The sequence below is a fragment of the Thermoanaerobacterium sp. CMT5567-10 genome (genome assembly GCF_030534315.2).
Classification (GTDB): Bacteria; Bacillota; Thermoanaerobacteria; order Thermoanaerobacterales; family Thermoanaerobacteraceae; genus Thermoanaerobacterium.
The window spans coordinates 2,352,229-2,467,571 of sequence record NZ_CP130558.2 but is presented as its reverse complement, the minus strand read 5'-3'; the positions used below and the strand labels follow the sequence as shown (position 1 = coordinate 2,467,571).

Below are 115,343 nucleotides of genomic sequence, written 5' to 3'. Positions count from 1 at the left end.
AGCTGGAGGATGGAAATTATAATAGAATATAACGAAAAAGAGAAGGCTTTATAATAAATTTATCGCCTTCTCTTCTTCTTTTAAAAAAGATTTTCCCATGAAAGTCCACCATTTTTACTGTAATATAAATTTGTACCCAATTGTGATTTAACTAAAGCCCACCCATTTTTAGAATCTACAAATTGTATTTGTACTGTATTCTTAGGGATGTTAACTTTATTCCACGTTTTACCGTTGTCATTTGTGATAAACAATACATTGTTTATTAAAACATTCCAATTATTTTTATCTACTAAATTTATCTCAATCGGTTTTTCTTTCGTTGAAAATGACGATACTTCTTTCCATGTTGAACCATTATCACTACTGTCCATAAAAATTATTCGGTAGTCGTTATGATTAATATCGTAAATACAAACTGGTAAAATTACGATAGTTTCTTTTTCATAATCAAAAAATTTAGGAGAATAAAATAAAATGCTATCATCTTTGAATTTTGAAAGTAATGGTATGTTTTTTTTATTCCATGTATAGCCACTATCACTGCTTAAGTACAATCCATATTTTCCCGGTATACGATATTCTACTGTGATAATGCCAGTCTTAGCATCAGGTAAAAAAATGAAAGATGCCTTTTCTCCTTCAAATGAAATTGAATTATCATCTTTTAACGAATTATTTGAAATTTCCCTTTTGCTTATTAGAACCCATTTGCTATTTATTAATTTATACACATCAACAGGATTGTCTCCAGATGCCGGTCCATATTCTTTTAACATCCAACCTCTTAATCCATCTTTATTTTGAAGAAAAAATAATTTACCCATTGTAAAAGGAACTTTCGAACCAACCCAACTTTTACCTTTATTTCTAGTCTCATATAAAGTTCCATCTGAATATAGCACCCAAGAATAATTTTCGTTTAAAAAGTACCATGAAAAAATGTTATTTTTATTGGCAGGTGATACATCAATCCATGTCTTACCTTTATCGCTAGTAATATAAATTTTATTTCCCCCTAAAGCCCAACCGTTGTATTGTGTCGTCATTTTAATATACTGAAAATCATATGTTTGCTTAGCATTATTATTCTTTATAACATTACTTGTTTTACTTCCACACCCACTTAAGAATATTGTTAAAACCAACAAAGCGATAAAAAATCTTTTCATGTAATCTTCCTCCCACTTAAAACTTTTAACAATATTATACAACTAATCGTTTCATTATTTATTACGCAAATATTACAAATTATTAAAAATTATTAAAATAAATTACATTAATTTAAAATTATGCTATAATATGCACAAAATAATAGATTTCGATGGGGAACAGGGCAAATAAATTGTTATGCCCTGTTTTTACTTTCTTATTTATATGATTGTTTTTCCTAAAAACTACAATTAATGGGTTGTATTTTTTATAGATAGGTACTCTTTAATAGATAAAAGGAAAATAGATAATTTTAAAACTTTTCCTTTGATGGAGGTGTTGAAGTTGCAAGAGTTTTTCAATTATACATCTCTTAGCACGTTGGCAGGTAATGTTGCAGCAACAATCCTCATAGCCCAACTCATAAAAAAGTTAAAATTAATAAAGAAAATTCCAACACAGCTGCTTGTCCTTATTATCTCATTCTCCATCATTACATTTACATCGGCTGTAACTGGTAAATTTTCTTTTAAGGATATTCCCCTGTATTTATTAAATTCTATATTGGCTGCATCATCGGCTATAGGTACTTATCATACTATTAATAGTGAAAATGAGAAAAAGTCTAAAAGAGTTTATTAACGATATAAATACAGGGGATAAAGATGCACTGTGGGAGCTAATTCAGAGATTTAAGCCATTGATAAATAAATATAAAAGAAAATTGGGCTATGACGGTGCAGAAGAAGACATAATTTTATGGCTTGTAAAAACTGTTAAAAAGTATAAAAAAGGTGAGAAGAATGATAAATTTTGATGATAATAAAATTATAGCTTATATAGCTGAAGGCATGAAAAATGAATATATAAGACTCTCAAAAAAGAATGTAAAAATAAAAGAAAATGAATTTCTTATTCTTGATGATAAAGAAATTATAGTTGATAATTTTGAATATGAAAATATAGAGAATAAAATCTTTGTACAAGAGGTTTTGAATAAGCTTACACCACTACAAAAAATGATAATACTGGAGACAATCATATATGGAAAAAAAGAAATAGATATAGCAGCCAAATTGAATATATCACAGCAAGCGGTAAGCAAGACGAAAAAGAAAGCTTTAGAAAAAATGAGAAAATTTCTAGAAAAAAATATTGAAAATTGGTTGTTAAATTCAATATAAAGCACTCTTTCATAATATAGAAGGGTAAATCGGCCGATGAATTCCTTCTGAAAAAATAAAAAAGGAAGGAGATATTTATGTCAATTCCAAGAGATTATACAATATATGCTAATTTTTATACAAACAGAGACTATAAAGGCAATTTGACTTTGAGAGATTCTAATGGGTTTATAGTTTTTGGTCCTGTAGAATGTTTAGGTAGAGGCACAAGTGATGCAAACAATAATTATGATCATGCAAATTGGATGCTAATTGATGCAGATACACCTACAGGAACATACTATACATCAATTGGATCAATACTTTCCCCATTAAGCTCTTATGGACCTAATCCTATAATAGAGTTAGATCCAGTTGGTGGTAATGCTCTGTTAGCTGCTAATAATGGTAGAAGTGGTTTTCTTATTCATGGTGGAGATCCAGATACAAATGCAAATGATATATGGTATCCTTTGAGGCCAACATATGGATGTATAAGACTATCAAATAATAATCAACAAGCATTAATTGCAAAAATAAAAAGTATATCTATAGAAGGATTAGGTATTTTATACGTAAATAATAGTCTATAATTGCAAAAGGCAGGGCAACCTGCCTTTACTTCCATATAATAGATCTCTCGCTAAATGATTTTATATCTTCGGAATTTAATTTATTGACAACTGAATATTTACCATTTTTTAAATCAATAATACATAGTTCAAAATTGCTATTCTTTTCGCCTATAAAAGCAATGCGATCACCATCGCTATTCCAAAAAATTTTCGCAATATTAAAATAAGGAACATGAAAATTTTTATAAACATTATTTTCAGCATCGTACAAATATACTCCACCTTTACCTATAGTACCGGATGTAAAAGCTAATTCATCATGGTTAGGAGACCAACTTCCATTAGTCGCGCCTCCATATCTATCACCAAATTTAATAAACTTTCCATCATTAACCTGAATTATTATGCTATCAGTATCTTCAGGTAAATTAAAATTAACGTATATGAATTTGTTGTCATAAGACAGAGATACAGATTTTACATCAGCAACACTTGTAATTTTGTAATCTTTCATTATTACATAATTTGTTAAATCAAATTTTTTAATCTCACTTTTTGTGTTTAATTTTACAAATATATGTTTATTTTCATCATACGCGTATACATTTGTTGACCAAGAATTTCCTCCGTCATTTGTCACATAAGTCACAGTATGATTTTCAGATTTGCCATCATTTGTTCTATAAAAATCGATATTTAATGTTCCATTTTTATCATCTTTAAATATAGGCACTGAAGCCGAAATAATACAATACTTTTCAAAGCTTTGTGGTGTAGGAACTGAAACTTTACTCCACGTATTGCCTCCATCCCCTGTTTTATACAGGATCACATCTGCTGATATCGGATTTGAAACGCCTATCCATCCATTATCTGCACCATAAAATATCATGTCAGTTGATGTTCCTACAAGTGGTAAACCTGAATAAGAATCTGATGAAGTAACATTAATTTTTTCCCATGTCTTTCCGCCGTCATTTGTTCTAAATAAATATTTTATTTGCTGTTCCGCTGCGCCATCAGACACTGCTAAAAGCCAACCTGTATTTGGTGTTACAAATTGGATTTTCGAAATGCTTTGTGATAACTGCGGGAGTTTATAACTTAGTTTGTTCCACGTTTTGCCTCCATCTGTTGTTTTAAGAATATACAATGACTCATCATTATTATTTATCCATGAAATCCAAACATTGTCAGAGTCTAAAAAATATGGGACAACATTTTCTACATAAACGTTACTATATACATCTTTTGATAAAATGTCTATAGGTAAATTTATTTGAGTCCATGAATTACCTCCATCCAATGATTTGAAAATCTGCAAATTCTCTAATGTATTTTGGTCATTTTTAAAAGACCATTTCCACCTGATATCAGATACATTTGTTTTTAAAGAACTATTAGATATTGTATTTTGACTAATTGTATTGCTTTGTTTGACCCCAATTCCACATCCAGTTAAAAATAAAGCTAAAATTAATAAGCCAACTAAAAATTTTTTCATGTGATCATCCTCCCTTGTAATTCCTAACAACATTATACATCTAATCAATTTGTCAAATATTACATAAACATTAAAAATGATTAAGTAAAATTAAATTTTAAAAATACTTTAGCAAAGGTTGTATTTCAAAAATAAAACACTCTTTTATATATAGAAGGTAAATCGGTCGATGAATTCCTTTTAAAAATAATGAAAGTGAGGTGAAAAGAATGACATATCCTTTTACACGTACATTAACTGAAGGCAATACGGGACAAGATGTGTATAGAATGCAGTATGCATTAAACGCCGTCGGCAGATACTATTTAATTTCAAGCTGTCACTGCGAAGCAGATGGCATATTTCTCTATTTGTTCAAATCATCCTTCAATTGTTTTAATACGTCGTCATTTAAATTTGACATAATATTTACAGTTGTCTTATCTTTATGGTATTCTTGTATAAATATAAATTTTGTAAAATCCTCGTTGTAGTAGTCAAGCTCAATAGCATTTTCATTTTTATATTTCCGTACCTCAAATAGCTTAAAACCTTTAGGAATCTTATCTGGTACAATTATATCAAAATTAACAGCCTTTTGTGCATCATTAATCGAATGAAAAATATCAAACTCGGTTAATCTATCAATTACAGGAACGTTTGAAGGAAAATTAGGTTTTAAACTTTCTTTGTCAATGTCTAAAGCAAAATCTGTCTTATACGTTATTACAGTTTTAATATCGTTATGGAGAGTTTCTTGTTTTAAAATGAAATTTGTCTTTTTATCTATCCAATAAGTCTCTACCCAGCTATCATTCTTAGAATTACCTGATGTTACTTCAATTACATTGGTATCAATTCCATCTATTTTTTCGCTACCTACCAATTTATAACTGTCATTTTTTGCTATATCATCTATTTTTGATTTAAGGGCTAAGAAAGGTGAGCCAGATGGATCTGAAGGAATTATTTCAATGCGATTTAAGTCTTTGTAATAATTCCATGACTTATCGCCATTTACGACTCTTATAAAATCAGGCGTTTCATATCGATAGTTTAATGGGCCAGCATATATTTCTTTCCAGGAATTATTAGATAAAACCACATTTGTCTTCATGTTTTTTGATATTTCTTTGCCCTCAATTACAATAGTTTTAATATTGTCATAAGTTTTTTGCATAGCATAGACAATATTATACGATGGACTTAAAGTAACCTTAGGAACTATTCCATTTTCCTTATTTGATCCCCAAAAATGTATATTAACAAATATTATTGATAAAGACATTAAAATAGCCGCTGCTATGAATGATGTCAATAAATAATTCCATACTAATCTTTTTTGATGCTCTACGCTTGTATTTTCTGTATTTTCGTTTAAAGGTGCTTTCAATACCTTTTCTAATACATCAGGCGTATGCTCATTAGCATACTTGCGACACTCCTTATAAAAGTGATGCAATTTCATTATATCATCTCCTAATATTTTTTTAGTAATCTACGAAGCTTCTTCTTTATTATTGAATATTTCCACCGTACAGTACCTTGTGGAATATTCAAAATCTCACTGATTTCTCTATGTGTATAACATCCAAAGACATGTAGCGAAAATATTTCTCTCTCATCATTACTGAGATAATTCAGCACATCATTTATCATTATAGAATCCGTCACAAACTCATCAACATTTACAGCTTCTTCAACATTAGCATTTATTTCTTCATAATTTAATAATTCAAACTTTCTATTCCGCAAACAATTTAAAGCAAGATTCCGAGCAATTTTCATTATCCATGTTCGTAAATTATTAATAGAGCCATATTTATAGATGTTTGTTCTCACTCTTATGAATGTTTCTTGCATGATGTCTTCTGAAAGTCCAGCATCTTTCAGGATAGATAAAAGATAAAAATACACAGGTGTTTTGTACTTCATATATATTTTTATAAATTCATCGTCATTTTTTTGTTTTTCGTCATGCAATTTTTTACCTCCTCAATCTGAACTAATACAATCTATAGACACTTCGTCGATTCATTTTGTTGGCAAAAAGTTATAATTTAACTATAAGTTTTAAAGAAATTTTCACACTTTGTTTGTATAATAAATATGATAAAATACTTATGAGGTGTTTTAAATGGTATCACAAGTATGCAATATATGTCCAAGAAATTGTAATGTTGATCGCAGTACAAAAGTAGGCTTTTGCGGCATGTTAAGTGAAATAAAGGTAGCAAAAGCATATCTTCATGAGTGGGAAGAGCCTTGCATAAGTGGCAGCAGAGGGTCTGGAACAGTATTTTTCACAGGCTGCAATTTAAGATGTGTATTTTGCCAAAACTACAAAATCAGCCAAGGGAATTTTGGAGTAAGTGTTTCACCAGAAAAGCTTGCAGATATTTTTATGAATTTAGAAAAAGCAGGTGCTCACAATATCAACCTTGTATCACCTACAATTTTTATTCCAAAAATAAAAGAAGCTATAATCATAGCTAGAAATAATGGGCTTAGCATACCTATTGTTTACAACTCAAATGCATACGAAAATGTAGAATCTTTAAAGACTTTAGATGGACTCATAGATATATACCTGCCTGACCTAAAATATTACAGTGATGAAACAGCCATAAAATACTCTAAAGCGCCACACTATTTTGAATTTGCCACAAAAGCGATTTTAGAAATGTATCGTCAAGTAGGTTATCCTGTCTTTGATAATGACGGCATAATGAAAAAGGGAATAATTATACGTCATCTAATATTGCCAGGGAAATTAGATGAGACAAAAGAAATTTTAAAATGGATAAGTGACAATCTCCCTAAAGAAATATATGTAAGCCTTATGGGACAATATATCCCATATTTTGAAGCATATAAATATTCTGAAATAAACAAAAAAATAAGCAAAAAAGAATATGAAGAAGCAATAGAATATTTCTTTGAAATTGGTTTAGAAAATGGGTTTGTACAAGACGATGAAAGTGCATCAGCAAACTTTATACCTGATTTTGATTTAAAAGGCGTCCTTTAAGACGCTTTTCATATCTTCAGGCATAGGTGCATATATAGAAATACACTTATCAATAAATGGCTGTCTAAATGTGATTCTATAAGCATGAAGTGCCTGCCTTTTTATATAAGAAGTATCTGAACCATATAACGTATCACCAATGATAGGATGCCCTATATGGCTTAAGTGAACCCTTATCTGATGCGTTCTGCCTGTCTTCAGCTCCAATTTAACAAAGCTTAATTTCTCACTTCTTTTTAATACAAAAAAATCTGTCACTGCCCTATCTCCATCATCGCTAACCATTCTTTCAATGGTGCTGCCTGGTTTCCTTTTTATAGGCAAATCTATCGTTCCTCTGTCTTCCAAATCCCCTTGAACTATAGCAATGTAAAATTTTTTCATAGGGCAAACAATCTGAAGATAATTTTGCATAAAGGGATTTTTGGCAAAAATGATTAAACCGGATGTATCTCTGTCAAGCCTATTGACAGGCCTTATTGAAGCTTTTATCTTCTTTTTGGCGTAATACCATGCAATACCATTAGCCAAAGTATTTTCAGGATACCCAGCCGTTGGATGAACTACAACGCCAGCTTCTTTATTAACAACAAGAATATCATCATCTTCATAGCAAATATTTAATTCCATTCTTTCCGGCTTAACTGACACATTATCATCATTTAAATAAAGCTCGATGATATCTCCTTTTTTAATTATTCTATTTACTATTGATATTTCATTGTTTACTAAAATTCTACCACTATGTTTATATTTTCTTATGAGAGTCGACGAAAAGCCTCTATTTATTAATATCTCTTTAAGAGGCAAATTTTCGTCTTCTTTACTTGCAATAATCTTCATCTGCACACACCAATAACAATTTTTACCATGCTCTACTTAATTTATATGTTCCCTTATTTTTTTCATCTTTTAATATCTTATCCAATACTTCTGTGTCATAATATTTGGCACCACATTTCTGGCAAACATATGTTGGAACATCTTTGTAAACTATAACCTTTTTCCCCTTTATTAACTCATAATCTGCAAGTTCTATCTCTACATCTCCCCCACAGAAGCATCGTTTTAGCATTTTTGACCTCCTTAATTATAGTTAATAAAGCACCTATCCTTTATATCGTAAATTCGACAAAAAAACTTAATATATAACAGAGATATTATACCACTAATTGCAGAAACATGGAATATTTTCTCCCTTTCATCAATATTGCCCGTAACAAAAATACTTTTTTATCATACTATATTACTGTAGCTGTTCCCATCAATTATAAAAAAAGGAGGGGGAGTATAATGGCTGGAACTGACTGCAAGAAAAGGCCAAGAGATGACGATTTTTGGGTTTGGATAATATTAATAATTATCATAATATTACTTTTAGTACCCGGTATATTTGTCCTTGATAAGCAAGAGCCTACAATATAAAATCAAAAAAGCGTTGGTTCATTTGCCAACGCCTTTTTTTAAATTTATAAAACACTTTTAATAAATTGACCATCTTTATAGAAAAGCTCACCATCTGCGTATATTTCTCCACCTTGCCTCATATCGCAAAGCATATCCCAATGAATAGCAGAGCGATTTTTCCCTCCTGCTTCCGGCATCGAATCTCCCAATGCCATATGGACTGTACCACCTATTTTCTCATCGAAAAGCATGTTTCTAGTAAACTTTTGTATTCCATAATTTGTGCCTATGGCTACTTCTCCAAAATACTTAGCACCATCATCTGTATCCATCAATGCGTGTAATAAATCCTCACCTTTTTCTGCAGTAGCTTTCACAACAAGGCCATTTTCTACTTCAAGGTAAATTCCCTCTATGCTCTTTCCCATGTATATTCCTGGAAAACTAAACGTGATGTGTCCATTTATTTTATTTTCCACAGGCGATGTAAAAATCTCACCATCAGGAAAATTTTCAGTACCGCTGCAGTTTATCCACTTTCTACCTGAAATATTAACGTAGATGTCGGTTCCCTCCGATACGATGTGCAATTCTGTTTTTTTATTTAAGTAACTTATCCATACATCCTGCTCATCGTGTATTTTCTGCCACATATAAATTGGGTCATCGCTATCAAGTAGACCCGCCCCATAAACAAAATCTTCGTATTCGCTCAAACTCATTTCAGCTTCCTGAGCATCTGCCTGAGTGGGATACTGTGTTCCACACCACCTTAAAGAACCATTGCCCATCCTTTCTGAGTAAACCTTTCTCCATGACGATGCACCTTTGGCTGCTAGCTGCAGCTTTAATGGATCTACATTTGAATTTGCTTTTGTGTTTTTGTTAGCCCAAGCAGTAAGCCATACATCTGCTTTCTCAAGAGCTATCCTTTGTATATACCTTTCCATGAGAAGCTGTTCATCTGTGGCATTTTTTAAAATAATCTCTGAAACATCAGGAATGTCAACTAGCGTCTCAACGTGTGCGCCTGCCTTCACTGCCTCCCTCACTACCTCATTTATCCACGGTATTGCTATGTCACCAGCCTGAACTAAAACAAAATCTCCCTTCTTAACTTTTGTCGAATAATTGACCAATAGATTTGCAAGTTTTTTTAACCTCGGATCTGTCATGTACCCACCCCCTAAAATTAATACTTAACCATATTATTACATAATGCAAATAAAAAGCCAATACTATTTGCAAATTTTATTGTACTTACATAAACTACAGTACATATTTTTCGTTCCGCTGTAATCCGTAAAATTCTTGATTCCCAGTAAATATGGTGCATCATTAATAATTTTTTTCATAGTATCAGATACATAAAAGCCAGAAATATCTACTTCAATATATTTGCCCACATCCAAAAGGTACAAAAAAGCTCCTTTTAAGCTTGGAGTGTAACCGCTTATTGATTTTAACTTGTTTAATGCATATGAATAAGCATGTATCTGCGGCTTATAATGGTTTACTATTTCTTCTATTTCATCATCATTTTTTATCTTATTCGTTTTATAGTCAAATATATATGCTTCGATTTCTCCATCATTCTCATATATTTCAATTCTATCGATTACGCCATTTAAATTCAAATTTTCATCTAACGGAACTCTAAATCGATACTCATTTAAACTTTTCAATAATTTACCCTTTAACACTTTTCTATGTTCCTTTATGATTTTAAAATAATTGTCAATATACTTCTTGATGCCATTATCCACATCGATACCATCAATACCATTCTTTAGGTTAGATGCATTACTATCAAGTATACTGATATTTTCAAGTATTCTATGAACAATCGTCCCTCGTTCTAAAGCATCTATATCTAAAGCATCTATATCTAAAGCATCATACTCGTAAAAATCATCATTTTCCAATTGTTTTTCAATATATTCATCATTTAATGTTGCTATATATTTATAATAGTACAACTTAGGACAGTTTAAATAATCAATATACGTCGTTATACTTATGTTTCCCTGTGGTTTTAACGGTATTCCATCAATTAGATTATCATTTTTAAGTTTGCCTATTTCCGACTTGTCATTTGATTTACATATTTTAATATTCCTGTCATACATTAATAAATCATTTCCATTAATCACTGCAATGTCAATATCATCAATGTCCATCGCATACAGCAGCTGTTTCATAAATGAGTTCAACCCTGTTTCATTCTGTAACTCACTTGTTTTATTTTTTTCTTGACCAATAAAAGCGAGAAACCTTTTTGCTCTTGTAGACGCAACATAGAAAAGCCTTCTGCTCTCTTGATTTTCTCTTTCTAAATATTCATCATATGCATATTTATACCTACTATTTGCCTCTTTATCAAGTTCACCTTCTTCGTTAACACCTATGCCATATATGTACCCGTCTTCACTTAGCATAAATAAATGATTGCGCCTTATAGAAACACCATCCGTAGCTTTTTCCATATCTGGGATAATTACAGCTTCAAATTCAAGCCCTTTTGATGCATGTATTGTTAAGATTTTGACTGCATCACTTTCTTCTGTGTCCAAAAATGCTTCAGAATCCAATCCTGAAAACTCTTTAAATGAGCTTAAATATTCTACCAAATCTCTTGCATTGAATATATCTTTATCAGTAAAATCTTTTATTATTTTCTCCAGCTTTTCTATGTTCCTATATTTTTGATACCCATTTGGCAATGATATTAAAAGTTTTTTATAGTCAACTAAGTCTAAAATCTTTTCAAATATCTCGTATGCTCCATAAATTCCATTTAAATTAGATATCTCCTTTAATATGTTGTAAGCCCTTACTATGATCCATTCATTGCTTCTATTGACACAAGTAAGCTTTTCTAATGCCTCTAATATGTTGCTTAAGCCCTCATCATTATATATACTCATAAGATTGTATACATCATCATCGCTAAAACCGAAAATAGGCGACCTTAAAACTGTAAGCAGTGCAATTTTATCTGACATGTCAAATACAAGCTTGTAAAGGTAAATTATATCGATAATCTCGCTTTTATCCCAAAAACCAATTCCACCTATTACACAGTATGGTATGCCATACTTTAGCAATGCATTTTCTACACTGTCAAGTCCAGTTCTACTCCTTAAGAGAATTGCTATGTCTTTGTACTTATAGCCTTCATCCAAAAGCTTCAAAATTCTTGACGCAATTATACTTCCTTGAAAGTCTCTCTTTGATTCTGATTTTTTAATATCTTTCATTAGAGATTCGTGTAACTCTTCACTTTTACCATCATCTTTCAAAAGCTTCTTGATACTTTGAAATCTTTCATTTCTTGGATCTGCTATATTTTGCTTGTTGTACGTTATAAGTTCAACTTTCGGCCCTTCTTCCGTATCATCTAGATATCTCAATTCTTCGTATGGTTCAAGCAGATTCTTAAATACAGAGTTTACCGTACAGATGATGTTTTTTGTGCTTCTATAACAATTGCTTAAGTTTAACACATCACCTTCTTTTTTTATCTTCTCGCAAAACTCTTCAAATATCCTGTAGTCTGTACCTCTAAATCCGTATATTGACTGCTTGTAGTCTCCAACAATAAACAGCCTTCCATCTGGAATTACTCCATTTTTTTCTGCAAGCTTCAAAATAATCCTCTTTTGAATTTGATTTATATCCTGAAATTCATCAACAAGTATATATTTATACCTTTCAAAATAGCTATCTCTTATGCTATCATCAGAAAGCAGCTTCAAAGCGGCAACTTCCAAGTCATTAAAATCAAGCAAATTTCTCTCCTTCTTAAATCTATCATACTCCTCGTCAATCTTTCTTATAATTCTTACTGTCAGCAATTCCATAGCTTTTGTTGATTCATCATATTCTTCTCCTTCGTATAATTTTACATCGTCAATTCTCAGTCCAGTTTCTTTTATGTGGTTCATCAAACTAATAAGTTCAGCTTCAAATTTTCCATTCACAACAATTTTCGAAGGATATTTTTTAAACATAATTTTTAATAAGTCCTTGTTTACAGGATCATTTAACGCCTCATCGACTATCCATCTTACTATATTATGAACTGCGGTATTAGACTCCGCTTCATCTATAATCGTAAACAGCGGGTCAACTCCTGCATCTGCAAAATTATCCCTTATGATCTTTTCGCAGAACCCGTGGATTGTATCTATATTTGCAAATGATAGTGAATTTCTAAACTCCGTCCACTTCTCTTTTTCCGAATCAACTTTACACATAACTTCAATTTCTTTTCTAATCCTGTCTTTCATTTCTGACGCTGCTTTGCGAGTAAAAGTTATCGCTACAATATTATCAATTTTAATTCCGGGAATATCATTGAGAAGTTTTATATATCTTTTCGTTAAAACTCTCGTCTTACCTGAGCCCGCACCAGCTTTTAATGCTATATTTTTACTTATATCAAGTGCTTTTAATTGTTCTTCGCTTAAATCGTCTGTCGGTAATTTATACAACGCTATTCTCGCCTCTTTCCATTGCATACTTGTCATACCTGCATATTGACTTATATGCACAATTAAACGATGAATTTTCAAAAGGACATTCATCTGGCAAGTTAAAAATACCAGTCTTAATTTTATCTATATTTTCTATTCCCTTTTTCTCAATCCAGTCTATGATTACATTGAAATTATTTTCCCCAACTACATCTCTCGGTCCAGAATTTCCTTTAAAAAGATCTTTCTTGTACAAAGCTAATACTATTCCATTTCTTTTAACCTTTTCTATGCTATAGTACAAAAGCCCCAAACATTTTGGATATTCTATGTTAAATTCCTCTTTGAGAATATTTTCAACTGCCATATAGTATGTAGGCAATTGAAAATCCAATCCTTCAATGCACTGCCTTATTCCATCTATGCCACCTGATTTATAGTCATAAATCACATACTTACCTGTAAATTTTCCATCTATATTTCGCTCTAAATCAATTCTATCTATCTTGCCATGAAAAATATTTCCACCGTAGTGATCCTTCATTTCAAATTTCTTTTCAAATATTGATGGTATAAGCTCCGCACCCGTCTTATTGTAATAATATAATCTGTTTGATATATCATCTTTGACTAGCTGAAAAACAACGTTATAGAACTCCTGCTTTATCTTATCAAAGATAATATCATTTTCGATGCCAGTTATTTTCTCAAAAGATTCATCAATTATTTCTCCAAGCCTATCTTCATTGACATCATAAAGATCCAAATTATCCTTGTAGTATTTCATCAATACCTCATGGTAAAGTGAACCAATGCTTTTCTTTGACTCGATGAATTCATCTGACACGTGCAAATTCAACAATGTTTCAATAAAAAACTTAAATGGGCACACAACATAGCTGTTTAAACTAGAAGCACTTAAATGAATATCGCTAAGTTCTTTTAAATTAGTATCTTTCGATATAATGCCCATGTGATTGTCAACTTCGCAATTTATCCTTCTTTTCTTTTCGATTGACGCAGAAAAATTTATGTAGGAATAAGATTTCGTTAAATATAAGTCATTCTCCAAGATATTGGAATATATTGTGTTAGCATCGTCTTGCCTTTTATTCCATTTAGAATCAATCATATACAATAATGCTTCATCTTTACTTGCTGCATCGCATTCAAAAGCAAATCTGTCCTTCATGTATACGATAGGAGCAATTAACCTCTCCTTTGATTTTTCATCAAAAAGATTTTGTAAATCATCTATAAACGGCGACTTTATCATATTGCATCCATCTTCATCAGTAGTGCGATATGAAACATACACTTCTTTCATTGCCGAAGCTATGCATGCATTGAAACGTACCTTTTCTCGTTCGAACTCCCATTTGCGGCTTAACATGTATATTCCATGCTTTTCTAAATGCTCTTCATCTGAAAAGTCGAATATGGGATTAATTGATTTCGTGCTTGGAAGTACACCTTCATTTACACCTAGGATAAATACGACATCGTACATCTGGCCTCTGGCTAAATCAGGGCTTATTATCCTGACTCCCTCAAAATCTAAATTTCTGATGCTTACATCAAAATTTGACAACATATCCAATATATCATTTTGAAAATTCTCTATGTCATCGATTGACGGTTCTCCATACTGCTTTTTTATTTCCAATTCCTTATTTAAAATCTGCTTAATTGTTTCCAATGCCTTTACATTGCTTATAAAATCGCTGCTTCTAATTATTCCTAAATCAAACAATGCTTTTATATTAAAATCAATTTCTAATAAATCGATGACTTTCAACACGCTTTCAACAAATTCTTTTGTGTCCTTATATGGCACTTCTCTAAAATTTATAAATACATCTACATACCTCTTCAAGAATTCAAATGTGGCATTTAAACTTTTATCATCTTTCATAGCGGTCACAAATTCATCTTCAAAATTATCTTTATCTCTATCAATTCCACTTAATAGATTAATAATTTCACGGCTTCTCTTGCTTATTTCATAAGGAACTAAAAACTTTGACGTCATTATATTAACAAAACTTTCATAATCGTGGTTTAATTTATATGAAATTAAATTATAAATATCATTTGTTATAGGCATAGTAGACAGTTTTATTCCTCTATTTATTTTAACAGGTATATTCATTTCATCAAATATATCTATAATTTGCGTCCTGTAATTATCTATATTTTTTATAAATACGGCAATTCTATCGGGATTTATTTTATCAAAGACTATCTTTCTCTTTATGAGCCTTGCGGTTTCTCTTACTTCATGCTCAATTGAGGGACTGTTCATTATCTTTATTGATAAGTCTTCTCCATTTAAAACCGTTTCACCGGAATAAATGTATGTTGCGACTTTTTTTACATCGTGATTAACCTCTATCATCTCATAAATATCATTATTTACATTAAACCCTAATTCGCAGAGATCTTTTATAATGCCATTCCTTATAAAGCTTTCGTTGAATTCATTTTTAAACGGAATGTTTATATAAATATCATATCTATTGCTCTTAGCCATTTCACCTATCAATTTCATATTTACATAGTCTATATTTATAAATCCATCTACAACAATAAGCCCAACGTTATTAAAGTAATTGGTGTTTTGAAACAATTCAACAGCTTTAATTGATATATCATCTACATCTATCAATTTCCTCTTAATCTTATATTCTTCATAGAATTCATAAAAATAAGCTAAGTTCTTTAACTTATCCTTAAGCGTAGGTCTATCAATAGAATCTGCAATACTTTTAAGCTCATTAGGATTTATCATTTTCCTTTTAATCACTTTTATGAAGCTTAAAACAGACTTTACAAATCCAGCCTTACCTTTAACTTTCTCATAATATGCATTGTCACAAGTCTTATGCAAAATGTTTCTTAAAATCTCCCGTATTTCATAAGATGAGATTAAAGCATAATCTTTTATAAAGTCGCCGCATATCTGCTTTTCCAAGTCTTCAAATCCAAATATATCCGTATCAGTTATGCCACCATTGTATGTAATAAATTTATCTCTTACATCAAACATAGCCTCACGGGAAGGTAGCACATACACAACCCTTTTTCCTCTTTTGATTACATCTATTGACTTCAAAATAAGTATATCCCGGGTCTTACTGTAAAACGGTGCATAAAATATCTCCTTCAACATATCAGCCCCTAACAAATCAGATTACATGTCTATTTTAATACAACGTTTATCAACTTCTCAAGTAAAAACTCCACCTAAAAAACTTAGGTAGAGTCTTATGTTATATTTTATTTAGTTTGTACTCTATTGAATCCACAAGCGCTATCCAACTGGCATCGATTATATCTGTAGATACGCCAATTGTGCTCCACACTTCATTTCCATCTGATGATTCTATTATTACTCTTACTTTTGCTGCTGTAGCTGAGTTGGAGTCTAATACCCTTACTTTATAGTCAGTAAGCTTCATCTCTTTTACTTCAGGATAAAATCTCTCCAACGCTTTTCTAACTGCGTTGTCAAGGGCATTTACAGGTCCATCACCTTCTGCGGCAGTAATTTCCTCCTGTCCATCCACTTCTATTTTTATAAGAGCTGATGAATTTACATCATCAACAGACGGTTCATTTACAATGACTTTAAATTCTATAAGTTTAAATGATGGTTTGTACATACCAAGCACTTTCTGTATCAGAAGCTTCAAAGACCCCTCAGCACCTTCGTATTTATATCCTTTAAATTCCATTTCTTTAAGCTTCTCTAGTATTTGTTTTGTTTTTTCAGATTCGCGGTTTATAGTAGGATCAACTTCATTTATTATCCCTATTATAGCACTTCTGCCAGCAACTTCTGATAGTAAAAGTACTCTTTCATTGCCTACCATTTCAGGATCGATTATCTCATACGATCTAGTATTTTTACATACAGCATCGGAATGCATACCTGCTTTGTGGGCAAATGCGCTTCTACCAACGTATGGAGCCCTTTCATCCGGTGCGGCATTTGCTATTTCGCTGACTCTTCTGGAAAGTATCGTTATTTCTTTCATTTTTTCATCCTCAACACACTTTATCCCTTTTTTAAAATGCAAGTTTGGTATTATTGTACAGAGATTTGCATTTCCGCATCTTTCACCATATCCGTTTATTGTACCTTGAATTTGTGTTGCACCTGCTTCAACTGCCATTATAGCATTTGCAACAGCCATGCCATTGTCATTATGTGTGTGTATACCAATTTCACAATTAAATTTCTCAACTACCTTTTTCGTTATATTAAAAATGTCCAGCGGAAACATCCCGCCTTTTGTATCACACAAGCAAATGCTATCCGCACCTGCATCGTATGCAACTTCAAGGGTTTTCAATGCATATTCTGGATTCTCTAAAAAGCCATCAAAAAAATGTTCGGCATCGAACACAACTTCTTTTCCATGATTTTTTAAATATTTTATCGTATCAAATATCATATTGAGATTTTCATCAAGCGTCGTCCTTAATATTTCACTTACATGAAAATCCCACGACTTGCCGAATACTGCAACATGATCTGTTCCGGCATGTAAAAGCGAATTTACATTGTTGTCAATTTCAACAGGTATGTTAGCCCTTCTAGTACTGCCAAATGCGATTACTTTTGCATTTTTTAACTTTTTACTCTTTATAATTTCAAAAAACTCCATGTCCTTTGGATTTGAACCGGGATTTCCAGCTTCGATATAGTCTATTCCAAACTCGTCTAAAAGCTCCACTATCTTTATCTTGTCTGCCACTGTAAATGAAATCCCTTGTGATTGCGCACCATCTCTTAATGTTGAATCATAAATAACAACATTTTTCACTTCAATGTCCCCCTTTGAACATATTCAACATATTTATATATATAAAGATATTTTATCAAATTGAATCATCAAAGTGAATAACAATCGGAAAATTTATTTTATAAGAATTGAAACTTTTTACACAAAAAAGCGGCTATTATGCCGCCAATTTCCACTATATTCAACTAGCTTTGTAAACCTCAGGTACATTTCTCAAATCTTTGCATCCTGTGAGAATCATCGCTTGGTACAATTCATCGGAAACTTTGTTAAGGTAAAACTCAATTGCTTCTCTTCCGCCACCATGTGCAGCAATCATGATTGGTCTGCCTATTAAGACGGCTTTTGCCCCTAATGATAACATCTTTAGGACATCAATTCCAGTCCTTACACCGCCATCTACCAGTATTTCGATTTTGCCACCAACAGCTTTTGCTATATCTGGAAGTACATCAGCAGTACCTTCCGTAAAATCCAGCACACGTCCTCCGTGGTTTGATACAACTATCGCTTTAGCACCTGCTTCTACTGCAATCTCTGCTTCTTCAGGCGTCATGATTCCTTTTAATATCAAAGGAAGTTCGATATTCTTAACTATTTCCTCTATATCCTTTCTTGATTTTGGTCCTACAAATTGCCCGCTTCTTACCATCATGATAAGCCCTGCACCATCTACATCAACACCAAATGCTATTGAACCTGCCTCTTTTGCAATCTTTGCCTTTTCAATTATTTCATCAACTGTCCTTGGTTTAGAAAATGGTATTCCTAGGGCACCTGTTGTTTTTATGGCATCAATGCCTGCAGGATACATGTCTTTATCATTTGCATCTCCTGACATAAATATCGTTCCTACATTCTTGCAGGCCTCAGCCACCATCATATCGTAATCCCTCTCTGACAAGTATCCACCTGCATTACCTTTAAGACCTGTCATAGGAGCTGCGAAAATAGGCATTTTAACTTTATATCCTAAAAAAGACGTGCTTATGTCAGGTTTTAAAACGTCATGAAGTGTTTTTAATTTTACTTTCCATCTGTCGAGAGCTTTAATATTCTCGATAAAGCTACTTCCTGTGCCTGTACCACCCATACCGGGAACTTCGCCAGCACATGCGACACCATCGCACCTTTTGCATCCTCTGCAGTAACCCTTCATGTTTTGCCTTGCTTTTTCCCTTATCTCATTCCAATCCATTTAAAAGACCTCCAAAATAAATGTTTGTCCACCTCTATTATACAACTTTTTTGAAATTAATCTAAATTCACCTAGTATGTCTATCGAATTTCTTTGTTTTAAAATGTACTTATGTTATAATTTAAATGTAAACTCTGTAATCACAAAATTAGGAGGAAAATATATGAAAGATTTGAAAGAAATATTTGAAGAAAGGCGTTCTGTCAACTTTTTTGACAAAAATAAGGATCTTGATGAGGAAACATTGAAAAAAATAATCGACTTAGCAGTGCTAACACCATCAGCATTTAACCTTCAACCGTGGGAAATAATCGCTGTGAAGTCAAAAGAAGCAAAGGAGAAGCTTTATGATGTCGCTTTAAAGCAGCCGAAAATTCTCGATGCACCTGTCACTCTAATTATGGTAGGAGATAAAAACGGTTATAAAGAAGATAATCCTGCGTGGTGGTATATGAAAGATGTAGGAATGCCTGATGACAAAATACAAGGAAGCATCGATTTTGCAAAAAATGTTCTGTACAATACAGATTTAAAAGCAAATAATTTTGCAGTAAGAAATACATCATTTCTATGCATGTCGATAATGTACGCTGCAAAATACTACGGCGTTGATTCACATGCAATGATCGGTTTTGAAGAAGATAAATTAAAGGAAGCTTTTGGTATACCAGAAGATAAAGTTGTGGTGCTACTGATTTCTCTCGGATACTTTGATGAAAGCAAGACATTGTATCCAAGATTAAAGCGCAACGGGTACGAAAAAATCGTAAAAGTCGTATAGTAATTGATAAAACCACCCAAAATGGTGGTTTTATTTTTTAATCTCAAATAATTTGTCACCTGTTTCTAAATCTATGATGTAGACATCATTATCTTCAATTATACCTATCGTGTTTAATTTATCGTCTCTTTTGCTTAAAGATGTTGAACCTGGATTTATAATTATACAATTATCTAATTTCCTCAATACAGGTACATGAGTATGTCCAGTTATAAAATAATCTAATTTATATCTGGAAATTAAATCTTGTATTCCGCTTTCAGTAATCTGATCTCCATGCTGAACTAAAAACCTTTTGTTTTCTACTACTGCAAATACATATGACGATTGAATAGGAATATTTAATACCATTTGATCTACAGATGCATCACAGTTGCCTCTGGATATTAAAATAGGTATGCTACAATCATTTAAAGCTCCAATAAGTTTTTTAGGATTATATCCTGACGGAATTTCATTCCTAGGTCCATGATATAGTACATCACCTGCATGCATTATTAAATCAGCATCTCTTAAATAATTAAACGCTCTTTCCCATGATGCATAATCACCGTGGGTATCGCTAATAACTCCGATTTTCATCTGCAGCTCATCCCTTTCGAATGTCTACTAATACTTTAATTATATCATAAAAAAATTACCTATTATCCACCTTTTCCGGATACATGTCATGATAAAAAAGCCTCTTCTCCGCTACGTCAGCCCACTTTGTACCTAGTCTTCCGTAATTGCAGTACGGATCAATAGATATTCCACCTCTAGGCGTAAACTTTCCCCAAACTTCAATATATTTTGGATCTAAAAGCTTAATCAAATCCTTCATTATTATGTTGACACAATCCTCGTGAAAATCGCCATGATTTCTAAAGCTAAATAAATATAGCTTTAAAGATTTGCTTTCAACCATTAATTTATCAGGTACATATGAAATATATATAGTTGCAAAATCCGGCTGCCCCGTTTTAGGGCAAAGGCTTGTAAATTCCGGACAATTAAACTTAACGAAATAATCATTTTCTTGATGCTTATTTGGAAATGTCTCAAGCAGAGACGGATCGTAATCGAAAATATACTTAGTATCTTTTTTACCTAGCAGCGACAATTCATCCAACTCTTTTTTATCTCTCTCAAACATAGTAATCCACACTCCATCTTCAAATTCTATTTCTTAGCTGTTTTACTAAGATGACGCCAACTATTCCTGGAATAATCTGCCCTACTGTCAAACTTATAGCTAACAAATAATATGGTACTCTAAGCAAAAACGAAAGCCAAATCGGTACGATTAAACCAGGAAATAATATTATGGGAATTGAAATAAGCCAGTCATTTAAATTATTTTTCTTGATCATATAAACCGCATACGATGTCAAAATACCTACAAAAAAACCTCCAATCATATCAGGAAGGCCTAAACTGCCCATCAAAATATTGCTTAGCATGTTGCTTAAACCCATTGGAAGTATTAAAAATGGGAAAATAGCTGTCAGTGCATAAATTGACGTTGCTATTCTTATCTGATATTGTCCAAATGCAAAATTCTGTGTTAAGTACATTACAACTAGGTACATCGCCATTACTACACCAGAAATGGATAACTTTTGTGTTACTGTATACTGTTTTTTCAAAAATCCGCTTTTCATTGTTTACCTCCTTAAATTTTTTGCGTTCTCACATCCTTCCATAAACAAAATAAACTATAAAAGCAGAAATTACAAAAAAAAGAGCACAACCTGTGCTCATATATGCAAATACTACTTTCCGAATTCCATAGTTTTGTTTATAGACAGGATGGTTTCGAACTGTCTTATTTAATTACTATCTATTTTAACATCATTATTTTATTTATACAAGATGTCTTGCCAAATCGGCGTCACAGCATAAATTCTTCATCTTAACTGATAATCAACATTATCAGTTTTTAGATCTTTAGCACTTTTCGCGTTAGGACTTGTATTTTTCCAATACTCCATAAAAAAGACGATAAATACACTTAACATTAGACCCAGTATAAAAGCAATAGCTATATTTAATAGTTTTTTTGGTGATACAGGCTTATCTGGAACGATAGCTTTTGATGTTATTAGTATGCCTTGTTCTCCTAAATTTGATGCTTTTACAAGTTGAAGCATATTGTATTTCTCCATCATTATATCTCTTGTATTCTTCAATAAATTTAGTTTCGTTTGATTTTGTTCATATTTTATTTTGTCTGCTGGGTCTGTCCCATTCAATTCATTTGTCGCTGACTCTATCTTTGTGTTCTGCAAATTTATGAGATTTTCTATTGTACTTATAAGCTTATCTGTCTGTCTATTATTTCTTGAAATTATATAAGATTTAAAATTTGATGCTATGGTTTCAGCAATCTTAGCAGCTAGTTTAGGATCATTCTCTTTTACCGTTATTGTTATTAAATTTGTATTGTCTATGGCCTGTACATCAATTTCATTTTTGAAGTTATCAAGTGTATATTTTTTTGGATCTAACTTTAATTGTTTTATTGTATCCAATAATACTTGAGGATTTGTCACTTCTTCTTTATATGTATTTACAGTCATGTCTTGATACTTCAATATAGATGACAATAAGTACGACAGATCTTTATCGGCTGTGTCGCTCTGTATCATAGACCCATCACTGGTATTTTGATTAGGTAAAATTACAGTTGTATTAGAACCAAAAAATCCTGTCTGTGGCGTAACATCTGAAACGCTTAATGTCGTTGATGCTTCATACGTTGGTTTAATTACAAAAAAACTCAATATACCTGCTATTAATACAGATATAATGGTAATTGACGCAATCAGCTTTCGACCTTTCCATATGATTTCCAATAACTCTCTTAATGATATTTCTTCTTCCATCATGTTCCTCCTATTTTCGTTTGTTATTTTCACTGCATGCTGCGACTTCTACATCATTTTTATCGGCAGCTTTTACTATTTCATTTAGATATTTAAGCAATTCATTTTTTAGATCTTCTCTTTTTAACGCATATTCAATAGTTGCTTTTAAAAACCCCATTCTATCGCCCACATCATACCTCTTGCCTTCAAAATTATATGCATATATTGCTTCATAGTTTAATAGCACTTTAAGTGCATCAGTAAGCTGTATTTCTCCACCTGCTCCAGGCCTTAAGTCTTTCAGTATATCAAATATCTTTGGTGATATTATATACCTTCCAAGTATGGCCATGTTTGACGGTGCTTCTTCTTTTTTTGGCTTCTCTACTAGGTTGTTTACTCTATACAGCCTATCATCAATCATGTTGGCATCTACTATGCCATATTTGTCTACTTCACTCTTTGGTACTTCTTGTACGCCTATTATAGAGCAGTTGTATCTTTCGTACTGTTCTATCATCTGCTTCAATACAGGTACTTCTGCATCAACTATATCATCTCCTAAAAGAACTGCAAATGGCTCATCTCCTACAAATGTATGTGCACAATAAATGGCATGACCAAGTCCTTTTGGCTCTTTTTGCCTCATATAATGTATATCCACCATATTTGTTATATCTTCAACAAGATTTAAAAGATTTTCTTTGCCTTTTTTCTTAAGCTCCAATTCTAATTCTACAGATTTGTCGAAATGGTCCTCTATCGCTCTTTTGTTTCTTCCTGTTATTATGAGTATATCTTCTATGCCAGAGTTTACAGCTTCTTCTACTATATATTGTATAGTGGGCTTATCAACTATTGGTAGCATTTCTTTTGGCTGTGCTTTTGTTGCAGGCAAAAACCTAGTTCCAAGTCCTGCCGCTGGAATTATTGCTTTTCTTATTTTCATATGTATTCCTCCATTATTTTAAAGTAAAATATGGCTTTTTGCAATACCACCTAAGGATTTCTTCCTTAATAAAAATAAGAAGCATGACGAGCCACTATTAAAGTAATCTCGTAATGCTCCCTTTTAAAATTATAATTAGTAATTGTTTCAAAACTATTAAATATTTGTGTGAATTTTGTGTGAAATCTATAAAAATTTTAATTTAGATGTGATTATTAGATGTTATAGGCTTAATTTCTCATCGATCTTGTTTGTATCGCCTACTTTTTCTGATAATAAAATTGATAAAAGCATAAATAGAATTCCAAAACCTGCTAAAATAAGTAAGTCATTTATTATTAAAGTGTAGTTTGAGCCTGATATGGCTTCTCTTAGCGCCTGTGTCCCATACGTCATTGGAAAATATGGATTAAGCACATTAAAAAATTTAGGCTCCAACTCCATAGGAAAAACACCACCTGATGATGTCAATTGCAACATCAAAAGCACAACAGCTAAAAATTTTCCTGCCATACCAAGTAACATGACAAAGAAACCGATTATAAAGACAAATACGACTGACATTAACGCATTTATCGCATAATAATAAAATAGATTATTTACAGGCAACTTAAGTGCTTCAATCAACACAAAGCCAGAAACTATAGATTGAAAAATTCCTAGAATACTTAAACTTGCCAGTTTGCCTATAACAATTGAAGCGTTACTAATATCTTTATAGCCATTTCTATCGTATATATCTACTATAAAGAATAAAATTAAAGCGCCTACCCAAAGCGATAGAGGTATGAAATATGGTGTAAATCCAATACCGTAATTTGCAACTGGATTTAATCTCTTTGTATCAAGGACTATTGGATCGTTTATCATATCTCTTTTTTTGCCGCTAATACTTAACACTTCTATTTTTTTTGATGCATCATCAAGCTTTTTGTAAAGCAACTGCTGATTGTCATATAACTTTTGCATATTCTTTTGAAGCTCGTCTCCGCCATTTGCTATCACTGACAATCCACTGTTGAGATCTGTAGAACCATTATACAGCTTATTAGCCCCTTGATTTAAGCTATTTAGCCCGTTATTAAATTCATCGAGCCCATCTGCTATCTCCTTCATTTTCTGATTTATTAATGATATGCCATTAGTGTATTCTGAAATTCCACTTCTTAAATTATTTCCACCATTGACAAGTTGAGATGCAACAGACTGCAATTGTGATACACCACTGGATAATTTGTCATAACCACTTTCTAAATTATTTGTTGCACTGTTTAATTCTTCAAGTGAATTATTTAGTTTCTCTATATCAGCTTTATTACTGTTATAGCTATCAATTATCTGTTTTAGCCCTGCATTTGACTGAGAAACCTCTAACATCGCTTTTTTGAAATTTTCATCTGCCATAGCTTCAGGATGTTCTTTTGCATAATCATTCATGGCATCCTGTGCACTTCCTAAATTAGACTCAATGCTATTTATTCCACTGCCCATAGAATTAATAGCAGTTAAAAACGATGATAAATTCTCACCAATCTGATTATAGCCGTTAGAAATCGCCATTGAACCATTCTTTAAATCATCTACGCTTTGTTTTACAGTATTAAGACCTTCTTTTATACCATTTAAACCGCTATTTAAACTATTTATTCCATTTAAAATCACGTCGCTGTTTTTATTAACTTCATTTAATTTTTGGGACAATAAAGAGGCACCATTGGACAAGTTAGAAGCACCATTAGATGCGCTTTTTGCGGCACTGTTCATCTGATACAGGCCATCTTTTAGCTGATTTGAACCTACCAAAGCACTTTTTATGCCATCATTTAATTTTGCCATTCCATCATTTAATTTTTTAGTACCATCTGATAATTGTTTTTCCGCATCTGAAGCCTGTTTTAAACCACTGCCCATATTCTTGACATTTGCAAAAACAGTATCGATATAGCTCTTTCTTATTGTATCAGATATTTTTTGTGTCAAATTTTCAACCGCTTTATTTCCAAGCTGTGTTGCTAGAAAATTCTTCTTATCATTTGTTATATACTGAATATGAGCTTTTTCAATGTCATTACCATCAACGCTTAAAATATTTTTTGAGAAATCTTCTGGTATCACTATCATAAAATAATATTTATTGCCTTTTAAGCCATTTAATCCATCATCGTAGTTTACAAAATTCCATTTAAAATCATGATTGTCCTTTAATTCTTTTACAATATCATCACCAAAACTTTTATTCTTACCATCATAAACAACACTTTTATCTTGATTTACAACAGCCACAGGAAGTTTATCAAGCTTACCATATGGGTCCCAAAATGCATATAAATATAAAAAACTGTACAATAGTGGCATAAAAATAATTACAATGACGGCCAACCTAATAAATCGGTTTTGTGCTAACCTTTTAAGCTCATTTGCAACCACCTTAAACATAGGCACCCTCCTGAATATATTTTTGTACTGACCGGTCAGTTCTAATTAATTATAGTACCTCTCATTTTAAAAGTCAAGAAAAAATCCATCATAGATATCAACCTCTATAATGGATTCCATTAAATGTATATTTAATTACGCTATCAGCAATATGTTCGGGATCTATAATATCATTGTTTCTAAATTGAAAAATAATTAGTGAACTTATCATGCCAAAAAAAGCTGATGACAATAACTTCTTATCACATTTTTCTATCAATTTCTCTTTTATTCCTTCGTCAATAATATCTTCAATAATTTTTAAATAATCGTAGATTTTCTCTCTAAAGTTATTTTGAATTTCTTCTTTTCCCCACAGCTGACTCAACAATATCAGCACAAAATCTTTATACTTAAATAAAAAATTTGACTGCACAACAATTATCTCTCTTAACTTATCAATAGAATTTTTCATATTACTTATATTATTTAATATCTGATTTTTTAAAAGAGACAAACCTTCATCTATCAAGAAAATCAAAATCTCGTCTTTACTTTTAAAGTGATAGTAAAGTGTCCCTTTGGCAACCCCCGCTTTTTCTGCGATTTCATCCATTGTAGATTTGTAAAAACCTTTTTGAGAAATTATGTTAATTGCCGCATTAAATATTTTTTCCTTAGTTTTATTCATTAAAATTAGGCACAGGAGACTCCATCCATAGCATCGCTTGGATGGAGAAGAATGTGCCTTTTCCTCCTTCCGTATTTGTATCCGTCATATCTTTGTATGATATGACAATACTGATATGAAATACCTTGTGCAATATTTTTGCCATTGGCATCTCTTATATCAAAATACCCTGATTTTCTCACTGCAACGTATCCTATGTATTGACCTTTGTATTTGCCTTTTGGGACTTCTGCTTTAACATAATCACCATTTTGAAAGCCAAAATATTCTTTTTGCCTTGATAAATATGCTCTTGGAAACCCATATTTGTTAAGTAATGTTCTTTGTCTTGTTCCTCTGCCTTTTGCATGGAATTCTAATATATAATCTGCCTTAAATACAAATTCTTTTGGAGTGCTCTGACCTACGCAACAAGCATCACAATAATGTTCTTTAGGCAAATTTCTGTCTATACGGTTTTTCTTTGTCAATGCACCTGTTCCACATTCTACAGGATACATTTCTTTTAGGAGATTATATGTTTTCCACCTTGTTGCATTTATCATAGCAGCATCTTTTAGAGGTTGTTTTGCCTGTTTTTGTATATCAGGGTATCCAAATTCCTCTGCTGTCATGTTACCTTTTTTCTGATTGCACTCATGGCAAGCTATTGTCAAATTTGATACTCTGTCAGTGCCTCCTCTTGACTTTGGAACGATATGCTCTACTTCAAGCGGTACATTTTCTTTACCACAATAAGCACATTTTCTGCCCCATTTCTCAAGAAGATATTCTCTTACTTCGTATCCTTGCAATTCGCCTTGTTGATACTCAACACCGCTTATTTCTGGATTTTGCATTAACTGTGTATCAAATTTGACATGTTCTATGCTGATGTTGTCTATTGGAATATATTTTGCCAGTTTCTTTACTGTATTAATTACTTGCTGTACTCTTGCCTCTAATGACAGAGGTAGCCAACCTTTTTCTCTTTTTCTGTTATCAAATCGAGGTTCTCTATATCTTAACTTATTTCTTCTGAATCTTCTATGATTCCGTCTATCGTCTAATGATTTCTTAATGCCCTGCTTATGATAAAGTTCCACTAATAATAATACTTTCTCTCCTTGCAAAATTGCTATTCCTGTTACTTTTGAATCTGGGTCTATCTTAATTCTGCAAGGTTGTATAATGCAGTTATCTACTGTTACATCTTTCAGTCTTATTACAAACGGATTAATTTTGTGTATAACAGCTCTGCCACTTTCTAATAAAAGTCTTGCTCTCTTTTCTGTACATGGCATTAATGGCTTTTTATGCTTATCTAGTACAAATACCATATAAAACTCTCCTTTCGGAGTCCTGTAAAGGACTAGTAACGCTATCAAAAGATAGTCTCTCCTCGCCAATGTTATTTCTGCTTTTTGCGTCTGCCACACTGTTCCTACCCTCAGAAGTGTTTAATGACAGACAACAGTTGCACGGAACTGGAGAAGCATTCCGTGGTGTTATGACAGAAATAACGTAGTTAGTTTAACTAATTTAGGCTGGTCAATCAGGCTTGCAGTTCCCCACAAGCCTCACCTTTAGCGGACTTGTTCCGCTTAGGTGGAGTTATTGACTTAAAACGCTTCCCTCTTTATTAGGTATTTATTTCTTACTTAATTATTATAATGCATTTTTTTAATTTTTGCTGTTTTTTTTATCAAACTTGTGCCTCAAACCAAACCGTTATATTCGCCGCTTTCCCTATTTCTTTATTTTTAAAAGACAATTTAGTATATTGAGAAAAAAAATAGGGAACTAATGTTGCAGTTTTCCCAGGAGCTAAAACAATTTCTCCACTGTCTTCAATCCAAACATCATCACCAGGACTTATCAAGAGCTTTATTATAACGGGATTTTCACTTGTATTATAGACAAAATACGTAAATTTACTGTACGATGAACAATCATTTATATCTGTATAACTTTCTTCATCTTGTGATACATAAAACGATTTTGTTTTTACAAATCTTCTATCATTTAATGTAAACGGCGTTCCCGTTATATAAGTCAGTTGTAGTATTGGTCTTAAAGAAACATTAATGCTTTCATCTTTAGAATAAAAGCTTTTTGTCTCTAAATTCTGTATTTCCGGTGTTTTAAGCATTACTCCATTGTTCGCATAAAGTCCATTAATCCATCTTTTCGCTATATTCGTAATATTCCATCCATACCACCCCTCACTGGTTATAGCTTTGGTCGATCCAAATACTGTTTCATCAATATTTGGCGCATTATTCCATGTGGCGGTATTTTCATCCCATTCATCAATAATTAAAAATGGTGTTACATACGCTGGTATGCTATCATTTGTCGTATAATTAATATAAAGCTTCAAAATTGCTTCAACAATAAGTGAATCAGGCGGTAATATACCAAGGTCAAATTGTATCAGAGCTCTGTACACTGATTTACCAGAAGAACCAATATAATATCTTCCAATCCAAAGTTTTGGATCCCTCCCTCTGTTGCTTGTTGGATATCCTGATTCTAAAGCCGTATCCTTTGACGATGGCTGTATAATAATAGTCGGCATTGCATCACCCCTTAGACAAATCGAAAATTTTGATTTTAGTTCGCTGGAATTTATATATCACGCATCAATTTTCTCAGTCTTTTGGCACAAAATTTTTAATATCATTAATCCTTCATCGTCGATTACATCAAAAAGTTTCATTGAACGCGTTAACTCCTCTTCCGCAAGTTTATATGCACCATGCCGAAAATAAAGTTTGCCAAGTTTTAATAATACATCTTTTTCATTAACCATATTAAGCATGTTCAATGATTTCTCGAACAAGTCAAATTCGTGAATATCAAATAGCTTTTCAAATATTAAAAAGATTATATCTGTATAAATACGAGTATCTTTTTCATCTAATGGAGATAGTACACCTTCTTTAACCCATAAAGCAAATTTAAAACACACTCTATATGCTTCTATAAAATCCCTTTTCAATATTGTCATTGGCTTTTTGACGTTTTTACCAGTTAATAATCGACAAATGATATTGTCAATAGCACTATCACATGAATATTCTCCACCGTCAATCATGTCAAAATACTCAACTGCTTCATTATATCTGTGTAAATACATCAATGTTCTTCCTTTTATATAACATGTTATATTATTTTTCAATGAATTTAGTGCCATGTCAATACATTTTAGAGATTGCTGATATCTGCCGTTTAAAAATAATATATCACTTAGAATTACATATGATTCAGGTGAACCGTCAAAGTGCGACATGATCTTTTTTATAGCGGTATCTTCATCATATTTCTTAAAATAAGCATTTGATAGTCTGTACAGTATGACTTTATTTAATGGATTCAGTTTCAACGAATTTATATAGCTTATAATGGCATTGTCATATTCTTTCATATCCATATAAACTTCTCCTATAGCATAGTAAGCTTTAAAGCCACCTACACCTGTTATAAACCTATCTATAAGCGGTGGATCCCCTATGTCTATACATTTTCTAAAACATCCTATAGCTTCTTGAAGCTGATTAAGCCTATGATGCAACATACCTTTTAAAAATACAATATCAGTTACGTTAGGATACTCCTCTATTGACTTATTGCATAAATTAAAAGCTTCGTCAATTTTGTTTAATTGATTTAAGCACATTATCATCCTGACAATAAGTTTAGTCGTGTATCCCGTCTTGACATTTTTTAGAGTATCTAAAGACTTTTTAAAATAATTATAAGCACATTCATAATTACCTAGTGCCATGTATTCTGTTCCCATATTGAAGTTGTGAAAAGGATTATCCGGATCTTTTCTAAGCTCTTTCTTTAGTATTGTCATATTTCTATTTCTCTTATCTTTGTCCTTAATATTTTTGTTTAGATAGCCATAATGATAAACTTTTATGGGCACTTCTGCTACATTGCCACCGTGTTTTAATATAGGCATAAGGATTTGTTCGTGAATTGCTCCAACAAATCTGTACTCAGGCCTATTTTTTATAATTCTTACATTTAGATTTGAAAGGGCATCTGTTCCCGGCTTATCACCTACATAGCTTATTGTTTCAAATAAATATGCATCTATTTTATCGTCTTCTAAAAGCTTCTTTATTTTCTTTCTATCTTCTCGATCTATCTCATCATCAGCATCCATCAATAAAATCCAATCACCGTTAGCTTTGTCTAATGAAAAATTTCTAGCCGCACTAAAATCATTATTCCATTTATAATAAAAAACATCAGCCTCAAAGCTTTTGGCAATATCCACTGTCCTATCACTGCTTCCTGTATCAACAATGATAATCTCATCGACTATATCTTTAACACTTTCTAAACAGCGTCCAAGGTTATTTTCTTCATTTTTTACGATCATGCACAGACTCAACATATAAATCCCTCCATTCGACAATATATGGGGCATAAAGCCCCATTTTTAAACCTGTGCATTGTAGTAAAATTCTGCCGTAGCTACCGCACCACCTGTATCATAATATAACCTTGTATATTGCAGAAATTTAACTGCTGTTAAAACTGTAATAGATCCACCTGCCAAATTAATGCTTGTTGTATCATCAACAAAATAAGTGTCAGTCGTTGTGGGACTTATCTGAAGTTTAATTGTAATAGTATTAGTCCCTGTATTCGTAATATAATATGAATACATCGATTTATCTCCCGTATTCTCCATTAAAACAACACCTGTACCAGTCACTCCTGCAATGTTAGTAGAATCTTCTAAGAATGTTCTACTTCCAAGTGTAAACGAATCAGTTGAAGCAGTAAGAGGTCTTATATCTAATGCTGATGCCGTCACAGTAACTGTACCTGCAACTGTCACAGACCCACTGCTTATGGTTACAGAATCTGTTGCACCCGTAAGAGGCCTTATATCAAAATTTGATGCATTCACCGTCAGCGTTCCTTGGGCTGTTACAGTGCCCGCTACTGTCACAGAACCATCAACAGTAGACAAAAGCTTTCCTGTTGTCGGATCTAATAACAAAGGTGTTGGTGTTGTACCCTGCATACCGTGTATAAGTGTCTTAAGCTGTTCGGCAACTGGATTAAATACTATATTGTTAGGCATATAAATCCCCTCCCCTTTTATATATTATTAATACATACAAATTTTGTTGCTTGTACATATATCTTTTTAGCAATATTATTTTGGAGTTTATATGTAAAATACTCTGAATTTTATTTTATATTATTGACATGCTGCTGCTTTTTAAAGTATTATTAAATTTAGTAATGTAAATCGTTAAAACATATGCAAAGTGGGGAGTGTAATAAAATGTCCGTAGAAGCAGTAAAAAATTTTTTTGAAAAAAATAATATAAATATCGAAATAAAGATACTTAAAGACACAAGCACTGTCGAAAAAGCTGCAAATGCGCTTGGTGTAGAACCTGGAGAAATTGCAAAATCTATGCTTTTCAAACTGAAAGACAAGTACATAATGGTTATACTGTCAGGTGAGAAGAAAATAGACAATAAAAAATTCAAAGATACTTTTCATTGCAAAGCAAGAATGGTACCACCTGAGGAAGTCCTTGAAATAACAGGGCACCCTGTAGGAGGTGTATGTCCATATGGATTAAAAACAGATATCGATATTTATTATGACATATCATTAAAAAATTATAAAATTGTATATCCAGCAGCCGGTGATGTAAACGCCGCAGTAGCTGTAAAAGTAGATGACTTGGATAAAATAGTCAAAGGAGAATGGATCGATGTATCCAAATAACGCTCCCTAAACAAACTCTTGACATTTCAATAAATATTAATTATACTACTATTGTTGAGGTTAATAGCTAAATTTTATATGCGGATGTGGCGGAACTGGCAGACGCGCTAGACTTAGGATCTAGTGTCTTTGACGTGGGGGTTCAAATCCCTTCATCCGCACCAATTAAAAATGTTGTGGAGAGATTATTCTCCATTTTTTATTAACTATTTAACTTAAGTGGAATATCTGCATGTCAACAAAGGCGTTGATCGGTTTATCTGATCAGCGCTTTATTTTTATACAAATGAAAAAGAGGTGTAATATATGATATACAAAAACAGAAAATTATTGAAGTTGTTAAACATTATAAATACGAATAATCTGCTTAATGAGGATGAAAACTACTTTAATTTCAAAGGAATAATGAAAGATATACTCATATCAATATCAAATATTAAAAAGAAGCTTGTAAAATATATCTTTGAGACGCAAGTTGCTTCAAGCCGCATATTTTCGGTTTCAGAAGAATTGTCTATTACCATGGAAGAAAATAATGCTTTCGCACAACAGTTATATGCTGAATCGCAAGAGATATTTTCAAATAATTCAATTTGTTATGAAAATATAAAAAATACAATTGCAGAAATAAAGAAATTGGTTGAAATGCTTGAAAATATTAAAAGTACTACTGGAGAAATGTACAATACTGGCATTCAGTCTAGAAAGCTTGTGGATGAAAGTTTCAATGAGATTAGATTAGTTTTAGATAAAATAAATAATATTTCTATAACTACAGAAGAAACATTAAATCGAGTTAATGAACTTACAAAAATATCAGTACAAATTTCCCAAATATTAAAATCAATTGAAAAGATAGCAAAGGAAACTCATTTGCTTTCATTAAACGCATCTATAGAGTCTGCAAAAGCCGACAAATACGGCAATGGCTTTGGAGTTATAGCAGATGGTATTAGAAAATTAACTTTAGATACTAATAAAGCTGTATCAGATATTGCTACACTAATTGAAAAAATAAATAATGAGATAGAAAGTGTTAAAACATCAGCAAATGATAATTATAGTAATGTTCAGGATAGCGTAAATAGTACAATGAATATAGAAAGAAGCTTGAACATGATAGAAGAATATAACAATACGATTATGAATATGATTAGTAAAATTGTAAATGTTTCTGAAGATGAATATAAATATGTTCACAATATCGATAAAAGAATTCAAGATGTGGAAGATTTATTAAAGGAAGTATCAGCTAATTTTGACGGCATGAATAATTCCATATATCACCAAAAAGAAAATGCAGAAAAAATATTAAATCTAAGTGATAAATTAAAAGAAGCATCAAATGATTTGAAATTATTGTCTGAAAGCGATGAGATAAAAAACATAATTCAGACAAATTCAGAAAATATAAAAAATGCAGCAGCTTCTGTGATAAAATCTATAAAGGAAGAAATAATTTCAGATAAATTCCTTTCAATGAATAAGGATTTTCATAAAAAAGTACTCGACAATTTTTTAAATAATCACAAAGAAATTGAAGCTCTATGGACAAATGATATTAAAGGGAGGTTTATTTACTCAAATCCACCTGCTGGTATTGCAAATGCAAATGTAAGGGATTGGTTTAAGGAGTGTATCACAGGCAAAGAATATATATCTGAAATTTATATATCTGCAATAACAAAGGTTCCATGTTTAACTGTATCTATTCCATTAATCGATAAAAATGGATCATGTATTGGTGTAATTGGCGCTGATTTGAGTATAAATATGTAAAAATTTTTTCTCTTCAATATAGAATTTCATATCCTTGCAACCAAATTAATACAACTGCGATTAATCGCTATGGTTGCCAAATTGCCGGGAACTCCTATATGTGGTTCCTACGAGACTTCATATAGGAGGGATAATATGATTAAAAGAGTTGTTGTTATGGTTTTGATTCTTACTTTTATATCTCCCATAATTGGTTTCCATTCATATGAGGCTAAAAACAATATAAATATACAGAATGTAAAAGTAAATTTTGCAAATAATACAAAGATTACAAATCTAGCTCTTGATTCTTTTAGAAATAGCAGAAATAACGATAATTTTGTGTATAAAAAATATATCTAAAGTATTTTGTCTTTCTGGATTTCCAGGAGATATTAAATCAAAAGATTTTAATACTGGAAGTAGTAACCTTAGTAAGCGGCAATGCCTGCGACTTTGACATTTCAAAGGATGGTCAAAAAACGGTATATGCTTCAAGTAAAACCAAAGTATGGCATATTTATATAGCAGATGTAAATAAAGATAAATTATCAAATAATAGTCGTTTGGGACAACAGTAGGAAGCAGATAGTAGCAACTGGATGGTACCCCGCTTTTGGAGATGACGGAAGTTTATACTTCATAGGAAGATCCAATGATGATGAAGATGATATCTACCGCATTCTTCCAAGTTCAACTTCTAAAGAGTTATTACCTATTAATGCTTCAGGGGGTAAGCGAAGCAGACCCACATTGGGTGTTTGGAACAATAAATGGCTGGCTTTCAACTCAGAACGCGGCAATGATGAACACATGTATGAAGGATACATTTTTAAAAGTGCGTAACACTAAATTGCAATAATAAATTCAAAACTTAAATTGCAACCTCTTTTGCAAAATTAATTAGCTCCTGCTCATTCTTGCCATTATCAGGGTATGTAGCTATACCGAAATGCCACTTACCCGGCAATTCATCTTTAACTTTCTTCATTACAACAATTGCACCATTAGCTCCTGTAATAGGAAGAATTAAAGCTAAAGTGCTGTCATCAATTTCTAATACTGTATCTATATCGCGAACTTTATGCTTTATTTGATCTATGATTTTTGAAATTCCAACTTTTATCTTTCCTTCACATTGTGCCAGAACTAAAGAGAGATTTACATTGCTTCTTTTTGCTCGATTTATTTCGTTTTTTAACAATTCTTTAAGTTCTGGGTAACGATCTTTTTTTGTAGTGTATCCTATTAGCTTTACTACACGTTTTACAAGTTCTACTGCTTTAAATGGCTTAATAAGATATTCTACTGCGCCAATTTCTATTGCTTGCGTAATTGAAGATGCCGTAGCATCTCCACTAAGTATCATAACGGGGATGTTTTTGTATTCTGAATGTGATTTTAATTTCTGTATAAATTCAAAGCCATTTTGATTTGGCAGATTAATATCTACAATTACCAAATCGAATAATTCCTTTTTACTACTTTTTATTTTTAACATTGCCTCTTCAGCAGTAGTTGCTATTTCAACATCATAACCTTCTGCCCCTAATATATCTTTAACCATAAGCCGTATTAATGCAGTATCATCTACTATTAAAATGCTTTTACTGTCTCTTCTTTCTTCCATAGTCCTTTTATTGAGACTAAAATGTAGCCTCTCCACTATCCTCCTTATATGTTAATTTTATCAAGCAATTTTTACTCGCTTTTTACACAGTTTCTTCCTGCACCTTTTGCTTCATACAGCGTATTGTCTGCTCGCAAAAGAATGGTATCTATGGTGTCTGATGACCTGTAACTAGTTACACCAAAGCTTGCAGTCACATACCCCACTTCTGGTAGGCTCATCGTACTAACATGCTTTCTAAGCTCTTCAGCTAGGTCAGCTGCATCGCTTGTAGCAGTTTCCAGCAATAGAATTATAAACTCTTCTCCTCCCCAACGTGCAAAACAATCTGTCTTTCGTATCCTTCCTTTTACCGTATCGGCAACATTCTTAAGAACCATATCCCCCGCAGCATGACCGAAACGGTCATTTACGCTCTTGAAGTGATCTATGTCAAACATAATAAGGGAAAAAGGCTTTCTATTTCGTTTTGTTCGTTCTATTTCCTGCTCCAGCATCTGCATGAAAAACGCCGGTTGTAAATATTTGTAAGAGGATCAGCAATAGATTGACGGTAAAGCAATTCCTCAAATCTTTTTCGTTCGCTTATGTCGCGAACAATTCCCACCGCATGCCAAGCATCTTTAATCCTAACAGCAGAAAGCGAAAGTTCTACATCAATTTCATGGCTATCTTTATGCCTCGCTTTTAATTCAACCGTTCTACCTATAACATTCCCCTTGCCGCTCAGACGAAATTTTTTAAATGCCTCTTTATGCGCTTCGTACAATCGTTCGTCTTGTATCATAAATGTGTGTAATTCTTTACCTATTATTTCTTCTCTTGAATAACCAAATATGTGTTCCACTGCAGGATTCCAAAAAGTTACGTTTCCTTTATCGTCAATCATGATGATAGCATCTCCTGCAGACTCCATTATAGTGCTTAAAATCTCATTTTTTTCCTGCAGTTCTTTTTCCATTTTTCTTCGCTCTGTCATATCAATTACAAGTTCTGCATATACCTTTTCCTTGCCAAATTCTACAAATTCCAAGTGAATTTCTGCTGGATAGAGAGAACCATCTTTTCTGCGGTGTACAGTATTAAAGATAATTTGCTGTTGTTCTTCTTTAGTCAGAGGAGCAAGAAATTCTTTAAAGCTTAGCAGAGTAAACTCCGGTTTTAAGTCAAGAGGCATCATTTCTTTGAGCTCTTCCTCACCGTAGCCTAAATTTTCCTTTGCTTCGCGGTTTACTGCAATGAATTTTAATGTTTCTGGGTGAAATATGTATATTTCGTTCAATGAGTTTTCAAAAAGATGTTTGTAAAATTTGAGTTCTTTTTCAGCTTTCCATCGCTCGGTAATGTCAAAGATAATTAAATACAACAGTGTCTTTCTTTGACAATCTATAGTAAATGAATAGACCTCTGCTACCCTCTCTTCTCCGTTAGCCAATCGTTGGATGCAAATGCATGGACTGCAGCCCTTTCTTAAAGCTTCCAAACACTTTTGGTCACCACTTATGGAAAAAACATAAGCAAATGCTTCTATATCCTTCTGCAGCATGGTCTCTCTGGAATAACCGTAAAAGTGACAGGCAGCTTTGTTAGCATCGATAATGCGTCCAGATTGCGGGTCAATAAGCAGCATTGTTACATCATGATTTTCAAACATACTGCGGAACAAAGCCTCACTCTGTTTTAACCGTATCTTCGCTTCGTGGAACTTAAAAATCATTTCTATTTGAGATATAAGTACATATTCGTCAACACCCTTGAGCACATAGCCGTAATTTGTAACCGATCGGATTTTTTCCATTATTTCTTTACTGGTATTTGCAGTTAAAAATAAAACTGGAATATCTTTATGTTGCTGAATTATTCGCGCTGCATCTATACCGTCGATTGTCCCTCCAAGTTCTACGTCCATAAGAATTAAATCTGTACTTTGATCACTCCATACCTTTTCTACAGCTTTTTCTCCTGTTAAGACTATTTCTGTTTTGTATCCATATTTGCTTAAAATATCTGCTGTTATTTGTGCGTTAAGTTTGCTATCTTCTACAATCAGGATTTTTTTGGAAAAACAGCATTCATCAGTTAATGCCTCCAATAAACTCAATTTTAGCAATGGCAGGAATGTAATTCTATCGTTTTAGAAATGCTCGTGCGCTCTCGAAATATTATTATACTATTTTTACATAAAAACACAATAAAAATTTTCCTGTCATAATATTGTCCCTATGATATTTTTCTGTCAAAAAGCTCACAACCCTGCTATTGCTCTGTTATAGTCGGTTCGTCGTATAATCACATGGTTATGACAATAAATAATATAGGAAATAAAAGGCTAAAGGTAATAACAAGTACATGAGCTATCTTTTGCATACTCAAAAACACTGCTGAGTAGAAAAGAAAATATTGGCTTCTCAGAGATTGAAAAAAACGATTAGGTAAAAGAGCGGAATAATATAATAACATATATATCTTTGAGTAAAACATTAACAACACAAAGCTTGAAAAAATGTTGTTTTAATTTCGCATACAAAAAAGGTATCGATAAAATCTCGATACCCTTTAATTGGCTTAAAGCTAGTGCGCCATTAGGGACTCGAACCCCAGACCCGCTGATTAAGAGTCAGCTGCTCTACCAACTGAGCTAATGGCGCATGTTGTATGGAGCGGACAACGAGACTCGAACTCGCGACCCTCACCTTGGCAAGGTGATGCTCTACCAACTGAGCTATGTCCGCATGTTATAATGGTGCGGGAGAAGGGACTTGAACCCATATGCCATGACTGGCACTAGAACCTGAATCTAGCGCGTCTGCCAATTCCGCCACTCCCGCATTAACGCCAGATTGTTCTCTTTTCAAAAATTACTATTATTTTGCTTAATGACCCATCCGCGATTCGAACGCGGGACACCCTGCTTAAAAGGCAGGTGCTCTGCCGACTGAGCTAATGGGTCATGGTGGCTGGGATGGCAGGATTCGAACCTACGAAGTGCCAGAGTCAAAGTCTGGTGCCTTACCACTTGGCTACATCCCATCAATGGGGTGGGTAGTGGGATTCGAACCCACGACCTCCAGAGCCACAATCTGGCGCTCTAGCCAACTGAACTATACCCACCATATCATCAATTTCAGCATGTTTCGCAAAAAATGGTGCGCCTGAAGAGATTCGAACTCCCGACACACGGATTAGAAGTCCGTTGCTCTATCCAACTGAGCTACAGGCGCATATTGGAGCGGGTGATGGGAATCGAACCCACGTAACCAGCTTGGAAGGCTGGGGCTCTACCATTGAGCTACACCCGCATATACAGTTGTCATTGCTTTGTGCCTCATCGCTCTGACAGTTTTAAATTATATCAGGAATATTTATCTTTGTCAACACCTAAAAATTAATTTTTTGTACCACTTCTCTTGTTCCCAATACACTGCTCCATATCGTCTATATTTAGAAGCTGTGGCACAATGATGCCATTTTCAATGTTTACTATAGACACAGTCCTAGATGAACCTTCTCGAGGCATTGATGGGCTACCAGGGTTTAATACAATCATATCGCCATCATTGTATACTAATGGCACGTGGGTATGGCCATAGAAGACTGCATCAACACCATATTCCCTTGCTTTTTCTATTATAATGCTCTTTTCAAACTTTACATAATACTTGTGGCCGTGTGTCAATAATATTCTTTTACCGTCAATATCGATTATCTTCTCGTATTTTTCTTTATCACCAAAATCACAATTGCCATAGACGTATAGGGTAGGAATTCCAAACTCTCTATTTAACTCTATAGCATCTCTGTAATAGTCACCTAAATGTATTATATAATCAATGTTTTTAAGATTTTTAAGAATATTTCTAACAGATTGTATCATACCGTGCGTATCACTTGTAACAAATAACCTCATTTAAAATCCTCCAAATTATTTTTTAAATAATCTTTTAATTTTTTTAAAGCATCTGCCCTGTGACTTACCTTGTTTTTTTCTTCAAGTGTAAGTTCAGCTAAAGTTTTGCCTACTTTATCTACAAAGAAAACTGGATCATATCCAAAGCCAAATTGACCTCTTGGACTATCAAGAATTGTACCTTCTACTTTTCCTTCTATTATAGCTTCTCTACCTTTGTAAATCAATGCTACAACTGTCCTAAAAGTAGCTTTTCTTTTTTCAATTGGTACCCCTTCTAAAAGTCTTAAAAGTTTCCTATTGTTATCTTCATATGTTGCATTTAAACCTGCAAATCTCGCGGAATATACACCTGGTTTTCCATCTAAGTAATCTACAAACAAGCCTGTATCATCGGCAATTACTATATTATCAGTCAAATTTGCCAAAGATCTAGCCTTTAAAAGTGCATTTTCCTCAATTGTATCTCCTGTTTCTTCTATTTCATCATATGACCCAATATCATCCGCTGACAATACTTCAAAGTCGTCTTTGAAAAATTCTCTTATTTCATCTACCTTATGCTTGTTGTGAGTTGCTACAACTATTTTCATCTTCTTCAACTCCAATTTTTAATGATATATCTCCCAGTGCTTCTTTCTGTATTTCAATAATTTTATTAAGGCCATCTTCAGCAAGTCTTAAAAGCTCTGTAAAATCATCTTTTGAAAAAGGCCCACCTTCTCCCGTCCCTTGTATCTCTATAAACTCACCTTTGTCAGTCATTACTATATTCATATCCACATGTGCATTACAGTCTTCTAAATAGCATAAATCAAGTAACTTGTTATCCCCAACTATGCCTACACTAACTGCAGCCACAAAACTTTTAATTGGCATCTTACTTATAACACCTTTTTGCAATAGTTTATTCATTGCATCAACGAGAGCAACAAATGAACCTGTAATTGAAGCTGTCCTTGTTCCTCCATCTGCCTGTATTACATCACAATCAATCCAAATGGTCTTTTCACCCAACGCATCTAAGTCCACAACAGCTCTTAAAGCTCTCCCTATAAGCCTTTGAATTTCCATCGTCCGGCCGGATTGTTTGCCTCTTGTAGACTCTCTTTGTGTTCTAGTCTCTGTAGCTCTCGGAATCATAGAATATTCGCTGGTAATCCACCCCTTTCCAGTACCTTTCTGGAAAGGCGGTACCTTATCTTCAATCGATGCTGTACATATAACCTTTGTATTCCCTACTTCTATCAAAACAGATCCTTCGGCGTATCTGTTAAAATTTCTAGTAATCTTTATCGGTCTTAAGGATTTTGGATCCCTGCCATCTACTCTTTTCATTTCTTCAGCCCCTTTATATTTTATACTATAATTTTTGCCCTGTTTAAATTTTGTTATCCATTGCGTAAGCCATAATATTATTTTAAAACCTTTTAAGGCAATTTACAAGAAAGCTCATTAAAAAAACAGGCATATTTTTGCCTGTTTTAATTGCTTTTATATACTGAATCAGAAACTGTCGTGCTTATAATGCCGTTTGACAGCTTGTCAAAATAATCCACGATACCATTATATATACCTTGAGCGACTTTCCATTGAAAATTATCATCTGTTAAAAGTTGAGCATCTGTGGGACTAGTCACAAACCCCGTTTCTATCAAAACTGCAGGCATCTTAGTCTGATTAAGCACTACAAGCTTTGGCCTTTCAGATAGCCCTCTGTCGCTTGTGCTTATTTGCTTCATCAAATTATCATGTATTATTTGAGCAAATGTTTTTTCATCTCTGGTATCTCCATTGTACCCATTTGGATAGTACAAAACCGTCGTACCATTTGCAGATGGTGAACCAAAAGAATCTGAATGAATACTGACGAAAACATCAGCACCTTCATTATTAGCCTGATATGGTCTATCATATAGTCCAACATCAGTATCAGTTGTCCTTGAAATCATAGTTCGGTATCCACCATTATCGAGAAGCGTTTTTAATTTCAGAGCTATGGCAAGATTAATGTCAGCCTCATGGATCCCATCAATACCTATAGCGCCTGGATCAGATCCACCATGCCCAGGATCAATATACACCAGTTGTTTTTTATTAGGATCCGGCTTTGTAACAGTCAGCATTATACCCTGCCCTGTATATTTAACACTGAAATCTGCTTTTATGTTTGTATACGCTACAACTCTAACTGTATTTGAATCAAATTGGGAATACTTTATTTCTGTCACAACATTACCATCAAAAGGAATATTTCCAGCTAGCTTCCCATCGGGCATACTTAAAGTTGATCCCGAAATATCAATAATAATTTTATTATCGCCATATCTTGATGGATTGAAATGATCTGCATCTGTATTAATTATTATTTGATCATTATTATTAACCTTCGCCGCTGTTATATTTGACACTTTATTTTGTCCAATTTTAAATGATATATTAAATTCTTTTTTATCCTGAGATTGTGTAATTGTATACGGCATAGAATAATCCATATTAACAACAAGCCTCGTTATGGCAGGCTGCAATTTATTCTGTCCAATATAAGCTAGATTAAGTCCGTTTTTGTCAATCGTTATCTGCTTGCTTGTAACAGTATTTATAGCATTATTAAAATCAAAGTAAATTCTTATACTACTATCATCATTGATAGAACCTTTTGTATACGTTAAAGGACCATCACCTTTTACTGAAATTGTATATGTACCATTTGTATATGTGGATGTAAAACTAGTAATATTTACATTATTTGCTGCAGGGGGATCAGCTTTTTTTGCGGCTTGGATAAGATACTTGTCTCCAATCCATTTTACATCATAGCCTAAGTTTTCAAATAAAAATCTCATAGGCACATAAGTAGTATCCCTATTTATGAGTCTTGCCGGTGCTGACAGTGAAACTTTATTACTATTGATTGTTGCATAATCCTTACCTATAAACAATTTAATAACCTTGTCTTTAGTAGTAACAGTCACCGTCTGTGTTGGACCATCCCAATCTACTTTTTCCCCTAACCCTTCACTTATGGATCTAAGAGGAACAATTGTATTATTATCTATGATTAGTGGAGGATTCTTTCCTGTATCAAATTTATTGCCATTAACAGTTATTGACACATCTGGTACATTGTAATTGACAGTTTTGTTATCAACAACAATGTTAGCTTTATAGGCATAGGCAGATATGCAAAGTGTAGACAACAATATCAAAAGTGCAAAAAATACTATGACTTTCTTCAACATTTTCCCCCCTTTGCATATAAAAATCGGTAAAATTTTCATTATGTTTATATATTATTATACATATATTACAGACAAGTTACAAACATATTAAAATTTTATTAAGTCATTTATCTAGCAAAATTTGTTATTTATAAATTCAATAATTGCAACAAATAATACTAATACGCACTTAAAAAATGAATAATGAGGTGATAATATGCAAAATACTTGTTGTAAATTAGACTGCATCTATCGCTCAAAAGGAAAATGTTCTCTTTATAAAGTATCGGATAACACCCTGCATTACATTAACAGTGTTCAATGTACAACATTCAAAGACAGCCTAAATCTTTTTGATTGTCCAAATTATAGAAAAAAATAAAGTTATGTAAAAAATGGCCCATAAAACAGATTTGTCAAGATGGCATCAATTATTACCATAAAAGAAAATGCTCCGAAATTAGAATTAAATTTTTTCCTGCCGTAGTAAACCCTCGTTAAGCCATATGATATTAAAGTAAATATAGCAGGCATTGCAAGAAAATTATACGGCTTAAGTACAGAGTTTAAAATTGTCCTTATGGAATGAGGAGGATACAAGAGATATTTCATAATGATATATATTGCAGCACCGATGTAGAATGAAACAACACTCTCACCTTTTAATCTTCTTGGTTCAAAAAGCATTATTATCCCAAACCATACATATGCAGGCAATGCGCCAACTAATATAAATATTAAACCTATTAGCAATGATGCTGCACTTTTTTGAATTAATGTACTAAGTGCATATTGCTCATCTACTGGCCTCACCCTGTTTAATACATTTTTATATACATAAGTTGTTGATGATGCATAAACATTATATTTCCCGAAACCGTCGGCTTCAATCCATGTGAGGAAATTGCCATTTTTAGTATTTAAAATCTTTGGCATACCTGTCCAAGTACCTGTTTTTGTAGCAAGCTCTGATAATACAACCTTACCACCTTTCCATTTTGAATATATGATTTCCGTTGATTTGGACGGTACATTGCCAAAATTGCTTAATTCTACACTTCCAGATGAAACTGTGTATACATAAGTACCATCTTCTAAAACATCAAAATCACCAATATTATCTGCATTGCCAATTCCATCGACGTTAATCATAGCATCTTTTAGGAAAACATTCTGCAATTTAGCATCTTTGAAATAAATGTATTTCAAATTTAAATTGTTTTTTGAAACCGAATTGTAAAATAAGTATATACCACCATCGTACGCAATTCTTAAATTATTGATATCAGAAAAAGATGACACAGATATATTGTAAACCGGCTTTAGATTTCCCCATTGCCTTCCATCATACGTCAATAAATATATACTCCTGTCGTAATTAATTCCTGTTAGTAGTGCGATGTATAACCTTTCATTAATTTTTTCTGCATCAATCTCTTTAGTATTTTCTATTTGTGAAATACTTCCTTCTAACACTAATTTATCATTAAATATCTTATATACATTTACTTTCCTACTGTTGAAAGTAATCAATCTGTCATCAACTATTTTAAAACCATCAGCATTAATTCCATAATTAATAAAATTGCTGCCATCAATGCCAACAGACATAAGTACATTATCTTTTATAATATAAAATCTACCATTACAATAATTAATTTCTTTTACATTTGATTCATCAATTCCGTTTATATCTATATCTTTAATTAAAATTTTACTTGGATTGCTTATATCTATCAATTCGATTTTATTCACCTTTGGTAAAGCTGCATAAATTTTACTGTTGTTTAAAAATATGTATGTGCCTCTGTTAAAATCTCTTGAGGCAATTTTCATATCTCTACTCCATTCTTTAGATGGAGATTGGGAAAAAGATTTTAAATATCTTTCATAATTGTATAATATAAGTAAAACTATAGTTGCAATTATCAGCAATACAGCTACTAATTTGCGAATATTCATATCATCACAACCTTATTAAATAAGTTTTATGATTACAAAAAAAGCACTCTTTTGAGTGCTCTTATTTATCAAATAAATGGCATGCTACAAAATGGCCGCTGCCTACTTCTTTTAGTGGTGGTGTAACTTCGCTGCAAATATCCATCGCATATTTGCACCTGGTTCTAAATCTGCACCCTGACGGCGGATTAATTGGACTTGGTACATCACCTTCCAGTATGATCCTTTCTCTCTTTCTTTCAACTTCCGGATCAGGGATTGGCACCGCAGAAAGAAGCGCTTGTGTATATGGATGCAAAGGATTTGTATACAACTCACCGCTTTGAGTCAATTCTGCAATTGAACCTAAATACATGACAGCAACTCTATCGCTTATATGCCTTACCATGCTTAAGTCATGAGCAATAAAAAGGTATGTCAAACCTTTTTCCTCTTGTAAATTCATAAGTAAATTCACAATCTGTGCCTGTATAGAAACATCAAGAGCAGATATTGGCTCATCGCACACAATGAATTCTGGCTCAATTGCCATTGCTCGTGCTATGCCTATCCTTTGCCTTTGTCCACCTGAGAACTCATGTGGAAACCTATTTGCATGCTCCCGGTTTAATCCAACCAGTTCAAGGAGATTGTATATTCTCTCTCTCCTCTCTTTACCAGTGTATAAACCATGTATGTCAATTCCTTCACCTATTATATCACCGACAGTCATACGAGGATTTAGCGATGCATATGGATCCTGAAAAATCATCTGCGCCTTTCTAGCAAATTTTCTTCGTGTCTCGTCGTTCATCTTATGAACAGGTATATCATCAAATATAACTGAGCCACCTGTTGCTTCATAAAGGCCTATAACTGTTCTTCCAGTAGTTGACTTGCCGCAGCCAGACTCACCAACAAGACCTAAAGTCTCGCCCCTTTTTATATTAAAACTTACATCATCAACAGCCTTTAATATACCACCGTTGACGTGAAAGTATTTTTTCAAATTTTTAACTTCCAAAATCACATTATCCTTCACTTGTATACGCCTCCTTTTCAAAAGGATTCTTCACCTTTGGCGCATATGGATGCTTCAACCAACAGGCAACCTTATGTGAATCAGTTTCATTTGTATACTCTGGTTGAGCTTCGTAACAAATTTTCATTGCATAATTGCATCTAGCAGCAAATGGACACCCTACTGGAGGTGCAAATAAATCAGGAGGCGTACCAACAATAGGAACAAGTTTTTCTTTGTTCTGGGCATCAAGCCTTGGAACAGATTTTAAAAGTCCCCATGTGTAAGGATGCTGTGGATGCTTAAATATCTCATCAGATGTACCTGTCTCTATAATTTTGCCAGCATACATGACTATAATTCTCTCAGCTATATCGGCAACAACACCTAAATCGTGAGTTATCATAATAATAGATGTATTAAACTCTCTCTGCAAATCTTTCATTAAATCAAGTATTTGTGCTTGTATTGTAACATCAAGTGCAGTTGTTGGCTCATCAGCAATGAGAAGCTTTGGCCTACATGCCAAAGCAATAGCAATCATTGCCCTCTGCCTCATGCCACCAGAAAATTCATGTGGATATTGATTTATCCTTCTATCAGCATTAGGAATGCCAACGACATCAAGCATTTCTTTTGCCCTTTTCATCGCCTCAGCTTTAGAAACCTTTTGATGCTTCAATATTACTTCCGCAATCTGTTTTCCTATCGTCATCGTAGGATTCAATGACGTCATAGGGTCTTGAAATATCATACCAATTTCTGAGCCTCTTATTGATTGCATCTGTCTTTCACTAAACTTAGAAATCTCTCTACCATCAAATATGATTTTGCCAGCTTTAAATCTGCCAGGTGGTTCTGGGTTTAATCTCATCACAGCTTGCATTGTAACAGATTTTCCACAGCCAGACTCACCAACAATTGCCAGTGATTCACCCTTCATTACTTGGAAACTAACGTCTCTAACTGCTTTTACTTCGCCTGCATAGGTGTCGAATGAATACTCCAAATTTTGTACATCTAGCAATACTTCTCTATCTCCCAAATTCATTACCTCCTTTAGCGGCGAAGTCTCGGGTCGAGAGCATCTCTCAAACCATCACCAAGCATATTAAACGCAAGCATTGTAACACTTATAAAAAATCCAGGTATAAAAAGCTGCATAGGATACATAAGCAAAACCTGTGTTGCATCATTTGCAAGAGTACCCCAACTTGCAAGTGGTGCTCTTATGCCAAGGCCTATATAACTCAAAAAAGCCTCAGAAAAAATAGCATTTGGAACATCAAATGTCATTGAAACAATTATTGGTCCCAATGCATTTGGTATCAAATGTCTTAATATTATTCTGCCAGGACTTGCTCCAAGCGTTTTGGCCGCCAAGACAAACTCCTGCTCTTTAAGCTGCAGTACTTGGCCTCTAACAATCCTTGCCATACCTACCCAACCTGTCATGACCATTGCAGTTATTATGGTCCACAAACCTTGGCCCATGACAACCATCAAAAGTATTACAAGTATCAAGTACGGTATGCCATAAAGTATATCAACAATGCGCATCATTATATTATCGACTTGACCACCAAAATACCCTGCTATGCCACCGTAAGTAACGCAGATAACCGCATCAAGAAAGGCAATTGTGACACCTATAAATAATGATACTCTAGCACCCATCCAAACTCTTACAAATAAATCTCTTCCAAGATAGTCTGTGCCAAACCAATGAACTTTAGAAAAAGGTTTATTTGTGTTAAACAAGTCTTGATGTGCATAGTCAAACGGCCTCATGTATGGTCCAAATATAGCCATTAAAACAAGAAAAATCAGAAAAACTAAAGAAGCCATAGCAACCTTATTCATTTTTAGCCTTCGCCATGCATCCTGCCAGTAACTAATACTTGGTCTTACTATAGACTGGCTTTCAGAAGCATTAGCACCAATTATCTCAAACTCATCCTTGCTTATATCCACCATTTTACTTTCCTCCTTTTGCCAGCCTTACTCTAGGATCAATAAGTCCATATGCAATGTCAACTAAAAACATCATTACTACTAAAATTACACTGTAAAAAATTGTTGTGCCTAAGATCATAGAATAATCTTCATCGTATATACTCTGAACAAAGAACTTTCCAAGTCCTGGTATGCTGAAAATTTGCTCAATTACAAACGTTCCAGTAACGATACCAGCAATCAATGGACCTAATACTGTCACAACTGGCATAATTGCATTTCTAACCATGTGTTTCCATATAATCTGAAGCTGAGAAAGCCCTTTTGCCTTCGCTGTTTTTATATAATCTTGCCCAATTACGTCCAGCATGCTTGTTCTCATCATACGGGATATGATTGATAATGTAGAAAACGACAATGCAATAGACGGCAATATAGTATATTTAAATGAACCCCATCCAGATACTGGTAGCCATCTTAGCTTTGACGCTAATAAAAGCTGCAAAAGCGTCGCTATAATGAAGTTTGGAACAGAGATACCTATTATAGCGAGAAACATAGAAAAATAATCCCAGCCGCCTCCTCGCTTTAATGCTGCAATAATACCAAAAAGCAAGCCGAAAATAACACCCAAAATTATAGATTGTATACCAAGTTGAAACGATGCTGGTGCAGATTGTTTGATTATATCATCAACTGTCCTGTTTAAGTATTTCAGCGATATTCCTAAATCACCATGTACTAGATTATTAAGATAATACCCATACTGTACAATTAAAGGCTTATCAAGGTGATATTTTGCCAGCATGTTTTGTCTGATTTGCTCTGGTACTTTTTTCTCGCTTGTAAAAGGATCGCCTGGTATCATGTGCATTAAGAAAAATGTCAATGTTACAATTACCCAGAGGGTAATCAACATGTAAACAAATCTTTTTAATGAGTAATTAAGCAACCAAAACACCCCCTATTAATATTTATTTATGGTAATATATGGGTAACACATATATTACCATAAGTTCATTAAGATATGCAAAAATATTCTTAATTACTAATTATTTTGGATATATGCCCACTTAAATTCCCAGTCAGATCCAAATGTTGGAAAATACAGATCCTTTACATAAGGTTTTACAACAAAAGCTCTTGCTCGGAAATACACAGGTCCTATCGGCATGTCATTCATCAAAATCTTCTCAGCCTGTATAAGCTGATCATTTCTTGATTTTAAATCTCCATTAACCTTTGCTTCATCAATAAGCTTGTCGTATTCAGGATTGCTGTAAAATGCCGTATTATTGCCATTGTTTGTTTCCCACATGTCCAAGAATGTCAATGGATCGTTGTAGTCAGCACCCCATCCTGCAAACACCATGTCATAATTTCCTTTGTTCATCATATCTATCCTTACTTTAAATGCTACATTTTGAATCTGTACATTTACTCCAAGATTTTGTTTCCACATCTGCTGAAGTGCTTGATCATACTTTTTCGCGTTATCTGTATCATCGCCAAGCAATGTGATAGTAGGAAGTTTGCTTAAGCCCAGTTCCGCCATCCCTTTTTTCAGCAATTCCTTAGCTTGTGCAACATCATTGTCTTTAAAATACGTCTCACCTGCTTCTTTTCTAAAATCTCCATTATACCCCGGAACACCTGGTGGAACCACCGCTTCTGCAGGTATAGAACCGTCTTTCGTTACCTGCTCAACAAATGCTTTCCTGTCAATAGCAAGGGTAAAGGCCTTTCTAATATCTGCATTTTTGAACACAGGACTCTTCGTATTAAACTGCACGTACCAGTTAGTTGCTAATGCCTTGTCGCTATACTCATTTGAATTTTTATATTTATCAATATAATCACCTGGCACAAATATGGAATCAAGCGTATTGTTATCGTAGTTTTGAACTAAAGTATTATTGTCTTTTATCATTGAAAAATTAACAGTCTGCAATTTTACACTACTGCTGTCCCAATAATCTTTGTTCTTCTTTAAAATTATGCTCTGCTCATGATTCCATTGGCTAATGACGAACGGACCGCTGTACACTAATTTATCTGGATCTGTACCAACTTTATCACCATATTTTTCATATACCGATTTTTCTAATGGTAGATATGTTACAAATGAAGTAAGGCCTAGAAATTGTGGTGTAGGAGCTTTTAATGTGACCTGCAGAGTCTTGTCGTCAAGTGCTTTCACAGCTACCTGATCGGCACTACCTTTTCCTGAATTATATTCTTCTGCGCCTTTTATATAGAATAGTTGATATGCATATTGTGAAGCTGTATTAGGATCCAATGCCCTTTTCCAAGCGTATTCAAAATCTTGTGCTGTTATTGGATCCCCATCGCTCCATTTTGCATCTCTTAAGTGAAATGTATAAGTAAGTCCATCATTTGAAATATCCCAGCTCTTAGCAAGGCCTGAACCAGGCTTTATTTTTCCATCTTTGTCGTACCTTGTCAAACCATCTAATATTTCTGTTAATATATCAATAGAAACCACATCCGTCGCCTTTTGCGGATCGAGTGTAGGTGGTTCTTGAGTTAAATTAAGATTCAATACTTGTTTATCGTTTCCGCTATTTGATGCACTGTTTGAAGCACTCCCCCCACAACCTGCTAGTACTGCACTCAGTGCGATTAACATAGCCAAACCAATTATGAGAATCTTCTTATATCCTTTCATTATTTCTCCTCCTAATACAATAAAAAATAATAAATTTAATTAATTAGCTCCCCCAGCTATACTAACAAATTACACCTCCTGTAATTAATATTTTTTGATTTATATGATAATTGAATTTTTAAGATATATAAATTTTATAACATTTAAAAACAATAATCAATAACAAAATTTTACGCAAATTCATGTATTAACTACAATTTATCATCCCATATAAAATACAAGTTGTACATTCCTTTTTTAAATATAATATTATTTCTAAAAATAGCAACATTTCTACATTCAATTTCACATAAAATATTGCTATTTTTAAACTAAATACTTTATAAGTATACCATCATTATGAGTCAATCTCAATATTTCAATTTATTTCGGCAATTTTTTAGAATCGATTAAAATCCGCGTGTAATTGCAAGAATATTTTTAAACATGCAAAGCACCGGGGAATAAGCCCCGGTGCTTTGCATGTTAATTGTTTTATTTGTTTTTGCCCTCTATATATGTCCACTTAAGTTCCCACTCAGTTCCAAATGTAGGAACAATCAAGTCCTTCACATAGCTCTTTGTGACCAATGCATACGCTTGAAAGTATAGTGGACCTATTGCCATGTCATCCATTGCTATCTTTTCTGCTTGAATCATATAATCATTTCTTTGTTTTAAGTCCCCAGTTACCTTCGCTTGATCAATTAGCTTATCATATTCAGGATTACTATAGAATGCAGTGTTATTGCCATTGTCTGTCTCCCACATATCAAGGAAAGTCATTGGATCATTGTAATCTGCACTCCATCCTGCCAATACCATATCGAAATTTCCTTTATTCATATCATCAATTCTTATCTTAAATGCTTCATTCTTTAGCTGTACATCTGCGCCAAGGTTTTGCTTCCACATTTGTTGAAGCGCCTCAGACGCCTTTTTTGCACCAGTCGTATCATCTGCAGTAAATGTTATGGTCGGCAATTTCGTTAAACCAAGCTCTTTAAGCCCTTTATTCAAATAATCTTTTGCAGCCTGTACATCATTATCTTTAAAGAATGGTGCACCATCTTGTTTTATAAAATCTTCATTGTTATATCCCGGAACACCAGGTGGAACAATAGACATCGCTGGAATTGAACCATCTTTAAGAACTTGCTCTGTAAATGCCTTCCTATTAATTGCCAATGTAAATGCTTTTCTTATGTTTACATTTTTAAATATTCCTTTTTTATCATTGAATTGTATATACCAATTTCCTGCAACAGGCTTTACTGAAAATTCCTTTGTATTTTTATACTTCTCCATCAAATCACTGGGCACGCGCATCTGATCCAGTGTTCCATTGTCGTAGTTTTGTGCCTGTGTATTTGCATCTTTTATTATTAAAAAGTTAACTTTTTCTAGCTTGACACTGTCTTTATCCCAATAATTCGGATTTTTCTCTAACACAACGCTTTGATCGTGGTTCCACTCTTTAATCACAAAGGGACCACTGTAGACTAATGTATCAGGACTGCTACCCAGTTTATCAACGCCTATTTTTTCAACAAAGGACTTTTCCTGCGGCAAATAAGTTCCAAATGCAGTAAGACCTAAAAATTGCGGTGCCGGCGATTTTAACTTAACTTGTAATGTCTTATCATCAAGTGCTTTTATCCCTACTTGGTCTGCCGTGCCATTTCCTGAGTTGTATTCTTCAGCACCTTGGATGTAAAAAAATTGATACGCATATTGTGATGCTGTCTTAGGATCTAAAACTTTTTTCCAAGAATACTCAAAATCTTGCGCTGTTATTGGATTTCCATCGCTCCACTTTATCCCATCTTTCAAGTGGAATGTATAAGTGAGACCATCACTTGATATGTCCCAGCTCTTTGCAAGACCTGAACCCGGCTTGATTTCTCCATTTTTATCATACCTTACTAAGCCATCTAAGACATCATTTAAAACGTCAAATGATGCCATATCTGTAGAAGTGAAAGGATTTAAGTTAGGTGGATCAGCTCTTAAATTTAGATTTATAACTTGCTCATCAGTTTTTGCTGTTTGTTTGCTTGTATCACTATTGCTTTTGCTTTGTGTACCATTATTATTTGCTGAGCATCCTGCCAACAATGCTGACAGAGCTAATACTAATGTCAACAATAATGCTAACCAATTTCTTCTTTTCATCAAAATTTCCTCCCTTTAAAAAATGTGGTTTACAAACTCTACTTCCCCCCAACGAGTTCTCATCTCTCACCCCCAGCTATATATATAAATATGTTTTAAAAACAACTTTTTGCCTGCAATTAAAACTGTACCAAACTTTGTAGTACAATTCTGAAATTGAAATTTTAAGAAATGTAATGGCTTAAAACAGTTTACAATGATTTTTACTTATTATATCACCATGTGTTTTGCTAAACAAGTATATATCAGAAATTCAGTGAAAATTGTTTATATACTACTACTATCTTGTATTTTTTAGTATATTCTGAAATTATATTAAATTTAAAAGGCATACAACACCATTGATATTGTATGCCTGTTTTTTTAAAAATAGTAATATTTATTTTGAAAGTTCTTCCTTCAAAAGTTTATTTGCCAGTTGCGGATTTGCTTTGCCTTTAGTAGCTTTCATCATTTGCCCTACAAGGAAACCTATCGCTTTGTCTTTACCATTTTTATAATCTTCAACAGACTTAGGATTGTCTTTTATGACTTTTATAGCAATTTCTCTCAACTCATCCTCGTTGCTTAACTGTTTTAAGCCTTTCTCCTCTACGATCTCTTCTGGATTCTTACCTGTCATAAACATATCTTCAAATACAGTCTTAGCTATCGATCCGGTTATGGTACCATTATCTATAAGATTTAGAAGAGAAGCCATCTGATGGGGCTTAATCGGCACTTCATCAATTTCTTTTCCAGTCTCCTTTAAAAGCCTCATCATTTCCCCCATTATCCAATTGCTTATTATCTTTGCCGATGAGTACTCCAAAGCGCACTTTTCAAAGAAATCAGCCAATGGCTTCGACGATGTTATTACAGATGCATCGTACTCTGGAATTCCATATTGTGAAACAAACCTTTCTTTCTTATACTCAGGCATTTCTGGAAGCGATTTTCTTATCTCTTCTTTCCATTCATCAGATACTATTATAGGTACGAGATCAGGTTCTGGGAAATACCTATAGTCATGTGCTTCTTCTTTTGAGCGCATAGACTCTGTAACGCCTTTCTGCTCATTCCAACGGCGAGTTTCCTGCACAATTTTCTCTCGATTCTCAATTAGCTTTATCTGCCTTTTAATTTCGTATTCTAATGCCCTTTGAACAGCTTTAAATGAATTAAGGTTTTTAAGCTCGATTTTCGTTCCAAATTCATTGCTGCCTACAGGTCGCACCGATACATTTGTATCGACTCTGAGAGAACCTTCCTGCATTTTGCAGTCTGATACTTCAGAATACTCAAGAACGCTTTTAAGCTTCGTCAAATAAAGATAAGCTTCTTCTGGCGTCCTCATATCAGGCTCAGACACTATCTCTATAAGTGGGACACCAGTCCTGTTGTAATCTACTAAAGAGCCATCAATGTTTTCATGCATTAACTTACCTGCATCTTCTTCAATATGTATCCTTGTTAAGCCGATTTTCTTTTTAACACCATCCGATGTTTCAATCTCCACATATCCGTTTTTACACAAAGGAAGGTCATACTGTGAAATCTGATACGCTTTCGGCAAATCTGGATAAAAATAATTTTTTCTATCCATTTTACTAAATTTGGATATTTCGCAGTTTAAGGCAAGTCCTGCCTTTACGGCATACTCTACTACTTTTTTATTTAAAACAGGCAAAGTACCTGGTAGTCCTAAGCACACAGGACAAACATGTGTATTAGGTTCACCGCCAAACTCCGTTGTACAACTGCAAAAAATCTTCGTCTTTGTAAGAAGCTCAGCATGTACTTCAAGACCTATAACTGCTTCATAATTCATTATCTAGCACCACCTTTGAAACTTGGTTTTGCGTTAAAATTGCAAGCTTTTTCAAATGCGTACGCTGCATTCAATACTACTCCTTCGTCAAAATGTCTTCCAACAATCTGAAGACCAACTGGCAAATCATTTGATAGACCACATGGAAGCGATAAGCCAGGAAGCCCCGCAATATTTACCGGAACTGTATATACATCAGCAAGATACATTGCCAATGGATCTTCAACCCTCTCACCTATCTTAAATGCAGTTGTAGGAGATGTAGGTCCAACGATGACATCCACATCTTCAAAAGCTTTTTCATAATCCTTTTTTATGAGAGTTCTCACTTTTAATGCTTTATTGTAGTATGCATCATAATAACCAGAACTTAATGCATATGTGCCCAGCATAATCCTTCTCTTTACTTCTTTCCCGAACCCTTCACTTCTAGACACCATGTACATGTCGATTAAATCTTCATAATTTGTCGCTACATGCCCATACCTTATACCATCGTATCTAGCTAAGTTTGAACTTGCTTCAGCGGATGAAACTATGTAGTATGCAGCAAGTGCATAATCAAGATAAGGAAGGCTTATCTCTTTTACTTCGGCACCTAAACTTTCAAATATCTTTAAAGACGACTCGATAGATTCTCTAACACCGTCATCCAGTCCTTCTCCAAAAAACTCTTTAGAATATCCTATCCTAATGCCTTTAATATCATCTTTTAAAAACTCTTTATAGTCTTTCTTTCTCATCTTATCAACAGATGTAGAATCTTTTGGATCGTGCCCAGCAATAGCATTTAGCACTATTGCGCAGTCTGTAACATCCTTTGTAAGCGGTCCTATTTGATCTAGAGAGGACGCAAATGCAACAAGACCATACCTTGACACAAGACCATATGTAGGCTTCATTCCAACGACACCGCAAAGAGATGCAGGCTGTCTTATGGATCCACCCGTATCAGACCCAAGTGAAAACGCACATTCATCTGCAGCAACAGATGCAGCAGAACCACCTGATGAACCTCCAGGTACTCTAGACAAATCCCAAGGATTCTTCGTAGTCTTAAAAGCAGAATTTTCAGTAGATGAGCCCATTGCAAATTCATCTAGATTGGCTTTTCCTACCATGACAGCACCAAGATTGCTAAGATTCTCGACTACTGTTGCATTATAAGGTGGTACAAAATCCTCCAGCATTTTCGATGCACAAGTAGTTCTTATGTTTTCTGTGCACATATTGTCTTTTATAATCACAGGTATTCCTGTTAGATCGTTTATGTTACCATCCTGGATCATCTTATCTGCTTCTTCTGCTTTTTTTAATGCATATTCTTCCGTAATAGAAATAAGCGCATCAACTTGTGGCTCAACTTCCTTGATCCTTTCTAAATACGCTTTAGTTACATCTACAGCACTTACTTCCTTATTTTTAAGAAGGTCATGCAGCTCATGTATTTTTAATTCATGTAATTCCATTCAACCCACCTCACTCAATTATCTTTGGTACTTTAAAGCATCCATCTTCTTTTTCTTTCGCATTCATCAAGATTTTTTCCCTGTCCATCGAAGGCATAACTTCATCTTCACGAAAAACATTACTGATTGGCACAATATGCGCCGTAGGTTCAACATCGTCTGTATTTAATTCATTTAGCTTGTCTACATATTTTATGATGTTATCAAGCTGATGTGAATACTTTTCCAATTCCTCATCAGTAAACTTAAGCCTAGCCAGCTTTGCGACGTGGATAACCTCGTCTTTTGTTATAGACATACATACACACCCTTTCAAATCTTTAATTCACTTCACATATTTAATTCAAAAAAGCACCATTTAGTTAATTTTATCACTGTTTCAGCATGTTTTCAAACTCTTTTTCATCTATTATTCTGACTCCAAGCTGCTGTGCTTTTGCAAGCTTTGAACCTGGATCGCTACCAGCTAATACATAATCCGTTTTTTTACTGACAGAGCTTGTAACTTTTCCCCCTCTTTCTTCTATCAGTTTTTTTGCTTCATCTCTTGTATAATTTGAAAGCGTACCTGTTAAAACGAATGTCAACCCATCAAAAATATTGCTGGTATTTTCACTTTCCTTTTTGACCATATTTACGCCAGCTTTTTTTAATTTATCTAGTATCTCTCTATTTTGTTTCTCTTTAAAAAACGCTATTATGCTGTCTGCCATCTTAGGACCTACTTCTTCAATATTCGTAAGTTCATCAAAAGAAGCTTCTTCCAATGAATCCATTGTCTTAAAATGATTAGCCAGTATTGATGCCGCTTTGCTGCCAATCAGATCTATTCCAAGTCCAAAAATTACTCTGTCTAAATCCCTACCCTTGCTTTCTTCTATTGCATTGAGAAGATTCTTTACTGATTTATCACCCATCCTGTCAAGTTTTATTAAATCATCGTATTTTAGGTAATACAAGTCAGCTATATTGTGTATAAGGTGATTGTCCAAAAGCTGTCCTATAACCGCAGGCCCCAATCCATCTATGTCCATAGCGTCTTTAGATGCAAAATGTATGATACCCCTCTTAAGCTTTGCAGGACAATTTAACCCCGTACATCTAGTAACAGCTTCACCAGGAAGCCTTACAGTCGTTGCACCACATTCAGGACAAGTATCAGGCATATTAAAATACTTCTCATGGCCTTTTCTGTCTTCTACGACAACACTTACAACTTCAGGTATTACCTCACCTGCTTTTTGAATGATAACTGTATCGCCAATTCTTATATCCTTCTCCTTTATATAATCCTCATTATGAAGTGTTGCCCTTGATACAATCGAACCTGCTATCTTTACAGGCTCTAATATGGCAGTAGGAGTCAGTGCTCCTGTTCTACCGACTTGAACTATTATGTCTTTGACTTTTGTCTTTTGCCTTTCAGCTGGGTATTTAAATGCTATTGCCCATCTAGGGTCTTTTACGGTTGAACCTAAAATCTCCCTTTTTTCAAGATCATTTACTTTTACCACAGCACCATCTGTATCATAAGGCAAGCTATCTCTTATAGTCCTTATGTAATTTATGTCTTCTATCACTTCATCAATATTTTTGCATTTTTTAAGATGTGGACTTACTTTAAATCCCTGCTCTTTCAAAAATTCCAATGCTTCCACATGTGTTTTTAATTCTACCCCTTCTATCCTCTGTAAATTAAATACAAATATATCTAAATCTCTTTTAGCAGTTATCTTAGGGTTTAATTGCCTTAAAGAGCCAGCAGCAGCATTCCTGGGATTTGCAAAAAGGCTTTCGCCATTTAGCTCCCTTTCTTCATTTAACTTTTCAAAGGAAGCTCTGGGCATAAAAACTTCCCCTCTTACAATGAGGTTTAAATTATCTTTAAGACGAAGCGGTATAGATTTAATTGTCTTCAAGTTATTTGTAACATTTTCCCCAACATAACCATCGCCTCTAGTAGAACCTATTGTAAATATTCCATTTTCATATATCAATTCAACTGACAGCCCATCAATTTTAAGTTCTACAACATATTCCACATCACCAACAGATGACCTTACTCTTCTGTCAAAATCTCTAAGCTCTCCTTCAGTAAACGCATTTGCCAAACTCTGCATGACTACCACATGTGTAAATGGTTCAAATTCTTTTACAGGTTCACCGCCTATCCTCTGAGAAGGCGAATCAGGTGTCTTAAGCTCCGGATGCTCTTCCTCCAGTTTGATAAGTTCTCTCATCATCATATCGTACTCATAATCAGATATCTCCGGTCTGTCAAGAACATAGTACATGTAACTGTGGTGATTAATCTTATCCCTTAATTCTCTGATTCTTTCTTCTACCGTCACAAAAATTCACCGCCTTATGAAATAGCTCTAATTGGTGCGTACTTTAAAGACAATCTCTTTATGCCTACGTTTGGAAATGCAACAGTTAACTCTCGATCTTCTCCAATACCTTCTACATTTACTACTGTACCAATTCCCCACAACTTATGCTCTACCTTATCACCTGGGTTATAGTTGGCTTTATCATTAGCTTTTCTAGCAAATGTATTTATATATGATGAAACTGACTCATAATCGTTTCTTTTAATCGCACCTTTGTCATACTCTACAATTAAGTCCTGAGGTATTTCATTTATAAACCTTGAGGCTGTATTGTATTGAGGTTTTCCGTATAAATTTCTAGTTCTGGCATATGTCATGAAAAGCCTTTCTTTCGCCCTAGTTATGCCAACATAGCACAGCCTTCTCTCTTCTTCTAATTCATGTTCATCAATAAAGGACATAGAGCTGGGAAAAATCCCTTCTTCCATGCCAGCCATAAATACTACAGGAAATTCAAGCCCTTTTGCAGAATGAAGCGTCATCAAAACAACGCTTTCTCCAATATCTCCTGCTGTATCAATATCTGAAACTAATGTTATCCCAGACAAAAACGATTCTAAAGATTTGTCCTCAGACGTCTCCATAAATTCTCTTGCTGCCCTTATAAACTCATTTATGTTTTCTATGCGGCTTTCAGATTCCTTAGTATCATCTGCTTTTAATTCATCCATATAACCGGTTTTTTCTAATATATAATCGATAACTTCGATAATGTTCATAAAATCAAGTTGGTTAATTAAATCATCAATGAAATTTTTAAAGTTATCCAATACTTTTCTTGCCCTGCCTTTAAGCTCCACATCTGGAATAGCAAAATACATGCTTGTATCGTGTTCTCGTGCATATTGCTCTAATGCACTTACTGTAGATTCACCGATGCCTCTTTTAGGCACATTTATAATCCTCTTTAGTGACACGTCATCATATGGATTAACGAGTATTCTCAAATATGCGATGATGTCTTTTATCTCTTTGCGATCATAAAATCTCAAAGCTCCGACTAACTTGTACGGTATATCATTCATCATACAAGCCTCTTCAAATATACGTGACTGAGCATTAGTCCTATACAGAATCGCAAAATCTGAATATCTTCTTCCATTTCCTACTAAGTTCTTTATTCTATCTACGATAAAATTGGCTTCTTCTCTCTCATTTTGAACTTCACAGACGACTATCTTTTCCCCATCTTTATTATCTGTCCAAAGCTGCTTCTTTTTTCTCTTTATGTTGTTGTCAATGACATTGTTGGCCGCATCCAGAATGATCTGTGTTGAACGATAATTTTGCTCAAGTTTTATAACTTTAGCCTCGGGATAGTCCTTTTCAAAATCTAAAATATTTTTTATATCTGCCCCACGCCATCCGTATATGCTTTGGTCATCATCTCCTACAACGCAGAGATTTCTGTACCTTTTCGCCAAAAGATTTACAAACTCATACTGAGGTCTGTTTGTATCTTGATATTCATCAACCATTATATACCTAAATTTATCCTGATAATATCTTAATATCTCCTCATCTTTTTTAAATAATTCTATAGTCTTTATTATGATGTCATCAAAATCAAGTGCATTATCTTTCTTTAACTTCTTCTGGTATAGTCTATAAACGTCGGCTACTTTCTTGTTTCTATAGTCGTTCCCAAATTCCAGCAAATATTCATCCGGAGATATCATCTTGTCTTTTGCCTTTGATATGGCGCTAAGCATGCTTTTAGGCGTATACTGCTTTTCATTCAAATCAAGTTCTTTTATGCAATCAGAAACCAAAGACTTTTGGTCCTGCGTATCATATATGACAAAATTTTTATCATACCCTATTTTTTCAATATCTCTTCTCAAAATGCGTACACATGCTGAATGAAATGTTGATACCCATATGTCCCCAACGTATCCAAGCAGCGATTCAACTCTATCTTTCATTTCCTGTGCTGCCTTATTTGTAAAAGTAATGGCTAATATATTTGCAGGCGAAACTCTTTTTTCTTTAATAAGATATGCTATTCTATGTGTCAAGACCCTCGTTTTCCCGCTTCCTGCACCTGCTAATATCAAAAGAGGACCTTCTGTAGTTACTACAGCTTCTTTCTGCCTATCATTAAGTTTATCAAGAATATTCATCTATTTCACTCCAAATAAATAATTTGTACCTATAACTTACGATTCTATTGTATATATAACTTCTAAATTTATCAACCATTTTGTTGTTTTATAATCCTTAATCAAATAAAATCTCGGATTTACCGAGATTTTTCCTTCAACCTATCGAGAATTAAATTATATCCATTTGCTCCATAATTTAATGCTCTGTTTACCCTGCTTATTGTAGCTGTGCTTGCACCTGTTTTTTCCGCTATTTCTATATATGTTTTTCTATCTCTTAACATCTTAGCAACTTGAAGCCTCTGGGCTAATGATTTGACTTCATTTATAGTAGCTATATCTTCAAAAAAACGATAACATTCTTCCATGTCTTTAAGCATTAAGACAGCTTCAAAAAGCTCGTCCACATTTTCGTCTCTGATTTTGGAATCGTACATTGATTATCCCTCTTTCCAAATTTTTATTTATATGTCCATCTACATTGTACAAAATTCACATCAATTATTCAATACTTTAAAGTAAAAAAGATAAAACACATGATCGTCCAAAAACCAGTATTTAAATCACACTCCTTGGAATAAATAAAAGGTGAGTATAACTCACCTTTTATTTATTAGTTGTTTATTTTATCTTTTTTTCAAGAGCATCCAACCTCTTATACAAGTCAACAAGCCTTTTTATGAGGTTCTTCTCAGCAAGAGCCGTCATAAGTTGGTCTTGCGCATGTATTACAAGGAAGTTTGGAGCTTCACTTTGTTCGCCTTGTACCAATGCATTTTGGTAATCGTGGCCTGCATAAAATTCTTCATCAGCCTTTTCTAGATGCTTCTCGGCAGATTCAAAATCCCCTTTTTCTGCTGCATCTAATGCTTCATAAGCTTCACCTCTGGCGTTTCCACCATGCAAGACTAAATTGTATATAATTTGCTCTAATTCCATCAAAGGGTTCCTCCTTATGCTTATTTATTTTCTTCAGCTTCTCTTTCATTCTTCAAAAGTTGTGCTTCATACATTTTGAAGAACGGATAATATATAATGCCTGCTACAATCAAGTCTACAAGCTGCAGAATAGGTCCTCTCCAATCGAGGCCACTTGATATAAAACCACCAATGAACACAGGAACTGTAAATGGAAGCTGATACAACGGTCCTGTTACAAGATGAAAATGGAATGCAATGTAGTTTATAGTAACAACTGCAGCAGGTGCGATTATGAACGGTATCATCAATATAGGATTCAATACTATTGGTGCACCAAATATAAGCGGTTCATTTATATTGAATATAGCAGGAATAAACTCGGCTGTTCCTATTGTCTTAAGCTGTTTTGATGCTGAGAACAAGAACATAATAACCAGTGGCCATGTAGTACCTGAACCGCCAAGATGTGTAAACATGTGGAAGAATGGTTCTGTAACAATACCTGTCATTGTCTGATGTGCATTTAACGCCTTAACATTTGCAGCAAGCTGACTCATCCAGAAAGGATATGCTATAGACGATACAACGTTCATGCCATGAATTCCCAGTGACCACAAAAGCATCATCAGTATGATTTCAGCTAGTGCTGCCCAATAACTATTTGACGCTGCAACAAGTGGCTTAAATACTTCAATTACCAATTGTGGCAGTGTTACTTTGAAGTTGGCCCATACAATCCATTCAACAATCCAAGCAGAAACAACCATTACAAACATTGGTATTAATGCCATAAAGCTTCTAACAACATACGGTGGTACTGCTTCAGGCATCCTTATTACAAGGCCCTGCTTATTAAAGAACCTTACAACAACTGCTGTCAAAACGCCTATTATTATAGCAACAAATAGACCTTGTCCACCTAGATAGTTAAGAACATCCCCAAAACTTACTTTAGTGACATCTGAAGCCGGGAAAGTAGTAACCAGAAATGCCAACATTGAGATAATACCTGTCATAGCCTCATCTAAATCCCAGCGAGTCGCTAAGCTATAAGCTGTTCCAAATGCTACCATCAAAGCCATAATACCAAATGATAAGTTGAAAGGAATCATTAACTGCCCTGCAATAGGTTTTATTGCGTTAGCCCATGCAACGATCGGTCCCCAATTTGCACCTTCTGCAAGAGGTGGATTTGCTATTATCAAAAACAATGAACCTGTCAATATAACTGGTAATGCAAAACTAGAAAAAGCATCCCTTATTGATTGAAGAATGACATTCTGTGCTATTCTTGCCAGCACAGGCATCAACGATGATTCCATCCACTTCATAAACCAGTTATTTGTAAGTCTGTCGTTCATCTATATTACCTCCTATGCTTCTTTACCAGATTTTTTAGCAAGCTCTATAATCTGGTTTAATATCTTTTTTGCATCCATAAGCGCAAAAGCCTGCATATCAACAATGTCTACAGGAATGTTATACTTTTCTGCGATTGTCTCTACTTCCTTTTTTAAATGTCTTACCTGCGGCTCTAAAAGAGCAACATCGTATCCTTCAGCTTTTTTCTTAAATTCACCTGTTCCACCTGCATCAACTGTTACGTCCAAACCTTGCTTTTTTGCTTCATCTGTGACTTTTTTTGCTAATGCGCTTGATGTAGCCCCCCAACTGCATAATATAACACCATGTATAGCCATATTCATTACCTCCTTTTATGATTATTTTTATGGCTTTTTTTGTTGTTATTTATCCCTTTTTTTAAATTTTTATCATACATTTTAAGCATTCTTATCATATACCCTTGAACAAGTGCAATTCCTCCAATGAAAAATGCACCAAATAAAAGAATTTCTATACCATGTGTGAATGTATCATTTACCATGGAATACGCTGCTGTTATAATCCACACCAAAGACAACATCACATAAAATATCTTTCGCTGTTTTAATGAAATACTAAACATTTTAATCACCTACAAGATTCCTTTTAATCTCATCATAATACTTTTCCATCAATGCCCTCTGCACTATTTCTTTAGCTTCGTCGAGATTGCTTGTACTATTCAGCTTTTCAACAAGATCTTTGCTTTCTATAAACGAAACACTTAAATCGCCAAGTATCTCTATCCACATCTTGTCATTATCAGGTGCAACCATTAGAAAAGCTGTCTTAATGATTTCATAATCATTGATTAAATTTTTCATTCTAACTTCGCTTTTTACTTTTCCAAAAATGATGATTGGTTTATTTAAACTAGATGCTGTACAATGGTAGATCACAAATCCTTTGCCAGGAAGAATAATCTTGCCAAGGCTCTCTCTTCCCAAAAGCTTCTCTTTTATTGAATCAATTTTTTCTTTGTCTAAATCACCCGTATTAACAAAATCATCTAAAAGAGAATCAATAATCGTCTTTGAGTTTTTCCCAAATATATCTTTAAACTTAAGAGAGCTGCACAATTCAATAATTCTTTTGCCATATTCGGCTATGTGCAAAAGCTCTTTATACTTATCGCCTTCTGCCTTTCTGCTGGAAAAATCCATTATGAAGTCTGTATTTAATGCCTCTTTTAACTTTTTGACGTCATCGTCTAAAAGTAATGGATTGACAATTACCGTTTTTTTGTCCTTTATGTCAAGAGGTATAGTAGATACAATTAAGTCAATATCATCTCTATCTTTAAAATCTTTTACTCTAAGGCTTGAAACAGTATCTACAATGTTTAACTGCGGAAACATCTGAAGCTTTGATAGAAGCATTCTGGATGTTCCTATTCCACTTGCACATACCACTAGAATATTATGCCTTTTCGTTTTGTCATTTTTCCTTGCTATAGCTGCTCCAAAATGCATCGCAATATAGCCAATCTCATCATCTGGAACATCAACATCAAGCTTATTCTTCAATACATTTGCAATTGATATGCACCTTTCAAACAGTGCACTATACCTATCTTTTATATCGCTTATAAGGGGATTCCTTATTGCAAGGCCCATCCTTAGTCTAAAAATCGTAGGTCTTAAATGAGTCTTTAAACCACTTAAAAGCATTGAATCATCTCTAAAACTTGTGCCAAATACTCTTTCAGCAACATCTATCATCTCGTATAAAACTTCATTTACAAATTCGTCATTTACATCTTCAGTGTTTGCTCTATATCTGGCACCTTGAAGATGAATTGTTATATAACCGATTTCATCTTCAGGAATAAAGACATCAAATTCTTCTTCCAAATATTTTGCAAGCATTTCTGCAAATCTGTACTCATCTGATTTTTTAAGTTCAAAAAGGCTTTCATTACCTATTTTGATCTTTTCGCCTTCTTTTATTCTCTTTAACGCCAATGCCAAGTGAACTGTAAGCCCCATATAAGAGCTTTCAGCCAGCTCGTAGTCCAGTGATTTCTCTAATCTTTGTATAGCTTTCTCTATCTTCAAAACTGTGTCATAATCGATAAGTCGCAATAGCCTGTCATTGATGTCCTCACTTAATCTGTTTATATTATTGTACCCTCTATTTAAAAATTCCATTAAGTCCTTCGTCTCAACATTGTCATAGAGAAAATTTATTATAGCCTTCCTTATATTTCTTTCATCGCCTTTTACATATATGCCCACACCTGGCTTAGTCACAATTGTGACATTTTGCCTACTTAGCCATTTATCTATTTCTTTTATGTCATAGCTAATTGTAGCAGTTGTGACATTGTACTCTCTTGCAAAATACTCCAGCTTAACAGGCTCTTTCATTTGTAGTAGCTCTGATAGAATTAATTTTCGCCTTTTCTCAGCATCTACACTAGGACGATAACCTATAACATCAAAATTAAATTTCTCTATATCGCTGTCGCTACCATCTACTGTCAAAACACCTTCATTGTTTTTTAACTTTAAGTTATAATCTTTGATGTATTCATTTATGGCATTTATCTCTCTATAAATTGTTCTTTTGCTTAATTTATAATTAGCGACGATATCGTCTAAGCTGTACATCTCTTTTGACATAACTTTTTTTAAAATCTCTAGTTGGCGCCCACTTAGTTCTTTCATAAGATTTTGTCCTTTCGTCTATGACAAATTATTAATAAGTTAACTTATCTTACATTTATATTATAAGCAATTATTCTCATAATTCAACATAAACTTGTAAGCACTGTGTCAATATTAGAATGACATAAATTTAATATCTCCGGACATGAAAATTTTGCTTGACTTTTCATTTTTAATCCTATATAATCATTTTAACAATTTAAAATGAAATTATTCTCTTATCCAGAGAGGTGGAGGGACTGGCCCGATGAAACCCGGCAACCGGCACGAAAGTGCAATGGTGCCAATTCCTGCGGCTTTAATGCTGAGAGATGAGAGAGGAACTAACCTCTTTCATTGGGAGGTTTTTTTTATTGCATTTTTGACGTTCCAACTTTTCATAAAGAGGGTGAAATATTTTGATATCAATTAAAAATCTAAGTAAAGTCTACAACACAAATGGAAAAGATGTAGTTGCACTCAAAGACATCAATTTAACAATAAATGATGGAGAAATATACGGCATAATGGGCTTAAGCGGTGCAGGCAAATCATCGTTGATTAGGTGCATAAACATGCTTGAAAAGCCTACAACCGGAAGCATTTCCATAAATGGTACTGAAATGACAAAGTTAAGCCCAAAAGAACTTCGTGAAATGAGAAAAAAGATTGGCATGATATTTCAGCATTTCAATCTTTTAATGAACTCTACAGTGTATGAAAACATAGCTTTTCCTTTAAGAATCTCAAAAGCTAAAGATTCTGTTATAAAAAAGCGTGTAAATGAACTGCTTGAAGTTGTGGATCTTAAAGACAAGAAATACGCATATCCTTCACAACTATCTGGTGGTCAAAAACAAAGAGTCGGCATAGCAAGGGCGCTTGCCAACAACCCCGATATAATCTTATCAGATGAAGCGACATCTGCATTGGACCCGACTACGACAGAATCAATATTAAACTTACTTAGAAACATAAACAAACAATACGGTATAACAATAGTCGTCATAACACATGAAATGTCAGTCATAAGAAACTTATGTGATAGAGTCGCTGTTTTAGAAAATGGCGTTATCATCGAAGAAGGAAATGTAATAGACATTTTTTCCAATCCTTCTACAGAAACGTCGAAAAGATTTTTAAAAGATATGATAGCAGAGCTTCCTCCTGACATCCTCATAGACGACAAGAATCCAAATGAAGAAATATTGCGTCTGTCATTCTTTGGTAGCAGTAGCAACGAGCCTGTAATATCACATATGATAAAAAAGTTTAATGTTGATGTAAATATAATTTCTGGAAATATAGAAAGAGTCCAGAACTCTCAAATAGGAAATCTCCTTATAAAGATTAATGGAGATCCAAGTTCTATAAAAGATGCAATAAAATTTTTAGAAAAAAACAGCCTTAGAATAGAGGTGCTTAAAAATGGTATCATTTAGTAACACAATACAATACTTAATAAACTTATGGCAGCTTATGGAGCAGCCTTTGTGGGAATCACTGTATATGGTATTTTTCTCTACCCTTTTTTCTGTAATAATAGGTCTACCGCTAGGAATAATACTTGTAATAACAGATAAAGGCCATTTATCTGAAAACATCAAACTAAACCACATATTGGGTACCATCATTAACATTATGAGATCAGTACCATTTATAATTCTTATAATTGCGATTTTCCCACTTTCAAGGCTTATAGTAGGTACTACAATTGGACCAACAGCAGCAATAGTACCTCTGTCAGTTGCGGCTGCCCCTTTTGTAGCAAGAGTAATTGAGTCATCTCTAAAAGAAGTTGATTGGGGTGTCATAGAAGCATCAATATCTGTTGGTGCAACAATACCTCAGATAATATTTAAAGTCATGATACCAGAGTCACTACCATCACTGATATTGGGTGTAACTCTTACAATCATAAATATTTTGGGATATTCTGCTATGGCAGGTGCTATCGGAGGAGGTGGACTTGGAGATCTAGCTATAAGGTATGGATATCAAAGATATGAAACAGATGTACTTATTGCAACAATAATCGTTTTAATCGTCTTTGTAGAAATCGTACAAAGATTAGGAAACTACCTGGCAAAAAAGGTTGATAAAAGATGAAAGGATGGTATAGATGAAAAAAATAATATTATTGATTACATTAATATTGACATTATCATTCGCCATTGTAGGCTGCACTAAATCAAATAATAATGAGACCAGCTCAAATGCAGGTAATAATTCAGACAAAATGACAAAAATAGTTGTAGGGGCAACCCCAAATCCTCACGCAGAAATACTTAATGTAGTAAAGCCAATTTTAGCAAAAGAAGGAGTAGATCTCGAAATAAAAGAATTTACTGACTATGTAACTCCTAATACGGCATTGGCCGATAAACAAATCGACGCCAATTTCTTCCAACACGTCCCGTATTTAGAGGATTTCGAGAAGAAAAAAAATGTAAAGTTAGTTCCTTTAGTCAAAGTACACGTAGAACCAATGGGAGCTTATTCAAAAAAGATAAAATCGAAAGATGAAATAAAAGACGGCGCAACAGTGGCAATCCCAAATGATGCTACAAATGAAGGAAGAGCATTGTTGCTGTTACAAAAAGAGGGTTTAATAAAATTGAAGGATTCAAATGGACTAACACAAACTCCCAGAGATATTGTCGATAATCCTAAACATTTAAAAATTGTAGAGCTTGAAGCACCTCAACTGCCAAGGACACTTCAAGACGTAGATTTAGCAATAATAAATACAAACTTTGCATTAGAGGCAAATTTAAATCCATTAAAAGATGCAATTTTCATGGAAGACAAAGATTCACCGTATGCTAATGTATTGGTTGTAAGACCTGACAATCAGAATGACGCTGCTATACAAAAATTAGCAAAAGCTTTAAATTCCGAGGAAGTCAAAAAATTCATAGAAGACAAGTACAAAGGTGCTATAGTACCAGCATTTTGAAATCTTAGTAAATAAAAGCCCGTGTCTCACGGGTTTATTTTTTGCTATAAATTAAATCTTTCATTTACTCCTTGAAAATATTAACTTGTTTAAATCATTCAAATATGGCAGTCTTATAATATAACTTACCAAAAGATACAAGGCTAATCCAGATGATACAGTAATAAACATTACGATCCATTTATTAGATATTACCATTATCAAGTTAAAATACATAATTGTATCAGCTATGCTCATTATAAGCGCAGATATAAGTGGTTTAAAAAACCAATTGTTATAGTCAACTGTAAGGCCTGTTACCTTAGCTAATACTCTAAAATTTAATATGAACACAAGAATATCCGCAAATATAAAACCGTATATATATCCAAATAGTCTTAAACTAGGTATCGGAATTAGGACATACATAGCTATTACTGAAATAACGGTCCAGATAACAGAATTTTTCAGGACTACATTTTGCATTCCAAGTCCATTTAATATGCTAGTAACAATAGATTCCAGATATGCAAAGATGCTTCCTGCAGCAATTACTTTTACTAGTGCTCCTACACCAGGACTATTTGGATAAAGCAAAGAAGCTATCTCTTCAGGTAACGTAAGAAACAATATAATAGCCGGTATTGCTATCATTGTAGTGTACCCTATTGCTTGATTTATGCGCAATCTCACTGTGTCCCACTTTTTTAAAGATGCAGCTTCAGAGACAGCAGGCAATACAGTAACAGATAAACTCATGGTTATTACTGCAGGCATATATGCAAGTGGATAAGCCATTCCTGAAAGTTTACCAAACTCTGATATTGCTTCTTTGTGCGTCAAACCAGACTTTATCAATCTGGATGGTATGATAAGAGATTCAAAAAGGTCAAGTATATTTACTATCATTCTAGAAATTGTAATAGGAAAGGATGTCTTTATTATCGTTTTGGCGATGTCTAATTTGTCCCATATCTTACCTTCATCTGGCATTTCTTCTTTTATATAGCTCAATTCACGTCTATAATAGAATATATACATAAGAAAACTTGTTACCTCACCAGCAGCAATACCCACTACAGCTATTGTAGCAGCATACTCTAATTTTATGTCAGTTAATATACTGAATAAATACAATGTCAAAGACACTCTTACAATCTGCTCCACTACTTCAGATACAGAAGCTGGAATCATATTTATTAACCCTTGAAAAAAACCTTTAAATATCGAAGATGAAGACACGATTATTAATACAGGTGTAAAAACTAATATAGATAGATATGCTCTCGGTTCATGTAGCAAGTTATCAGATATGTACTTAGCATTAAAAAATATGACAGATGAAATTACAATTCCCATAAAAATAACGATAAAAAATGATACTTCCATTATGCTAAAAATATTTTTCCTATTTCCTTTCGCTCTTTCTTCAGATACAAACCGGGACGTAACTGCGGTAATACCTGATGTTATGAATGTGATAGCTACGAAGTAGATTGGAAGCGCTATTTGATATATTCCTGTGCCTTCTGAACCAAGCAAATTTGAAAGAATAATCCTAAAGACAAACCCAATAGCCCTATCAATAACATTGGCTATTGTCAATATAAAAGCACCGCGAACAAAAGATCTATTGTGCATATAAGACACCTCACAATAGTTTATTCGCGGTTTTATTTATATATTACTGCTTAAAGTTTCTCTAAAACAGACTTTGCGTATTCTTTTGCTGTAAACAGCGAGTGATCTCTGTAGTTTCCGCATTGTATCTCGTTTGTCGCAGGGACATCTTCTTCTTTTGTTTCCAAGACTCTTTTTAAAACCTTCTTTAATACATCCTTTATTTCATCGACATGTGTGTCACCAAATTTTGTGAGATAGAATCCAGTCCTGCAGCCCATAGGCGAAATGTCTATTATATCGTCCATATAATCTCTAAAATACGTCGCAAACAAGTGCTCTAAAGTATGCATACCTCCTGTAGGTATTGAATCAACATTTGGCTGTGTCAATCTTACATCGTATTTTGTTACAACATCTCCATTAGGACCAACTAAAATACCTGCTTTTCTAACATACGGTGCCTTTACAGTTCTATGATCTAATTTAAAGCTTTCAACCTTAATATCCATCGTGTCACCTCTTTGCAAATTGATATATATTATTTTAGCATTTTTCTTCGTAAATTGCCAGTTACATTATTAAATGATTTTAATATAATGAAATAGGTTTATTTTAGGAGTTGATATGAGATGGAAAAATTGGAAGATTTTTTATCACAGCTTCTTCTAGCACTGCTATTATCTTATATAGAAGAAAATTCAAAAAAAGGCAAATACAAATATGACTGTTGCCTTGAAGATGAGTTCAATAGACTTAAAAATCAATACATTAAAATATATACACAATCAAATGTAATTGAAGGTACAGTTTCTGAAATCGGCAGCGATTTCATCAAAATAGACTGCAAAAAAACAAATGCATCCTATATTGTCCCAAAGAGTAGCATCTATGTTATAGAAAAAGGCGTTAATAGATATGAAGTTTCATAAAACAAAAACATCCGGCATAGCCGGAGGTTTTAAATGGGAGGAATTTTTCTGAATTTATCTATCTTAACTTATAGCTATAAGCCAATTCACTAAAATCTTCGTTTTTTATTATCATATCGTCAAAATCTTTATATCCAAATTCGCTTCTCATAAATTCTGCATATTCCGTGTTGTCTTTTTCTATTACTGCGGGCACAACTATCAAAATCAATACCATCAATGTTATTATTAATAACATTTTCTTCACCCACCCTTCAATACATATTATGCATCATATATCTATTTTTGTCAAGATTTACTTCATATAATTTTTTTTTGCAAGATTTCCTGTATTTTTGCAAATTTATTAGTTTGTTAACAAAATTTATGCATAATAATTGGCAACTGCATAAAACATTTTGCATAAATATGTATGAAGGATGTTTTTTATTTCCAATTTAATTGATTGATTACAAAATTTTTTTAATTAAACTTATAAAACTTTATAAAGTATCACTGTAATTGAATAAATCCTTTAATATTCTCTTTTGTCTGTTGCCTTTGCTTATTCCCTCTTTCAAAAAATTAAGGACAGTACTTACATGCACTGCTATACCATATGCTATACAGTTTTCATCAACATCAAACATGTTACTGTGAATAGGTTTATCTATTCCCAATTCTTTATTTCCACAGCCCAGTTTATAAAAACATCCAGGAACCTTTTTTAAATAATACGCAAAGTCCTCTACTCCAAGAGTCGGCAATACATTCTTTATATTTTCTTCACCAACTATGCCTAATGCACTTAATCTTAATATATTTATCATTCTGCTGTCGTTAATAAGGCATGGATATCCTTCAATCCTTGTAAATTCAACTTTACCTCCCATTAACTCCGCAGTTTTTTTTGCTATGTTTTCTACTTTTGCAACTATCATGTCTCGATTTTCTTCATTTAACATCCTTATTATGCCTGACATATGAACTTTACCTGCTATTATATTTCTGGCATATCCACCTTCGATACTTCCAATCGTTATGACAAGAGGTTCCAAAGGATTCGATTCCCTACTTACAACCGTCTGAATCATATTGATTATGTTGGCAGAAATAACAATGGGATCTACCGATTTATGTGGTTCAGCCCCATGACTGCTTTTGCCTATTACATTTATATCAAACATATCGGAAGATGCATAAGCTTTTCCATAAGTATAGCCGATTTGTCCAACTTGAAGATCTGGATCTACATGCAAGCCTATAATCGCATCAACTTTCGGATTTTCAAAGGCACCTGCTTCCAGCATCGGCTTTGCACCACCTGTCGTTTCCTCTGCCGGCTGAAAAATAAACTTGACATTTCCCATAAGTTTATCCTTTCTTCGTGACAGCAACTTGGCTGCTCCAAGCGCAATAGCCGTATGTACGTCATGACCACATGCATGCATTTTTCCAGGCACCAATGAACTATACGGCACATCATTTTCCTCTTGAATTGGGAGAGCATCTATATCAGCCCTTATTGCAATTGTCTTCTCTCCATTACCTTTGATGGTACCTACAACGCCTGTCTTTGCCATAATCTTTGTTTCAATACCTAATTTTTCTAAATACTTTTTTATGAGTTCAGATGTCTTTGTCTCTTCAAATCCCAATTCAGGTTCTCTGTGAATTTTTCTTCTGAGCTCTATGATTTCGTCCTGAATTAACCTTGCTTCTTTTAATATCTCATTCATGTTTCTCCCCTCTTTTTTTTTAATATCTCTCTATGTCAACAATGCTTATCTTTTCAATATCTTCATTTAATATAAGTTTAGCAGTGTTTACAAAATTTTCTTTATTGCCACTGACAAAATACTCAATTTTACCTGTAAATTTTAAATTAAGCATATTATTTTCTTCTAGATAACTTTTAACTTTTTCAGATAACTTTATAGCCGGGTCAACAATGATTACATCTTTATCAACAGCATTTTTAATAGCGTTTATCAATATTGGATAGTGTGTGCAGCCAAGAACTAATGTATCAATTTCTTCATTATTCAAAGCACTTAAATACTCTTTAGCACATTTGAATGCCTCATCGCTATTTGCCAGTCCTTCCTCCACAAGTGGAACAAACCTAGGACAAGCCTTGCCAAAAACATCTACACCACTATCTATCGATTTTATATTTTTTTCATAGCTTCTACTTTCTATCGTCCTTGTAGTGGCGATAACGCCAACTTTTTTATTCTTAGTTAAATTAGCGGCACTTTCTGCTCCAGCTTCTAACACATTAAAAAGAATCTCACTGTATTCATTTTTGTCAATCGATGCACATGTAGTATTACAGGCTATAACAATAATTTTTGTGTTTTTCTCATTCATAAAATGTACTATCTGTCTGGCGTATTTTTCTATCTCCTCTTTAGACTTCTCACCGTATGGCACTCTTTTCGTATCGCCAAAATATATATAATTTTCATTTGGCAATAATTCTTTTAATCTCTTTAATACAGTTAAACCGCCTACGCCTGAATCAAATACGCCAATCGGTCTTATGTCCATCTCACCACATCCTATTTTGTTGATATCTATTATATAATATCACAAAAATTGTGGATTGATAACAAAAATAAAAAAACCCTGCATGTTTTTTAACATACAGGGATTTAGTAATATAATCATACGATACCTATATCATTTCTAAAGTACATTCCGTCAAAATGGATCTTTTTAAGCTCATTATAGGCTTTTCTTCTGGCATCATCATAAGTGTCTCCAAGTGCCGTCACCTCTAAAACTCTCCCACCTGATGTTTTGTACTTGCCATTGGATTTCGTAGTACCTGCATGATAGACAAACACACCATCTACATCTTCAAGTCCTGTTATATCGAAACCAGTCTTATATTCACCTGGATATCCTTCTGATGATGCCACAACACATACAGCTTTTTTATCTTTCCATTCTATCTTTACGGTATTAAGTTTTTCATCAATTATTGCTTCTATTATATCCACAATATCTGTCTTTAAAAGCGGAAGAACTACTTGCGTCTCAGGGTCGCCAAATCTTGCATTAAATTCAAGTACTTTAGGACCATCTTTTGTCAGTATAAGGCCTGCATAAAGCACACCTTTATATAATATCCCTTCTTTTTTTAGTGAATCTATTACAGGCTTTAAGATCGTTTTGACTACAACATCTAACATCTTATCGTCAAAATACGGATTTGGGGCAATATTGCCCATACCTCCTGTATTTGGTCCTTTATCTCCATCGTATATTCTCTTGTAATCCATCGCAGATACCATTGGAACAATCGTACTTCCATCAGTAAATGCAAGGACAGAAACTTCTTTTCCAAAAAGCATCTCCTCGATTATGACAGTATCACCTGAAGACCCAAACCGTTTTTCCTTCATCAATATGTCCAGAGACTCTTTTGCATCTTTAAAATTATCTACTAAAAATACTCCTTTTCCCTGTGCCAAGCCATCTGCCTTTATCACAACAGGAAACCAAATATCTTTTAAAAAATTTAAAGCTGCATCATATCTATCAAATGCCTTAAAACGTGCTGTTGGAATGTTGTACTTGTGAAGCAGCAACTTCGTAAAGTACTTGCTCCCTTCTATTGCAGCAGCATCCCTTTTAGGCCCAAATATTTTTAAACCACTATTTTCAAATTCATCTACTATTCCTTTCATCAAAGGAACTTCAGGTCCAACAACCGTCAAGTCTATATTGTTATCTAATGCAAATCTCTTAAGTTTATCTACATCTGAGACATTTATATTTACACATTCAGCTATATCCGAAATACCACCATTTCCAGGTGCACAGTAAATTTTTTCTACTTTTTTGCTTTCTTTAATCTTTTTAACTATGGCATGCTCTCGGCCACCGCCACCAATAACCAGAACTTTCATATTCTCTCCTCCAAACAATTGTGGCTATTGTTATTTTAATGTTTAAAGTGCCTTATGCCTGTAAATACCATTGAAATTCCTGCTTTATCTGCAGCATCTATAGATGCTTCATCATTTATAGAACCACCGGGCTGTATAATCGATGTGACTCCAGCTTTTGCTGCAGCTTCTACAACATCAGGAAATGGGAAAAACGCATCTGATGCCAGCACACTTCCTTTTGCCTTCTCACCTGCTTGCTTTATAGACTGCTCTGTTGGCCATATACGGTTAACCTGCCCTGCACCAATTCCTACAGTTGCACCATCTTTCGCAAGCACAATAGCATTTGATTTAACATGTTTTACAACTTTCCATGCAAATCTTAAATCTTTAAATTCTTTTTCGTCAGGCACATTTTTCGTGACAACTTTCAATTTATCCTCGTATAAATCAACTTCATCTTTTTCCTGTACTAATATGCCACCTTCTACTTTTTTAACGTCGTACTCTTTTACATATCCATCCTTAAGCTTTAGTATTCTAACATTTTTCTTCTTCTCTAATATGTTTAATGCATCTTCATCAAAATTAGGTGCTATTATTATCTCTAAAAATATCTTTGAAAGCTCTTCGGCTGTCCTTTTGTCAAGCGTTCGGTTAAATGCAACAATGCCGCCAAATATTGATACAGGATCACATTCATAAGCTTTTTTAAATGCATCGTATATATTGTCTGCAACTGCAACACCGCATGGATTAGTATGTTTTATGGCTACAGCAGCAGGCACATCAAATTCTTTCAGAAGCTCTATAGCTGCATTCGCATCATTTATATTATTGAAAGAAAGCTCTTTTCCATGCAGTTTGATACATTCTGATATACCAAACGACTTCAATGAATTCTTATAAAATGCAGCTTTTTGATGAGGATTTTCGCCGTATCTCATGTCCTGCGATTTTTCATATGAAAATGTAATAGTATCAGGAAACTCTACGCCATTTTTGTCTAACAAGTAATTGTATATCAATGAATCATACGAGGCAGTATGACCAAAAGCCTTCATAGCAAGGTAAAATCTCGTTTCTTTTTTAGTATTGCCATATTCTTTTATTTCTTCAATAACTTTATTGTAATCACTTGGGTCAACTAAGACAGTGACGTATTTATAGTTTTTTGCTGCAGCCCTAATCATGGACGGTCCACCTATGTCTATGTTTTCTATTGCGTCTTCCAGCGTTACATAATCCTTCAATATGGTCTCTTTAAAAGGATAGAGATTTACAGCAACGATATCGATAGGCTCTATTCCATTTTCGTTTAATTGTTTCATGTGGTTTTCGTCATCTCTAATGGCCAGAAGTCCACCGTGTATTTTAGGATGAAGGGTCTTTACTCTTCCATCTAAAATCTCAGGAAATCCTGTTATATCTGATACTTTAATAGCTTTTATGCCGTTATCGCATAGAAGTTTATATGTTCCTCCAGTTGAAAGTATCTCTACTCCAAGCTCATCTAAAGATTTTGCAAAATCTAGTATCCCATCTTTTTTAGATACGCTTATTAATGCTCTCTTTGACATCATTTTACCTCCTAAATCAAATTATAATGACCTTTCTTCCTTCAACTTTAAGCCTGCCTTCAGCAAATAGCTTAACAGCATATGGCAGCAGCCTATGTTCCAATTTTAAAACTTTATCAGCTACTGTTTCAGGTGTGTCATTATCCTCCACCTTAACTACTTCTTGCAAAATAATAGGTCCTGTATCTGCGCCTGCATCAACAAAATGTACTGTACAGCCTGTATATTTGACACCATATTCTATAACAGCCTTGTGAACATTTATGCCATAAAATCCTTTGCCGCAAAAAGATGGTATTAAGGATGGATGTATGTTTATTATTTTATTTTGATACTTATTTACAATTTCTTCATTCAGTATTGTTATAAAGCCGGCAAGTATTATTCCATCTGGATTGATCTTATCCACGACTTTCATAAGTTCTTCGTAGAACCTACCCTTTAGCTTTTTCTTTGGTACACAAATTGAAGGTATATTATTGTCAGCAGCTCTTTTTAAAGCATACGCACCTTCTTTGTCGCTTATAAGTGCAGCAATTTCTGCATTTATATATCCACTTCTAATGCCGTCTATTATCGATTGAAAATCTGTACCATTTCCTGACGCCATAACCAAAAGTCTCATATCAATACCTCTTTTTTACCATTTACAATTTCACCTATTATATATGGTTTCTCACCTATACCTTCCAATCGCTTTACAGCATCATCGCATTGTTCTCTTGATACGATTATAATCATGCCTATCCCCATGTTAAATGTCCTGTACATTTCATCTTCATCTATATTGCCCATTTCTTTTAATAGTGTAAAGATATAAGGTACATCCCATGTTCCTTTATTTATCTTTGCAGAAACTCCATCTTTCAAAGTCCTCGGTATATTGTCGATAAATCCACCACCTGTTATATGTGCCATTCCTTTAATATTTATGCCTTTTAGACTGTCTAAAGCCTTAACGTATATCTTTGTAGGTTTTAAAATCACTTCACCTAACGATAATCCATATTCATCTAAATAATCATCAATATTCATGTTACCTTCTTCAAATAAGACTTTTCTGACTAAAGAATATCCATTGGAATGTATTCCAGATGAAGCAAGTCCTATTATAGCATCGCCAGGCTCAATATTGCTGCCATCTATTATTTCGTCTTTTTCAACGACGCCAACAGCAAAACCTGCAAGGTCAAATTCACCATTATTGTACATCCCCGGAAGCTCTGCTGTCTCACCACCAATCAATGCGCACCTAGCCTCGCGGCAACCTTCTGCTATTCCTTTAATTACTTCCAATCCTACGCTGCCATCTAATTTACCTGTAGCGAAATAATCAAGAAAAAAAAGCGGCTTTGCTCCACTGACAATTATGTCATTTACGCACATCGCAACTAAGTCTATACCTATAGTATCATACTTTTCCATCATAAAAGCAATCTTAAGCTTTGTTCCAACGCCATCAGTACCAGAAACTAAAACTGGATTTTTATAATCTTTGATTTCATACAGTGCACCAAAACCGCCTATTCCATTTAAAACACCATCAATCATTGTCGTCTTCGCTATAGGCTTTATCATTTCAACAAATTTATTGCCCTCATCAATATTAACACCGGCATCTTTGTAATTCATGGTATCCTCCTCAATTTTACTTTTTTTCAAACAGATACTTGCTGCCTTCCTTTGGCACTTCCATAGGATACTTTCCATCAAAACACGCTGCACAGATGCTACACATACCTACACTTTCTTTCAAACCTTCTATGCTTAAAAAGCTTAAACTATTAGCTCCAATATACTCGCATATCTCCTGGACTTCCATTGTAGCACCTACCAACTCTTTTTTTGTAGGAGTGTCTATTCCAAAATAGCATGAATACTTTACAGGCGGTGAGCTAATCCTAACATGGACTTCTTTTGCTCCACCTTTTTTTAAAAGTGAAACCAATCTCTTCATCGTTGTACCTCGTACAATAGAATCGTCAATCAAAACTATTCTCTTATCCCTTACTAATTCACTCAAAACATTTAATTTGACTCTTACTCCAATTTCTCTATCTATCTGCTTAGGGCATATAAATGTCCTTCCGATATATTTATTTTTTATAAGGCCTTCACCAATCGGTATACCAGATTGGAATGAATATCCACGGGAAGCCGGTACACCAGAATCAGGAACAGGTACAACCAAATCAGCATCTACATGGCTTTCGATTGCTAGTCTCTTTCCCATCTCGTATCTGGCCTTGTACACGCTAATACCTTCTAAAACACTGTCAGGCCTTGAAAAGTATATATATTCAAAAACACATGACATCTTGGCTGCATCAGTATCAATTTTTACTGTATTTAAGCCATTTTTATCAATTATCACTATTTCCCCTGGCTTCACATCCCTTACAAGTTCAGCACCAATCACATCAAGTGCACATGATTCAGACGATAGATAGTAATCATCACCTTTTTTGCCTATGCAAAGCGGCCTTATGCCGTTTTTATCCCTTATGCCTATCAATTTATCCTCCATTAATATCACTAATGCATAAGAGCCCTTTATCTTGTTCATCGTCTTTTTCAAAGATTCAACTAAACCGTACTTGTAATATTTGGCTATTAGGTGAAGTATAATCTCACTATCAGATGTTGTCTGAAGAATCCTACCTTCGCTTTCAAGTTCTGTGCGTAGTTCTACCGCATTTATTAAATTACCGTTATGTGCCAGTGCCATGTATCCGTTGCTAAAATTTGCAACAAATGGCTGTGCATTGCAGACATCGCTGTTTCCTGTTGTAGAATACCTGACATGGCCGATTGCAACGTTTCCTTCAAGCTCATCTAAATTTTCTTTAGAAAATACATCAAGAACGAGGCCCATACTTTTTATACAGTTGACATATGACCCTTTTAAAACAGCAATCCCTGCACTTTCCTGTCCACGGTGTTGCAGTGCTTGAAGCCCATAATAAATATGATGATGTACTGCATTGTTTAAGCTAAATGCGCCAAATACCCCACATTCTTCTTTCAATTTTATAGTCTTATTCATAATTTTACCTCACTGTTTTTCAAGTCGATTCAATACTTCTACATAAGCTCCTTCTACATTTCCAAGATCTCTTCTAAACCTATCTTTATCAAGTTTTTCCATAGTTACACTGTCCCAAAATCTGCATGTATCAGGCGATATCTCATCTGCTAAGACAATTCCATCTTTTGACTTTCCAAATTCTAATTTGAAATCTACCAAAATGATATTTTTAGATATGAAATATTTAGAGAGTATATCATTGATTTTAAAGGAATAATTTTTCATTGTTTCAACTTCATCTTTTGTGGCTAATCCCATAGCTTCGATATGATATTCATTAATAAAAGGATCTCCGAGTTCATCGTTCTTATAGCAAAATTCCAATACAGTCCTTTTAAGTTTTGCCCCTTCTTCAATGCCTAATCTCTTTGAAATGCTTCCTGCAGCATAATTTCTTATTAAAACTTCTATTGGATAAATTTCTACTTTCTTAACAAGCATTTCTCTATCATTCAATTTTTTTACAAAATGCGTAGGAACGCCTTCTTTTTCAAGCAATTCAAATAGTATTGTAGATATTTCGTTATTTAATACTCCTTTGTTTTGAATAGTGCCTTTTTTTATACCGTTAAATGCTGTAGCATCATCTTTATATTCAATAATGTAAAAATCTTCATCGCTTGTCCTAAAGACCTTTTTTGCTTTCCCTTCATACAACATGCTTAACTTTTCCATTTAAACAATCTCCCCCTGTAATTTTTTATCTTTTTCAATAACTTCTTCTGACAATTTCTTTTTATACTCAATGACTTTCTCCATCAATTCTGGATACTTTATGCCCAGTATCTCTATTGCCAACAATGCTGCATTGTAAGAACCATCTATCGCAACTGTCGCAACGGGTATACCCTGTGGCATTTGAACAGTAGACAATAAAGAATCTAAACCATCCAGAGTCGATGATTTTACAGGAATCCCAATCACTGGGAGTGGCGTCATAGATGCTATAACACCAGCTAAATGTGCTGCTTTGCCAGCAGCAGCTATTATTACTTCATATCCATTTTTTACTGCTTCTTTGGCAAAATCATGTGCTATATCAGGTGTCCTATGAGCTGAAATAACTCTGGCATCAAACTCAATATTAAATTCCTTAAAAAGCTCTAAAGCCTTTTTAACCAACGGAAAATCAGAGTCACTTCCCATTACAACCGCAACCTTCGGCATAATAACTTCCCCCTATTTTATTTATTTTTATTTATAAAATGCAGAAAGGAAATCTTCCCTTTCTGCATTTTGTCTGCTATCAACCCATAAAGAATGCAAATCTTAATAGGAACAATAGTCCTATAATATACATCAATGGATGAACTTCTTTAGCTTTCCCTACGACAACTTTCGTTATCGGGTAGAAAATAAAGCCAGCAGCTATACCGTTTGATATGCTGTAAGTGAAAGGCATAAAAGCTATTGTCATAAACGCAGGAAATGCCTCACTAAAGTCTTCAAAATTCACCTTTGTAACTGAACCTATCATCAATGCTCCAACGATTATAAGGGCAGGTGCCGTTGCTTGTGAAGGTACTATGCCAATAATTGGAGCAAAGAATAGAGATATCAAGAAAAGTATTGCAACAACAGTAGATGTTAATCCTGTCTTTCCACCTTCACTTATGCCTGATGCACTTTCAACGTATGTGGTAATCGTACTTGTCCCCAAAAAAGATCCTATCGTAGTACCAATGGCGTCTGCAAACAGAGCCCTTTCAAATCTAGTCTTAAAACCGCCATTTGATTTTTCGAAGTCATCTTCTTTAAAAATACCTGTCTTTGTACCTGTACCAATTAATGTTCCAATGGCATCAAACATATCCGCCAAACTAAAGGCCAAAATAACCGTTATAAGCCCTGTAAGGATTGAAATGATATTGCCATCTGTACCCGGCTTTAAAAGACCTGCAAAATCCAACTTCATAAATGTAGGTGCCAAACTTGGCGGCATCTGCACAATAGTTTTCAGATTTGAAACATTAGTTATTCCCATAGGTATACCTATTATCGTGGTTGCAATAATACCTATAAGTATTGCACCTTTAACACCTCTGCTCATAAGTACAGCTATTATAGCAATGCCGATTACAGTAAGTATTACACCCGGATCTTTGAAATTGCCTAAAGTTATCAAAGTATCGCTGCTTTTTGCTACAATACCGCCATTTTCCATGCCTATTATGGCGATAAAAAGCCCAATTCCGGCTCCAATAGCACTTCTCAACGATTGTGGTATCGCTTTTATAATCAAAATCCTCAGTTTTGTGGCAGTTATAATTATATTGATAATACCGCTTATTAATGCAAGTGATAATGCTGCCTGCCATGAATAGTGCAGTGTCAATACGACATAAAAAGTAAAGAAAGCATTCATACCCATTCCAGCAGATAGGGCAAACGGAACATTTGCAAACAATCCCATTACCAATGTCGCAACAACAGATGACAAAATTGTCGCAACAAATACAGCTCCGATTACAGGATCATTGGCAATTGACAAACCAGAATTTACTGCTTGATTACCTAAAAGTCCCTTTGAATTCATACCGGCCTGCATAAGTATTGATGGGTTTACAAAAATGATATAAGCCATCGTTATAAAAGTGGTTATGCCAGCTATTACTTCAGTCTTTACTGTTGTGCCATTTTCTTTAAGTTTAAAAAAACTGTCTAAAAAGCCTCTCTTGTCATTGTTCTTTACCATTATAATCCTCCTTATAATTGTAATAAAAGCACTATTAAAATAAAATATGCCCGAGATGATAGATTCCAACATAAAGAGTGAAACCTATCCTCCCGGGCTTTTATCCCACAGGTGTGGCAACATTGCCTGTACCGCTCGGTCCGAACACCTTTTAAAAAACTATCTATGCTTTTAAAAATGTCAAAAGCATACAAGGCTGGAACCCTCAGGTACACTTTCACTCATAGTCAGACAATTTACGGTTGTCTGGTAGAAACTTCTGAGCCGTATTCTCAGAATTATATGAGTAGTATTTACTTGTCCTGACACAATTATAATATCAAGTTTTTTAATCCAAGTCAATAATTTTACGAATATTTTTCTGATATTTATAATAAATGTTCGTAATTTATTCCCGCTCTGTGTTTAAGGCTTTTTCTTTATTTTCTACCATTGATTTTACTGCATTCCATGCCATTATTATTTTTATTTTCATTAAAAAATTATGGCTTCAAAAAATTTTAGTACGGTTATTTTCATTCATTGTTTGTATTTTCTATAGTGTCAATAATATCATTTTATGACTTTGCTTAAATCCATTTTAGCATATATAACCCTGTGAATCTCAACAACCTGTTCTTTAACCACATAGAATACTAAATAGTTTTTTACAGGTAATACTCTATATTCATTTTCAAGGGATTTTTCAGGTTGATATACCCTGCATGAATACGGGAACTGTGCAAGCCTTGATATAGAAGTATCCAATGCATCAATTAAATCCATCGCTGCCTTTGGTGCTTTTAACTCATCTGCAATATAAGATACAATATTAGATAAATCTCTACTTGCCAAAGGCAGGTATCTAATTTCATATTTCATCAGATTCCATCCTGTCAGAAAGTTTTGCCCTTAATTCATCAAAAACTTCTTTATGGGAATATCTTTTATCAGTTGTTTTGGCTTCCAGCTCTGCTTCTTTTAGCTTAAAGTAAATTTCACTTTCAAACAGTTTTCGCTCATAAGCTTCCATGCTCATTACAACCATATCACCATAACCATTCTTGGTCAAAAATACAGGTTCTTGAGTTTCATGAACAATCCTTGATATATCTGCAAAATTATTTCTCAAATCCGAAACAGGTCTAATATATGGCATACAATTATCACCCCTTTATTATTTTAGCATAATTTTATCATAATTATGCTAAAATATCAAACCCCTATTCCCACTCGATTGTTAAAGTTTTATTCGTCGTTATTCCTATTGTTTTCTGCTATTTCTATTATTCATATTATCAAAATTATTGCCATTTTTATAGTTTATAAATCTTTTCTCTGCCATATTGCTACCACGGTTTATGCTTAAATACAGTTTAATTTATGAACTCCCTCCGATACCATTGGTGGAGGTCCTCTGTGGTATTTAGTTTGGCCGCCAGCATCTGCCCGCCTTCGACCAGCTTGTAATATTTGCACTTGAACTCTTCGATTGTCAATACCTTGAACTGCCATTCTCCCTGCATGTATCCTTCAGATATGAAGGCAAATCCCTTCTCGGTCTCCTCTGTAATCTTTCCCGGGATCTCATGGCCTCTATTGGTATCAAAATAGCGGAGGTTCCCTTTGTGCATGTGTACATCCAGAGCTATGCCGGTAAAGCTTTCCTCATCCGGAAGCTTGTATATATAAACGGCTTGTCTGTCCATGATCTTCGTTACCTCCTCTTTCCTGAAAATAAGCACTTTGCACCGTATTGGCACTGTGCTTTTATTGTGCCTTTCCGGTGCTCATTAAGTTCCCTGTATTTTGCTATTATACTACATTATAAATCTGATTAAAATACTATTGAAACTCTGGCGCTGGTATTTGACTGCACCTTCTATAAAGCTGCGGGTTTCTGTATTTGCTAAAGTTATTTATCTGAATGTAATTGCTGCCATTCGCACTGTATCGCACGATAAAGCGTTTATCGTGTAGGCTCTGCAGCATTTCATCAATCTGGCCAGCACTCACGTCATCATTATCCCATTATAACCTTCTTCATCTTCCTGTGATTGTCCTCCATGCGTCTCTTATCATCAACCATGGTCCAAAGGCCTGCAAATAATAACCTGGCTAATGGTGGGAGCTCTCCCATTGCATCATTATCAAAAATGAGGTTCTTTATATTGCGCATTTGTTCCATCTGCCTTTGAAAAACCGATGATATACACGCTTTGCTCATCTCGTTAGCCTCCCTTTCAAACATTAAGCCGTTATTTTGATGGTATTGGTGTCTCCGGTAATTAATCTTATCTGCTACGCACTCGCTCTGATTTCATCGATATAGCCCAGGTCATACACAGAAGTTGTAAGGTTACTTACCATATCCTCCGCTGCGGCTTTGCCTATTCTATCTGCCAATGACGATATGATTTCCTCTTTGAGCAGTTCGATGTCTTCCTGCAGATCTGCAGCTGATATGCTTCCAGTGTTGTTCTCATCTTGTAAAAATGCGGCTAATTGATAAATGTTCTTTTTCATCCTTCATTCCTCCTCGTTTATTATTTGTTCCGGAGCGGGCACCATGGCAGGCTGGTCCTTGCATACCTTTCCGGTACATGTTTGCCTACCTTCATACAATCGTGCCGGCTCCCTCGCTTCCCTTCCGGGGTTATTTTACAGTACTCACACTTCTTGCAGTGCGGGATTGGCTTATCATCCGGCCGTATCAGTTCTGCAGGGAACTCTTGTATTAAATTCCTGCCCCAGATTTCCTCCAGCTCTTTGCTGCTATACGGAGTTGGCCAGATCCTTTATTGATTCTCACATCTACGGAGAAGCGCTTTGCCTGTTTCGCTGCGTAACAGTATGGCCATGTCTTTTTACCCCCTATATCAATTCAATTTATGTGGTGGGGTTGCCTGCTGATCCAGTTTTCTTTTGTCTGGCTGTAGGCTTTGAGTTAATTGTTTATGTTTATAATTATAAACTATATCGTTTATGGTGTCGAAGATTAACTTAACGATTTTCAATAAAAGAAAAATATTATTATTGATTTGTTAAATAAATTCGTTTATAATGAGAATATCGAAAGGAGTGGTTATATGTCAGTGTCTGAACAGCTGAAAATTCTATGTGTAAAGCTTGGAATAAGTGTCTCCGAACTTGGAAGGATGTCCGGAAAAAGTCCACAGGCCTTTAATCAAAAGATGAAGCGGGAAACTTTCACTGTCGATGAGTTGAAAAAAATAGCCGAAATTGCCGGATGTAAATACGAGGGCTCTTTTATACTGCCATCTGGTGAGAAAGTCACATACTAAAAAAGGGGGTTATTAAATTGTTCGATGATGGTATATACAAGTGTATAGCCTGTGGTAAACGCTTCTCTGTAACCATATCAAATTCAGGTTATCCCGGCGGGAAGGAGCGAGAAAGCATAAATTGTCCCTGGTGTGGTGCTGAAAATGGCAGCGAAGTAACAAGCGGCATTATTACAACACGGAAAGTAATTACGGAGGGCGGTGTTAATCAATGACTTTATATGAAAAAATCGACCGCTACAAGCTGGCCATTGATGAAAAGCGTCCCTTTGAAGGTCATTTGCTTCATGAAATTAAAAACTACTACCGTATAGGTCTTACATGGTCCAGCAATGCTCTTGAAGGAAACACTCTAACTTTAAGTGAAACAAAGATCCTACTGGAAGATGGATTGACGGTCGGAGGAAAGCCTCTTCGAGATACCTTCGAAGCCCTGGGACATGCAAAGGCTTATGATTTCATGTTTACATTGTTTAATAGTTACCGAATAACAGAAGAAGACGCCCTTACAATGCACCGAATGTTCTATACAGGTATTGATTCCGAGGAAGCTGGAAAATACCGCGATCGCCCGGTCTTTATAACCGGCTCAAAATATGAAGTATGCCCAGTAGAACGGATAGAAGAGGAAATGAAAAAGCTATTCCAGTGGGCATGCTCCGCGCGTAACAAATACCATCCAGTTCAATTTGCTGCCCAGCTGCATAAGCGGTTTGTATTTATTCATCCTTTCATAGATGGAAACGGAAGAGTTGCTCGGTTGCTTATGAATACAGCTCTTATTCAAGATGGTTATATGCTGGCCATAATTCCACCGGTCTTACGTCATGAGTATATTAGCTTACTGGAGCAGGCTCATGATGATGATCAACCTTTTATGGACTTTATTGCCGAACGCGTTTTGGAGTCTGAAAAGGAAATTATGAGATTATTGAATATCCCTTTTCCTAATCTACCTTAAAATAAAATGAGAGCCCGGTGCTCAGATCAGAATAAAGCTTCCAGAAGTTCCCTATAAACAGTTCAAAGCAGCTATAGCTCCATCTGCTGAAGAACGAGTGGCCAATCGTATAAGAAAATATGAAACAGTGTCAGGTATCCTTTGGTTGATCATCGGGGCAGTGCAGTTACAGTATTGTCGCCGTGGCCGAGCGCCTGGACGATACTGTCGAGGTTGCCATGTCTACTTATGCCCATCTGTATCCAAACAAAATGGAGCAAGTTGCTGCTGATCTAAATCGGCATGCTACCATCAAAAATGAAACTCCTGCAGCGGTCGTTTTTGATCTCGAAAAAGTAGAAAAAATAGCATAAAAATTAAAAGTGGTACGCTTTTGGTACGATTTCATAAAAATTAAATCCGGAATACCAGGTTTCATGCTGGTTTCCGGATTTTTTGATGTTATTCCCATTCAATTGTAGCAGGCGGTTTTGATGTGATATCATACAGCACCCTGTTTACGCCATACACTTCATTTATAATGCTTGTAGATATGTCCTCAAGTATATCATATGGAATCTTAACCCAGTCTGCCGTCATTCCATCATTGCTTTCCACAATCCTTAAGATAATAGGATATGCATATGTCCTGTCGTCACCCATTATTCCTACACTTTTTATGTCAGGCAACACAGCAAATGATTGCCATACGTTGTTATACCAGCCATTTTTCTTCATCTCTCTCAAAACTATGCTGTCAGCTTCTCTTAATATGTTTAATTTTTCTTCTGTCACTTCCCCAAGTATCCTCACTGCAAGCCCCGGTCCTGGGAAAGGCTGCCTATTTAAAATTTCATCAGGCATGCCAAGTTCTCTCCCTACCTGTCTTACTTCGTCTTTAAAAAGCATTCTTAAAGGCTCTATAAGCTCAAAGCCAACATTTTCAGGAAGACCGCCAACATTGTGATGGCTCTTTATTGTTGAAGCAACTGGGCTTCCGCTTTCGATAACATCTGGATAAAGTGTCCCTTGTACGAGATATTTTACATCCCCAATCTTTTTAGCTTCTTCTTTAAACACTTCGATAAATTCATTTCCTATTATCTTTCTTTTCTGTTCAGGATCTTTCACACCTTTTAACTTTTCCAAAAACCTATCCTTTGCATCAACTTTTATAATCTCCATATCAAAATTATTTTTGAAAGTTTCAACTACTTTTTCTCCTTCATTTTTTCTTAAAAGACCATTATCGACAAATATACAAACAAGCTGATCGTGTATTGCTCTGTTTACTAAAACTGCAGCAACAGATGAATCAACGCCACCGCTTAATGCACAGACTACCTTGTCCTTCCCTACCTTTTTCCTTATTTCTTTCACTGTCTGCTCGATCAATGAATCCATCGTCCAATCTGCAGAACAGTCACATATCTCGAATAGAAAATTTCTTATAATTTCAGTACCTCTTGGAGTATGAATGACTTCAGGATGAAATTGTACAGCATATTGTCTTCCTTCTACATTCGCAATTGCCGCAATCGGACAGTTTGCAGTTGATGCAACGACTTTGAAATTTTTAGGTGGCAGTTCTATTTGATCTGTGTGGCTCATCCAACAACTTGTCTCTTTTTCAATTCCTTTAAACAAAGGTATGTTGTTGTTTATGACAACATCCGTCTTGCCATACTCCCTTACAGGAGCTTCAGCAACTTTACCACCCTGTATCATGGTCATAAGCTGTGCACCATAACATATACCGAGAATTGGATAATCTAATTTAAAAATACCCTCGTCGCATATTGGTGCATTTTCTGCGTATACACTAGCAGGTCCGCCTGACAATACCAATCCTTTTGGCTGTTTCTTTACAATTTCTTCTGGTTTTATGTTGTATGGAACAATTTCACAAAAAACATTTGCTTCCCTTATTCGCCTTGCAATCAATTGTGTATATTGTCCTCCGAAGTCAAGAATCAATATGACTTCTCTATTAATCCCCATTAAAATCCTCCTTTTATTTAATACTATAATTTGGAGCCTCCTTTGTAATTATTATATCATGCGGATGGCTTTCAGTTAATCCTGCATTCGTTATTTTTATAAATTTTGTCTTTGTCCTAAGTTCTTCTATATTGTGAACACCACAATATCCCATTCCTGCTCTTAATCCACCTATCATTTGGTATACAGTGTCTTTCAAAGGTCCTTTATATGGCACTCTGCCTTCTACACCTTCTGGAACAAGCTTTTTCATGCCCTCTTGAAAATAGCGATCAGAACTTCCACTCTTCATTGCTGAAATTGAACCCATTCCTCTGTAAACTTTGTAACTTCTTCCCTGATATATCTCCACTTCGCCAGGACTTTCTTCGGTACCAGCAAAAAGGCTTCCAATCATAACTGTAGATGCACCAGCAGCAATCGCTTTGACGATATCTCCGCTGTATTTTATACCACCATCAGCAATTATAGGTATACCATATTTATCGGCTTCTTCTGCACAGTCATAAATTGCCGTTATCTGAGGTACTCCAATACCTGCTACAACTCTCGTCGTACATATAGACCCTGGACCTATGCCTACCTTAACGCAATCAGCACCTCTTTCAATTAAATCTCTTGTAGCCTCTGCAGTTGCGACATTTCCAGCTATTATCTGTACATCTGGAAATCTATTCTTTATCTTCTCCACCGTATCTAAAACACCTACAGAATGTCCATGAGCCGTATCTATTACAATAACATCCACATTAGCATCGACAAGGGCTTCAACCCTTTCCATTACATCTGATGAAACGCCTACAGCAGCACCTACAAGAAGTCTTCCTCTAGAATCTTTCGCAGAATTAGGATACTCCACTGCCTTTTCTATATCTTTTATTGTTATTAATCCCCTTAAATTATTATCTTCATCAACGAGAGGCAATTTCTCGATTTTATGTCTTTTAAGTATTTCTCTTGCTTCATCCATAGTCGTGCCAACAGGTGCCGTCACCAAGTTTTCTTTAGTCATAACTTCCTTTATTGGCCTTTCTAAATTGCTTTCAAATCTTATGTCCCTATTTGTAATTATTCCCACCAGCTTATTGTTAACTGTTATAGGTACGCCTGAAATTCTGTACCTTTCCATAAGCTCAACAGCATCCTGTATTCTGTGATCCGGAGTTAAATAAAAGGGATTAGTTATGACTCCGTGTTCCGACCTTTTTACCCTATCAACCTCTAAAGCCTGTCTTTCTATAGGCATATTTTTATGTATTATGCCTATTCCACCTTCTCGCGCTATAGCTATCGCAAGCCTTGATTCAGTAACTGTATCCATTCCAGCGCTAATCAAAGGTATATTTAACTTTATTTTATTTGTAAGGCGTGTTCTGGTGTCCACCTCCTTTGGAAGCACATCAGATTTTGCCGGTATAAGCAACACATCATCAAATGTTAACCCTTCTTTTGCAAACTTATTTTCCATTTTTATCCCCTTTCTTTCATTAATTATTATCTCCCTCAGCTTTATAATAAATAATGCCCGAACATAAATTTTTGTTCAGGCAAAAAAGAGTATAACAATAACTCCCCATAGTAAAGAGTTACGGCTCTTTGTAGATACTCTAGTGCCTATTCACCAGATTATATGTGGATCAAAATTATAAAATTATTAAATTATTAAACAATATAACAGATTTAAGTGTCTATGTCAACAGGACAAAAAAATAACCGGGGATTACCCGGTTATTTTTACATCATATCCATTCCTGCTCCTGGAGCTGGTGCTGGCGGATTCTTCTCTGGTATGTCTGCAACAACTGCTTCTGTTGTCAGTATCATCGATGCAACAGATGCAGCATTTTGCAGTGCTGATCTTGTAACCTTTGTTGGGTCAACTATACCTGCCTTTAACATATCTACAAAGTCTTCTTTGTATGCATCATAACCAAAAGATGGATCTTTTGATTCTTTTATTTTCTCGATTATCACTGAGCCATCTACGCCAGCATTTCTTGCGATCTGCCTTACTGGTTCTTCTAATGCTCTCAGTACGATCTGAGCACCTGTCCTGAAGTCACCTTCCAGTGAGTCAACGACCTTTTGTACTTCTGGGATAACATCTAACAGTGCTGTACCACCGCCAGGTACTATACCTTCTTCTACAGCAGCTCTCGTAGCTGAAAGTGCATCTTCTATTCTGTGTTTCTTCTCTTTTAATTCTGTTTCTGTAGCAGCACCAGCTTGAATTACAGCAACACCGCCAGATAGTTTTGCAAGTCTTTCTTGTAATTTTTCTCTATCATAATCAGAAGTTGTTTCTTCAATTTGAATCTTTATTTGGTTGATTCTGTTCTTTATGTCAGCAGCATTTCCTGCTCCGTCAACTATTGTTGTATTTTCTTTTGTTACTTTTACTTGTCTTGCACGGCCAAGCATTTCTATTTTTGCTTCTTTCAAATCGATACCTACTTCTTCAGATATTACTTGACCACCTGTCAAAATAGCTATATCTTGAAGCATTTCTTTACGTCTATCGCCAAATCCTGGAGCTTTTACAGCGACACATGTAAATGTGCCTCTTAATTTATTTACAACTAATGTTGCCAGTGCTTCACCTTCAACATCATCTGCAATAATCAAAAGCTTCTTTCCTTGCTGTACTACTTGTTCAAGCAATGGCAGCAAGTCTTGAATGTTTGACAATTTTTTGTCTGTGATAAGTATTAGTGGATCGTCTAAAACTGCTTCCATCTTGTCTGTATCAGTTACCATGTACTGTGAAATATATCCTCTGTCAAATTGCATACCTTCAACTATTTCAATTGTTGTGTTCATTGATTTTGATTCTTCTACTGTTATTACACCATCTTTGCCGACTTTATCCATTGCTTCTGCTATCAAGTTACCGATCTCTTCATCAGCAGCTGAAATTGCTGCAACATGTGCAATAGAATCTTTACCTTCTACAGGCTTTGAAATATTCTTTAATCCTTCAACGGCAGCATCTACAGCTTTTGCCATACCGCGCCTTAAAAGCATCGGGTTAGCTCCAGCAGCCAAGTTTCTCAAGCCTTCTAAAACCATAGCTTGTGCCAGTACTGTAGCTGTTGTCGTACCATCACCTGCAACATCATTCGTCTTTGTTGCAACTTCTTTTAAAAGCTGTGCACCTTGATTTTCAAAGGGATCTTCTAATTCAATTTCTCTTGCTATTGTAACACCATCATTTGTTATAGTTGGTGAACCGTACTTCTTATCTAAAACAACATTGCGGCCTCTTGGTCCCAATGTAACTTTTACTGTATTAGCAACAGCATTAACGCCTCTTTCAAGAGCCTTTCTTGCATCTTCACCGTATAATATTTTCTTCGCCATTTTTTCTACCTCCTTATTCAACTATAGCTAATATGTCGTTTTGTCTTAAAAGAAGATATTCTTCACCGTCTAATTTAACTTCTGTTCCAGCGTATTTTGAGAATATTACTTTATCTCCTACTTTAACTTCCAGCTCGACTCTTTTGCCATCTATGTATTCTCCAGAGCCGACAGCAAGCACTTCGCCTTGTTGAGGTTTCTCTTTTGCAGTACCAGGCAATACGATACCGCCCTTTGTAACTTCCTCAGCTTCAGTAACTTTTACGACAACTCTGTCACCAAGTGGTTTTAATCTCATAATATCCCTCCTTGAAATTTATTAGCACTCATCATGCGTGAGTGCTAATCATCACACTTTTTATATTAGTTTAATTACAAGTTCATGGCAAATCTCAAATTTCACCGTTTTTCATTGTTTTAAGCGATTATAATAGATTTTTCCCATTTATCTTTTATTTATACCGTTAATATTCAATTTACATAAAAAAATGCAGGTTTTAGCCACCTGCACCATCTACATCTTTTCTGTCATTCTCATTATTCTCAAAGTTACCATCTGCACTTTGCTGTTTTAAATAATTAATCATATTGTACATAAACTGCTGCTGTTCCTTCGTAAGCATTGATTTCAGGCTATCTACAACAGCCGACTGCTGTGATGTCAAACCTAGATTTTGTTTTCCGTCATCTTCATTGCCATCGTCAGCATCCTCCAGGCTATCTACAACTTCTTTTAAATTATTTACATCTGATTCAATTTCTTCTGATTTTTCAATGTTTTTAGGAATATCCACTGAATCACTCCTTGTATTAGATTCCGTATTGCTTTCTTTTTTATCTTTATCTGCACTGTTTTTTGAATTCATTATGCTTTCTGCCTTATTTAAAGCCTCTACAAGTTTTATGTTTTTTATTATCTTCTCAGCCATGTCCTGTTTATCATCCGGAATAACTGGTTTTAAGGCTTCAAATATATCTAAAATCTTATCTATAACATTGTTTTTATTATCTTCCATCTCATATTTTTTCATCTTTTCATTAAGGTTTTGTATTCCTTCATGAAGCTTAATAAATTTATCTATTATTATTTGCTTGTCTTGTTTCATATAAGGCTTTACTGCTTTAAGCATTCCTATTTGGTCGAAATTGTCTTCTTGAATTTCTGTCCCTTGATTTTGATATTCAATCAACTGCTTGTGGCACTCTAGTATTTCTGCTATCTTTGTAAAAATGTCTATGTAATACTGTTCTCTTCTGTGCAAATATGGTTTTACACTTCCCATAAAGTTTTTCCCTTTTTCAATAATCTCAAATATATCTAAAGTATTTTCTCTTTTGTCTTTTAACATATTTTCGTATTCATGTAGATTAGTTTCGTCATATTCGATTATCTCGTCTTCTTCTTTTTTCTTTAAAAGCAGCTTTTCTTCCTCAAAGCTTAGCCCTTCAAAAATTTGAAACCTAATAAAAAAAATTATAAACAGTTCAATTATCAACACTTTTAATAATCTTTCTTTATCCACAACCAATCCCCCACTTTTAAAATTATCTTCATAACTTAATATATGTATAGGGCAGGCTCATTATCACCTGCCCTATACTTTTTATTTCTTATCCACCACAAATACGCCTGGGACCAGCAAGAAGATTATCAGTATCACTATTATAATCCAGATCCATCCGCCGCACCATGATGCTCCTTTTCCTTCAGGCATATAAATACCCCCTTTATTTTTTGGCCTCATGGACCTAATACATTATACGTAATGCCATAAATATTGTTACTGAAAGTTCATGGTGGCCAATGACCATAAGAATCGTCTTGCATGTTTGCGAGGTTTGTCTTGCTGCAATACTACTAGTAGCAAGAAAAAAAACAATAAATCTTCAAATTCAAACTTAACATCCATCACAACCGTCAATATAACAAAGAAAAAAAGCAGTGTATTTCCTGATATAGTCATAAAATCAGCTCCATAAAATTTACTTTAATTCATTATATTCTAATCATTTCATTATTGATATTGATTTAATTTTTATGTAACAATAAATGGTCCTACCAAAAGATAGGACCACTTATTTATTTGACTTGATTTAGGAATAATCCCATTCCACCGTCCATAATTATGACTAATAGTACGAAGAAGAACAGCAATGTTTCCATTGACCATGTTCCGCCAAACCATCCGCCGCCCATCAGAACAACGAGTATTAAGAAGAAGAACAGCAAATTGCTTTCGCCAAATACTGAACTTGTTCCAGCCATGATAATCCTCCTTTTTAAATTTTAAAATTTACATCAAGCCTTAGGCTCTTCTACTATAAAACCAGGTACAAACAAGAAGATAAGAAGTATTATAATTATTATCCAAATCCATCCACCGCCAAGCCATGATGCACCTTTTTCTGTGGGCATATTAATATCCCCCTTTCGCAAGAATATATGTCAGGTCTTTATGACCTAATACATAATATGACATCATCAAAATTTGTGACACTTATTATTTTAAAAACTATCAAAAATTTATCTTGAACATATTCTGATATAAGAAAGGGGGATTCTATATGGATATAATTTCTGCGCTAATTTTATCATGCGCCATTAAAAACCTTTATCCGAAAAGCAAAATAGACAGTAGATTGCTTAAAAAAGCAACTATATATAGAAACGAATGCGTAAGTGCAATTGTGTATTCCACTTTACCGTACGAAACTCTTAAAAAAAAGATAGAAACAATAGGAGGAACGATAAAATACGAATTGCCCATAATAAATGGCTGGGCTGTTAACATACCATGCAACAAATTAAGCAACGTAGCATCAAACCGTGAAATCAAATTTATCGCTGAAGATTCAACTGTAAAGACACAGCTTAACATTGCTACACAGGAAATTAAATCAAGAGAAGCAAATGAGCACGGATACACCGGCAAAGGCGTCACAATCGCTTTTTTAGATACAGGAATTTACCCGCATCCAGACTTTACTAAGCCTAAAAACAGAATAATTGCATTCCACGACATTGTAAATGGAAAAAAAAGTCCATACGACGACAACGGCCATGGCACGCATGTAGCAGGTGATGCCGCTGGAAGTGGTTATACGTCAGATGGTAAATACAAAGGGGTTGCATCTGAAGCAAATATAGTGTCAGTCAAAGTCCTAGATTCAAGAGGTAGCGGTTCTACATCTGATATACTGGCAGGTATGCAATGGATACTAGACAACAAAGATAAATACAAAATAAGAATAGTATCACTGTCAATTGGTGAAACGCCATCGTTGCCACCTTTTCTAGACCCTCTAGTTAAAGGCGTTGACAAACTGTGGAGAAATGGCATAGTCGTAGTAGTTGCAGCAGGGAATTCTGGACCAGCCACAAACTCTATAACATCACCAGGAAACAGCATGAACGTGATAACCGTAGGTGCTGTAGATGATAAGAGGACTGTCGATGTTTCAGACGATGAAATTGCTAACTTCTCGGGCAGAGGATCTGCGTTTTTGCCAAAACCTGATATAGTAGCACCTGGTGTAAAAATCGTATCAACAGCATCTGGAAATGTACCTCTTGACGCTGATGACAGTATTCTTTTAAATAGGCCATACAGAACTGCATCTGGAACATCTATGGCAACACCAATTGTAGCTGGTGCTGCCGCACTGCTAATCGAGAAAAACCCTTCTCTTACTAATAATCAGATTAAAAACATTTTGAAATCAACTTCAACAAATATTGACCACTACAGGTATTACTCACAAGGATATGGAATGATAAATGTTGAAATGGCATTAAAAAAAGTATGAGGGCTTTTAGCTCTCATACTTCTAATTTACATTATTTTGTGAATCTCTTTTATCAGGATCTAAAACTTCATTTGGAATCAACGGTGGAAGGCCTTTTATTAAGTTAGCTGTTGCACTCGGTATAAAAGTATATGTTAATGCTGCATAAATTGCATATAAATATTGAAGGTTAGAAAATCCCAATAAAGTAAAAATTGAAAGTAATAAAAATCCAAAGAAAGATTCTTTTGTTATTCCTTGTGGAGGAGGAAACACCATCGGTGGTATCCTAGAATTTGTAACTGGCTTTTCTAATGAAATTGGCCCAGCTGAATAAATACCATATATTGCTGGGAAAAATGAGACAACATCAGATGCAGCAACCAAAGCATTTAGCGCAACAGTCGATATCTTAGTATCATTTACAAGAATAAGTAAAAATACAAAAAGTATTAACTTTGCTATATATATTTGCTGTGTACCATTTTCCATTTCACTTAAAAGCGGTGATATAACTTCTACAAGTTTCTCTATATCAATTTCATCGTCCTTTTTAACTTCCTGAAGCTCCATTAAAACACCTCATTTCCTGTTGAATCATTTTTATTATTATATTCACAACAGAAAACAGGTGTGATTGTATCCGCTACGCCAACATTACCCTATCATCTACAAAGTCACTGCCATTAACCTCGTTAAACATCTTTAGAAGCTTTTGTACTGTTAAATTTTTCTTCTCATCTTTTAAGTCAAGAACAATTCTACCTTGGTGCATCATAATAATCCGATTTCCAAATTCCAAGGCATGTTCGAGGTTGTGAGTAACCATCAACGTAGTAAGGTTATTTTCACTGATTATTTTATTTGTAATTTCATTTATAATATTTGCAGTCCTAGGATCTAAAGCTGCTGTATGCTCATCTAGCAAAAGCAGCTTTGGCTTTGCAAATGTGGCCATAAGAAGTGTCAATGCCTGTCTCTGACCACCTGACAAAAGGCCTACTTTAGTCTTCATTCTATTCTCAAGTCCCAAACCAAGCTCTGCCAATTTTTCTTTAAATAAATCTCTATTCTTTTTATTAAGGCCCATCTTCAAACTTAAACCTTCACCTTTTGAATATGCAATCGATAGATTTTCATCTATTGTCATGGAAGGTGCTGTGCCTAAAAGTGGATTTTGAAATACTCGTCCAATAAATTTTGACCTTTTAAACTCCGGATATGAAGTTACGTCTACATCGTCTATCATGATGGAACCACTGTCAACAGGATAAACTCCTGCAATCAAGTTAAGAAGAGTAGATTTTCCTGCTCCATTGCTTCCGACTATTGTAACAAAATCACCATCTTCTACTTCAAAATTTAAATCTTTAAATACCTGGTTTTCATTAGGCGTATTTTTATAAAATGATTTACTTACATTTTTAAGTTTTAGCACAATTCACGCCCCCTTTCAGTTAGAGCTTATAACGATTTTCTTTAAGCCTGGCAGAGAAAGCGCTATAACTACCAGAATTGCCGTCAACAACTTAAGATCTGTCGGATTGAATCCTATAGTAAGGGCTACTGCTATTGCACCTCTATATACTATAGAACCTGCAACAGCCGAAATTACCGCCCACAATATATTTCTCTCTCTAAATAAAACTTCTCCGATTATAACAGAAGCAAGACCTGCAACAAGTGTCCCTATACCCATTCCTGCATCAGCAAACCCTTGATATTGAGACACTAACGATCCTGCTAAAGCAATATAAGCGTTTGATATTATAAGGCCCAATGTTATAGTCGTATTAGTGTTTATCCCCATGCTGCGAACCATCTGCTGATTGTTTCCGGTAGCTCTTAACGCAAATCCTGTCCTAGTCTGTAAAAAATAATTTGTTAAAAGCACCAAAAAAATCATAATAAGTCCGAAAAACAAAATATTTCTATAATTACCTGCAAAACTGAAATAATCTAAGATGGATTTATTGCTAAGCATTGGTATATTTGATTTTTCCATTATACGCAAATTTATAGAATAAAGTGCTGTCATCGTAAGAATACCAGCTAAAAGTTCAGTTATTTTTAACTTTGTATTTAAAAAACCAGTAACAAGTCCAGCTAATCCTCCAGCTAAAAACGAAACTATAATTGAAAAAACAGGATTCACTCCGCTGGTAATAAGTTTTGCTGTGAAGGCAGCTCCTAATGTGAAGCTGCCTTCAACAGTTAAATCAGCAAAATTTATTATTTTAAAAGATATATAGACACCAAGTGCCATTATACCGTAAACAAGCCCCTGTTCCAATGTTGAAATGGCAAAAGACATATAAAATGACCTCCAATTTTATATCTATTTGATTACCTCCTGAGCCTTTTTCATTATCGAATCTGGAATCTTAAGGCCTATCGCATCTGCTTCCTTTTGATTGATTATAAGCTGCAAGTCTTTGGCAGTTTCTACTTTTATGTTAGCCGGTTTTTCTCCTTTCAAAATCTTGATGGCCATTAAACCAGCCTGATAGCCAAGATCACTATAGCTAATACCCAACGTAGCCAGTGAACCTCCTTCTACCATTCCCTTCTCTGCCGCTACAACAGGTATTTTTGCAGAATTAGCTACCTTTATTATAGCCGCAATGGATGAAGCTACTGTATTATCAGTTGGAAGCCAAATAGCATCCACCTTCCCTACCAGTGATTGTGCTGCCTGATTTACCTCGCTGCTGTTGGACACAGTCGCTTCTACTATACTGTATCCCAGTGACGCAGCATCATCTTTTGCAATCTTTACCTGTACAGTAGAGTTGACTTCTCCTGCATTGTATATAATGCCTATTCTCTTTGCACCTGGCACTAAATCTTTTATTAACTTAAGTTGATCATTTATAGGCTCCATATCAGATGTTCCCGTTACATTTCCACCAGGTTTATCAAGTGAACTTACAAGACCAGCAGCTACAGGATCTGTAACAGCGGTAAATACGATTGGAATAGTTGAAGTTGCTTTTTTAACTGCTTGCGTTGTAGGAGTTGCTATAGAAAATATTAAATCCACATTTTTATCGACAAATTTCTTTGCTATAGTCTGGGCTGTCGACATATCCCCTTGTGCATTTTCCTGTATAAATGTGACATTCTTACCTTCTACATAACCATTGTCTTTTAAAGCTTTTATAAACCCTCCTCTTGCACTATCAAGTGCTGGATGTTCCACAATCTGCGTAATACCGATTGTTATCATCTTTTCCGTACTGCCACTTGATGTTGTTTTACTTCCACAGCCAGATAGTACAATAGAAAAAATAAAAAAAGCTGCCAAAACAAAGATAGATCTCTTCATTGAAATTCCTCCCGTTACATGGCAACAAAAAGACATACTACCATGCTACCATGCTAAATTTCTATAACGATTGATAATAAGAAAAAATTTTTATTTAATAAAATAGTATGATAAAAACATTTATTAGTCAATAAAAGTTTTTTGTAATATTTATTAGAAAATTTGAATACGGCTTAAAATAAATAATCTTGAAGTAAGTAATAAATCTAAAGTATAATTATAGTAAATTTATTAGCAGTCTGTTTCCATTTTTTCTACCGGTAGAGAAAAATTATATTAAAATTTTATTTATTTTTAAAATGGGAGGATGTATCTATGAAAAAAACAATTAAGAGGCTGTCAATGCTTTTAGTGGGAATAATAGCAGCTTCCATATTACTTTCAGGTTGTACGAAAAATACCAGCGCTACAAGCAGTGATAAAATAAATGTTGGTGCACTTTTCGAATTAACAGGACAAGTAGCGTCATACGGCACTTCTGAGTACAATGCTGTAAAACTGTATATAGATGACACCAACAAAAACGGCGGTGTTCTCGGCAAGCAGATCAATTTAATAAAAGCCGATAACAAATCTGCAACGGATGAATCAATAAACCAAGCTACAAAACTTATTGTAGAAAACAATGTTGTGGCAATATTAGGACCAGCTACAACAGGCAATACTAAAGCGGCTTCGTCAATTGCGTTAAGCAAAAACATACCTCTTATAACCCCATCAGGCACGTCTTTAGATGTCACTGTTGATACCAACACAAACAAAGTAAAAAGTGAAATTTTTAGAGCGTGTTATACAGACCCATATCAAGGCAAAGTTATGGGAGAATTTGCGGCAAAAGACCTTAATGCAAAAAATGCTGTAATATATATTGATAATAAGAGTGACTACAGTAAAGGCCTTGCAAAAAGCTTCAAAGAGCAGTTTGAAAAGCTTGGTGGGAAAGTAATCGACCAGGAAGCATATGTGGCAGGTGATCAGGATTTCAAATCGACGCTTACAAAAATAAAAGGTATAAATGCCGATGTCATATTTATACCAGGATACTATCAAGATACGGCAAAGATAGCTAAGCAAGCAAGAGAAATGGGTATAGAAGTACCTTTGCTTGGTGGAGATGGCTGGGATTCACCTGATTTATTAAAAATAGCTGGTGCTTCTGCACTAAACAACGTTTATTACAGCAATCACTTTATATCAACAGACCCTGATCCAATAGTGCAAGATTTCATAAAGAAATATAAAGATGCTTACGGCACAGAACCAGATGCATTTGCCGCCTTGGCATACGACTCGGCAGGTATGTTAGTGCAAGCAATAAAAGACGCTAATTCAACTGATCCTGCAAAAATAACTGATGCCTTGGCAAATCTCAAAAATTTTAAGGGTGTGACAGGCACTATCTCAATAGATGCACAGCACAATCCAATAAAGCAAACAGTAATCATAGAATTGAAGGACGGTAAACAGACACTTAAGAAAAAAATAAGTGCTGAATAAATTTGTAAAACACGGCAATGCGGTCACATAGTGGCCGCTTATGTTCTTTTAATACATTTTAACTTGAGGTGATATTTATGAAGACATTTATTGAGCAGCTTATAAATGGTTTATCCTTAGGAAGTATATACGCGCTTATTGCTCTCGGATATACTATGGTTTACGGCATAATGAAGCTTATAAATTTCGCTCACGGTGATATATACATGGTAGGTGCATTTACAGGCTTCTTTGCCTCCACATATCTCCACCTCGGCTTTGTACCATCTCTTTTATTGGCAATGTTAGTAAGCCTTATACTAGGTGTGACAATAGAGCGTGTGGCGTACAGGCCATTAAGGGATAAGTCAAAAATCTCAATATTGATTACAGCCATCGGTGTCTCACTTTTGCTTGAAAACGGAGGCATAATCCTCTTAACACCGCAGGTTCGGACATATCCTCAGATCTTCAAGCAGCACATGTACTCATTTTTCAACGGAATAATTACAATATCAAACCAGCAAATCGTCATATTTGTCGTATCCATAATCATGATGGTGGGACTTCAGCTAATAATATACAAAACAAAGATGGGAAAGGCCATGAGAGCTGTGTCAACTGACGCAGATGCGGCAAAACTTATGGGCGTAAATGTAGATAGGACCGTTTCATTTACATTTGCAATAGGATCTGCCCTTGCTGCTGTTGCAGGTGTCTTAGTTGGCATATACTACAACTCAATAGATCCCCTAATGGGTATCATGCCAGGCTTAAAAGCATTCATAGCAGCAGTATTAGGCGGAATAGGAATAATACCAGGTGCTATGGTAGGAGGCCTTTTGATGGGCGTCATAGAAGCACTTGTTTCAGGCTACGGTAGCTCACTATACAGAGACGGTGTTTCATTTGCAATACTCATAATCATACTACTGATTAAACCAACAGGACTATTTGGCAAAAATGTAAGAGAGAAAGTGTAGGTGGTACAGTTGAAGCAAATATTGAAAAACAGATTGCTGATTTTTATAGGGCTATTCGCCATTTACGGTATAATACAAATCTTGCTGTCAACAAATATATTGAACGATTATTACGAAATAAACATAGTTCTTATGGGCATAAATATAATACTTGCTGTAAGCCTTAACCTTATCAATGGATTTACAGGGCAATTTTCATTAGGTCATGCAGGATTCATGTCAATCGGTGCATACACATCTGCCATCATAACATACAAATTGGGGCTTCCATTTCCATTGGCATTGTTAGTAGGAGGCATATCAGCAGGAATAACAGGAATATTGATAGGAATACCATCATTAAGATTAAAAGGTGACTACCTTGCCATAACGACACTTGGATTCGGAGAAATAATAAGGGTAATCTTTTTAAACACCGAATACGTCGGTGGAGCAAGCGGTCTATCCGGAATACCAAAGTACACAAACTGGACGTGGGTATTCTGGATATCAGTCATAACCGTCGTCTTAATCAGAAACTTCATAAACTCCAGCTACGGCAGATGCTGTGTAGCAATCAGAGAAGACGAGACAGCAGCCGAATCAATGGGCATAAACACAACTTTCTACAAGACATTGGCATTTACAATAGGTGCATTCTTTGCAGGAATAGGCGGTGCACTTTACGCTCACAACTTTTACATCATACAGCCAGAAACATTCAACTTCATGAAGTCATTTGACATATTGACAATGGTTGTCTTAGGCGGCTTAGGTAGCATAACAGGATCAATACTATCAGCAATTTTCCTCACATTCGTATACGCAGTGCTGCAGGATTACGCTGCGCTAAGAATGGTAATATACTCACTCCTCTTAATCATCGTAATGCTATTCAGACCAGAAGGATTGATGGGTACAAGAGAATTTTCTCTCAAAAAATTATTTAAGAAAGGGGAGAAAAACAGTGAGTTTACTGTCAATTAAAGACGTTTCTATAGACTTCGGCGGCATAAAAGCTCTGGTAGATGTCAATATAGAACTGGAAAAAGGCTCCCTTACAGGACTTATAGGACCTAATGGTGCTGGAAAATCAACAGTATTCAATATAATAACAGGAATATACAAACCAACATCAGGAAAAGTAATATTTGACGGAAAAAACGTATCAACAAAGCCGTACAATAATACGAAGCTTGGCATATCAAGGACATTTCAAAACATACGATTATTTAAAAACCTAACTGTCCTTGACAATGTCAAGATAGCCCAGCACATTCACGTGCAATACGGACTTTTAAGCTCATTCATTCAGCACAAAAAATACTTAGATGGGGAAAAATCGCAGAATATAGAAGCAATGAATTTACTTAAAATCTTCAATCTTGACAAACATGCCTTAAACCTTGCCAAAAATCTACCATATGGCGAACAGAGAAGACTTGAAATAGCTAGAGCACTAGCAACAAAGCCAAAGCTTCTTCTTCTAGATGAACCTGCAGCAGGAATGAATCCACAAGAGACAAAAGAGCTTACAGACACAATCAGATTCATAAGGGACAAATTTGACATAACAATACTCTTGATTGAGCACGATATGTCTTTAGTGATGGATCTTTGTGAAGATATATACGTCATGAACTATGGGAAAATAATAGCACATGGCACACCAGATGAAATCAAGAGAAACCCAGAAGTAATAGCTGCATACCTTGGAGAAGAAAGTCCTGATGAAAATGAAATTTTATCAATTGAAGGAGGTGCTTAAAACATGTTAGAGATAAAAGATCTCAACGTATCATATGGAATGGTCAATGCCTTAAAAGGCATAGATCTTAAAGTAAATGACGGTGAAATCGTGACAATAATAGGTGCAAACGGCGCAGGCAAAAGCACTACTCTAATGACAATATCAGGCATATTAAAGCCAAAAAAAGGCTACATCAAATTCAACGATGTAGACATAACGAAAAAACCTGCTCAAAATATAGTCGATATGGGCATCTGCCAAGTGCCAGAAGGAAGAAGAATATTTGCCAACATGACTGTGATGGAAAACCTTGAGATGGGAGCTTATCTCAGGAAAGACAAAATGGTAAAAAGCGACATGGAAAAAGTGTTTAATTTATTCCCACGCCTAAAAGAAAGGCATAAGCAGATTGCCGGTACTTTAAGCGGAGGAGAGCAGCAAATGCTGGCCATAGGAAGAGCATTGATGGCAAAGCCAAAAATGCTTTTATTGGATGAACCATCGATGGGGCTTGCACCGATAGTAGTGCAAGATATATTTAAGACAATAAAAAATATAAATGATGACGGCACAACCATCCTTTTAGTAGAACAAAACGCTAAAATGGCACTATCTATTGCAGATAGAGCATACGTCCTTGAAACAGGAAATATCTCCCTTGAAGGTGCTGCATCTGTCTTGAAAAACGATGAAAGGGTTAAAAAGTCATACTTAGGGGGGTAAAAAGAGGGTTCACGATGAACCCTCTTTTTGATGAATTTAATATTTCAATGATCTATGCCCTAATCCAATGGCAACTTCGTTTAAGTTTAGCATCCCAACAGCGAAAAATGCACATACACAAAGGTGTTCGCCATAAAATGCTATTCCAATCTTGCCACCTATATTAAGTCCCATAGCTTTATCTTTTAGCTGCATTATAGCATCATGTGTTGCACCTGCAACAGCACCTTCTCCCACATGATTGTCCTCTATAACACCTTCTCTTTTTGCTGCAACAACAGCCCTTTCTATTATCTTTGATATGGAATTGATATATTCACCGCCATAATCTACTGCTGCTACTTTGATACCTTCTTTGCCATACCTTTCCTTTAATGTAACTTCATCCTCTCTCCTTGACATGGCCATCCTTATGGCTACTCTCGCAACATCTATGCTTCTTATTTCTTTCATATTTACTAGCCCTTTTTAAGGGCACCTCCTTCATCATTTAAAATGCTTTTAGTATTATTTCGTATACAATGGGAACAAAAATTGACGGAAGCAAGTTTCCAATCTTTATTTTCGTCAAATTCAGCATATTTAATGATATGCCTATTATCAAAACACCGCCAATAGCAGACATGTCCGCAATCACGTTAGCAGTCAATAAATCTTTAAGAAGCGATGCGCACAAAGTTATAGAACCTTGATATAAAAGGACGCTAATAGACGATATCATGATACCTATCCCTAACGTCGATGCAAATATTATAGATGATATGCCATCTAACATGGATTTTGCAAACAGTATACTGTGATCGCCTTGTAGACCGTCTTTTAATGCGCCTACAATCGCCATCGCTCCAACACAGTATATGAGGCTTGCTGTTACAAAACCTTCACTTATCTTATTTTCACCATTTCCAGATAATTTTTTTTCTAAAAAGTTGCCAAATTGATTTAGCTTTTTCTCTATGTCCAGCAGTTCTCCCATAATGCCGCCTATCGCCAAACTTATTATCACTAATAGCAAATTTTTGTATTTCAATGCGCTGTCAAATCCTATTATCAAAACGCTTAAAGATATGGCTTGCATAACCGTTGACTTTATTCTATCCGGAATTCCAATTTTAAATAAAGTGCCAACAAAACTACCCACAACAATAGATGCTGCATTGACAAAAGTCCCAATCATCTAATTTTTCCTTTCTTTAAACACATCTTTTGAAACATGGTCTTTTGCATAGTTAAATAGATACTGCTGAGCAAAACCAGACAAATCACCAAACTTCTCTTTTGCAAAACTTTGTACATCCACATTATTAGTCTTTCTCTTAAGGTATAAATACTCAACAACGCGCTTTATCCACACATCTGTTGGAAATGCTTCATATCTTCCGATTGAATAAAGAATTACACAATCTGCAACTTTAGGCCCAACTCCTCTTATGCTCATAAGTATATTTCTTACTTCGTGTGTATCGTAAAGCTGCAGCTCAAAAAGATTGATTTCGTCATTAAATACTTTTAAAGCCGCATCAATTATATACTTTGATCTAAATCCGCACTTGCTGTTATTTAATGATTCTTCATCTGCCATTATTATGTCTTGCACTTTTGGAAATGTATAATAAGTCTTATCTTTATATAAGATAGGGTGTCCAAATGCCCTGCTTAAATTTTCTATGACTTTTTTTATCTGAGGTATTCTGTTATTCTGAGATATAATAAATGATATAAGCGTCTCCCAAGTATCTTGCCTCAAAATCCTTATACCTTCACCGTACTTTATAGCCGCTCTTAATATTTCATCTTGCGAAAGTGTCTCTTTGATCTTTCCATAGTCTCTGCCCAAGTCAAAATAGTCATACCATATATCATTAAAATCTGCTAATGTCGTGTTATCAATCGTCAATATATCACCATCTAATTTCACATTTATTACTCTATCAAATGCGACCCCCGTATAACTTCCATCATCTTCTTCATTCCATCTAAAACATTGCCCACATTCCAGTGTCTCTTTAAGGTTAAAATCCTTAATTCCATGCACTATAACCTTAGAACCAGACTGCTCCACTAAATATCTCATTCTCCTCATCACCCACATATAGGTTTTTTATTTGCCTTACTACATAATATTTACGACCATCTACAAATATTATATAATTTTTTGAAGATAAAAAAAAGGCTTATTTGCCTTTATCAAATATTTCTCGTGTTTTAAGCATTTTATCACTATCCCTTATAAAAAGTGACTTCACGTGAATTTTTATGTCCAGCACATTTAAAGACGTCATGTATTCAACGACACTTTTTATCTTCTTTATAGCTTCTCTTAAAACACTGTTTATTGGTGTACCATGTACCATGACAATCTCTATTCTTATTATTATTCCTTCAGTGTAGTTCTCTGTTATCACTTTATTTATTTTGTGAATGCCATCAAATTTTTTTGCTTCATTCAATACAATGCTGTTGATTACATTCTCAGAAATTGTATACTTGCCAAGATAGCTGTAGTAAGGCCTTACTACCGTCTTTTCAAAATCTATCTCTTTGCGCCGAAATATCCTCAGTGGGTCTATAAAATATCCTGAAAAATGTTTTTTAACCTCAAATGTTGGCACTGGTATTACATGCTTCCCTTCTTCATACCTTTTCTTTCTGGCCACCTCTATTTCTTCAGGTGATAAAATATTTTCTATATAAATTCTCTCTGACACAGGCGGCAGCGATAGCCTTTCAGCAATCTTGTCTACCATTTTATCTGATGTTGCAATTATCAATATTTTGTCCGGTTTAAGTTCCTCCAACGATTTTTTTACTTCTTTTACATGTTCTTCTTCTGTAAATATCGCCCTCCTTATGGCTGAAAGCTTCGTTTTTTCCCTTTTTGCTGAAAATCCTGACACGATCCTGTTTCCGCATATCAATAGACCATCATCAATGATGTACTTTATGCCGTATTTTCCTGCAACAAAAGATGCATGATGGCTTTTACCGCTTCCACTAGCACCGACAAAAGAATATACCTTCAATTGATACCCTCCAAAAATTAAAATAATGACTATAGGATATATTATACGGCAATTATTACGTTTTTCAATAAGAATTTCAAGACAACTCTTGTGACAAAAATTCTAACAATAATTTATTTTATCTCTTCTTTTTTATACTTAGCTTTATCAAGGTCTGTAGAAATTTAACTGCAAATTCCATATCTATGTTGCTTTTAGAAAATGTTATTATGAATATTAGAATGACTAAACTGGAGGCGATTACAGTTAACTGCATATCCATGCTTTCACCTCACCTTCGCATAAAAACAGTAAAAATGAATTTGAATGTTAAAAATATATAAGTGGACTATAATGTTTTAGCATATCTAAAATGATATTTGTGCTTTCATCTAAATTATATACCTTTTTATAAAAAAAATGTGGACATAGGAATTAAAATGTTATCTTCAGGAACAAAAATGATTATTTCTCATTTAATTTATAAGATGGTATTTCAACTGTTACATCAAAATATTTATCATCAATCTTTATGTTAATATCACCATTATAGCTATATACTATATCTTTAACAATAGATAATCCGGTTCCTCTTCCATCACCTTTTGTTGTAAAGCCACCATTTAAAATATTTCTTTTTACATCTTCACTAATTTCACCACATGTATTTTTCACTATAAAGATGTAGTCAACCGGATCGCTTTTAAGCATTATTTCTATTCGCTTATTATTTTTTAACCTATCACATTCTTCAATGGCGTTATCTAACAAGTTTCCTAAAACTGAACAAATATCATTTGTTACTTTTTTCGAGTACTTTAAATCCACAGTACATATAAAGTTCACCGAAATATTTTTCTCTATAGCAGCGCTTATTTTTGAATATAAAAGCAGATCTATTATATCGTTTCCAGTATCTACTTTTATAAGGCTGTTATTTATAACATCTATATAAGTCATTAAAAACTCTTCGGCATCTTCATACTTCATCTGTCTTATCAATTCGTATAAAACCAAAATCTTATTTCTCAATTCATGTTTATTCTTTCTGTATAAGTTGTTTTGTTCTTCTATAAATCTTAGTTTGAAATCATTTATAATGTATTGATACTCATTTTTCCCATTTATATAAATCATCCTTATAATCGTAAAAACCAAGACATTTATAACTACAATCGTAAAAAATAAAAACAATTCAAAATCAGCCGGTATGATAATTTTCTGCTGATAATACATGCTATTGTCGAACATAAACGTTATAAAAATCATGTACATAAAAAATATTGCTATTATTTTGTTTAAACTTTTTCTTATCATGGCATCACCCACAAAGTTTTCCTAATTTGCTTCCATTTCAACCGGCTGGTTTAATATATCTTTAAGGCGATTCCTAAATTCATAGTACAGCTTCTTTGATAGATACGCTTTTTTATTTTTATTTCTAAAACTTATTTCTAAAGACGTTCTATTTACAGATTTTATAGAATACACCTTATACAAATTTACAATATAAGATCTGCTTGTCTTGAAAAAAATTTTTTTATTCAGGAGTTTATAAACATCACTTAGGGAAGTATTTGACAGGAAATCTTCATATGTAGTGTAGAAAAAAGTCTTTTTCCGATTAGCTTCAATAAAGTATATATCATTTGCATTGATAAGTTTTATATCATCACCACATCGTACTTCTATAAAATAAGAAGAATCATTAAATTTCCTTTTTATTCTTTCTATTGTATTAAACAATCTTTCATAGTTTATAGGCTTTATTATATAATCAGCAGCATATAGTTTTACTGCATCCTTTATATATTCCTCATATGACGTTATAAATATTATCTCTGTATTTGGAAGCAAGTCCCGTATATTTTTGACAACTTCTAAACCCGTCATTTCTGGTAATTTTATATCTAAAATAGCTAATTCAGGCTTTACCTTTAATATAGCATTTAACAAATCTTTTCCTTCGTTTGTGATGTATTCAACTTTCACATCGCTTATCCCCATAACTTTTCTGCTTATCTCTCTTCTAAGCGAATCCTCATCTTCTGCTATTATCACTCTAATCATAAAATCACATCCTTTTACAAATTCTCGAATAATATAAATATTCGATATTCTTAAAAAAAATCCTTCAAAAATACCAATTTATGAAAAAATGAGAACAAGTCATACTCATTCCCATTTTCTCGTGTAGTATATATTAATTTTTATATATTTTACATTTGCCTTTTTGATGTGTATAAAATATATTTTTCTATATCAAATTATATTACAATTTTAGCGGAATTTAATGTATCCGGAACAAAAATGCATCTGTAGGGTACGAAAATGCAACATAAAAATATCAAAATATTGTATCTATGACTAATTTTACATTTAATGCGGCTATAATTATTCCTAAAGATATCAGTATTGCTTTGCTAAATTTTCCATTTGCATATTCCTTCATTACCTTCTTTGAAGAAGTCAGATAAATCTGTGTAAATACTGTTATTGGTAACTGAATACTCAGTATCATCTGAGACAATATAAGCCCCTGAAACGGATCCTTCAATAAAAATATTACCACAGTTGCAATTATTAATGTAATAAATATTCCCATCTTAGTATGTTTATCTTTTATATTGTATGGTTCTTTAAATATACCTGCAAAAATAGAACCACCCGCCATGCCAGATGTCACGGTTGATGAAAACCAGAGAATAAAAGGGCAATCGCGAATACAACTGATGCTCCACTACCAACGATTGGCTTCAACAACACTCCTGCTTGTTCAAGTTTATCAATGACTATCCCGTTCTCAAAAAATGTAGCAGCAGATAGAAGAATCATGGCGCTATTTATAGCCCATCCTATCACCATTGAAAACAGAGTATCAAGAAACTCATATTTAAGCTGCTTCTTTATAATAGATTTATCTTTTAGATTCCATTGTCTGCTTTGAATTATCTCAGAATGCAAAAATAAGTTATGCGGCATGACAACTGCCCCCAAAACGCTCATAATAATCACTATAGAGTCTTGCGGAATAACCGGATTTACCCAGCTTAATACAGCCGTATTCCAATTGATTTTGACAAGATATAACTCAAATAAAAATGAAAGGCCTATAATGGAAACAAATCCAATTATTATTTTTTCAAGTCGCTTATACGAATTCGAATATAAAACAAAAGAAATCACTATTACTGATATGACTGTACCAACTTTTATTGGTATTTTAAACAACATGTTAAGTGCTATTGCAGTGCCCAGAAGTTCTGCCGTAGATGTAGATATTGATGCAACTACGGCAGATAGCAAAATAATCTTTGAAAGCTTATTGTTTATAAAAATTGATGTAGCTTCGGAAAGACAATAGCCTGTAGCTATTCCAAGGTGTGCCGCATTGTGCTGCAAAATGATAAGCATTACCGTAGATAATGTTATAACCCACAACAACTTATAGCCATACATTGACCCTGCAGAAACATTTGTAGCCCAATTACCGGGATCTATAAATCCTACCGTAACCAATATTCCTGGGCCAACGTATTTCATAAAATCAACAAATGGAACGATGTTTCGATCTTCTTTTAAAAGATTATTTATGTTCTTTATGAATTTTTTCATTTGAACCTCCAATATAAAAAAAATAAACGGCTTAAATACCATTTATTTTTCTTCGACTTTATTTTTAAGCAATTTATCTTCATTTAAACGATAAGATAATGTCAACAAGCTGTCGCTTAAATGAACATTTTCAAGGATTACATCATCAGGAACTTTTAAATCTATCGGCGAAAAATTCCATATAGCCTTAATTCCTGCTTTAACCAATCTATCTGCCATAATCTGCGAGTTACCCTTTGGTATGCACAGTATTGCAATATCTATCTTATTTTTAGACAAAAAGTCTTCTAACAATTCCACATCCATTATCTCTATATCTCTTATCTTAAGTCCAAACAATCTTGGATTAACATCGAATATTCCCTTTAAGTTAAACCCAGTTCTTTCAAAATTTGTATAATTTGCAATAGCCTGCCCTAGATTACCAGCACCGATAATAATTGTACTGTATGTCTTATCAAGACCTAGTATCCTAGTCAAAGTATTGTACAATTCTTCTACATTATATCCGTACCCCTGCTGCCCAAAGCCGCCATAATTATTGAGATCCTGCCTTATTTGTGATGCTGTAACGCCCATCTTTTCACTTAATTCTCTGGAAGAAATCCTTTTTACGTCATTCTTCAATAATTCTTCTAAATATCTATGATATCGCGGTAGCCTTCTTATTACCGGCATCGGTACTATTGGCTTTTTAGTCATAAAATCACCCCAGATAAAATCCTAATAATGAAATTATATTACATTGTAAATAATATGTCAACTTGGAAATATCTATTTTTTTACTGGTTAGACTCCCATTTATCATAATCGCTGTTCATTATAACAATATCAACTCTTCTGTTAAGCTGCCTGTTTTTATCGCTGTCATTTGGCACGATAGGCCTATACTCACCATAGCCTACGGCAGATATTTTAGCCGGATCAATCTTAACATCATTTACAAGTATCTCCACAACGTTAGTAGCCCTTATGACAGACAACTCCCAATTTGAATGAAACTGACTATTATTTATAGGTACATCATCTGTATATCCTTCAACGCGGATATAATTTGGCATCGTCTTTAATATATTCCCGATTTTTATCAATGTAGCTTTTTGATCTGGTTTTACATCTGCAGAACCTGTATCAAATAGCAAGGTATCGTTTAGGCTTATTACAAAACCTCTCTCCTCGACTTTGTATGTGACCATATTCTGCAGGTTATTCTGCTTAATAAGCTTGTCTAATTGAGACTCTATTGTATTGTTAGTGTTTGCATTATTTGTCGTTTTTATGCTATCAAGAATGCTATTTCCACTGTATTGTCCAACTACATAATTAGTACCATCAAAAGTTTTCCCTAAAGATGCAGCAATTTGTTGGAACTTTTGTGAGTTAACTGTACTTATGGTGTACAAAACTATAAAAAATATCATAAGCAATGTTATCATATCAGAATACGTAAGCAACCATCTTTCACTATTTTCCTTCTTTTCTTCATCATCATCATGCCTTATCATCAGCAATTTCACCTTTCACGCTTTGTTCTTTTGAATTTGAAGCAGATTCCCTTTCCACTACAAATGTCAACAATTTTTTCTCCATTATTTTAGGATTTTCACCCGCCTGCAATGAAAGACTGCCTTCCAAAATTATTTCCTTTTCTGTTTTTTTGATTTGAGCTTTATTTTTAAGTTTTTCTCCTATAGGCAGCCAAACAAGGTTTGCCATACTAACACCATATAATGTAGCTATAAAAGCTACAGCTATTGAGGGACCCAGCTTATCTGGTTCACTTAAATTCCCCAAAACATGGACAAGTCCCATAACTGTACCTATGATACCCATAGTAGGAGAATACCCACCGGCTGCTTCAAACATGCTGGCTTCTTTCTTCAATGCTTTATCTTCTATGTATATTCTGTTTTCCATAGTAGTTTTTATTAACTCGATGTCAGCACCATCTATAACTAGCTCTATACAATCTTTTAAAATGGGATCGTAATTTTTTATCTCATCAGACTGCAACTCCTGCTCCAAGCTCAATAATCCTTCGCTTCTGGCCTTTTGAGAAAGATAAACAAAATACTTAATTATATCTAAATACTTATTGCCTTCCTCTTTAAAAGCCTTGCCAATAAGTTTTGGCAATTTCGATATATCTTTCATTGAAAATGAAGTCATAGTAGCTCCTATAGTTCCACCTAAAACTATAATTGCTGCCGATAAACCAATAAGAGATGCTACACTTCCACCTTCCAATACAAACGCAAAAATAAGTGAACCGAACCCTACAATTATTCCTAATAATGTTGATAAATCCATACTTATTCACCTCGTTAAATTTGACATATATAATATCGGCAATGAATTAAGAAAAATTAAATCCCATTTACACTTTAAATTATATATAATCTTTGATATATTATATTATAACAGGAGGAATTTCAAATGGCTATAATAACAGCAAACAACGTAAGTTTATCATACGGAATAAATACAATTTTAGAAAATATATCTTTTATCGTAAATGAAGGCGATAAAATCGGTGTTGTTGGAGATAACGGAGCGGGAAAATCGACGCTTTTTAAACTGATAGTAAAAGATTTGCAACCTGACAGTGGAAATATATCGATGCCTTTAATAAACACAGGATATCTTGAGCAAAACGCTTATATAGTAAGCGACAAGTCAATTTACGATGAAGTTAAAACGGTTTTTTTAGACATTATAAATCTTGAAAAGAACATCAAGGATTTAGAAAAGGAGATAGCCAGCACAAAAGATGAATCTAAACTAAATAAATTGCTTAATGATTATTCAAAACTTACAGATGAGTACAACAAACGAGAAGGATATTCCATTGACAGCAGAGTTAGGGGAGTATTAATCGGGTTAGGATTTCAGCCTGTACAATTTGATACACCTGTTTCAGTATTAAGCGGTGGACAGAAGACAAGGCTTATGCTGGCAAAAGCACTACTTAAAAATCCAGATGTGCTTCTTCTTGACGAGCCTACAAACCATCTTGACATACCTTCGATAGAATGGCTAGAGCAATACTTAAAGTTTTATAGAGGTACTGTTTTAGTCATATCTCATGACAGATTTTTTCTCGATAGGATTGCAAACAGAATATTCGAGATTGAAAATAAGACATTAAGATCGTATGAAGGTAATTATTCTGAATACGTAAAGAAAAAAAATGAAGAGCTAAACGCCAAGATAAAAGCCTATGAAGAACAGCAAAAGGAAATAAAAAGAATTCAAGAAATGATAATGATACAAAAAAATCGGCGCCGTGAGAAATCTGTAAAAATGGCTGAAAGCAAACAGAAGCTCCTTGACAAAATGGAGAAAATCGATAAACCTGTAATAAATAATGACACAATTAAGCTTTCGTTTGACTTTGATGAAAAAAGCGGAAATGATATATTGAAAGTTTCAAACCTCTCATTAAGTTTTGAAAGGCCTATATTTCACGACATAAGCTTTGAAGTGTACAAAGGTGATCGAATTGCCATTCTAGGCCCTAATGGCGTAGGAAAAACATCCCTCCTTAAAATCATAGTTGGTGAATTAAATAATTACGAAGGCATCGTAAATCTGGGCACAAACGTCATCATTGGTTATTACCAGCAGGAATTTACAAACTTAAGCAATGATAAGACAATCATAGACGAAATATGGGATGAAAACCCTTATCTTTCCCAGACTGAAATAAGGACTTTATTAGGTTCATTTCTCTTCAGCGGTGATGATGTATTTAAAATAATAGGTAAGTTAAGCGGAGGCGAAAAGGCCCGCGTATCATTGTTAAAACTTATACTGTCAAAAGCAAATTTTCTCCTGCTGGATGAGCCTACAAACCATCTTGATTTAAAATCTAAAGAGGTACTTGAAAAAGCCTTGTTGGATTTTGGCGGTACGCTTTTGTTTGTATCCCACGACAGATACTTTATAGACAAAATAGCAACAAAAGTATTGGAACTGTCAAGTGATTCTATTAAAGAATATTACGGAAATTACTCATACTATGTGGAAAAGAAAAACGAGAATAATACATCTGAAGAAGAACAGGAAAAAAAGACAAAGACGCAAATTAAAAATGAAAAAATCAGGGAAAGGTTAAAGCAAAAAGAAGCTAAAAGGCAAAAAGAATACTTATCAAGCATTGAAAATGAAATAATCGAGACTGAAGGTATGATAAAAGAATTAGAAGAAAAAATGTGCGATCCTGATATATATAAAAGCGGAGAAATCATTGATACGCAGTCAAAATACAACATGTTAAAGGAAAAATTAGAAAATCTATATGAAGAATGGGAAAAATTAAGCGGGTAGGTACCCGCTTTAATATTGCTTTTCTAAATCGACTCGATTTATAAAGTCTCCGTCACCTAAATAAGCTTTTATGTTATGCTTTATTATCTCAATTCCTCTTTCCATGTAATGAGGTGATATGCCAGCAGTATGTGGCGTTATAATGACATTCTCCATATCCCAAAGAGGACTTTCTTTTGAAAGAGGCTCTTCCTCAAAAACATCCAGTGCAGCTCCCCTTATAGTCTTATTTTTCAATGCATCTATCAAAGAAGATTCATCTACAACTTTTCCTCTGCCAATATTTATGAAAACAGCATCATTTTTCAT

The 115,343-nt window shown here is 34.3% G+C and carries 111 protein-coding genes, 9 tRNA genes, 2 pseudogenes and 3 riboswitches (2 of these 125 only partly in view); of the genes and pseudogenes, 26 read left to right on the top strand and 96 right to left on the bottom strand.

The window, feature by feature from the left end; genetic code table 11:
• Nucleotides 1–22, top strand: the end of a protein-coding gene (locus tag Q2T46_RS12500; RefSeq protein ID WP_303265210.1) for a DUF1906 domain-containing protein. It extends 620 nt beyond the left edge of the window; only the last 22 of its 642 coding nucleotides appear in the window; the start codon falls outside the window, past its left edge; the stop codon is at nucleotides 20–22.
• A gap of 58 nt (nucleotides 23–80) precedes the next feature.
• On the opposite strand, the gene Q2T46_RS12495 is transcribed toward Q2T46_RS12500, so the two are convergent.
• Nucleotides 81–1,172: a VPS10 domain-containing protein gene (locus tag Q2T46_RS12495; RefSeq protein WP_303265211.1), complete on the bottom strand. Its 1,092-nt coding sequence runs from the start codon at nucleotides 1,170–1,172 to the stop codon at nucleotides 81–83.
• A gap of 325 nt (nucleotides 1,173–1,497) precedes the next feature.
• Between Q2T46_RS12495 and Q2T46_RS12490 the strand changes: the two genes are divergently transcribed.
• From Q2T46_RS12490 to Q2T46_RS12475, 4 genes are all read left to right on the top strand, one after another.
• Complete coding sequence (locus Q2T46_RS12490) at nucleotides 1,498–1,794, top strand: hypothetical protein (protein ID WP_303265212.1); 297 nt, start codon at nucleotides 1,498–1,500, stop codon at nucleotides 1,792–1,794.
• Nucleotides 1,766–1,969 carry a hypothetical protein gene (locus Q2T46_RS12485; RefSeq protein WP_303265213.1) on the top strand — a complete coding sequence of 68 codons (204 nt, stop codon included), beginning with the start codon at nucleotides 1,766–1,768 and terminating at the stop codon, nucleotides 1,967–1,969. The genes Q2T46_RS12490 and Q2T46_RS12485 overlap by 29 nt, the downstream gene beginning before the upstream one ends.
• Nucleotides 1,956–2,336, top strand: coding sequence for a sigma-70 family RNA polymerase sigma factor (locus Q2T46_RS12480; RefSeq protein ID WP_303265214.1), 381 nt, complete (start codon nucleotides 1,956–1,958; stop codon nucleotides 2,334–2,336). Before Q2T46_RS12485 ends, Q2T46_RS12480 begins: the two co-directional genes overlap by 14 nt.
• 77 nt (nucleotides 2,337–2,413) lie before the next feature.
• On the top strand, nucleotides 2,414–2,908 hold the full coding sequence (locus tag Q2T46_RS12475; protein ID WP_303265215.1) for a L,D-transpeptidase family protein: 495 nt from the start codon (nucleotides 2,414–2,416) through the stop codon (nucleotides 2,906–2,908).
• Nucleotides 2,909–2,933: 25 nt separating this feature from the next.
• On the opposite strand, the gene Q2T46_RS12470 is transcribed toward Q2T46_RS12475, so the two are convergent.
• The 3 genes from Q2T46_RS12470 to Q2T46_RS12460 all read right to left on the bottom strand — a co-directional run bounded on the left by Q2T46_RS12470 (nucleotide 2,934) and on the right by Q2T46_RS12460 (nucleotide 6,356).
• On the bottom strand, nucleotides 2,934–4,394 hold the full coding sequence (locus tag Q2T46_RS12470; RefSeq protein ID WP_303265216.1) for a hypothetical protein: 1,461 nt from the start codon (nucleotides 4,392–4,394) through the stop codon (nucleotides 2,934–2,936).
• 346 nt (nucleotides 4,395–4,740) lie between these two features.
• Nucleotides 4,741–5,841, bottom strand: coding sequence for an outer membrane lipoprotein-sorting protein (locus Q2T46_RS12465; protein ID WP_303265217.1), 1,101 nt, complete (start codon nucleotides 5,839–5,841; stop codon nucleotides 4,741–4,743).
• Between the two features lie 11 nt (nucleotides 5,842–5,852).
• Nucleotides 5,853–6,356 carry an RNA polymerase sigma factor gene (locus tag Q2T46_RS12460; RefSeq protein WP_303265218.1) on the bottom strand — a complete coding sequence of 168 codons (504 nt, stop codon included), beginning with the start codon at nucleotides 6,354–6,356 and terminating at the stop codon, nucleotides 5,853–5,855.
• A 154-nt stretch (nucleotides 6,357–6,510) separates the two neighbouring features.
• Between Q2T46_RS12460 and Q2T46_RS12455 the strand changes: the two genes are divergently transcribed.
• Nucleotides 6,511–7,404 (top strand): radical SAM protein, encoded by an 894-nt coding sequence (locus Q2T46_RS12455; protein ID WP_303265219.1) that lies wholly within the window; start codon nucleotides 6,511–6,513, stop codon nucleotides 7,402–7,404.
• Here Q2T46_RS12455 and Q2T46_RS12450 read toward each other — a convergent pair.
• Both Q2T46_RS12450 and Q2T46_RS12445 read right to left on the bottom strand, forming a co-directional pair.
• A complete protein-coding gene (locus tag Q2T46_RS12450; protein ID WP_303265220.1) occupies nucleotides 7,387–8,247 on the bottom strand; it encodes an RluA family pseudouridine synthase in 861 nt (286 codons plus the stop codon). The two genes, Q2T46_RS12455 and Q2T46_RS12450, sit on opposite strands and share 18 nt — an antisense overlap.
• 22 nt (nucleotides 8,248–8,269) lie before the next feature.
• Nucleotides 8,270–8,479, bottom strand: a complete 210-nt coding sequence (locus Q2T46_RS12445) for a YgiT-type zinc finger protein (protein ID WP_150200478.1) — start codon at nucleotides 8,477–8,479, stop codon at nucleotides 8,270–8,272.
• 218 nt (nucleotides 8,480–8,697) lie between these two features.
• On the opposite strand from Q2T46_RS12445, the gene Q2T46_RS12440 reads away from it, so the two are divergent.
• Nucleotides 8,698–8,829 (top strand): hypothetical protein, encoded by a 132-nt coding sequence (locus tag Q2T46_RS12440; protein ID WP_303265221.1) that lies wholly within the window; start codon nucleotides 8,698–8,700, stop codon nucleotides 8,827–8,829.
• Between the two features lie 44 nt (nucleotides 8,830–8,873).
• On the opposite strand, the gene Q2T46_RS12435 is transcribed toward Q2T46_RS12440, so the two are convergent.
• The 5 genes from Q2T46_RS12435 to Q2T46_RS12415 form a co-directional block, all read right to left on the bottom strand.
• The gene (locus Q2T46_RS12435; RefSeq protein ID WP_303265222.1) at nucleotides 8,874–9,986 is read right to left on the bottom strand and encodes an aminopeptidase; all 1,113 of its coding nucleotides are present in this window, start codon (nucleotides 9,984–9,986) and stop codon (nucleotides 8,874–8,876) included.
• A gap of 63 nt (nucleotides 9,987–10,049) precedes the next feature.
• Nucleotides 10,050–13,388 (bottom strand): exodeoxyribonuclease V subunit beta, encoded by a 3,339-nt coding sequence (locus tag Q2T46_RS12430; protein ID WP_311062254.1) that lies wholly within the window; start codon nucleotides 13,386–13,388, stop codon nucleotides 10,050–10,052.
• On the bottom strand, nucleotides 13,300–16,461 hold the full coding sequence (locus Q2T46_RS12425; protein WP_303265224.1) for a PD-(D/E)XK nuclease family protein: 3,162 nt from the start codon (nucleotides 16,459–16,461) through the stop codon (nucleotides 13,300–13,302). The genes Q2T46_RS12430 and Q2T46_RS12425 overlap by 89 nt, the downstream gene beginning before the upstream one ends.
• Before the next feature lie 100 nt (nucleotides 16,462–16,561).
• A complete protein-coding gene (cimA, locus tag Q2T46_RS12420) occupies nucleotides 16,562–18,121 on the bottom strand; it encodes a citramalate synthase (RefSeq protein WP_303265225.1) in 1,560 nt (519 codons plus the stop codon).
• Nucleotides 18,122–18,281: 160 nt separating this feature from the next.
• On the bottom strand, nucleotides 18,282–19,298 hold the full coding sequence (locus tag Q2T46_RS12415; RefSeq protein WP_303265226.1) for an alpha-hydroxy-acid oxidizing protein: 1,017 nt from the start codon (nucleotides 19,296–19,298) through the stop codon (nucleotides 18,282–18,284).
• Nucleotides 19,299–19,461: 163 nt separating this feature from the next.
• Here Q2T46_RS12415 and Q2T46_RS12410 point away from each other — a divergent pair, with 163 nt between their 5' ends.
• Nucleotides 19,462–20,079 (top strand): nitroreductase family protein, encoded by a 618-nt coding sequence (locus Q2T46_RS12410; protein ID WP_094396812.1) that lies wholly within the window; start codon nucleotides 19,462–19,464, stop codon nucleotides 20,077–20,079.
• Nucleotides 20,080–20,109: 30 nt separating this feature from the next.
• Here Q2T46_RS12410 and yfcE read toward each other — a convergent pair whose 3' ends face one another.
• From yfcE to Q2T46_RS12355, 11 genes are all read right to left on the bottom strand, one after another.
• Nucleotides 20,110–20,661 (bottom strand): phosphodiesterase, encoded by a 552-nt coding sequence (gene yfcE / locus Q2T46_RS12405; protein WP_303265227.1) that lies wholly within the window; start codon nucleotides 20,659–20,661, stop codon nucleotides 20,110–20,112.
• 55 nt (nucleotides 20,662–20,716) lie between these two features.
• Nucleotides 20,717–21,214: a preQ(1) synthase gene (gene queF / locus Q2T46_RS12400; RefSeq protein WP_303265228.1), complete on the bottom strand. Its 498-nt coding sequence runs from the start codon at nucleotides 21,212–21,214 to the stop codon at nucleotides 20,717–20,719.
• Between the two features lie 19 nt (nucleotides 21,215–21,233).
• A complete protein-coding gene (locus Q2T46_RS12395) occupies nucleotides 21,234–21,722 on the bottom strand; it encodes a QueT transporter family protein (RefSeq protein WP_303265229.1) in 489 nt (162 codons plus the stop codon).
• A gap of 246 nt (nucleotides 21,723–21,968) precedes the next feature.
• Nucleotides 21,969–22,946 (bottom strand): YveK family protein, encoded by a 978-nt coding sequence (locus tag Q2T46_RS12390; protein ID WP_303265766.1) that lies wholly within the window; start codon nucleotides 22,944–22,946, stop codon nucleotides 21,969–21,971.
• Between the two features lie 10 nt (nucleotides 22,947–22,956).
• Nucleotides 22,957–23,877, bottom strand: coding sequence for a UTP--glucose-1-phosphate uridylyltransferase GalU (galU, locus tag Q2T46_RS12385; protein WP_303265230.1), 921 nt, complete (start codon nucleotides 23,875–23,877; stop codon nucleotides 22,957–22,959).
• Nucleotides 23,878–24,099: 222 nt separating this feature from the next.
• Nucleotides 24,100–26,313 (bottom strand): YhgE/Pip domain-containing protein, encoded by a 2,214-nt coding sequence (locus Q2T46_RS12380; RefSeq protein ID WP_094045707.1) that lies wholly within the window; start codon nucleotides 26,311–26,313, stop codon nucleotides 24,100–24,102.
• 97 nt (nucleotides 26,314–26,410) lie between these two features.
• Nucleotides 26,411–26,983: a TetR/AcrR family transcriptional regulator gene (locus Q2T46_RS12375; RefSeq protein WP_015312170.1), complete on the bottom strand. Its 573-nt coding sequence runs from the start codon at nucleotides 26,981–26,983 to the stop codon at nucleotides 26,411–26,413.
• A gap of 5 nt (nucleotides 26,984–26,988) precedes the next feature.
• Nucleotides 26,989–28,302, bottom strand: coding sequence for an RNA-guided endonuclease IscB (gene iscB, locus Q2T46_RS12370; RefSeq protein ID WP_399388625.1), 1,314 nt, complete (start codon nucleotides 28,300–28,302; stop codon nucleotides 26,989–26,991).
• A 365-nt stretch (nucleotides 28,303–28,667) separates the two neighbouring features.
• Nucleotides 28,668–29,543 (bottom strand): DNRLRE domain-containing protein, encoded by an 876-nt coding sequence (locus Q2T46_RS12365; RefSeq protein WP_015312172.1) that lies wholly within the window; start codon nucleotides 29,541–29,543, stop codon nucleotides 28,668–28,670.
• Nucleotides 29,544–29,600: 57 nt separating this feature from the next.
• On the bottom strand, nucleotides 29,601–31,376 hold the full coding sequence (locus tag Q2T46_RS12360; protein WP_303265232.1) for a TPR domain-containing glycosyltransferase: 1,776 nt from the start codon (nucleotides 31,374–31,376) through the stop codon (nucleotides 29,601–29,603).
• A 45-nt stretch (nucleotides 31,377–31,421) separates the two neighbouring features.
• Complete coding sequence (locus tag Q2T46_RS12355) at nucleotides 31,422–32,075, bottom strand: DUF6385 domain-containing protein (protein ID WP_303265233.1); 654 nt, start codon at nucleotides 32,073–32,075, stop codon at nucleotides 31,422–31,424.
• 207 nt (nucleotides 32,076–32,282) lie between these two features.
• On the opposite strand from Q2T46_RS12355, the gene Q2T46_RS12350 reads away from it, so the two are divergent.
• The 4 genes from Q2T46_RS12350 to Q2T46_RS12335 all read left to right on the top strand — a co-directional run bounded on the left by Q2T46_RS12350 (nucleotide 32,283) and on the right by Q2T46_RS12335 (nucleotide 34,859).
• The gene (locus Q2T46_RS12350; RefSeq protein ID WP_303265234.1) at nucleotides 32,283–32,738 is read left to right on the top strand and encodes a YbaK/EbsC family protein; all 456 of its coding nucleotides are present in this window, start codon (nucleotides 32,283–32,285) and stop codon (nucleotides 32,736–32,738) included.
• Between the two features lie 80 nt (nucleotides 32,739–32,818).
• A tRNA-Leu gene (locus Q2T46_RS12345) sits at nucleotides 32,819–32,902 on the top strand.
• A gap of 142 nt (nucleotides 32,903–33,044) precedes the next feature.
• Complete coding sequence (locus Q2T46_RS12340; RefSeq protein WP_303265235.1) at nucleotides 33,045–34,517, top strand: methyl-accepting chemotaxis protein; 1,473 nt, start codon at nucleotides 33,045–33,047, stop codon at nucleotides 34,515–34,517.
• Between the two features lie 135 nt (nucleotides 34,518–34,652).
• A complete protein-coding gene (locus Q2T46_RS12335; RefSeq protein ID WP_303265236.1) occupies nucleotides 34,653–34,859 on the top strand; it encodes a hypothetical protein in 207 nt (68 codons plus the stop codon).
• Between the two features lie 511 nt (nucleotides 34,860–35,370).
• On the opposite strand, the gene Q2T46_RS12330 is transcribed toward Q2T46_RS12335, so the two are convergent.
• From Q2T46_RS12330 to Q2T46_RS12175, 32 genes and pseudogenes are all read right to left on the bottom strand, one after another.
• The gene (locus tag Q2T46_RS12330) at nucleotides 35,371–36,126 is read right to left on the bottom strand and encodes a response regulator (protein WP_311062253.1); all 756 of its coding nucleotides are present in this window, start codon (nucleotides 36,124–36,126) and stop codon (nucleotides 35,371–35,373) included.
• Between the two features lie 71 nt (nucleotides 36,127–36,197).
• Nucleotides 36,198–38,218: pseudogene (locus Q2T46_RS12325) on the bottom strand (PAS domain S-box protein).
• Nucleotides 38,219–38,701: 483 nt separating this feature from the next.
• Nucleotides 38,702–38,774: transfer RNA gene (locus Q2T46_RS12320), tRNA-Lys, on the bottom strand.
• 8 nt (nucleotides 38,775–38,782) lie between these two features.
• Nucleotides 38,783–38,858: transfer RNA gene (locus Q2T46_RS12315), tRNA-Gly, on the bottom strand.
• Nucleotides 38,859–38,867: 9 nt separating this feature from the next.
• Nucleotides 38,868–38,954 (bottom strand) — tRNA-Leu (locus tag Q2T46_RS12310).
• Between the two features lie 49 nt (nucleotides 38,955–39,003).
• Nucleotides 39,004–39,076: transfer RNA gene (locus Q2T46_RS12305), tRNA-Lys, on the bottom strand.
• 4 nt (nucleotides 39,077–39,080) lie between these two features.
• Nucleotides 39,081–39,156 (bottom strand) — tRNA-Gln (locus Q2T46_RS12300).
• Nucleotides 39,157–39,160: 4 nt separating this feature from the next.
• A tRNA-His gene (locus Q2T46_RS12295) sits at nucleotides 39,161–39,237 on the bottom strand.
• Nucleotides 39,238–39,270: 33 nt separating this feature from the next.
• Nucleotides 39,271–39,347: transfer RNA gene (locus Q2T46_RS12290), tRNA-Arg, on the bottom strand.
• A 4-nt stretch (nucleotides 39,348–39,351) separates the two neighbouring features.
• Nucleotides 39,352–39,425, bottom strand: a tRNA-Gly gene (locus Q2T46_RS12285).
• Nucleotides 39,426–39,511: 86 nt separating this feature from the next.
• Entirely contained in the window at nucleotides 39,512–40,033 is a 522-nt protein-coding gene (locus tag Q2T46_RS12280; protein ID WP_303265238.1) for a metallophosphoesterase, read from the bottom strand.
• Nucleotides 40,030–40,626 (bottom strand): XTP/dITP diphosphatase, encoded by a 597-nt coding sequence (locus tag Q2T46_RS12275; RefSeq protein ID WP_209453081.1) that lies wholly within the window; start codon nucleotides 40,624–40,626, stop codon nucleotides 40,030–40,032. The genes Q2T46_RS12280 and Q2T46_RS12275 overlap by 4 nt, the downstream gene beginning before the upstream one ends.
• Nucleotides 40,592–41,371, bottom strand: a complete 780-nt coding sequence (gene rph / locus Q2T46_RS12270; RefSeq protein WP_303265239.1) for a ribonuclease PH — start codon at nucleotides 41,369–41,371, stop codon at nucleotides 40,592–40,594. Before rph ends, Q2T46_RS12275 begins: the two co-directional genes overlap by 35 nt.
• Before the next feature lie 146 nt (nucleotides 41,372–41,517).
• Nucleotides 41,518–43,272 carry an N-acetylmuramoyl-L-alanine amidase family protein gene (locus Q2T46_RS12265; protein WP_209453083.1) on the bottom strand — a complete coding sequence of 585 codons (1,755 nt, stop codon included), beginning with the start codon at nucleotides 43,270–43,272 and terminating at the stop codon, nucleotides 41,518–41,520.
• Between the two features lie 366 nt (nucleotides 43,273–43,638).
• A complete protein-coding gene (locus Q2T46_RS12260) occupies nucleotides 43,639–45,216 on the bottom strand; it encodes a hypothetical protein (protein ID WP_303265240.1) in 1,578 nt (525 codons plus the stop codon).
• A 61-nt stretch (nucleotides 45,217–45,277) separates the two neighbouring features.
• Complete coding sequence (locus tag Q2T46_RS12255) at nucleotides 45,278–46,237, bottom strand: ABC transporter ATP-binding protein (protein WP_209453085.1); 960 nt, start codon at nucleotides 46,235–46,237, stop codon at nucleotides 45,278–45,280.
• On the bottom strand, nucleotides 46,227–47,261 hold the full coding sequence (locus Q2T46_RS12250) for an ABC transporter ATP-binding protein (protein ID WP_245301119.1): 1,035 nt from the start codon (nucleotides 47,259–47,261) through the stop codon (nucleotides 46,227–46,229). The genes Q2T46_RS12255 and Q2T46_RS12250 overlap by 11 nt, the downstream gene beginning before the upstream one ends.
• Nucleotides 47,262–47,275: 14 nt before the next feature.
• A complete protein-coding gene (locus tag Q2T46_RS12245; protein WP_303265241.1) occupies nucleotides 47,276–48,193 on the bottom strand; it encodes an ABC transporter permease in 918 nt (305 codons plus the stop codon).
• A gap of 1 nt (nucleotide 48,194) precedes the next feature.
• Nucleotides 48,195–49,124, bottom strand: coding sequence for an ABC transporter permease (locus tag Q2T46_RS12240; RefSeq protein ID WP_303265242.1), 930 nt, complete (start codon nucleotides 49,122–49,124; stop codon nucleotides 48,195–48,197).
• A gap of 96 nt (nucleotides 49,125–49,220) precedes the next feature.
• Nucleotides 49,221–50,861 (bottom strand): peptide ABC transporter substrate-binding protein, encoded by a 1,641-nt coding sequence (locus tag Q2T46_RS12235; protein ID WP_303265243.1) that lies wholly within the window; start codon nucleotides 50,859–50,861, stop codon nucleotides 49,221–49,223.
• Between the two features lie 474 nt (nucleotides 50,862–51,335).
• Nucleotides 51,336–53,015 (bottom strand): peptide ABC transporter substrate-binding protein, encoded by a 1,680-nt coding sequence (locus Q2T46_RS12230; protein ID WP_303265244.1) that lies wholly within the window; start codon nucleotides 53,013–53,015, stop codon nucleotides 51,336–51,338.
• 379 nt (nucleotides 53,016–53,394) lie between these two features.
• Nucleotides 53,395–54,825, bottom strand: a complete 1,431-nt coding sequence (gatB, locus tag Q2T46_RS12225; RefSeq protein WP_303265245.1) for an Asp-tRNA(Asn)/Glu-tRNA(Gln) amidotransferase subunit GatB — start codon at nucleotides 54,823–54,825, stop codon at nucleotides 53,395–53,397.
• Nucleotides 54,825–56,294, bottom strand: a complete 1,470-nt coding sequence (gene gatA, locus Q2T46_RS12220) for an Asp-tRNA(Asn)/Glu-tRNA(Gln) amidotransferase subunit GatA (protein WP_303265246.1) — start codon at nucleotides 56,292–56,294, stop codon at nucleotides 54,825–54,827. The genes gatB and gatA overlap by 1 nt, the downstream gene beginning before the upstream one ends.
• 10 nt (nucleotides 56,295–56,304) lie before the next feature.
• Nucleotides 56,305–56,592, bottom strand: coding sequence for an Asp-tRNA(Asn)/Glu-tRNA(Gln) amidotransferase subunit GatC (gene gatC, locus Q2T46_RS12215; RefSeq protein ID WP_192401530.1), 288 nt, complete (start codon nucleotides 56,590–56,592; stop codon nucleotides 56,305–56,307).
• A 73-nt stretch (nucleotides 56,593–56,665) separates the two neighbouring features.
• Nucleotides 56,666–58,645 (bottom strand): NAD-dependent DNA ligase LigA, encoded by a 1,980-nt coding sequence (gene ligA, locus Q2T46_RS12210; protein ID WP_303265247.1) that lies wholly within the window; start codon nucleotides 58,643–58,645, stop codon nucleotides 56,666–56,668.
• A 14-nt stretch (nucleotides 58,646–58,659) separates the two neighbouring features.
• Nucleotides 58,660–60,810 carry a DNA helicase PcrA gene (gene pcrA, locus Q2T46_RS12205; RefSeq protein ID WP_303265248.1) on the bottom strand — a complete coding sequence of 717 codons (2,151 nt, stop codon included), beginning with the start codon at nucleotides 60,808–60,810 and terminating at the stop codon, nucleotides 58,660–58,662.
• A gap of 119 nt (nucleotides 60,811–60,929) precedes the next feature.
• A complete protein-coding gene (locus Q2T46_RS12200; protein ID WP_015312226.1) occupies nucleotides 60,930–61,229 on the bottom strand; it encodes a YerC/YecD family TrpR-related protein in 300 nt (99 codons plus the stop codon).
• A gap of 184 nt (nucleotides 61,230–61,413) precedes the next feature.
• Nucleotides 61,414–61,731, bottom strand: a complete 318-nt coding sequence (locus tag Q2T46_RS12195; RefSeq protein WP_015312227.1) for a PTS lactose/cellobiose transporter subunit IIA — start codon at nucleotides 61,729–61,731, stop codon at nucleotides 61,414–61,416.
• A 20-nt stretch (nucleotides 61,732–61,751) separates the two neighbouring features.
• Entirely contained in the window at nucleotides 61,752–63,074 is a 1,323-nt protein-coding gene (locus Q2T46_RS12190) for a PTS sugar transporter subunit IIC (protein ID WP_303265249.1), read from the bottom strand.
• Between the two features lie 12 nt (nucleotides 63,075–63,086).
• Nucleotides 63,087–63,413: a PTS sugar transporter subunit IIB gene (locus tag Q2T46_RS12185; RefSeq protein WP_013298539.1), complete on the bottom strand. Its 327-nt coding sequence runs from the start codon at nucleotides 63,411–63,413 to the stop codon at nucleotides 63,087–63,089.
• 5 nt (nucleotides 63,414–63,418) lie between these two features.
• Nucleotides 63,419–63,598: a hypothetical protein gene (locus Q2T46_RS12180; RefSeq protein WP_303265250.1), complete on the bottom strand. Its 180-nt coding sequence runs from the start codon at nucleotides 63,596–63,598 to the stop codon at nucleotides 63,419–63,421.
• An 82-nt stretch (nucleotides 63,599–63,680) separates the two neighbouring features.
• A complete protein-coding gene (locus Q2T46_RS12175) occupies nucleotides 63,681–65,765 on the bottom strand; it encodes a BglG family transcription antiterminator (protein WP_303265251.1) in 2,085 nt (694 codons plus the stop codon).
• Nucleotides 65,766–65,980: 215 nt separating this feature from the next.
• Nucleotides 65,981–66,083, top strand: a riboswitch (SAM riboswitch).
• Between the two features lie 80 nt (nucleotides 66,084–66,163).
• Here Q2T46_RS12175 and Q2T46_RS12170 point away from each other — a divergent pair.
• The 3 genes from Q2T46_RS12170 to Q2T46_RS12160 are packed head-to-tail and all read left to right on the top strand — an operon-like array spanning nucleotide 66,164 to nucleotide 68,703.
• Nucleotides 66,164–67,186, top strand: coding sequence for a methionine ABC transporter ATP-binding protein (locus Q2T46_RS12170; protein ID WP_303265252.1), 1,023 nt, complete (start codon nucleotides 66,164–66,166; stop codon nucleotides 67,184–67,186).
• The gene (locus tag Q2T46_RS12165) at nucleotides 67,173–67,853 is read left to right on the top strand and encodes a methionine ABC transporter permease (RefSeq protein WP_303265253.1); all 681 of its coding nucleotides are present in this window, start codon (nucleotides 67,173–67,175) and stop codon (nucleotides 67,851–67,853) included. Before Q2T46_RS12170 ends, Q2T46_RS12165 begins: the two co-directional genes overlap by 14 nt.
• Nucleotides 67,854–67,866: 13 nt before the next feature.
• Nucleotides 67,867–68,703, top strand: coding sequence for a MetQ/NlpA family ABC transporter substrate-binding protein (locus Q2T46_RS12160; RefSeq protein ID WP_303265254.1), 837 nt, complete (start codon nucleotides 67,867–67,869; stop codon nucleotides 68,701–68,703).
• 60 nt (nucleotides 68,704–68,763) lie between these two features.
• Here Q2T46_RS12160 and spoVB read toward each other — a convergent pair whose 3' ends face one another.
• Both spoVB and Q2T46_RS12150 read right to left on the bottom strand, forming a co-directional pair.
• The gene (spoVB, locus tag Q2T46_RS12155) at nucleotides 68,764–70,323 is read right to left on the bottom strand and encodes a stage V sporulation protein B (protein ID WP_303265255.1); all 1,560 of its coding nucleotides are present in this window, start codon (nucleotides 70,321–70,323) and stop codon (nucleotides 68,764–68,766) included.
• A 50-nt stretch (nucleotides 70,324–70,373) separates the two neighbouring features.
• Nucleotides 70,374–70,814 (bottom strand): S-ribosylhomocysteine lyase, encoded by a 441-nt coding sequence (locus tag Q2T46_RS12150; protein WP_303265256.1) that lies wholly within the window; start codon nucleotides 70,812–70,814, stop codon nucleotides 70,374–70,376.
• 120 nt (nucleotides 70,815–70,934) lie between these two features.
• Here Q2T46_RS12150 and Q2T46_RS12145 point away from each other — a divergent pair, with 120 nt between their 5' ends.
• Nucleotides 70,935–71,234, top strand: coding sequence for a hypothetical protein (locus tag Q2T46_RS12145; RefSeq protein WP_303265257.1), 300 nt, complete (start codon nucleotides 70,935–70,937; stop codon nucleotides 71,232–71,234).
• A 58-nt stretch (nucleotides 71,235–71,292) separates the two neighbouring features.
• Here the strand turns inward: Q2T46_RS12145 and Q2T46_RS12140 are convergent, their stop codons facing one another.
• The 17 genes from Q2T46_RS12140 to Q2T46_RS12060 form a co-directional block, all read right to left on the bottom strand.
• The gene (locus tag Q2T46_RS12140; protein ID WP_303265258.1) at nucleotides 71,293–71,472 is read right to left on the bottom strand and encodes a hypothetical protein; all 180 of its coding nucleotides are present in this window, start codon (nucleotides 71,470–71,472) and stop codon (nucleotides 71,293–71,295) included.
• A gap of 244 nt (nucleotides 71,473–71,716) precedes the next feature.
• Entirely contained in the window at nucleotides 71,717–72,952 is a 1,236-nt protein-coding gene (locus Q2T46_RS12135) for a M20 family metallopeptidase (protein WP_303265259.1), read from the bottom strand.
• A 19-nt stretch (nucleotides 72,953–72,971) separates the two neighbouring features.
• Entirely contained in the window at nucleotides 72,972–73,766 is a 795-nt protein-coding gene (gene murI, locus Q2T46_RS12130) for a glutamate racemase (RefSeq protein ID WP_303265260.1), read from the bottom strand.
• Between the two features lie 116 nt (nucleotides 73,767–73,882).
• A complete protein-coding gene (gene purD, locus Q2T46_RS12125; protein ID WP_303265261.1) occupies nucleotides 73,883–75,133 on the bottom strand; it encodes a phosphoribosylamine--glycine ligase in 1,251 nt (416 codons plus the stop codon).
• Nucleotides 75,134–75,168: 35 nt separating this feature from the next.
• Nucleotides 75,169–76,695: a bifunctional phosphoribosylaminoimidazolecarboxamide formyltransferase/IMP cyclohydrolase gene (purH, locus tag Q2T46_RS12120; protein ID WP_303265262.1), complete on the bottom strand. Its 1,527-nt coding sequence runs from the start codon at nucleotides 76,693–76,695 to the stop codon at nucleotides 75,169–75,171.
• 16 nt (nucleotides 76,696–76,711) lie between these two features.
• Nucleotides 76,712–77,320, bottom strand: a complete 609-nt coding sequence (purN, locus tag Q2T46_RS12115) for a phosphoribosylglycinamide formyltransferase (protein ID WP_303265263.1) — start codon at nucleotides 77,318–77,320, stop codon at nucleotides 76,712–76,714.
• Nucleotides 77,317–78,327, bottom strand: a complete 1,011-nt coding sequence (gene purM / locus Q2T46_RS12110; RefSeq protein WP_303265264.1) for a phosphoribosylformylglycinamidine cyclo-ligase — start codon at nucleotides 78,325–78,327, stop codon at nucleotides 77,317–77,319. Before purM ends, purN begins: the two co-directional genes overlap by 4 nt.
• A 16-nt stretch (nucleotides 78,328–78,343) precedes the next feature.
• Nucleotides 78,344–79,741 carry an amidophosphoribosyltransferase gene (gene purF / locus Q2T46_RS12105; RefSeq protein ID WP_303265265.1) on the bottom strand — a complete coding sequence of 466 codons (1,398 nt, stop codon included), beginning with the start codon at nucleotides 79,739–79,741 and terminating at the stop codon, nucleotides 78,344–78,346.
• A 9-nt stretch (nucleotides 79,742–79,750) separates the two neighbouring features.
• A complete protein-coding gene (gene purC, locus Q2T46_RS12100; RefSeq protein WP_303265266.1) occupies nucleotides 79,751–80,458 on the bottom strand; it encodes a phosphoribosylaminoimidazolesuccinocarboxamide synthase in 708 nt (235 codons plus the stop codon).
• A complete protein-coding gene (gene purE / locus Q2T46_RS12095) occupies nucleotides 80,459–80,950 on the bottom strand; it encodes a 5-(carboxyamino)imidazole ribonucleotide mutase (protein WP_303265267.1) in 492 nt (163 codons plus the stop codon).
• Between the two features lie 79 nt (nucleotides 80,951–81,029).
• Nucleotides 81,030–82,478: an NCS2 family permease gene (locus Q2T46_RS12090; RefSeq protein ID WP_303265268.1), complete on the bottom strand. Its 1,449-nt coding sequence runs from the start codon at nucleotides 82,476–82,478 to the stop codon at nucleotides 81,030–81,032.
• A gap of 204 nt (nucleotides 82,479–82,682) precedes the next feature.
• Nucleotides 82,683–82,784: riboswitch (purine riboswitch) on the bottom strand.
• 246 nt (nucleotides 82,785–83,030) lie between these two features.
• Nucleotides 83,031–83,339: a type II toxin-antitoxin system RelE/ParE family toxin gene (locus Q2T46_RS12085; RefSeq protein ID WP_303265269.1), complete on the bottom strand. Its 309-nt coding sequence runs from the start codon at nucleotides 83,337–83,339 to the stop codon at nucleotides 83,031–83,033.
• Nucleotides 83,329–83,616 carry a type II toxin-antitoxin system Phd/YefM family antitoxin gene (locus Q2T46_RS12080; protein ID WP_303265270.1) on the bottom strand — a complete coding sequence of 96 codons (288 nt, stop codon included), beginning with the start codon at nucleotides 83,614–83,616 and terminating at the stop codon, nucleotides 83,329–83,331. The genes Q2T46_RS12085 and Q2T46_RS12080 overlap by 11 nt, the downstream gene beginning before the upstream one ends.
• Nucleotides 83,617–83,833: 217 nt before the next feature.
• On the bottom strand, nucleotides 83,834–84,166 hold the full coding sequence (locus tag Q2T46_RS12075) for a hypothetical protein (protein ID WP_303265271.1): 333 nt from the start codon (nucleotides 84,164–84,166) through the stop codon (nucleotides 83,834–83,836).
• 136 nt (nucleotides 84,167–84,302) lie between these two features.
• Nucleotides 84,303–84,473, bottom strand: coding sequence for a hypothetical protein (locus tag Q2T46_RS12070; protein ID WP_303265272.1), 171 nt, complete (start codon nucleotides 84,471–84,473; stop codon nucleotides 84,303–84,305).
• 7 nt (nucleotides 84,474–84,480) lie between these two features.
• Entirely contained in the window at nucleotides 84,481–84,684 is a 204-nt protein-coding gene (locus Q2T46_RS12065; protein ID WP_303265273.1) for a hypothetical protein, read from the bottom strand.
• 74 nt (nucleotides 84,685–84,758) lie between these two features.
• A complete protein-coding gene (locus Q2T46_RS12060; protein ID WP_303265274.1) occupies nucleotides 84,759–84,983 on the bottom strand; it encodes a hypothetical protein in 225 nt (74 codons plus the stop codon).
• Between the two features lie 563 nt (nucleotides 84,984–85,546).
• On the opposite strand from Q2T46_RS12060, the gene Q2T46_RS12055 reads away from it, so the two are divergent.
• From Q2T46_RS12055 to Q2T46_RS12045, 3 genes are read left to right on the top strand one after another with little or no spacing between them, the layout of a single operon-like run.
• A complete protein-coding gene (locus Q2T46_RS12055) occupies nucleotides 85,547–85,762 on the top strand; it encodes a helix-turn-helix domain-containing protein (RefSeq protein ID WP_303265275.1) in 216 nt (71 codons plus the stop codon).
• A gap of 17 nt (nucleotides 85,763–85,779) precedes the next feature.
• Nucleotides 85,780–85,977 carry a hypothetical protein gene (locus tag Q2T46_RS12050; protein WP_303265276.1) on the top strand — a complete coding sequence of 66 codons (198 nt, stop codon included), beginning with the start codon at nucleotides 85,780–85,782 and terminating at the stop codon, nucleotides 85,975–85,977.
• Nucleotides 85,974–86,723 (top strand): Fic family protein, encoded by a 750-nt coding sequence (locus Q2T46_RS12045; RefSeq protein ID WP_303265277.1) that lies wholly within the window; start codon nucleotides 85,974–85,976, stop codon nucleotides 86,721–86,723. Before Q2T46_RS12050 ends, Q2T46_RS12045 begins: the two co-directional genes overlap by 4 nt.
• A gap of 441 nt (nucleotides 86,724–87,164) precedes the next feature.
• Here the strand turns inward: Q2T46_RS12045 and guaA are convergent, their stop codons facing one another.
• From guaA to Q2T46_RS12010, 7 genes are all read right to left on the bottom strand, one after another.
• Nucleotides 87,165–88,703 carry a glutamine-hydrolyzing GMP synthase gene (gene guaA, locus Q2T46_RS12040; protein WP_303265278.1) on the bottom strand — a complete coding sequence of 513 codons (1,539 nt, stop codon included), beginning with the start codon at nucleotides 88,701–88,703 and terminating at the stop codon, nucleotides 87,165–87,167.
• A gap of 13 nt (nucleotides 88,704–88,716) precedes the next feature.
• Nucleotides 88,717–90,171, bottom strand: a complete 1,455-nt coding sequence (guaB, locus tag Q2T46_RS12035) for an IMP dehydrogenase (protein ID WP_303265279.1) — start codon at nucleotides 90,169–90,171, stop codon at nucleotides 88,717–88,719.
• Between the two features lie 88 nt (nucleotides 90,172–90,259).
• Nucleotides 90,260–90,357: riboswitch (purine riboswitch) on the bottom strand.
• An 80-nt stretch (nucleotides 90,358–90,437) separates the two neighbouring features.
• On the bottom strand, nucleotides 90,438–92,063 hold the full coding sequence (groL, locus tag Q2T46_RS12030; RefSeq protein ID WP_303265280.1) for a chaperonin GroEL: 1,626 nt from the start codon (nucleotides 92,061–92,063) through the stop codon (nucleotides 90,438–90,440).
• Nucleotides 92,064–92,076: 13 nt separating this feature from the next.
• Complete coding sequence (groES, locus tag Q2T46_RS12025; RefSeq protein WP_013298561.1) at nucleotides 92,077–92,361, bottom strand: co-chaperone GroES; 285 nt, start codon at nucleotides 92,359–92,361, stop codon at nucleotides 92,077–92,079.
• Nucleotides 92,362–92,560: 199 nt separating this feature from the next.
• Nucleotides 92,561–93,586, bottom strand: a complete 1,026-nt coding sequence (locus tag Q2T46_RS12020; RefSeq protein WP_303265281.1) for a hypothetical protein — start codon at nucleotides 93,584–93,586, stop codon at nucleotides 92,561–92,563.
• Between the two features lie 258 nt (nucleotides 93,587–93,844).
• The gene (locus Q2T46_RS12015) at nucleotides 93,845–94,027 is read right to left on the bottom strand and encodes a hypothetical protein (protein WP_303265282.1); all 183 of its coding nucleotides are present in this window, start codon (nucleotides 94,025–94,027) and stop codon (nucleotides 93,845–93,847) included.
• A 116-nt stretch (nucleotides 94,028–94,143) separates the two neighbouring features.
• Nucleotides 94,144–94,329: a hypothetical protein gene (locus tag Q2T46_RS12010; RefSeq protein WP_303265283.1), complete on the bottom strand. Its 186-nt coding sequence runs from the start codon at nucleotides 94,327–94,329 to the stop codon at nucleotides 94,144–94,146.
• A 299-nt stretch (nucleotides 94,330–94,628) separates the two neighbouring features.
• Here Q2T46_RS12010 and Q2T46_RS12005 point away from each other — a divergent pair, with 299 nt between their 5' ends.
• Nucleotides 94,629–95,870, top strand: coding sequence for a S8 family peptidase (locus Q2T46_RS12005; protein WP_303265284.1), 1,242 nt, complete (start codon nucleotides 94,629–94,631; stop codon nucleotides 95,868–95,870).
• A 21-nt stretch (nucleotides 95,871–95,891) separates the two neighbouring features.
• On the opposite strand, the gene Q2T46_RS12000 is transcribed toward Q2T46_RS12005, so the two are convergent.
• The 4 genes from Q2T46_RS12000 to Q2T46_RS11985 all read right to left on the bottom strand — a co-directional run bounded on the left by Q2T46_RS12000 (nucleotide 95,892) and on the right by Q2T46_RS11985 (nucleotide 99,177).
• Complete coding sequence (locus Q2T46_RS12000) at nucleotides 95,892–96,422, bottom strand: hypothetical protein (protein ID WP_303265285.1); 531 nt, start codon at nucleotides 96,420–96,422, stop codon at nucleotides 95,892–95,894.
• Between the two features lie 73 nt (nucleotides 96,423–96,495).
• Nucleotides 96,496–97,287, bottom strand: coding sequence for an ABC transporter ATP-binding protein (locus Q2T46_RS11995; protein ID WP_303265286.1), 792 nt, complete (start codon nucleotides 97,285–97,287; stop codon nucleotides 96,496–96,498).
• 15 nt (nucleotides 97,288–97,302) lie between these two features.
• On the bottom strand, nucleotides 97,303–98,163 hold the full coding sequence (locus tag Q2T46_RS11990) for an ABC transporter permease (protein ID WP_303265287.1): 861 nt from the start codon (nucleotides 98,161–98,163) through the stop codon (nucleotides 97,303–97,305).
• Nucleotides 98,164–98,187: 24 nt separating this feature from the next.
• Nucleotides 98,188–99,177 (bottom strand): ABC transporter substrate-binding protein, encoded by a 990-nt coding sequence (locus Q2T46_RS11985; protein ID WP_303265288.1) that lies wholly within the window; start codon nucleotides 99,175–99,177, stop codon nucleotides 98,188–98,190.
• Nucleotides 99,178–99,492: 315 nt separating this feature from the next.
• Here Q2T46_RS11985 and Q2T46_RS11980 point away from each other — a divergent pair, with 315 nt between their 5' ends.
• The 5 genes from Q2T46_RS11980 (at nucleotide 99,493) to Q2T46_RS11960 (ending at nucleotide 104,088) form a co-directional block, all read left to right on the top strand.
• On the top strand, nucleotides 99,493–100,674 hold the full coding sequence (locus Q2T46_RS11980) for an ABC transporter substrate-binding protein (protein WP_303265289.1): 1,182 nt from the start codon (nucleotides 99,493–99,495) through the stop codon (nucleotides 100,672–100,674).
• 77 nt (nucleotides 100,675–100,751) lie between these two features.
• On the top strand, nucleotides 100,752–101,636 hold the full coding sequence (locus tag Q2T46_RS11975) for a branched-chain amino acid ABC transporter permease (protein ID WP_303265290.1): 885 nt from the start codon (nucleotides 100,752–100,754) through the stop codon (nucleotides 101,634–101,636).
• 9 nt (nucleotides 101,637–101,645) lie between these two features.
• On the top strand, nucleotides 101,646–102,602 hold the full coding sequence (locus tag Q2T46_RS11970) for a branched-chain amino acid ABC transporter permease (protein WP_303265291.1): 957 nt from the start codon (nucleotides 101,646–101,648) through the stop codon (nucleotides 102,600–102,602).
• Entirely contained in the window at nucleotides 102,583–103,383 is an 801-nt protein-coding gene (locus Q2T46_RS11965) for an ABC transporter ATP-binding protein (RefSeq protein WP_303265292.1), read from the top strand. The genes Q2T46_RS11970 and Q2T46_RS11965 overlap by 20 nt, the downstream gene beginning before the upstream one ends.
• 3 nt (nucleotides 103,384–103,386) lie before the next feature.
• On the top strand, nucleotides 103,387–104,088 hold the full coding sequence (locus Q2T46_RS11960; protein ID WP_303265293.1) for an ABC transporter ATP-binding protein: 702 nt from the start codon (nucleotides 103,387–103,389) through the stop codon (nucleotides 104,086–104,088).
• 36 nt (nucleotides 104,089–104,124) lie between these two features.
• Here Q2T46_RS11960 and Q2T46_RS11955 read toward each other — a convergent pair whose 3' ends face one another.
• From Q2T46_RS11955 to Q2T46_RS11905, 11 genes and pseudogenes are all read right to left on the bottom strand, one after another.
• Nucleotides 104,125–104,541, bottom strand: coding sequence for a HutP family protein (locus Q2T46_RS11955; protein WP_303265294.1), 417 nt, complete (start codon nucleotides 104,539–104,541; stop codon nucleotides 104,125–104,127).
• 37 nt (nucleotides 104,542–104,578) lie between these two features.
• A complete protein-coding gene (locus tag Q2T46_RS11950) occupies nucleotides 104,579–105,265 on the bottom strand; it encodes a DUF554 domain-containing protein (protein WP_303265295.1) in 687 nt (228 codons plus the stop codon).
• Nucleotides 105,266–106,162, bottom strand: coding sequence for a DNA-3-methyladenine glycosylase (locus Q2T46_RS11945; protein WP_303265296.1), 897 nt, complete (start codon nucleotides 106,160–106,162; stop codon nucleotides 105,266–105,268).
• Nucleotides 106,163–106,262: 100 nt separating this feature from the next.
• A complete protein-coding gene (locus Q2T46_RS11940) occupies nucleotides 106,263–107,111 on the bottom strand; it encodes an Asp23/Gls24 family envelope stress response protein (protein WP_303265297.1) in 849 nt (282 codons plus the stop codon).
• A gap of 118 nt (nucleotides 107,112–107,229) precedes the next feature.
• Nucleotides 107,230–107,373 (bottom strand): hypothetical protein, encoded by a 144-nt coding sequence (locus Q2T46_RS11935; RefSeq protein ID WP_155812177.1) that lies wholly within the window; start codon nucleotides 107,371–107,373, stop codon nucleotides 107,230–107,232.
• 182 nt (nucleotides 107,374–107,555) lie between these two features.
• Nucleotides 107,556–108,407, bottom strand: a complete 852-nt coding sequence (locus tag Q2T46_RS11930; protein WP_303265298.1) for a sensor histidine kinase — start codon at nucleotides 108,405–108,407, stop codon at nucleotides 107,556–107,558.
• 21 nt (nucleotides 108,408–108,428) lie between these two features.
• The gene (locus tag Q2T46_RS11925; protein ID WP_303265299.1) at nucleotides 108,429–109,160 is read right to left on the bottom strand and encodes a LytTR family DNA-binding domain-containing protein; all 732 of its coding nucleotides are present in this window, start codon (nucleotides 109,158–109,160) and stop codon (nucleotides 108,429–108,431) included.
• Nucleotides 109,161–109,437: 277 nt separating this feature from the next.
• Nucleotides 109,438–110,705: pseudogene (locus Q2T46_RS11920) on the bottom strand (Nramp family divalent metal transporter).
• 42 nt (nucleotides 110,706–110,747) lie between these two features.
• Complete coding sequence (locus Q2T46_RS11915) at nucleotides 110,748–111,407, bottom strand: redox-sensing transcriptional repressor Rex (RefSeq protein ID WP_303265300.1); 660 nt, start codon at nucleotides 111,405–111,407, stop codon at nucleotides 110,748–110,750.
• 80 nt (nucleotides 111,408–111,487) lie between these two features.
• Nucleotides 111,488–112,210 carry a flagellar motor protein MotB gene (locus Q2T46_RS11910; RefSeq protein WP_303265301.1) on the bottom strand — a complete coding sequence of 241 codons (723 nt, stop codon included), beginning with the start codon at nucleotides 112,208–112,210 and terminating at the stop codon, nucleotides 111,488–111,490.
• Entirely contained in the window at nucleotides 112,197–113,015 is an 819-nt protein-coding gene (locus Q2T46_RS11905) for a flagellar motor protein (RefSeq protein ID WP_303265302.1), read from the bottom strand. The genes Q2T46_RS11910 and Q2T46_RS11905 overlap by 14 nt, the downstream gene beginning before the upstream one ends.
• Before the next feature lie 126 nt (nucleotides 113,016–113,141).
• Here Q2T46_RS11905 and abc-f point away from each other — a divergent pair, with 126 nt between their 5' ends.
• On the top strand, nucleotides 113,142–115,034 hold the full coding sequence (gene abc-f, locus Q2T46_RS11900; protein ID WP_303265303.1) for a ribosomal protection-like ABC-F family protein: 1,893 nt from the start codon (nucleotides 113,142–113,144) through the stop codon (nucleotides 115,032–115,034).
• Nucleotides 115,035–115,043: 9 nt separating this feature from the next.
• Here abc-f and Q2T46_RS11895 read toward each other — a convergent pair whose 3' ends face one another.
• Nucleotides 115,044–115,343, bottom strand: the 3' portion of a protein-coding gene (locus Q2T46_RS11895) for a D-2-hydroxyacid dehydrogenase (protein WP_311062251.1). Its footprint extends 651 nt past the window's final position; the window shows 300 of its 951 coding nt (coding positions 652–951); its start codon lies off the right edge, out of view; the stop codon is at nucleotides 115,044–115,046.

Coding starts and splice junctions, on each gene's coding strand:
- Q2T46_RS12495 (WP_303265211.1), bottom strand. CDS start 1,172: ATGAAAAGATTTTTTATCGCTTTGTTGGTTTTAACAATATTCTTAAGT.
- Q2T46_RS12485 (WP_303265213.1), top strand. CDS start 1,766: ATGAGAAAAAGTCTAAAAGAGTTTATTAACGATATAAATACAGGGGAT.
- Q2T46_RS12480 (WP_303265214.1), top strand. CDS start 1,956: ATGATAAATTTTGATGATAATAAAATTATAGCTTATATAGCTGAAGGC.
- Q2T46_RS12475 (WP_303265215.1), top strand. CDS start 2,414: ATGTCAATTCCAAGAGATTATACAATATATGCTAATTTTTATACAAAC.
- Q2T46_RS12470 (WP_303265216.1), bottom strand. CDS start 4,394: ATGAAAAAATTTTTAGTTGGCTTATTAATTTTAGCTTTATTTTTAACT.
- Q2T46_RS12465 (WP_303265217.1), bottom strand. CDS start 5,841: ATGAAATTGCATCACTTTTATAAGGAGTGTCGCAAGTATGCTAATGAG.
- Q2T46_RS12455 (WP_303265219.1), top strand. CDS start 6,511: ATGGTATCACAAGTATGCAATATATGTCCAAGAAATTGTAATGTTGAT.
- Q2T46_RS12450 (WP_303265220.1), bottom strand. CDS start 8,247: ATGAAGATTATTGCAAGTAAAGAAGACGAAAATTTGCCTCTTAAAGAG.
- Q2T46_RS12445 (WP_150200478.1), bottom strand. CDS start 8,479: ATGCTAAAACGATGCTTCTGTGGGGGAGATGTAGAGATAGAACTTGCA.
- Q2T46_RS12440 (WP_303265221.1), top strand. CDS start 8,698: ATGGCTGGAACTGACTGCAAGAAAAGGCCAAGAGATGACGATTTTTGG.
- Q2T46_RS12435 (WP_303265222.1), bottom strand. CDS start 9,986: ATGACAGATCCGAGGTTAAAAAAACTTGCAAATCTATTGGTCAATTAT.
- Q2T46_RS12425 (WP_303265224.1), bottom strand. CDS start 16,461: ATGTTGAAGGAGATATTTTATGCACCGTTTTACAGTAAGACCCGGGAT.
- Q2T46_RS12415 (WP_303265226.1), bottom strand. CDS start 19,298: ATGGATTGGAATGAGATAAGGGAAAAAGCAAGGCAAAACATGAAGGGT.
- Q2T46_RS12410 (WP_094396812.1), top strand. CDS start 19,462: ATGAAAGATTTGAAAGAAATATTTGAAGAAAGGCGTTCTGTCAACTTT.
- yfcE (WP_303265227.1), bottom strand. CDS start 20,661: ATGAAAATCGGAGTTATTAGCGATACCCACGGTGATTATGCATCATGG.
- queF (WP_303265228.1), bottom strand. CDS start 21,214: ATGTTTGAGAGAGATAAAAAAGAGTTGGATGAATTGTCGCTGCTAGGT.
- Q2T46_RS12395 (WP_303265229.1), bottom strand. CDS start 21,722: ATGAAAAGCGGATTTTTGAAAAAACAGTATACAGTAACACAAAAGTTA.
- Q2T46_RS12390 (WP_303265766.1), bottom strand. CDS start 22,946: ATGGAAGAAGAAATATCATTAAGAGAGTTATTGGAAATCATATGGAAA.
- galU (WP_303265230.1), bottom strand. CDS start 23,877: ATGAAAATAAGAAAAGCAATAATTCCAGCGGCAGGACTTGGAACTAGG.
- Q2T46_RS12380 (WP_094045707.1), bottom strand. CDS start 26,313: ATGTTTAAGGTGGTTGCAAATGAGCTTAAAAGGTTAGCACAAAACCGA.
- Q2T46_RS12375 (WP_015312170.1), bottom strand. CDS start 26,983: ATGAATAAAACTAAGGAAAAAATATTTAATGCGGCAATTAACATAATT.
- iscB (WP_399388625.1), bottom strand. CDS start 28,302: ATGGTATTTGTACTAGATAAGCATAAAAAGCCATTAATGCCATGTACA.
- Q2T46_RS12365 (WP_015312172.1), bottom strand. CDS start 29,543: ATGCCGACTATTATTATACAGCCATCGTCAAAGGATACGGCTTTAGAA.
- Q2T46_RS12360 (WP_303265232.1), bottom strand. CDS start 31,376: ATGTTGAGTCTGTGCATGATCGTAAAAAATGAAGAAAATAACCTTGGA.
- Q2T46_RS12355 (WP_303265233.1), bottom strand. CDS start 32,075: ATGCCTAACAATATAGTATTTAATCCAGTTGCCGAACAGCTTAAGACA.
- Q2T46_RS12350 (WP_303265234.1), top strand. CDS start 32,283: ATGTCCGTAGAAGCAGTAAAAAATTTTTTTGAAAAAAATAATATAAAT.
- Q2T46_RS12340 (WP_303265235.1), top strand. CDS start 33,045: ATGATATACAAAAACAGAAAATTATTGAAGTTGTTAAACATTATAAAT.
- Q2T46_RS12335 (WP_303265236.1), top strand. CDS start 34,653: ATGATTAAAAGAGTTGTTGTTATGGTTTTGATTCTTACTTTTATATCT.
- Q2T46_RS12330 (WP_311062253.1), bottom strand. CDS start 36,126: ATGGAAGAAAGAAGAGACAGTAAAAGCATTTTAATAGTAGATGATACT.
- Q2T46_RS12280 (WP_303265238.1), bottom strand. CDS start 40,033: ATGAGGTTATTTGTTACAAGTGATACGCACGGTATGATACAATCTGTT.
- Q2T46_RS12275 (WP_209453081.1), bottom strand. CDS start 40,626: ATGAAAATAGTTGTAGCAACTCACAACAAGCATAAGGTAGATGAAATA.
- rph (WP_303265239.1), bottom strand. CDS start 41,371: ATGAAAAGAGTAGATGGCAGGGATCCAAAATCCTTAAGACCGATAAAG.
- Q2T46_RS12260 (WP_303265240.1), bottom strand. CDS start 45,216: ATGAATATTCGCAAATTAGTAGCTGTATTGCTGATAATTGCAACTATA.
- Q2T46_RS12245 (WP_303265241.1), bottom strand. CDS start 48,193: ATGGTGGATATAAGCAAGGATGAGTTTGAGATAATTGGTGCTAATGCT.
- Q2T46_RS12235 (WP_303265243.1), bottom strand. CDS start 50,861: ATGAAAGGATATAAGAAGATTCTCATAATTGGTTTGGCTATGTTAATC.
- Q2T46_RS12230 (WP_303265244.1), bottom strand. CDS start 53,015: ATGAAAAGAAGAAATTGGTTAGCATTATTGTTGACATTAGTATTAGCT.
- gatB (WP_303265245.1), bottom strand. CDS start 54,825: ATGAATTATGAAGCAGTTATAGGTCTTGAAGTACATGCTGAGCTTCTT.
- gatA (WP_303265246.1), bottom strand. CDS start 56,294: ATGGAATTACATGAATTAAAAATACATGAGCTGCATGACCTTCTTAAA.
- gatC (WP_192401530.1), bottom strand. CDS start 56,592: ATGTCTATAACAAAAGACGAGGTTATCCACGTCGCAAAGCTGGCTAGG.
- pcrA (WP_303265248.1), bottom strand. CDS start 60,810: ATGAATATTCTTGATAAACTTAATGATAGGCAGAAAGAAGCTGTAGTA.
- Q2T46_RS12200 (WP_015312226.1), bottom strand. CDS start 61,229: ATGTACGATTCCAAAATCAGAGACGAAAATGTGGACGAGCTTTTTGAA.
- Q2T46_RS12195 (WP_015312227.1), bottom strand. CDS start 61,731: ATGGAATTAGAGCAAATTATATACAATTTAGTCTTGCATGGTGGAAAC.
- Q2T46_RS12190 (WP_303265249.1), bottom strand. CDS start 63,074: ATGAACGACAGACTTACAAATAACTGGTTTATGAAGTGGATGGAATCA.
- Q2T46_RS12185 (WP_013298539.1), bottom strand. CDS start 63,413: ATGGCTATACATGGTGTTATATTATGCAGTTGGGGGGCTACATCAAGC.
- Q2T46_RS12180 (WP_303265250.1), bottom strand. CDS start 63,598: ATGGTAAATGATACATTCACACATGGTATAGAAATTCTTTTATTTGGT.
- Q2T46_RS12175 (WP_303265251.1), bottom strand. CDS start 65,765: ATGAAAGAACTAAGTGGGCGCCAACTAGAGATTTTAAAAAAAGTTATG.
- Q2T46_RS12165 (WP_303265253.1), top strand. CDS start 67,173: ATGGTATCATTTAGTAACACAATACAATACTTAATAAACTTATGGCAG.
- Q2T46_RS12160 (WP_303265254.1), top strand. CDS start 67,867: ATGAAAAAAATAATATTATTGATTACATTAATATTGACATTATCATTC.
- spoVB (WP_303265255.1), bottom strand. CDS start 70,323: ATGCACAATAGATCTTTTGTTCGCGGTGCTTTTATATTGACAATAGCC.
- Q2T46_RS12150 (WP_303265256.1), bottom strand. CDS start 70,814: ATGGATATTAAGGTTGAAAGCTTTAAATTAGATCATAGAACTGTAAAG.
- Q2T46_RS12145 (WP_303265257.1), top strand. CDS start 70,935: ATGGAAAAATTGGAAGATTTTTTATCACAGCTTCTTCTAGCACTGCTA.
- Q2T46_RS12140 (WP_303265258.1), bottom strand. CDS start 71,472: ATGTTATTAATAATAACATTGATGGTATTGATTTTGATAGTTGTGCCC.
- Q2T46_RS12135 (WP_303265259.1), bottom strand. CDS start 72,952: ATGAATGAGATATTAAAAGAAGCAAGGTTAATTCAGGACGAAATCATA.
- murI (WP_303265260.1), bottom strand. CDS start 73,766: ATGGACATAAGACCGATTGGCGTATTTGATTCAGGCGTAGGCGGTTTA.
- purD (WP_303265261.1), bottom strand. CDS start 75,133: ATGAAAGTTCTGGTTATTGGTGGCGGTGGCCGAGAGCATGCCATAGTT.
- purH (WP_303265262.1), bottom strand. CDS start 76,695: ATGTCAAAGAGAGCATTAATAAGCGTATCTAAAAAAGATGGGATACTA.
- purN (WP_303265263.1), bottom strand. CDS start 77,320: ATGAGACTTTTGGTTATGGCGTCAGGAAATGGTACAGATTTTCAATCG.
- purM (WP_303265264.1), bottom strand. CDS start 78,327: ATGAATTACAAAGATGCCGGTGTTAATATTGATGAGGGCAATAAATTT.
- purF (WP_303265265.1), bottom strand. CDS start 79,741: ATGAATAAGACTATAAAATTGAAAGAAGAATGTGGGGTATTTGGCGCA.
- purC (WP_303265266.1), bottom strand. CDS start 80,458: ATGGAAAAGTTAAGCATGTTGTATGAAGGGAAAGCAAAAAAGGTCTTT.
- purE (WP_303265267.1), bottom strand. CDS start 80,950: ATGCCGAAGGTTGCGGTTGTAATGGGAAGTGACTCTGATTTTCCGTTG.
- Q2T46_RS12090 (WP_303265268.1), bottom strand. CDS start 82,478: ATGGTAAAGAACAATGACAAGAGAGGCTTTTTAGACAGTTTTTTTAAA.
- Q2T46_RS12085 (WP_303265269.1), bottom strand. CDS start 83,339: ATGAAATATGAAATTAGATACCTGCCTTTGGCAAGTAGAGATTTATCT.
- Q2T46_RS12080 (WP_303265270.1), bottom strand. CDS start 83,616: ATGCCATATATTAGACCTGTTTCGGATTTGAGAAATAATTTTGCAGAT.
- Q2T46_RS12075 (WP_303265271.1), bottom strand. CDS start 84,166: ATGGACAGACAAGCCGTTTATATATACAAGCTTCCGGATGAGGAAAGC.
- Q2T46_RS12065 (WP_303265273.1), bottom strand. CDS start 84,684: ATGAGCAAAGCGTGTATATCATCGGTTTTTCAAAGGCAGATGGAACAA.
- Q2T46_RS12060 (WP_303265274.1), bottom strand. CDS start 84,983: ATGAAAAAGAACATTTATCAATTAGCCGCATTTTTACAAGATGAGAAC.
- Q2T46_RS12055 (WP_303265275.1), top strand. CDS start 85,547: ATGTCAGTGTCTGAACAGCTGAAAATTCTATGTGTAAAGCTTGGAATA.
- Q2T46_RS12045 (WP_303265277.1), top strand. CDS start 85,974: ATGACTTTATATGAAAAAATCGACCGCTACAAGCTGGCCATTGATGAA.
- guaA (WP_303265278.1), bottom strand. CDS start 88,703: ATGGGGATTAATAGAGAAGTCATATTGATTCTTGACTTCGGAGGACAA.
- guaB (WP_303265279.1), bottom strand. CDS start 90,171: ATGGAAAATAAGTTTGCAAAAGAAGGGTTAACATTTGATGATGTGTTG.
- groL (WP_303265280.1), bottom strand. CDS start 92,063: ATGGCGAAGAAAATATTATACGGTGAAGATGCAAGAAAGGCTCTTGAA.
- groES (WP_013298561.1), bottom strand. CDS start 92,361: ATGAGATTAAAACCACTTGGTGACAGAGTTGTCGTAAAAGTTACTGAA.
- Q2T46_RS12015 (WP_303265282.1), bottom strand. CDS start 94,027: ATGACTATATCAGGAAATACACTGCTTTTTTTCTTTGTTATATTGACG.
- Q2T46_RS12010 (WP_303265283.1), bottom strand. CDS start 94,329: ATGGCTGGAACAAGTTCAGTATTTGGCGAAAGCAATTTGCTGTTCTTC.
- Q2T46_RS12005 (WP_303265284.1), top strand. CDS start 94,629: ATGGATATAATTTCTGCGCTAATTTTATCATGCGCCATTAAAAACCTT.
- Q2T46_RS12000 (WP_303265285.1), bottom strand. CDS start 96,422: ATGGAGCTTCAGGAAGTTAAAAAGGACGATGAAATTGATATAGAGAAA.
- Q2T46_RS11990 (WP_303265287.1), bottom strand. CDS start 98,163: ATGTCTTTTGCCATTTCAACATTGGAACAGGGGCTTGTTTACGGTATA.
- Q2T46_RS11985 (WP_303265288.1), bottom strand. CDS start 99,177: ATGAAGAGATCTATCTTTGTTTTGGCAGCTTTTTTTATTTTTTCTATT.
- Q2T46_RS11980 (WP_303265289.1), top strand. CDS start 99,493: ATGAAAAAAACAATTAAGAGGCTGTCAATGCTTTTAGTGGGAATAATA.
- Q2T46_RS11975 (WP_303265290.1), top strand. CDS start 100,752: ATGAAGACATTTATTGAGCAGCTTATAAATGGTTTATCCTTAGGAAGT.
- Q2T46_RS11960 (WP_303265293.1), top strand. CDS start 103,387: ATGTTAGAGATAAAAGATCTCAACGTATCATATGGAATGGTCAATGCC.
- Q2T46_RS11955 (WP_303265294.1), bottom strand. CDS start 104,541: ATGAAAGAAATAAGAAGCATAGATGTTGCGAGAGTAGCCATAAGGATG.
- Q2T46_RS11950 (WP_303265295.1), bottom strand. CDS start 105,265: ATGATTGGGACTTTTGTCAATGCAGCATCTATTGTTGTGGGTAGTTTT.
- Q2T46_RS11945 (WP_303265296.1), bottom strand. CDS start 106,162: ATGAGATATTTAGTGGAGCAGTCTGGTTCTAAGGTTATAGTGCATGGA.
- Q2T46_RS11935 (WP_155812177.1), bottom strand. CDS start 107,373: ATGGATATGCAGTTAACTGTAATCGCCTCCAGTTTAGTCATTCTAATA.
- Q2T46_RS11930 (WP_303265298.1), bottom strand. CDS start 108,407: ATGATAAGAAAAAGTTTAAACAAAATAATAGCAATATTTTTTATGTAC.
- Q2T46_RS11925 (WP_303265299.1), bottom strand. CDS start 109,160: ATGATTAGAGTGATAATAGCAGAAGATGAGGATTCGCTTAGAAGAGAG.
- Q2T46_RS11915 (WP_303265300.1), bottom strand. CDS start 111,407: ATGACTAAAAAGCCAATAGTACCGATGCCGGTAATAAGAAGGCTACCG.
- Q2T46_RS11910 (WP_303265301.1), bottom strand. CDS start 112,210: ATGATAAGGCATGATGATGATGAAGAAAAGAAGGAAAATAGTGAAAGA.
- Q2T46_RS11905 (WP_303265302.1), bottom strand. CDS start 113,015: ATGGATTTATCAACATTATTAGGAATAATTGTAGGGTTCGGTTCACTT.
- abc-f (WP_303265303.1), top strand. CDS start 113,142: ATGGCTATAATAACAGCAAACAACGTAAGTTTATCATACGGAATAAAT.